Genomic DNA, 115,343 nt, shown 5'->3' with positions numbered 1-115,343 from the left:
TTCCGGACAGGTAGTAACCCAGCCTCTGACTTTGCGCGCAGTACACCGACAGCGGGATAGCCGTTGAGGCAGGGTACTCAGGCAGCGTCACCGTCACATTGCGGGCAGAAACATCACAACCGCCGGTCGGAATCACAACATTGTTGTTGGCATAAATGTTCCATACGAACTGGAAGTTATCGTTATTTATATTGTTGGTCTGGCGCAGAATAAGCGATGCGATGAGGGATCCGGCGGTAATTGCTACACCACCCGCGGTGCTGACCGGCGTCAGATAGAGCAGGGTAGGCCAGGGCCGATCCGCGCTTGAGTCATAAATCATCCGTGCCGTTTCGCTGGTGGTCGGAAACGGGTAGGTTGAACCGTTGAACCTGACGGTACCGGAAAAGCTCGACAACACGCCGCCGTAAGCCGCGCCACGCTGTAATGTAACGTAGTCAGTTATGGTGGCCGGGTAGTCATTATGACAAAAAATCTGTGTGGAGAGGTCTACCACCAGGTTCTGCCCGACACTGACGGCAGGATCCAGGTTTACATATACGTTAGCCGTTCCGCCACCTATAGGGATGGTGGCACCGCTGGCGGTTCTACAGGCAAAAGACCAGGCGTTGAACGACCAGCCCATCAACATCAGTGTGGTCAGCAGGGTAATTATCTTTTTCATTTCCATATTCTCCTGATTCAGGCCCAGGTGTAGGTGACGCTAATCACCGCCTGAATTGTCCCCTGAGTGGCGCCGCCGGCGACCGTCAGCGCTCTGACCTGTAACGGCAGGCGAGCTGACTGAGTTGCATCATCAACCGGCACCGATTTTGTCGCGCCGGTGTTCAGCGTCGTACCGCCATCATCCTGTAGCTCCAGCTGGATATTTCCTGCGGTGCCCTGATTTTTGTAGTAACCGGTGTTGTCTGCCGGGCCACTGAAACTGGCAATGACGCGGGAAGTGCCTGTCGGACAGTTGCTCAGTTCGAGTACCACCGGGTGCCATGCCGAGCCAGAACCGGCAGCAACCAGGCTAAAAGTGTAGAGATCGCCAAGATTGACGGTGGTGTTAACGGTGGAAACCGTGCAGGGCTTGGCGACCACTTTGCCGTTAACGGTAAGGGTGACGTCGGCAGCCAGCAGCCCCTGGGAAGAGGTTGCCAGTGCAAGGGTAAGCAGCCACCTGGCGTGGATCCATTTCATCAGTGACTCCGGTTACTGAAATTCGAGAGTGAATGTTGCTGTGGCTGTAATGCGTCCGGCGGCAACCGGTACCTGCGTAGCCATCAGCCGGGCATAAAAATTCAGCGTATTGGTCTGGCCGGGGGTTAACGGCGTCCAGGGGATCGTTGCAGAGGCGGCGTTGAGCGGCAGTAGCGTCTGCTGCGCGCCCAGGATCTGCACGCCCATTCCCGTTGCCGCTGAAATACCGTCATCGAGTTTTAACAGACTGTTGTTGCGGGTATCGGCCACGCCCGTAAAGCCCACTTTGACTGCCGTGGCCGCCTGGCCGCAGGGCGTGAGCACGATACGAAAAGGCACCGCAGGGGTGGTTGCGCCGATGGCGTGGAATTGCTTCACAGCGTTATTCATCAAATCAACGGTAAAGTCTTTTGATTCACCCGCGACAGCGCAGGCGTTATCACGTACGTAGCCGCTAATGGTCAGAGTAGTGTCCGCCGCCGTGGCGCTGGCTGCGGCCAGCATCAGTCCGGCGCTGAACAGATAGCGTGATTTTCTCTTCATCATGGTTTCCTTAGCGGCACTCGGCCAACAACTGGCTCAGCACCGGGTGCTGGCTTTCTGATGGCAGGCGATAGTGAGCCTCGCAGCTTGCCTCCGGACCCTCTCCCCACCTGGCCCGCACTTTGCCAGCCAGCGGCATCCCCGTCAGATAGACCTGACCGTTATCAGCTACGATGCTGCCCCCCTGGCTACTGTCCGACGTAACCCGCGCGCCAAAGGGAACGGGCTTCCCGTTCTTCATCAGCGATATCAAAAGCTTTGTCCCTACGCGGGCTTTGAATTCAGCACGGGCGACGGCGCCGTGAGTCGGGACTACGCTTGCCACCGCATCGTCCAGTTCGAGGTTGTCAGCAAGGCTGTTGGTATTCAGTGCAACCCGGTTTTCCCGATACTCGCTGGCGTAGGGCAGAACGGCGTAGCCACGCCAGTCAGTTTTTATCCCGGTCTGGTTTTCCACCTTCACATTGTCAGCCCCCTGAGCCTTGATCAGCACCACCGTGTCATTCATCGGCTGACTAAGGGTGATGCCGTCGGCGTGGGCCAGTACGCCGCCGCTCAGTCCATAGTAAAACTGCTTAATGCCGTTGCTGCGGCTGTAACCCACATTGGCATTGCCGTAGCTATCACGGTAATTCAGGGCGGCATAGCCGGTGCCACCACTGGCGCCTTCGCCGCCACCGGCATAGCCGGTCTGCACGCTGTAGCTCAGGTTATTGTCACCCAGCAGCGTGCCGTAGAGGCCTGCCAGACTGGTCGTCCGGCCATTGAGATCGTTCGATATGCTGGCGCTGGCGTTAGCGTGTCGCCAGACCGACTGGCTGTCGGAGCGCATCCAGTGGCTGAAGGGAATATTGACGTTGATCGCCATCATCTGATCGCGCCCCTGCTGCCAGGCGTTTTGGGTCAGGCTATAGCTGAGCGTCCAGTTAATATCGTCGAGGGTGGCGTTCAGCCCGGCCTGTAGCTGTTTATCGGCTTTAGCGCTGTCCCAGTAAGTCTGATGGCTGCCACTCAGATAGACGGTGGCCGCAGGTCCCAGTTGCTGGCTGACGCTGGCCTGCACCTTACCGCGCTTGTTGTAAGCGAGGTTGTAGTAGTCAGTGAATTTAGGTTTCAGCTCAATCAGACCGTCCTCAGTCGCGACGTTATAACCCTTCATCCGGTTGTAAGTGGTATCGGCGAAGCTGAAATAGCCGCGTGTGGAGTAGCGATAGCCCACCAGCTGAATATGGGTGCCGGTTTCGTTAAGCGACTTGTTGTAGAGGAAACGCGCCGACTGCCCCTGATGAGTGCTGTCATCCGCCAGGGTGGCCACGGCCTGCGTCACATCCAGCGACAGAGCGCCCAGCTCACCCATATTTTTTCCAACCCCAAGGTTAAAGGCGTTGTAGCGATCTGCCAGCTGAGTACCGCCGAAAAGCGTCCATCCTGCGGGAAGGCCCTGCAACAGGGTGCCCTGAAAGAATGTCGGTTTTCCCTGCTGATTGTTGCCGCTCCGGTACTCCCCGGCAGCAATAGCGTAACGGGCGTGGCCTTCGCGTTGCAGCACCGGTACGGACGAGTAGGGGACGCTATAGACCTGGCTGCTGCCGTCGGCCTCTTTGATGGTCACCAGCAGATCGCCACTGTTACCTGCCGCGTAGAGATCGTTGATGATAAAAGGGCCGGGCGGGACCGTACTGTGGTAAATCTCATAGCCGTTCTGTTTGACTGAAACCTGGGCTGTACCACGGGCAATGCCGTGGATCACCGGGGCAAAGCCTTTCTGGCTGTCCGGCAGCATATTGTCGTCGGAAGCTAATTGCACCCCACGAAAGTTAATGCCGTCAAAGACATCGCCGCTGGTGTAGCTGTCGCCAAGGGTCAGGCGCGCACGTAAGTGCGTTATGTCCCGTTCAAGCCAGCTATTGACGTGCTGCCATTTGTTTTCACTGCCCGCAGATCTGCCGCTGCTGTTGTAGCTCCAGGTGCTGTTGTCGCGCAGACGCCATGCACCAAGATTCAACCCGCTTTGCAGGTTCAGGTAGGCATAGTTGCTGCTGCCACCGATGTCGTTCTGGACATTGCTGCCGGTGAAGTTGTAGTTCAGCAAGCCAGCGTTAATCCCGCTGTCCCAGCGTTCAGGCGGGATATAGCCGCGCGCGTGGTTGCCCATCAACGCCTGCGGAATCGTCAGATAGAGCCGCTGCTGGCCGACATCGAAGTTAGCGGTGGCGTCTTTAATCATCTCGGTTAGCGGTACGCAGGCATCTGTTTTCAGCGACGCAATGCCGCTAATGGCAGCGCCAGTTACGCCCAGGCTGGCAAGCTGTCCCGGTGTCAGACAGGGGGACAGCGTGCGGCCATTTTTACCCGCATTAAAGGTGATGTCGCGTGTCGTCATATACCCGTCATTCAGATAGATATCCACGCGATAGGTGCCGGGAGGCAGTTCCTGACCCTTTTCAAAGCTGGAGAGATCCGCCACCACGGCGGGATCGTCCGCCAGAAAGCGCGGGTTAAAATAGAGATCCGCCCTGGCATAAAAGACCGGTGAGGCAAATAAAAGTACAAAAGGGATCTGTGCGATGACACTGGCAAAGCGTAGGCAGATGGGTCGGGAGCACAAACGATCGCGTCCATATTTTAGATATGACATAGTCCCTCCGGAGCAAAATCACCCGGCTGTCAGTTCTTTTTTATTTCAGGGGAGAACGTTGCTCCCCTGCCAGTTACTTGATTACGGCTTTCATCCGCGGGGTCAGCGCGCCATAGTCATTAATCGTCCGGTAGGTGATGTCATTCCCCGCATCGGGGGGTAATTTGACGGTGGCTTCCCCCAGCGGCGGGACGAGGGTATTTTCAAGCACCCGTGTCCCCACGTTGAGTTCAGTGACGGTCAGGAAGTAAGGCGTGGGATTGATCAGCATGAGCGCACCGGAACGGCGCAGAAATGTCAGCTTTTCCGCCGCCTGATCCGGCGGCAGCGCCAGTTTTGCCGGGCGATAATACAGCTTGATGCGGCTGATAATCGCTAATTGCAGGGTGTTGTCGTTAAGTTTTGATGTGTCCATCGACGGGATGGCTTTGACATTCATCCACAACAGGGTCTCACGGTCCTGTGGCAAGGTGTTGTTGGTCGCATCGAGGATACGCAGGGTGTTCTCTTTTTTCCCCTGCATGGCGAACAGCGGCGGGGTGATAATAAAACGTCCTTCTTTTGCGCCATTGGCATTTTCCACCCATGACTGGATCAGATAGGTGCTCTCTTCGTCATTGTTGCTGACCGCCAGCTGTACCTGCTTCTGACCGGCAGGATAAATAACGCGAGTGGCGCCCAGCGCCACGCCCGCTTCGGAGCTGGCGGTAAATCCGCTCATCGCTATCAGTAAAAGTCCCGTCATTAAGCCGCGCATTGTTCCCTGTGTATTTTTCATCATTACCTCTTTGGACTGAGCCTTATATCCTGCTGCCGATCATCATTACTGGTAGGTCAGGCAGAACCAGGCCTGCGCACTGGCAGCGCCTCCGCTGATCTGCTTCCCGGTGGAGCGATATTGAGCGACGAAATGCAGGGTACTCAGGCCGGTGTAAAGCTGAGTCCATGATCCCCGCGGCGCATGCAATGCGATCCGATTACCCATCTGGTTAAACAGCGCAACACCAATGCCGGTGGCGATCCCCGGGCCTGCGCCGACCGAAAGAACGTCAGGATTTTTACTGTCGGCCACGCCGTGCAACGTCACACCAACACGCTGACTGACGCTGGTGCTGCACCCCCGCAGATGAACAGCGAAGGGAACGGGATGGGTATCCTCTCCGGCTGAATTAAACCTATTGGCGCTGATTGGCCCCATATTGACCGCCATCTGTTGGTCGCCAGCTTCCGCATAGCAGGACCCGGCGATGATTACCCCCTGGAAATGCATATTCCCGCCGAACGCCAGCGAAGGGAGTAAAAGCATCAACAGTCCTGACTTCATCCATAGCATCGTTATCGCCCTGGGCTTATTTCAGAAAGCGGGCCATCCTGGCCCTGAGAACGTCCCTGCCAGATGGAAAAATTATTCGTACTGCACTTTAAAGGTCGCGCTGGCGTTAGCAGTACCTGCCGTAGCCGCACCGGTTGCGAAGTAGCGAGCCTGGAACGGGAGGATGTTAGTGCCATCGTTAAGGGTGATAGCCGAACCGAAGGTGCCGCCATTCAGCGCTAACGGCGTGCCTTTGCTGTCGAGGATCTGTACGCCAACGTGAGTTGCACCGCCTGCGGCTGAATTCTGCAGAGCCAGGACCGTGCCGTTAGCGCTATCAACTGAGGTACCGGTGAACGCGACGGATGCTTTGGCGGCAACGCTGCTGTCACAATCACCCAGCTGAATGTTGAAGCCAACCGAGGAGCTGGTATCGCCCGCTTTAGCAAGTTTTGCTGAACGCACCTGGCCTAACTGAACGGTTTGATCGAGAGAACCGGCATCTACGGCACAAGCGGCATTAACGACTTCCCCTTTAAAATGCACCGTCCCGCCGTTGACGGTAGTGGTTTCAGCCAGAGCGGCAGCCGAGTTCAGGGACAGTGCTGAAATGACAATGAGAGCTAACTTGTTCATAATAAATTTCCTATTTATTAAATATGTGATAAATCGATGCTTTAATTAAAAAAGCATTTGTTGTTGAAGAAAATCTCATGAAACACAATTCTATTTCTACAGCCCAACTTATTCATCAGGTTACGTCGGTGGGTATAAATAGTCTTAAGTGTCACGCCCAGTTCTTCCGCAATTTTTTTATTGCTCTTACCTTTGCTAAACATCCTTAACATCTGTTTCTCACGCAAACTTAGATGGAATTTAGTGTGATAATTCCCTGGCACCTCTCTTTTCAAAAAGAAATCCAAAATGTTTTTTACGCTACTTCTTTTATCTATCACAGCCATCTTTCCAAACAACTCTGACTTATAAAAAGCAAAGTCACTGGATGCGAATGCCACGATCTTCTTTTTCGAATAATTGCACCACTCCGCCCCTGACAGGTCATTAAAATCCAAATCTACAATTAAAAACAAATCATCAATAAACGTCTCCCCAAGTAGTTCAGTAACCCCAAGGGTAAAATAATTATCTTTAGATAAAACATTGGTTGACAGATTCATATCTGAAAGAAATCTCATTCATGGACTGATTTACAAACCCACGTTAATAAACCGCTCGGTGAATTGAGATTAATTTACCATTGCATTTAACAATGAAATACGCGGCGCGCACTCAACGGGATACAAAGCCATAACATTTGCGATAATCAGATTTATAATCTCAAATAATGATAATAAACTGGGTTTTAATTTCACAAAATTGACATTTATCAGATTTAAATGAAGATAAGATGATAGGAGGTGGTTATCATTTAAATGAAAACAATAGGCACAATCTTTATATTGGATTTTTCTTAGGGAATATCCTTACCATAATATTCTCTGCGTTTTATTTTCAATGGCGATCAATATAGTCACCGCTGGTTTTGTGTTTTAAATACCTACAGCAAGACGCTAATGCGAGACCTTTTTAGATGCTACGCAGGCTGGGGCAGGGGAAACTATCGATGCCGGTTGATATGCCAGCTTCCAGCAGGCCACTAACTGATGACAAACTGGTATTCTTTGTGCAGTACGCCAGATCGCTATCTCAGCACCCAGGTAAAATCAGCGCAGCGCGGTTTTTGAAAAATCGTGCTCTCCTCAGTACTCTGCTCAATACTTTTCATCCGTCCATCTTAATGACCAATATCGCCGATAAAGTAGCCGGGAAGCCTGACGTATATAACTCAGGCTCGTATCTGTAACCCTTACCAAAACAGCGGGCTACAAGGCTGGGCGCCCGCCCTGGAAAATTATTCGGGAAATGGCGCAAGGTTATTATCATGTGTCTGAATTGTGTTTTAAGGAACAATAAATCATCAGTTACCCTATGATTTTTAAGGGTATATTTCACATCATTCATCATCTGCCAGATACCCGGAGAAGCGGAAGCCATAAACACCCCAGGTGACATGAAGTAGCTTAATTGATCAAAAAAACGTATCAATTATTGATTCAAATCACTTTAATAGCGCTCCGTTAAGGGAGTGGTGGTTTATTCATATGTCAGCCACACCTGACAGGAATGTTTTTCGACATAACTGCCATTATGCAAGCGGTACCCCATCAACCTTAAATAGCGTTCAGGCAAAGAAGATTAATGTCTAAATGCATGTTCACTCTGGTTGAGCGTGGCCATTTTTAACCCAAAAAAAAATACTGCTTAAACACGCATTGCAATTAACTATTTACGTTAAAAAACAGAGAAGTTTTTACATTATGAAATCGCTTAAAAGAATTAAGACACTGGCTCTGATTGCCTTTATATCCACACCTGCACTTGCTGAAAATATCGACGTCAGGGTCACCGGCACCCTTACTCCAAATGCCTGCACGCCGACCCTGTCTGGCGGTGGGATATTTGACTACGGAAAAATTCCGGCCAGCAGCCTTTCTCAGGACGATTACACGTATCTGGATGAGAAGACGCTCGACTTTGCCATTAGTTGCATCGCTCCAACCAAGCTAGCAGTCACGTTAACGAATGGACGCTCTGGTTCTGAGGCGACAGATATAGGGGAGGGTTACGTGCTGCCATCCGGATTTGCTTTCGGACCTGTAGAATTTATCAAGTATGGACCAATAGTAGCTGGCCTGGGTAAAGCGGGTAACGCTAATATTGGCGGTTACGCGCTGGCATTCCAAAACCACGAGGTGTATGCCGACGGAAAACAATTATCCTTAATGGAGGATTCAATGAATGGTCAGGGCTGGAAGGGCTTATTTCCCTGGTTAATGATGGATTATCCCAATAAAATTTCATGGTATGACAAAAGTGAAGGTGTTACACCGATCGCCATCACCAACCTGAGCGCTAAGCTGGCAACCCAAGCCTATATCAATAAGGCCTCTGAACTCGACCTGACGCAGCCGATCCTTCTTGATGGCCTGTCTACCTTCGAGCTTATTTACCTGTAATCCCCTCTGTATTGGCTAATGCCTGGACGGACGTGGCCAGGCATTTTTCGCGGAGCTATCTCCGCCTGTTATCACCGGAGAATTATTATGATGAACTTTATTCCCTTTATTCGGAAGGCATCGCTGTGCGTGTTATTTGCTACCAGCGCCGCCTGTGCCACCGGCATTGTTCCTGAAACTTCCGTCGTCATCGTCGAAGAAGCCGATGGTGAGGGCGTCATTAACCTGAAAAACACCGATAACTTTCCGGTGTTGTTGCTCACCTCGCTGCGGAACCTGAAAGGTGACACCGATAACCTGCTCACTGTCACACCGCCCGCTGCGCGCGTGGAGCCAGGCAAGACGCAGAGCGTACGTTTCCTCCTCACGGATAAGACGCCGCTGAAAACCGAACACCTCAAGCGTGTGGTATTTGAGGGCGTACCGCCTCAGAAGAAAGATGACAACGAAGTGCGCATGACCATTCGGCAGAATCTGCCGGTCATCATCCGCCCCGCAGGCCTTGCCCGTGAGGCGGCCCCCTGGAAGCTACTGATCTGGAGCCGGAAGAATGATGCACTGACAGTAACCAATCCGTCGCCCTACGTAGTTCGGTTGTCCCAGAAAATCAGCACCGTACCCAACAGCGGTGAATGGGCACTGCCGGAGGCGTATGTACTACCCGGCCAGACCATCACACTGGAGCAGAGAAGCGGCAAATCCAGCAGCGGGTTGCGGGAGGTCACGCTCTATCCCGCCACCACCTGGGGCTTCAGCGTTGCCAGCTATACCGCACCAGTACTGGCTCAATGAGGGCAGCGCGCATGAGACCAGCGTTCGGAAAGCCAGGGTATTCCCTGCGTCGGCTGGCAGGCGCATTGCTGCCTGCCGGTCTGCTTCTGACCCAGTCACACCCGGTGGGCGCGGCGGCTGACGACGTCCAGTTCGATCTGCAGGTACTACAGTCGCGGGGCGTCGACGAGAAAGTGGCCTCAGCCTTTAGCCAGGCTCCACGCTTCCTGGCGGGCACGACCAACGTATTGCTGAAGGTTAACGGCCATGACCGCGGCCGTGTACGCGCCACTTTTAATGAAGCGGGAGAGGTTTGTGTCAATGATGACCTTATCCGCCAGGCGGGACTGAAGCGCCCGCATGACATACGTGATGATGGCCGGTGTGCAACCCCTGCCTCCTTCTGGCCACAGGCGGAGATAACCGCCGATCCGGGTGAAAACCGCCTTAGCCTCGTCGTGCCGGAGCAGTTTTTAGCGGTGGACGATCCCGCTAACCGAAACTGGTCGCACGGTGGAACGGCGGCCGTGGTGAATTATGACACGCAGTACATGAATTCTGTCGGTCGCGGAATGAAAACGGATTTCATGCAGATCAACACAGAGGCTGGATTTAACGTCTCGGACTGGGTGGTCCGCAGCCGCCAGCAGATGTCCCGCATGAACGGTGAGGATCGTTTCAACAACCAGGCCGCCTGGGCGCAGCGGACCTGGACTTCGGTACGCAAGATCATGCAGGCCGGCCAGATAAACATGAATAACGCAGGCCAGGTGCTGGGGGTACAGCTCGTGCCTGAGGCGGCACTGATGGCGCAGAATGACGGGCCAGCGCTGGTTGAGGGGATCGCTGAAACCCAGTCGGTGGTGGAGGTGCGTCAGGCAGGGGTGTTGTTATACAGCACGACGGTACCCGCCGGACCGTTTAGCCTGCGTGGATTTCGCTTACTGAACACCCGCACCGACTTACAGGTAAAGGTGACCGAAAGCAGCGGTGGTGTCCGGGAGTTCACCGTACCGGCTTCGGCGTTCCTGCATAGCGGCCTCACGCCGTCAGGGCTGTCATTCGGCATCGGCCGACCGGACCATTCGGGCGTCGACAGTAAACCGCTGCTGGCCTCTGTAGCAGGAGGCGTACCGCTGGGACAGAGTTCGCTGCTCAACGGCTCTCTGCTGGCATCCCGCTCATACGCCCAGACAGGTTTTGATCTCAGCACCCAGGCGTTCCGTCCCTGGATGCTGACGATGCAGGGCACCTTCAGCCGTGATTCATCGCACGGTGTACAGGGGATGCAGACAGGCGCAGATATCAGCTGGGCGCCGATTGAACGTCTGACGCTCGGGGCTAACGCACGCGTCCAGAGCACAGGTTACCGCGAACTGTACGACGCACTGCAAAAGAAACCCCGGGAGACGGCAGGCATGAACCATACGCAGACCGGGCTGTCCGCCGGCTGGGATGCACGGAGTATGGGCAATTTGTCGCTGTCGGTGGGGCGTAGCAACAACTACGGCGGCCAACAGGTCGATTACGTGCGCGGCTCCTGGTCGAAAACCTTTGGCAGAGCGCTGGTCTCGACACTCCTGGCCCGCAGCGCCCGTCAGGACGGCAGCGGCGCGGAAAATCTGGCCTATATGACGGTGAGTCTGCCACTCGGCAGCGGACGACTGAACAGCTACCTCAACGAAGGTAATGGTCAGACGCGCACCGGCCTGCGCTGGAGTGACCGGTTCAGCCAGGATCGCGGCTATAGCCTGTCAATGGAGCGCGACATGCGCGGCCGCCAGAGCAGCGGAACGGCTACCGGCGATATGGTAACGCCCGTCAGTCAGCTCTCCGGTAGCGTGAGCGCTGGCAACCACATCACCACCTGGATGGCGCGGGCCAGCGGCGCGGTTGTGGCACATGCCGGTGGAGTCACGTCTTCGCCTTATCAGGTCGGTGATACGTTCGGTATCGCCAGGGTAGGCACTGAGCGGGGCGTTCGCATCGATACACCATCCGGCCCAGCCTGGACCGATGCTAAAGGATATGCGGTCGTCCCTGGCCTGCGAGGATATCGCAAATCAGTGGTGCAGGTGGATACGCGCAGCCTGGAGAAAAACGTCGATATTGCCAACGCCTGGCAAGAGACGGAGGTCGCCCGTGGGTCGGTGACACAGATGGATTTTGACGTGATGCGCACACGCCGCATTCTGGCCAATATCCGCAACGCGAGCGGCACGCCTATCCCCCACGGGGCCAGTGTATTTGATGTAGCCGGCAGCTTTATCACGATGTCGGGTCAGCAGGGGAGCGTGTTTATTCCAGACATGCAGCAACCTGCCCGTTACGACGTGCAGGTGTCGGGGAAAACGCTGTGCAGCTTTAGCCTGACGTTACCAACACATCCGCCACAAAACGAATTATATGAAACCGCGGACGCCGTCTGCATCTGACAGGAAAGAATTATGTTAAAGAACAGGATGAGTACCCTGGTGCTGATAGCGGCAGTGATGGTTGTAAGCCAGGCACAGAGTGCCGGACCTGAAGCGATGCCGCTGGACCACAGCGAGTGTCTGTTAAGTGTGGGCCGCGGGGTGGTTGACTATGGCAGGCAGTCACGCTGGCAGCTACAGGACACCGGGCGTCCCGGCGAGCTGACTCCTGGTGTACGCACTGTGCCGGTGACGGTCGCCTGCCCTTACACCCAGTCATTCCGGTTACGGATTACGGGAGATGGCCAGGGCGACGGACGGATACGCTACGGGCAGAACGGCTGGCTGAAAGTGCGCATGAACAACCTGCGTGTAGACGGGAAGTCGGCACAGGCAGAAATACGAACAGCTGAAGGCAGACTGGCGGATTCGGATGCAGGAAGCGCGCAATTAGCGGGCGGAGCCGTCGTAATACCACGGATCGCGGGTGAGGTGGCGCAAGGACGGACGGTAACGTTTGACCTCCAGGTGGAGCCGCGTCTGTCGGAAAAAGATAGTCGAACCACGTCGCCGACGGAGAACTCGGCTATGCTGCGGATTCTGCTGGAATGACTGAAGTCTAAAGATATAGTATGAGCAGACTAATTAATTTACATCATCATCCAGGTTAAATTCTGGGGGATAATTAATGACAGAAAAATTAGAAGAAAAGAAAAGAGGATATTTCCTCATAAACGATAAAATTGAGTTTCACCCCGAGAAAAAAACACTTACTGACACTTGCACAAACTCAGAAACACTTTTATTCATCACCGCATCCCGCTGTCTTGAATTGTTAATAACCCACCAGGGGGAAGTTATTACCCAGCGGGATCTGATGTCATATGGATGGAACGAGCAGGGAAGAGAGGTTTCGCCAAATACTTTTTACCAAAACATTTCATCACTACGGAAAGCATTTTCGGAGATGATGCCCGAACAGGATGTCATTGTTACTGTAAAACGCGTGGGGTTATTTTTCTCCAACGAGCTGAGCATTGAGTTCGTCAATGATGATCATCAGAAAACAGAGACAGAAGATACGGATACCCGCAGTGACCAAAAAGTTACGGGTATCATGCAACGCCATGAGGATGCTGGCAAAACCCGGGTTTCAGTTGGCAAATATGCTTCATTTTTAAAAAAATCATGGTTTGCATTATGGTTGTTATTGATTCTGGTTTTGTTGATACCTGAAGCGAAGAAAACCCCTTTGCTGAAGGTGAGTACAGAAACCAGCGATACAATTTTCAAAAACTACACACTATTAAGACAGGTCGGCGATACATGCAATATTTATATTAATAACAATTATGGCGCCGATAACAAGATCAATCCGCAGATTAAAACGGATGACCTGGACTGCAACGGGTATAGTAATGTATATGTCACATCATTTAAGAATTATGGTACCAGCTCTATCATGTATTGCTCGATTGAAAATAAGAAGTTGAAATCCTGTACAACGGAATATTTCACGAGGAATGATAAATGAATGAGCTGTTCTTTAAAAAAATTGCCATAGTTCTGCTATCTGTACTGACAATAGAACTGGCATACAATTACATCAGTGACTACATCCGTCACAAAGGTGAATGGCAAAAAAGTAGCGAGTGCCAGGCCTTTTTTACCATACATACCGCCACCCTTAATATTCCGATAGTGGCTAATATTGCAATGGATGATGATAGTGGGTCGATTACCGTAGGTGGTCCGGTTTATAAAGGAAGCGTGCTCTTAGGCTCCATCAGCAGAAAAATTGAATTTGATTATATAAACAAAAAGGATATATCCGTGCTCGAAATAAACAACACGTTAAAATTTAACAAAGACAGCATTGATGACCAAACGTTCAGCAATGTCTTTTTCGGGTTGTCTACATCCGCACACACAACAATGTATGTCACCATCAAACAACTGAATGGGGGATTATTTGTCAGCCGTGACAATATCCCGCTGTTTTATTGTAAGTTCTCATAACTCAACATTATATCCTCTGCACGGCACCCGTTAACGCCTCACACATCGGTAACGGGTATTTTTTAATAAAAAATGATATAAATCAGAGTGATAACAAGCGAGATTAACATCTATAGCCTGTTGTGTATCAATCCGCAGATGAGCTAATGAAGTGCCTTAATTGATCAAGAAAATATATCAATTAATGATGAAAGTCATTTTAATGATGCTTCTCCGTTAGAAGCACCGTTGTTTATCCATATGCAGCAGCAATGATGCAGTGATGTATTTTACCACTATTGTACACACGGGCATCTATCAACAGAGAATCAGACTGGGACACACAGAATTAATGTCGTAACTTCCTGTTTATTATCATTGAGACAGAAAATTTTCAAACATTGTCTGAACCAGGGCAGCACCACTTGTACATTTTTCTAAATTAAACAGAGATTCATATAAATGAAAGCATTAAAACGTATTCACACACTGGCGCTGATTGCCTGTATTACCTCACCCGTTCTGGCAGAGAGCATTGATGTCAGAGTGACCGGCATTATCACCCCGGCCGCCTGCACCCCGACCCTGGCCGGTGGCGGTGTGATTGACTACGGCAAAATCCCGATCAACAGCCTGTCACAGACCGACTACACCCTGCTGGCCGAGAAGCAACTGGACTTCGCCATCACCTGCGATGCCCCGACCAAAGTCGCTGTAAAAGCAACCAACGGCCGACCGGACACGCTGGCAGGCGCAACGGAGGGAGCGGGTGGGTTTGGCATCTCACCGGTCTCGGGCATGTTTGGCTTGATGGGTAAAGCCGGCTCCGCGGGTCTGGGCATGGCTGGCGACGCAAAAATCGGCGGCTACGGGCTGCGCATTCAGTCTGACACGGTGACGCTCGACGGTAACACCGCCCACAACATTGTCCGCGAGGCTGAGGATACGGCCTGGATCTCATCCGGTACATCAACCGGAGCAGGAATTGGCTCGCTGCTAAGCTCCACAGGCGTTCGTGAGGTCTCCTGGGCTGAGCAAGGCACCGACACGCCGAAAGCCTTTACGACTATGTCGGGCAAACTCGGCGTTCAGGCCTTCATCAATAAGACATCTGAGCTGGATCTGACTCAACCCGTAACGCTTGATGGCCTGACAACCATCGAACTGGTCTACCTGTAATTGCGTCCGGACTGACTAAGGCCTGAGCGGGAGTTCCCGCCCAGGCTTTCTCTGCCGTTCATTCCAGGCATCCTGCCGCTGTATTTATCTATCATGCAACAATCTTCTTGCGGTTCTTATTCGCAGACGAAAATCTTACACTTCACAACGTCAGTTAAAGCCCTTATATCGTCAGTGTTGAAAAACTATTCCTCCTGTGACACAAGTCTGAATTAAACACCCCTCCATTTTTTAATCCTCTGCTTTACCATTCGGTTGAATTACCTGCTGAGATCCAAATAGAGAATACCGGCTGCCTGAAGGTATTTATCTGTCCTGAATCCATTCACTACGGTGGTAAAAAAACATCCTGTGAGAAAAACAAATTGCATGAAGTGGCTTAATTGATCGAAAAAACCTATTAATCACTCACCGAAACAACTTTAATACGGTTGTCTGAATCAGGGCGCCGTTCCTGATATATTTCTTTCAATTCAATAGAGATTCATATTAATGAAAACATTCAAACGTATTCACACGCTGGCTCTGATTGCCTTTATTACCTCACCGGTGCTGGCTGAAAGCATTGATGTCAGGGTAACCGGGATTATCACCCCAGCCGCCTGCACTCCAACCCTGACCGGCGGCGGCACGTTTGACTACGGTAAAATCCAGATCGATAGTCTGTCACAGACCGACTACACCCTGCTGGACGAGAAGCAACTGGACTTTGCTATCACCTGTGATGCACCGACCAAGGTAGGTATCAGTGTCACCAACGGTCGGCCGGGCACCCTTGCGGGGGCGACGGAGGGAGCAAGTGGGTTTGGGGTCTCACCTGTCTCAGGCATTTTTGGCGTAAATGGTAAAGCCGATACCGCCGGGCTGGGCATGGCTGGCGACGCAAAAATTGGCGGATACGGGCTGCGCATGGACATTACCACGGTAACTCTCGATGGCTCACCCTCCGCCAGCATTGTCCGCGAGGCTGACGATCTCGCCTGGGAATCAGTCGGATCATCGTCCGGGACACAGACTGGTTCGCTGCTGAGTGCCACCAGTGTCCGTCAGACTTCCTGGGCTGAGTCCCGCAGCTTGTTGCCGAAAGCGTTTACGACCATGTCGGGCAAATTAGGCGTTCAGGCCTACATCAATAAGGCATCCGAACTCGACCTGACTCAACCTGTAATCCTCGATGGCCAGTCAACCATCGAGCTGATCTACCTGTAAATTCGTCCGGATTGGGCGAAATCTCAGCCCGCTCAGCCCCGGGAATATGGTTATCAATATCGCATGACCATATTCCTGTGCTGCTTTTTCAGTTCTTCAAGGGTATTGATTTAACCAACCCTAATTATTCCGCATTCACGCCTCCGCCAGCTTCAGGTATGACAAAATCCGCCTGCTGGCGCATTTGCGTATCATGTAAATTCTCTTTTGCGCAGACTGTCGATTCTCTTTCTTAGGTAAGAATCCTGCAAATTAATGTGCCTGTATTGCGGGTGCGGATAATAGGTTCCCCGTACAACCAGAGTCTTTGACAAAAACAACCAGGATGAAGTGTCTTAATTGATCGAAAAAACCTATTAATTTCAGAGCAAACGCAATTTAATACTGCCATCTGAACCAGATCGTCGTTCATGATATTTTATTTCAATTAAATAGAGATTCTGATGAAAAAATTTAAACGCATTCATACCCTGGCATTAATTGCTTTTATTGCTTCACCTGTACTGGCTGAGAGCATCGACGTCAGGGTCACCGGCATTATCACCCCGGCCGCCTGTACCCCAACCCTGGGCGCTGGCGGTGTGATTGATTACGGCAAAATCCCGGTCAACACCCTGTCACAGAATGGCTACACGCTGCTGGACGAGAAGACGCTGGACTTGTCCATTGTCTGCGATGCGCCGACGAAGGTCGCGATAAAGGCAACCAACGGCCGGCCGGACACCCTGGCGGGCGCGACTGAGGGAGCTGGCGGGTTTGGCATCTCACCTGTCGATGGTGAGACAGCAAGCGCCGGTCTGGGCATGGCGGGCGAGGCAAAAATTGGTGGCTACGGGATTGCTTTGACGCCTCGCACGGTAATTGTCGACGGCAACTTCCTCGACAGCATTGGCCGCGATGGTGCCGATCTGGCCTGGAGTTCATTCAGTGACAAGACCTCGCTGCTTAGCACCACTGGCGTCCGTCAGGTCTCCTGGGCCGAGCCTGGCAGCCTGATCCCACAAGCTTTTACCACCATGTCGGGCAAACTCGGCGTTCAGGCCTACATCAACAAGGCATCTGAGCTTAACCTGACCCAGCCCATCACTCTCGATGGCCTGACAACCATTGAGCTGGTCTACCTGTAAAGTCGTACTGAATGAGGCCTGAGTGGGAGTTCCCGCCCAGGCCTTCTCCGCCCAGGAAAATGAGATTGAATTCAGATATGATTCCATCAATTAATATTTTATCCAGGGATCAATATTTCACCCAGGGGGTTATAGAACTGCTTGGTTTAGATTTTTTCGATACGCTATTTTTAATTATAGACCTCGACTTCAATGATCTTTCAGGATGCAAGTGGATCGAACACCCCAAAAGCAATATTGTTGCCTTTACATCTGGCGATCTGGCTTTTTACAATTCAGGATTATTTGGCGAGATAAATGTTATAGATAAAAAAACCAGCATGAAAAGTATTTTTAACCTGTTCCTAAACATAAGATCAGGGATGTCGATAAATCATTACGCCCGGTTCCACCTCAGCTGCCGTGAAAGACAGCTGCTGCTGATGTTTAGTGATGGCAAGAGTAACACTCATATCGCAAAAGAACTTGGCGTATCGCTTAAGACTATTTACACGCACCGCAGAAACCTGATGACTAAGTTAGGTTGCAAAAACAGAATTGCACTGCAAAAATTACTTTTAAACAACAACCTTGTTTTGATTTAAGTATCACACATCCATTTTTTATCAGTAAGTGATTTATTATGAAGCCATAATCTCTGCGCTTTATTTCAGTACAGTCCTTCAGCTCAGCATATCAACCCTCTACCACAATTCAATGATGTAAAGTTATGATGAAACAACCCCCTCTGCCTGATATTTTTCTTCACGGCAGCCAGACGAAAAAACAAAAAAGAGAGGCCATAGCCGCACTTTCTCCTATTGAGCGTGAATTTGTTCATGCCATTTACAGCGGGCAAATTTTCCCGGTATTTCAGCCTGTCACCGATGAATGCCTGCTGGTACAGGGGATGGAAATCCTCATCCGCTGGCGGCGAAACGATAAGATTCTGCTGCCCGGCGCTTTTTTACCACAGTTACGTTCAGAGTATGCATGGCTGCTGTTGACCGCTTTTGTATTGCGGGCGGCAGTACAGCATATCAATCAGCATCAGGGAGAATACTATTTTTCGGTGAATATTCCCGCTATTGTTGCCAGTAATGAAAACCTGCCCCGGATGATAGAAACGGCATGTCAACAACTGCATCACCCTTATATGTCTGAGCTGCTGGCGCTGGAATTTTGTGAAGACATAGATCTTAACCATCAGAGCAAAATAGCTGAAAATATCACGCAATTAAAACAGCATGGTTTTACCGTTATGCTGGATGATTGCTTTTCACAAAGCAGTGTTATATTTCCGGTGCGAATCGTCAGATTTGATGCCTATAAGCTCGATATGAGTATTGTTAATGATATGCAGGGCGATCCACACGCGACGGCCCTGATTAAGAGTCTGGCCTACTACTGTGAACTGACCGGAAGTGACTGTATTGCTGAGGGTGTGGATAGCCTGGAGAAATTCAATACATTGAAATCAATCGGGATTAAGCATTTTCAGGGGTATTATCTCTCTCCACCGGTGGAAGCTGAAAATATTGCAGAACTTATCCTGAAACTTCACAAAGGATAAATGCAATGCATCGGTTATTGCCAACAATCCTGTAAAACACATCAGGCCTGTTCACATACCTGAATATTATCTGGCAATGCGTGAAAATCCTGACATGATCTCAGACACCAAATTTGTTGGTATCATTTTCTGCCTCTCTTTTTTTCCATCATATCAATCATGGCTCCTTCATGCGCATCAACGTTGCGGATATAACGCATCAGGGTTTCCGGTTTTTTCCATGTTCCTTCCTGCATAATCTGCGCGACAGGATATCCGTTTCTGGTCATATCCTGGGCCGCGCCGACGCGCGCGCTGTGGCCACTCCAGTGTCGGTAGCGATTTTTATTCGCCCTGACAGAACCATTCTGACCATCGACCTGCCAGGCTTTTCTGAAAATATCCTCGATGGCAGGACGGCTTAACGTCTGCTGCTCTGACGGAAGCGCTTTGTTGGAACGGTGTACCCGGCAGAACAGAAATGCGTCAGGCTCGCCATTAAGCCCCGATGCTTTCAGCCACTCATCCATACGCTGGCTGGAGAACGCGCTCAGCGCCTTGATAAGGCCACCGGTCATAACGATCGTTTTGGTGTGCGAGATGTCGAGAATGATCCGTCCGTCTTGCGCCCGCGAAATATCACGCACCCGAATACGGGCTATTTCGCTGATGCGAAGCAGGGTGCTGTATGCGACGTGGAGAAAGGCGAGGTTGCGCAGCTCCTGTAGCCGGACGGAACCCGCCCAGCAGTCATCGATGATGTCCAGATCAGTGAGCCTGAACGGGACTGCCTGGCCTGCGCGCTCTCCTGACAACACCGCCATGCGGTTTATCTTCTTCATCACACGATAAATCAGCGGCGAGACGTTCGGCGGCGTTACACCTGCGTTACGGTGTAACATCGAGATCAAAGAGGCATGGGTGGAAATCGTACTTGAGGCCCGTCCGCTGTCCTGTAACCAGGAAAGGTAGTCACGCAGATCGCTGGATAACATCGGCAGAAAGCTGCGCCGGTTTTCCTGCGACCAGCGCCAGCAGACTGACATTACGCTCATCAGCTGTGACCAGGTGTTGGACGAAAACGCATCCCGGTCCTGTGCAAATTCCTTCAGGCGCGCAGAGATGTCGCCATCATCCGGAAAGGGCAGAATCAGGTCCGTTTTCTGTACAAATTCCGTCATTATCGCTCGTTAATTAACCGATTATTGGTTTGATCGCGCTACGTGAAATCTGAATAAAAAGCAGGGGAAGTACCCGTCAGATTTCACGTAGCGCTGCCATTTTCTGCACCGGCAGCAATGGGATCGCGTCTGCTGGGAAATGAGGGTCATTCCAGGGCAAACCGGCAGAACATGGCGCCAGCAGGTCATCATACTGGTTTTGAGGTTGGGATCCTAACTTTACATAACGCCAATTATGTAAAGTTAGGATCCTGAAGATCATCGTTGTCGACGTGTCGCTGTGGCGAGGTAAGTGCAGAGGCCGACAAAGTGGTGTGGGTACGCAAAATATGATGGTATGAAGTTAAGTTCTGGCGGTGCTGATAGATAAGTATCAATTGAATCTGAAGGTCGGCTAACAGCGAAAAGCAGACATAGCTGCCCCATGAGTAGGGCTGCGGTATCACAATAAGCACTTTACAAACCAAATAGTGGCCCTGACTGCGTGAGCAGGTCCGTTATTTACGTATGAAAATTTCAACAAGAATTTATTTAGACAACAGAATAAAAAGCAATCAGAAAATAAGAAAAAGGCGATTACTATTAATCGCCTTTTAAAAAATCAGAACATGGTGTTGTTGTTCACCGACCTGGCAGGAATTTCCTGAATAATGTCCCAGTGCTCTACGATTTTACCGTCTTTAACCCGGAATAAATCATAAAATGCCTGCGGTTTTCCATTCCATGCCCCCTCACTTTGTGTCAGAACAAAGTTACCCTGTCCAAGAACTTTATGGACAGTTTTGTACTGGAACATATTATTTTTTGCTGCCAGCGCCTGAATGGCTTCCTGCAGACCAGTAAGACCGTCTTTGACGCTGGTGTTGTGTTGATCATATTCTTTTGAACTGATGTATTCAGTGATCTTCTGTGGCGCCTTGCCCAGCAGCACGTCATTTACGAAGTTTTTTACCAGCGCCTTGTTAGCATCGGTTTTATCCAGGTCCGTTACGTTAGTTGGGCCATCAAATTGCGAACGTCCGCTGGCCGTTTTTTCAACAACTGGTGCGATTGCATCCCAGTGTTCTGCTACTTTTCCATGATCAAAACGCCATATATCGAAAGCAACAACCTTGTGGGCGCCAAACACCTCGGCATTATTATAGGTGTTATGCATAACAATAAATTTCCCGTCCTGGATCATGCGATGCGTGGTACTGGTTGTGCCATTCTTTTTCAGTACCGGTAAAAAATGAATAACGGGGTCAATACCGGTTGGTACGTTAGGATTATGCTGAATATAATCGGTGCTGAAATATTTCCGCACGCCCGTCTCGCTGTAGTCTTTAAAAAATGCGTCCTGTGCCTTTACTGCAAGAGGTTTTAAGTCAGGAATTTTTGCCGGTTCATGGGCCGAGACCTGTGAGCATCCCAGCAGCGCAGATGCTGCAATCATTCCGGCGATCAGGCTTTTGACAGATTTCGATTGCTGAGCAGAACTAAAGGCAGTAGCTGTTCTGTCTTTGATAGTTTGATGCATATTTCACCCCAGTTAATTGAAGATATTAATGGTATTTAAAGCGCCGGGTATAGCCATCCTCATGCAGAGAATAACTCTGCAATTGGATTTTCTTATAATTTAAAACACGGTATGAAAAGTATTTTCTTTTACAATACTTTATTGTTTTGCTGCCTGACGGTATTTATACAGCTGATGGATTACCTCTGCCGCATTCTCACTGATGCCCATGGCTCGCTGATTAATGTCATCCGGAACCTGAGGGTAATCTTTATTTATACGTAATAACCTTCCCTGAGGCGTTCCCTTAATTAACCGTTCACCCGGCCAGCGGATCACTGACGGAGTGTTAAAACCGGCACCAATCTCAATAATTAAAAAAGGCTTATCGACAATTTTTTCGATCCAGGCCGAAAAACGCGCCAGCTCCTCACGATAAGCACTTTCCACAAAATACTGGTCAATGCGAACGTTGAGGAAAACCTCGCCCCCGCAGTTTGGGCAGCAGGGTATGGCCTGGGGATCCGTAATGGTCTGCGTGACGGCATCCATATTTTGCAGCAGCCTTTTTACTACCGGCTCGCTCTTCCACACTACGTCCCGGCAGGCTCTGCTACATTGCAGGTACCCATAATCCCCCTGCGGAGTGTAAAGTTTGTCCTGGCTGAATCCGTTGCGCGCAAAAAGCTGGTCCACATTGGAGGTATAGACAAAGGTATCCGCATGTCGTGTTAAGTCATAAAGTTGACGGTAAACAGGATCGTCTCGTTCACCGAATCGGATATCTTCAACGTGAATGGCCCAGTAGGCCCAGAATTCAGCCGGCGTCCATCCCCGGTAACCAATCGCCTGATAACGCGCGGTAAATCCTTTACGGGCAAACGCCGGAAATAGCTCTTTATAGCGCGCATTTTCACCGTAATCGAATCCTGCCGCAGCGGACATGCCCGCGCCGGCAGTAATCAGGATGTGCTTACTCTCAGCAATCAGGGTGGCAATTTCAGACAGGGTTGTGGTGTTCATTGATGTGCCTCCAGGCTTTGCTGATATATGTGCTCGTCCTCCGCGCTGAATACGTTGAATACAATGCGCTCAAAACTTCCTGGATGCTCTGACAGCCAGTGCGCGACCGTGTGAAGCGCAATTTCCGCTGCTGGCTCGCGGGGGAAGCCGAATACACCGGTAGATATCGAGCAAAAGGCGAGAGATTTAAGTCCTGCCTCAGCGGCGAGCGAAAGGCATGACCGGTAACAACTCGCCAGCTCAGTGCGGTGCCGGGCTGTCAGTGAGCCTCTTACAATCGGACCAACCGTATGCAAAACGTATTTTGCCGGCAGGTTATATCCGCGCGTGATTTTTGCCTTACCGGTTTCCTCATCTACCGGGTACTGCGCCTGCATAATAAGATCGCAGTCAGTGCGCATCCGTGGACCCGCCCGCCAGTGAATTGCGTTATCAATACATTGGTGAAAAGGAATAAAACAGCCCAGCAGCTTTTCATTGGCGGCATTCACGATCCCATCAATTTCCAGTTCGGTGATGTCTCCCCGCCACAATGCACAGAGCTCCCCCACCGGGTAGGCAGCCATTTTTAGCGAGTCGCTAATTGAGGGGAGTCTGGAGGCGCTGGTCACCGCGCATCGGGATTTCAGCGTCTGTAGCAGCGCGTCACTCAGCCTGAGGAATTCGTCTGGCAAAGGTGCAGGGCCGCGACGCGTCAGCAATGCCCGTAAGTTTGCGAGGCCAGGCTGCGTCAGGGATGATGGCAATGTGTCTGCTTCACGGACGAGATAATCCGTCAGTTCCGCCAGTGCTGCTTCAAAGGCGGCTTCAGAGAGCACCGTTGCTGCGCTGAACGGCTCATCCAGTGCGATTTGCCTGCGGTAGTGATTTAATGAAAGGCTCATTCGTGACCTCTAAAAACACGCTTATGACCAGAGAGTGTGAGTTCTGATGGTGAATCCGGCGTATCATAGATTTGGCGCTTTCATTTTGAAAGTACTTACCAATTTGTTAGTTTAACATTTTTTAATCATCACTGATGAAAAGTACGGATTAACTATCATCCCGTGGATTTTCAGGGCTGCTGCCGTCATACGCTTCGTCCCTTTTTGCGACCACGCGCAATAGATTCAGCTCGATCCAGTCGCTGAGCTGTATCACCTTCGAATAGACTTCAAGCCCGAGAGGGGTAAGAGAATACTCGGTATGGGGAGGAATCACGGGAAGAGCCTTACGATGAATGAACCCATCTTTTTCAAATGTTTGCAGGATCTGAGAAAGCATTTTTTCGCTTATCCCCGTGATTTTTCGCCTGAGTTCACTAAAGCGCAGCGTATTTTCATCCAGTGCAATAAACACCAGAATGCCCCACCTGCTGGCAATATGCTGAAGAATTTCCCTCGATGGGCAATTAACATCGAGTAATCTGCCGTGTCTGACCGCCGGATGTTGAATACTTTGTTTTCTGTCCATTTGATCACCCGTTAATTAAATTAATACTTACCAATAGGTAAGTACTTACCTTTATATAGCATATCAACTATAGTCATCTCAGTCCTCACTTTTCATGACATATACTTAAGACGTGCTGTACACGATGCATGTCAACTTTTCCTCAAGGAGATTATTATGATCGCAGTTACTGGCGCCACCGGCCAGCTGGGCCAGCTGGTTATTACAGAATTACTTAAACATGTTCCGGCCAGTGAGATTGTTGCCGCCGTGCGAACCCCTGCTAAAGCGCAAGCGCTGAAGGAAGCAGGCGTCGTTGTCCGTCAGGCCGACTACAGCAAGCCTGAAACACTTAAAGCGGCCTTTGATGGCGTCGATAAACTGCTGCTTATCTCTTCCAGCGAAGTGGGTCAGCGCAGCGCTCAGCACAAGGCTGTTATTGATGCAGCTAAGTCAGCGGGGGTAAAACTTATCGCGTATACCAGTCTGTTAAACCTGGATAACTCAACGATGCTGCTCGCCGATGAGCATCGCGATACTGAAGCAGCGCTGAAGTCATCTGGCGTGCCCTACGTATTACTGCGTAACGGCTGGTACACCGAAAACTATGCGGCCAGCATTGCACCTGCGCTGGCGCATAATGCCTTCATCGGTTCCGCAGCAGATGGGCGTATTTCTTCAGCTCCCCGCATTGATTACGCACACGCGGCGGTAAAAGTGCTGATTACTGAAGGGCAGGAAGGCCAGGTCTATGAGCTGGCGGGTGACGAAAGCTATACGCTGAGCGAGTTCTCGGCCGAAATTGCCCGCCAGTCCGGCAAAGAAGTGAACTACGTAAATCTGCCACAGAACGACTTCGCGGCTGCACTGAAAGGGGCAGGCTTACCGGAAGGTCTGGCAGACGTTCTGGCGGATTCGGACGTCGGAGCCAGTAAAGGTGCACTTTACAACAACAGCCATGTGTTAAGCCGCCTGCTGGGTCGGTCTACCGGAACCTATCAGGACGTAATTGCTGCAACGCTTAAATCTCTTTAAGCCATCAGGCGGTCCGGCGGCTTCGCTGGACCCGCTGCATACGCGTTCTATGCCAGGGAAGCAGATTGCTTCCTTTTTTTCTGGGTAATCGGGTATCGCCTGTCACAGGATACCAACGGTTTATACCTCTCAACCCCACCCTGAATTAATGCCAATCATCCGCGATACAGCAACATTGTTTGAGAAACTTTCGGCGTCATTTACGCATTATCTAAATACCCTCACTTTTAACTCAAATAGTTAACCCCTGCGGCAAACACATAAATAAAGAGGCGAAGGTGATTTCACGTTGATTTATCTGCAACGGCAATATGAATCGCGTTAAATATTTGCCTTATGTCAGCACGACCACATTAATGCTATCTCTTTAAAATAGGGATTGTTTAATTTGTCAGGCTATCACTCTAACATATTCATAACTCATGCAGATTCATTCGCCGCTGGGGCGGTCGCATTCGCTATAAGAATGCTGCGTCAATTGAATAAGTTTGGCCGTAGCTTAGGGGGTAGATGAGGGTGGGTATTAACAGATTCGATGCTGAACTTATTCAACTAAACAACGAACTTGAGAAAAACCGTCGCGAAGCTGAGCACGTCAGGGCCGACATCGTTTTCTTTGAAACTTTCGATGAGGCTGTGGCGCTTAACGAAAATATGGCTTTCGCAGAGTTGCTCAGAAAAAAGAAAGAGGCATTTAATTACCTGCAAGTTCAGCCCATCAATCTGCCGCCGCAGGGGTTCTTTGATCGGATTTTTGATCTGGCTGGTTCTTACAAAATTCAGCAGGAAAAAGCCGAAGATGAACATAGGCGCAATAAGGCCAGATTGTCCTCAGAGATATCCAGCCTGGATTTGACCATCAAAGCCGGTCAGGAACGCATCGGAAAATATCATTCGCTTGATGAATACCAGCTGCGCGCCATGCTCAGAACCTATGAATGCCGGGAAGAAATGTTGCTGAGCAGCATCCAGCGCGTCTCGGCAAAACGTGAGAGGTTGATCCAGGCTGTCGGTCCCTTGCTGGAAGACGTGGCGCAATATCGCCAGCAGGAGTCCAGCTATCTGGATGAACTCAGCGCCTGTCAGTCATTCTCGCAACAACTGGTGCTTTACAGTGATGATCCCGTTCAACGCCGCCAGGTGCATGAGGCCTGCGCCGAACAGTTCAACGGTAATGGCCGTCCTGCTGATGTGGCTTACGAGTTGAATAAACAACTGCAAGCGACACAACAGCAAATCAGCAAGCTCGAAGAGCTCATTAATCGCGCCATCGGGAACATTGAATCAGCCACTGATGCCGCCTCTCAGCGCGAAGGTCTGCATACAGGACCCGCTATTTCATGAGCAAAACGACAAAAATCAAAGACGCGCTTGATCAGGGAGCCTTTCAGTTCCAGGGAATATGGAATCAGGTCCAGGGTGATGCGTTAAATAAAGCGCTTAGCGATTATGGCAAGGGCATTCGCAAATCCATTTCGCTGAAAAATGGCAACGGCATTAATGGCCAGTCAATCGACGTGCAGCAGGGCTTCGCCGCAGAAGCGCATCACGTCGGTTCTTTCAATATTGAGGCGGCTGCCAAAGGAAAGAATAATCATCGGGCGACGCTGGATGTTGGGCAGGTTAATGATCCGGTTGCGGATATCCATGTGAATACGCCGGATGGCACCACCCGCCATCAGGTTAAATTTTACAAAGACGGCAAAAGTACCGCTGACGCGCTGTCACCCGAAAAATACGATGGCGTGGGGAAGATTGTTCCCTCTGATCAGGTGGAATCCGTTAAGGCCGCGGCACATAAGCAGGCGCAGCGTAACCAGGAAACGCGCCCGAATGTTTCACAAAGCAATCAGGACACCGCAAATAATGCGACTGACAAGCTCACCTCCGCCGACGGCGCTGTTTCCAGTACCGGGCTAAATCGCAAAGGCGAGGGAAGTGCAGAGGAGTTAGTCAGCGAGGCGAAAAACAACCAAAACGGGCCTGAATATAAGGAGAAGGCGCGCGTCAGGCAGGAATTCAATGGTATGCAGTACCGCAATGCGGCGCAGGCGGGCGCGATTGCTGGCGCGGCTTCGGAGTCGGTGTCCATTCTGCTGGAATATATGCGCAGCGACGAACCGCTGGATATGGATATGTGTTTTGAAGCCGCCCAACGCGTGGTGCTGAGTTCCGCGAAAGGGGCGGGTAATGCCCTGCTGATTACGGGCATTCAACACGCAGGCCAGTCATTGCTTGATGCAACCGTCGCGCAGACAGGAAAAACTCTTGGAGGCACGCTAGGCAAACACCTTATCAAAGGTAATGTCGCTGCCGCCGTCGCCCAGATCACCGTCAATCTTGCTCATGACCTGTTCAAATTTTCCCGAGGGGAAATTGACAGTATCGAGTTTGCCTCTTCTACGATTGGCGGGACAGTGCAGGTTGTCGGGGGAAGCCTGGCATTCAGTCTGGGTGCGGGCGTGGGGACCTATCTCGGGACGTTTGTCAGCGCGTCGATCTCCGGTTATGCCATCGGCGGAACCACGCTGGGCGCGCTGGGCGTTATGGCCAGTGGTGCCGTATTTGCGATCGGTTTTTCGCTGGCAGCAGGCGCGTATGTAAATCACTTTTCCGCGCGAGGGCTGAAAATTGCCAATGACGATCTCAAATCCGCGCTTGAGAAGCTCCACGGCGGTGCTATCGACCTTTCTCAGTATGCGGGTAAAGTGGGCGCCATGTCCGAACAGGCGTTCTCCTGGACAGATTTGTTGCCTTTCAGCGGCGCGATTTCGGTCATCTCTGAATACAGCACCCGCAAAAATCATCTCAAAGCCGTCCAGCGCGATATTTATGCGCAAATCGATGCATTACCTGAGCAGGAACGACAGCTCATGCAGGAGCTGGCAGTCGCGTACGCCCAGGAAATCAATCATATTGATGCTCAGTATGAAGCGGCGAGGAGAAGCATCACCGGCCAGGCGTTCGCCCGAATTGACGCGTTTAGCGACGAGCTGAACACCCATCTGCAACGCCAGTATCTGATGTTCACACCGGTGCGCAGGAACTATTTAGCGCACGCCGAGCTTCTGGATACCGAACAACGAAAACAGCAGGAAAAAAACACACGTCTGCAATCCTTTGCCGCTGAGCTGAGCCTGTTGCAGGACAAACTGAACACCATTGATATCACCGCGCCTGCTGGCGTCGCACTCAAAAAGGAAATGCAAAATATCATCCTCGATCGGATGAGCATGATTATTCCTGACAAGACGGGCTGGGATCAGGCCTGTGATTTCCTTGAGCTGCACTGAGGATTGACAACTTATGCTATTAAAAGCATTTGCTAAATGGTGGGCCGGGTCAAAACTGCAGGAGGAAACTGCGGTGACGCAGGCCCTGGTCCGACGCCTGGAAAATGAGCAGGCGGAAGCGAGCCAGCGTATCAATGCCAAAAAGGAAGAATACGCCCGCCAGCTTATTGCTCACCAGGACCAGCGCAACACTGAGCTTGGGCAATATCTCGCGTTCCTGAATAGTCAGTTGGAGAGCGCAGGCGCCTATGTTGCTAATCTTAACAACTTCCACAATCTGATCATGCCATGCATTGAGTCATGGATGAACGTTGACCTTTGTAAGCAAAATATCATTATTATCAATGATAAAATTAAGGCTATTCATTCCACGATCTCATTAATGGATGCCTGGCGGGAGGAGCTGAATAATCAGGCTCAGCGACAAAGTCGGCAGGCGTGGAGAGAATTCACGGCTCAGCGGCCGCTCACTGTCACCGGCGACTTCATCACTAAAACCCTCACTTCCATAGAACGCTCTGCCAAAATCAGCAACGATGATTTTAATTTTGAGTTAAACCGCCTCAAAAGCCATCGCTCTGAACTATCAAAAAGTCTGGCTTCACTCCGGGTGCAGCGAAATACGCTTTACGAGGAAAGACGGTCTGTTGAAGCATTGCATGATGCAAACAAGAGCGCGTTAGCCGAAGAATATGCATTGTGCATTGCGTCATGGAATATCCTGAGCAAGCGGTTTGAAAATTATTACGCCTATGAATTAACCCATAACAGCTATGCGGACCGCTGGCTTAGCAGGCTTAACGAGGGTGGTTCACTGCCTGAGATCATTAAAGTCATTGGCACAGCAACAGAGATCATCAATTGTGCCAGCGAAGTATTGAGCAACCTGAATGAGCAGTACCAGCCTTATAAAAGGCGGGTGCAGGCTGCGCATGATACTAAAAACTATCCCGCGTCATTCGCCAATGATAAGGCAGAAAAAAAGCGGCTGGCACCCATGGTGACGGCAGCGTTTCAGGACAAAAAGGAACTGATTGCTGCGCGTGCCATTCTGTTTGCCCGTCGCGACGAACTTAAAGGTTTTGTTGAGAAAATTAAACCGCTGCATCCTGATTCAGCGATCGAAAGCGTTTGTGAAATGCTCAGCGCAGACCGTGATTTTAATGCGTTTTTTGCCTTCGGGTTTAATACGAAGAAACAGAAACGCTCCCATTGGGAGAAAAAGAAGGCAGAAAATGGAATCACAACTTGAAATGTCCTTTATCTGGCGGCGATCCTCGATAAAGGAGAGCCTTATTGCCGTCACGAAGGCCGTCAATGCGGGCTTCAATACCAGAGAAAAGCTGGTTTCATCCCTGCCTCAATTCTCGCTTTACCGAATTGCGTTAGCCATTGATGCATTAATCACCGCGGATATGGCTGAGAATAATTTTGGTGTGTTAACCATTCATCCGGACATGAATATTGTCTTTGAACTGGTTGCATCAACATTCGTATTGCCTGTACCGGCACAACAGATGGATGCCACGACGCGTCGCATGATTATCAACAGGCTCGGTTGCAGCAATCCGACGGGCGTCGAATCGCTCCTTCACCTGAAGATTGAAGAGGCATAAATGGACGATCACGCGCTGAGCCTGCTTTCGGAGCCGGATGCGGTTAACGATTTTATCGGTCACATTGATCACTGGCTGGAATACCTGTCTGAACTGGCGCTGACCGCAGACGATCGCACGCTGCCTAAGCTCCGACGTCAGATCACCTATCTGCTCAGGTTTCGGGCTGGAGCTAACTGTAATATCAACCATAACCGGTTGTTGCAGTATTACTATACTCACCCGGCCGGGGTTAACGGTGATGATCTCTCTCTGCCGGGGGAACGATGTAACGCCGGGAACCTGAGGGCCGGGGCAGAAAACAGCGACAAGGTTAAGTCTTTCCTGGAGGAGTTCCATGCCAGGGAGGGCGGAAGCACCATGGCGATAACGCCACAGGCCCCCATTCAATCCAGCTATCAGGCTGGCGATCCCGCTTTTACCTTAATCGGCAATGCACTGGCCGCTGAAGATTTCTTCTGCATACAGGGGCCGCCCGGCACCGGTAAGACGACGGCTATTGTGGAGATCATTCTGCAAACGGTTAAAGCCAGGCCCGGCGCACGGATCCTGATTAGCTCCGAGACCCACGTCGCTGTCGATAACGCCCTGGACCGCCTCGCTCAGCAATGCGCACCGGAGCTGCTGAACTCAATACTGCGCTACCCACGGTATTCCATCACCGAATTCGAGAGTCCCGAGACAAGACAAACGGATGCGATGAATCGGGCCGATGCACTGTGGCATAACGCGTACCGTGCAGACCCTCAGCTGACCATGGACCTTTGGGAAACGTTAAAGCAGGGGACAATGGATGAGAACGGCAGGATGAGCCTGCCGCGCTGGCAGGCGCGCAATCTGGCTGAAATGCATCAGATCATCGGTGTGACCTGTAATCAGATTGACCATTTATTCGATGATGAAACTGAGATGTTCGATCTCGTTATCGTCGATGAGTGTTCCAAAGCAACGATGCCCGAATGGCTGATGGCGATGAGCGTTGCCCGCAAGTGCATTCTGGTTGGCGATCATAAACAGCTGCCCCCCACGTTCTGCGCCGAAGAAGCCGAAGTATTGACCCAGATGGATGAACATAAAGAGCAGCTGATCCGCAATGGCGTGCTCGAACGGTTGTTCGAGAACCTGTCCCCGAAGATGAAAGGGATGCTCAACAGGCAGTTCCGTATGCTTCCCCATATCGGTCAGTTCATCTCCCATCACTTCTATAAGGGTGAGTTGCAGCACTATCGCACCACTACCGACCACGAGTTTCAGGACTTTGGCTGGTACACCTATAAGCCGCGCGGGCTTCGTGTCCCGGCCCAGCAGGGCAAAGAAAGGAAGATTCTCATTAATGAAGCGGAGATCCGCATCATTATGAGCCGGCTCACCGACATATTTGAAACCCTCAAACGCTCCGGTAGCAGGAAAAAAATCAGTGTTGCTCTGATCACACCCTATCGCGCCCAATGCAAAGCCTTGCGTGAGACCCTGAGCGCCTTGGCGTTCAGCGAGTTTCTCGCTGTAGAAGTCGATACCGTGGATGCCTTCCAGGGACGACAGGCTGATATTGTGTTTTTCTCGTTCGTGCGCAATACAGGCCCTGCGACGTTCTACGCTGACGACCGGCGCATAAATGTCGCCATCTCACGCGCGCGCGATGCCGTTTATCTGGTTGGCGATATTGAATATATCCGCAGTAAACGCCTTCCGGTGCTTGATGCTCTGGGTAGCTTGCCGGTTCTGGGAACTCATATGTAGCGCAGCCGCTGATCAATGCCCCTCTCTGCAACTAAGATGCGTTTGAACCGAATCGGGATGAGGGTGTTCTTTTGACAATAATGAAGACATTACTGGCTGAGCAGTGGATGTCTTCATCTATCTATCGGGAGGCAAAGAAAGAGGAGATTCAGTGCTTGATTTGGCGTAAGTCGCACTCAGAAAGACCCGTCATTTTCATGACAAATGCACTGTCCAGACCGTTTGCCAGCATATTTCGGGCGATTTCCAGTCTGGTATCGCGTTCAGCAATTTGTTTCCCTTTTTGCTCAAGTTGTTGTGCGATGGTCATAAGTTCTTCCTCATGCTGTGGCACACGCTGGGCCAGCTTGCGAATAAAACCTTCTGCATCGGGCGTTTCACCGGTCTGCAGCATGTAGTTTACCAGCGCCAGTACCTGTTGTCTGGTCATAAATTCCTCGAGCATCAGCTTACTTAGCTGGTCGAGACAGTCGTTAAGATCCCGCTGACGGATGTGTTTTTGCAGCAGCGTTAAAGCGGCCATACTTCGATGCTGCATGATTTCCTCGTCGGGGATGACGGTGATGTCAACCAGCGGGAAATCAGCGCTGTAAAGCTCAGCGGCCTGTTCTGCATCGCTGAACAACTGCAACCAGTTGATGGGATAGGGGTAGGGACTGCGCTTCCCCTAGTAAAATAATACGGGGATGACCAGGGGCAGGGTCTTATGTCCGGCATCAAGATGACGCTGCATTGCGGCAATGGCATAGCGCATAAGGCGAAATGCCATATGCCTGTCTGGTGAACTCTGATGTTCGATCAAAACCTGGACATACCCTTCACCGTGGCGGGTTTTGAGCGAGTAGAGCACATCGCTGTAGTAGGGCCTGAGGTCATCCTCAACAAAGCTGCCCGATTCGAGCTTCAGTGTTGTCAGATCGCAGATTTTCAGCAGTTTTGGCGGCAAATGCAGGGACATAAAATCCCGCGCAGTGGCCGGGTGTGACAGGAACGTTTTAAAAACCGCATCATGCGGTGTCGGGGTACTCTTTTTCTGCATCAGGCATCCTTCCTGTGTTTGTCCTTTTTAGTGCCTCGGAAACATAACTAATTTCATCCCAATGGGGCGGTCACCGGGCCAGGCGTACATTCACTGCTATCTTTGGGGCTTATCCTTATTATTATGAACAGACACTATGATGAGCGATACGTCACATATGATGTTCACTGGATAGCAGCAAACAAGCCGCCATCTCTCGTGGGACATTACATCGTATTGAAGGTGGTGACGTGAAGTGCCAGATAATAAATGACGGCCGCACTCTGCGGGGGGAAGCGCATTTCGATAAAACTCATAAAGGTATTATTATTTCCCCGCCGCCAAAATCTAATTAATCCACATCCAGCACTTCGCCGATTTTATAGAAATGTTTCCCCGCGATGTAGTGCAGACTTCTCCACTCATCAGAGGCATTTTCATACTGCCAGTGTCCATCGTGGAAAATACGGCTGTCAGCCCATGCGGCTTTAATCTCGCCAATAAACAGGTCATGGTCACGCTGATTGGCTTCAACCGGAATAAGCTCACAATACAACCATGCAGAACATCCGGCGACAAAGGGTTGTTCAATGCCATCAACATAAAAGCACTCAACCCCAGTTTGAGAGAGTTTGTCATGCTCTGTGGCTCTCGAGTGAGTGCCCAGATAATGCACCATTTCGGCTTGTTTTGCGTTCGGCACCTGAATGACAAACTTATTACTCTTTTCAATTAACTGGCGGGTATAAGCTGATTTATCTAATACCACCGTCAGTTTTGCTGGTTTGAAATCCAGGCCACAAACCCAGGATGCCGCCATAATATTTTCAATTCCATCATGAGACGCAGACACCAGCGTTGATGGTCCATGGTTAATCAGCCGATAGGCTTTTTCCAGTTCGACTGAAGTAAAGTACTGATTCATGGCATTCTCCTGTGACTTTCCCCGACAAACGATGTTACCGCGCCCCGGTATAGCAGGGCAACGGCAGTACTGCGTATCTGAGCATGGTTGTCGGCCGCCGGGGCAGAACGGGCCTCAGTAACAATCCGGAACCCACATGCTTTCGGGCACAGGATGACGGGCGTAATCCTCATGATGGATGCGCGAAGGGAGCGTAATGCAGTGTCCTTCTTCAGGTTCATAGGGAACCTGTTTTAGCAGATGAGAAATGCAGTTAAGCCGGGCTTTTTTCTTATCCACGCCCTGAACCACCCACCAGCGCGCTTCCTCAATATTGGTGCGCTCCAGCATCACTTCCTTGGCCGCCGTGTAGTCTTCCCAGCGACGACGGCTCTCCAGGTCCATCGGACTGAGCTTCCACTGTTTTAAAGGATCATGGATACGGCTGAGAAAACGCATCTCCTGTTCTTCATCGGTGATGGAGATCCAGTACTTAACGATCTGAATGCCACTGCGTACCAGCAGTCGTTCAAACTCCGGCGCACTGCGGAAAAACTCTTCATACTCATCGTCGCTACAAAAGCCCATGACCTTTTCCACACCGGCCCGGTTGTACCAGCTGCGGTCAAACAGCACGATTTCTCCCGCAGCGGGGAGGTGTGATACATAACGCTGGAAATACCACTGGCTGCGCTCACGTTCGCTGGGCGCCGACAACGCCGCCACCCGGCAATAACGCGGATTCAGGCGCTGCATAATACGTTTGATTACGCCACCTTTACCGGCAGCATCACGGCCTTCAAAAATAACCACCAGACGATGGCCGGTACGTATCACCCAGTTTTGTAATTTGACTAATTCGCCCTGCAAATACAGCAGTTCGGAAAAATAACGGCGGCGCCAGGCAATGTCGCTGGCATCATCACGCTGTCCGGAACAAAAATCGGCCAGTTCCAGCTCGAGTGATTCGTCATAGCTGTCATAGAATTCCTGTAAAAGACGTGCATCTAACCTGTCGTTGTTATTAATTTCATGTGCAGACATCGTTTTTTATCCCTGTCGAAGCAAGCGTTACAGTGAAATCAGGAACCAGTAAAGACCGGCGGAAAGCAGCGCCGCTGCGGGTAGCGTTAATACCCATGCCAGCACCATATTGCGCAGCGTCCCGAACTGTAAGCCGCTTCGGTTGGCGGCCATGGTGCCGGCGATCCCCGATGAAAGAACATGCGTCGTCGATACCGGCATACCAAAGGCATCTGCCGCACCTATCGTGCCTATGGCAACCAATTGCGCGCTGACGCCCTGCGCATGGTTGAGATGACTTTTTCCAATCTTCTCCCCCAGCGTGGCCACAATGCGGCGCCAGCCCACCATGGTGCCCAGTCCCAGCGCAATCGCGACAGCAACCTTGACCCAGGCTGGGATGAACTGCGTGGAGGTGTTCAATACGTTCTTCAGCGCCTGAAGGTTTTGCAGCATTGGCGCGGGCAGGCTCAGCGTTTTGTCGCCTTGCAGATTCTTAATCGTTGCGGCAGCGAGGTACATTTCATCGCGCAGACCTGGCAGCTGTTCCGCTGGAATATTCGCTAAGGAACCATAGCGGGTCAGCGTCTCTTCAATGCTTCCCGTCACCTCAGCCAGGGCAGCCAATACCGTGGCGTGACGTTCACCGGTGCGCAGATAGGTTGTTAAAACATCGCCGGGCTGCGCTGGCGCTGCAACCGGAGCGTATTGCATCAGCTGAACGTTGCTGTTTGCAGCCAGCGTGATGATATTCGGGACGGCTGACGACGGCAGATCGCGGTTGAGTGAATACGCCACCGGCATCGCGGCGACCAGAATAAGCATGACCAGTCCCATACCTTTCTGACCATCATTAGAACCATGCGCAAATGAAACCCCCGTACAGGTCAGCACCATCAGACCGCGAATCCAGAGCGGGGGAGCGCCATGCTCTTCTGCCGTATGGTAAAGCTCGGGTTTTTTAATCCACCGTTTTATGAGCAGCAGCAACAGCGCCGCACAGCCGAAGCCAACAATCGGCGAGAGGATCAGCGCGTTGCCGATATTCAAAGCCTGTCCCCAGTTCACCCCGCTCATTGCGCTACGCCCATGCATCACGGCATTTGCGATACCGACGCCAATAATCGAACCAATCAGGGTATGTGAAGAGGAAGCGGGCAGCCCAAGCCACCAGGTGGCGAGATTCCAGATAATGGCTGAGAACAGCAGCGCATAAATCATGACGAAGCTCTCGCTGCTGCCCGTCTGAACAATCAGCTCGACAGGAAGCAGAGAAATGATGCCAAAGGCAACGGCCCCTGATGAACACAGGACGCCAAGAAAGTTAAAAATGCCTGACAAGACCACGGCCGCAGTCGGGGAAAGCGAGCGGGTATAGATAACGGTGGCTACCGCATTCGCCGTATCGTGAAATCCATTAACGAACTCGAAACCCAGTGCCGCTAATAGCGCCAGGCCCAGCAGAATCAGTGGCAGATAACTGCCGTAGGCCATCCCGGTTTGATGAATATCGCCAAATAACTGGCTCGCCGTGAAAATGATGCCCGCAACCAGCAAGGCGCTAAAAAGAAATAACGGTTTTTTACTGTTTCCGGCGTTTATATTTTCAGGTGCAGATAAAGGCGTTGCAGGGACACTTAAAGTCTGAGGCGTAACGTAATCGCTCATTAGAGAAAATTTCCTATAGATCGCTAAAGCAGCATAAGCACAACGATTGGTGCGGCTAACATATAGAAAATTTATGAAAGTTTTATGACAGAACTGTCAAAAATTCGTCATATAGATGAAATCTTCAGGCGTGAAAAACAGAGGGAATCGAGATAATTTTAATTTTAAATCATAGAGTTAAACACAATCAGGCAACCTGATAACTTTATCAGCCTGAGTTTTATTTCTGCCATAAATATGTCACAAACAACAACCAATTGATAACAACACATCATATTTACCCTATGAAAATGTTATGATGCTAAACAAATACTTCAGTATGCCAGCCATAACGAACGCTGTTTCCGCGACTTAATAGCTGAAAGCAAAAGCGCATCGTTTTCCCCAATACGATGCATCTGCGGTAGGCAGCCTCACGCGCGATTGAAACCTGGGCCGTCCCACTGGATAACGCGGGACGTCGCGGCGGCACGGACTCAGCGTCGTCCAGACCCATTGCCTTTATGCTCTGGAGCGCGAGTGAGAATCCCAGGCAAGGTCCGTTTCCGTCAGCAACGCGTTCAGCGCACTCATCACGTTCTCTGGATGCAGATCGTTTACGTGCTGATTTTTGCCCTGTAGCGTTTTGCAGGGTACGCGCCACGGATACCAGTGTGCCGGGTCACTGTTGCCATAAAGGGCAACCACCGGAAGACCGAGTGCTGCGGCAACGTGCACCGCGCCGCCGTCGCTGCTGATCATGACGCTACACAGTGAGAGCGCGGACTTAAGTTCCTCCAGGCTTTTTGTCGGCACCGGTTCCAGACCGGCATCACTGCAAAGGCTGGCAATATATTCAGCTTTGTGGTCATCGCCAGGATGCATCGCGTTGCTGCCGGTGCCCGGCGACCAGAAGAGTAAAATCCGGCACCCGTAATGCTGATGAATCATCCGGGCAAGCGCAATAAAGTTTCCGGCAGACCATTGCTGGTTCGGTTTACGGGCGCTGATTTGCAGGGCAACGATACGCTCAGCGCTGTTTATTTGATAAGCGCTTCTGAATTTTTCTGCCAGCTGTAGATCAGGGAAAATGACGCTTTTTCCGGGCTGGCGTGCTCCGCCCCGATTTTCGATAGCCACGCGAAGTCCGAACAGGGTCTCTGCGACGTGCAACGTCCGGTTAGCAGGCGGGATCAGCGTATCAACCAGAACATGTTCATTGCTGCCATATGCAATAACCTGCTTCGGCCTGATAAATGCGGCCCACTTCACCGAATGCTTATCCCAGGCTGATTTGGCAATCACGACGGCATCGTACTTTTCCTGCCGTAAATGGAAAATGGTTCTGAATCTGGCGAATGTGGCAGCCAGAACGTTCAGTAGCCCCCCACAGTGCTTGGATTTACTGTATTTCCAGACATAACGGATATGCGGATTCCCGCTGAATACCGGGGCCGCATAACTGTTGGTAAGCACGTCGACTACGGCATCATGCTCCGCGTAAAGCGCCTCAATCAGCGGGGTGGCCAGTATGCTGTCGCCGATATTGTCTCTGCATATAACCAGTATTTTCAATTTCAGTTCACTCCCGTCCGTAATTATCAATACGGGTTAAGAGCCTGATTCTCGTTTTCAGTTCTTCGCTGAGATGAGGATTTTCGGGAAATTTCGCATTTCGGGCAGTTAACTTACAAACGGCTTTCTGGTTCCTGCCGAATGAAAATATTTTGTTCAGGCAATATTTATCCTGCTCTTAAACCGGATAAGCCATATCCTGAGTGATGGAAAGTACCTTTCGGCAATATTCGTCTGATGGCGCTGTGGTAAAAGTCCCAGCTCTGCCTGGGGGCAGGAGGAGTACCACATGCTCTCGCTGCCTGTATCAGCGGGTGGATCAGAGCCTGATCCTGCATTAACAACTGAATCAGTCCGTCATTCCGGTTTTGGAAGTGATCACCCCAAACCGATGTATCAACCAAAATAGCCATTTTGCAGATGGCTCCTCGCGACGACGAGGAGGGGTCTGCATTTCAGGTGATGAACCGCCAGGCGAAGCCGGCGGCAACTCCCCGATCTTATCGGGGATAAGGATGCCGCCATTGGCGGCTTCAGTCCTTGCTTAACCCATATAAAAACCGCACCGCTTATTGAGGTGTTTTTTTTCTCATCGCAGCAAAATAAAACCCGATCAATAAGAGGGTAGGGACATAGTACTGAATCAGTTTTCCTAAGTGGAAAGTGTCCTGGCTGGTGAAAATGGCATAGGTACCCACTACCGAGTTACAAATACACAGTGCCAGTGCCAGGAAAAATAAAACCTTACTAATTCTGATTAACATACCACCTCTTTTTGTCAGGATATTAACGTCCATACTCTTATTTTGCGACCAGGTTCGCTTCGGCTAACAATGCAGACGTAATATTAGCTTAACACGGCTTAACTTATGGTCATCATAATCCATCTTTGACCACCCTCCCTGGCCGCAGGGAAAAGACTCTTCTGCGTTCCTTTATCCTGAAACAGACAAAGTCACGGTTTTCCTGTTTAGCTACTCAGGCAATTAACTCGACGTTGCCCGGCAGCTCAGCCAGTCAGGAGCCGGTTGAAGAGGCGCTGCTTGAGCTATCGTAGGACTCATAAATGCCGATCCCAATGCCAACAACGCCGCCGATGGCTGCGCCAATCGCGCCGCCAGCGACAACGCCTGCTTCCGCGCCTTCCGTGCCAAGAGCGATAGCCGCGGCGCTGCCGAAGCCCGTGCCGATTGCCGTACCATTGGCGCCATCTGAGAGAACGTCTCCCGCCGCACCCGAGCCATAAATACTGCCGATCTCTGTAATCGTTAATGCTCTCATAACCGTTCCTTCCTTAAAGGTTAACTGAATTTAAAAAACTCTTATCTGTAATGAAAATATAACCGGCACTGATTAAGTGCTTTATCGCATAGATACCAACCCTCCAGATAAAGATAAAAATACAACCCACCATCCTTTATAAATAGATGATTCTGTCGACAGCTTTTAATGTCTTCTCACGATGAGCCACGATAATGCGGGTGATATTCATGTTTTTTATCGCGCCATTCACCGAGCGTTCGCTATCGGTGTCGAGGGAGCTGGTGGCTTCATCCATAAATAAAATCGCCGGTCGGCGGTAGAGCGCCCGCGCAATAAATACCCGCTGTTTTTGCCCGCCGGAAAGCCCTTCTCCCAGCTCACCAATAAGCGTTTCATAGCCCATTGGCATTTTCATAATCACATCATGGATATAACTGGCCCGCGCACATTCAACCATCCACGCATCATCCATACCGTCGCTGAAGCCGCAGATATTTTCACGTATCGATCCGGAGAAGAGACGATCATCCTGCATCACGCAGGCGATCATTTTGTGATAATTGTTTAATCCCAGCAGCTGAATATCAATGCCATTAACCAGCACTTTTCCTGACGCCGGCGCAAACAGCCCTGATAACACTTTTATCAGCGTACTCTTACCGGAGCCGGAGGAGCCAACAATCGCCACGCTTTCGCCAGGTAAAACCGAGAGACTGACGTCCGTTAATATCGGGGCTGACTGGCTGTCATAACTGTAGTTAACCGCAACGGTTTCCAGCGCCGCGGGCAGTCCGGGGGCGGATGGGGCAATATCGGCTTTTTTCTCTTCACGTTCGTGCAGAGCGATATCCGCAATGCGTTCGTTATGCAGGCTCATGATGCGCAGCTGCAACATGAAATTGGTCAGCGAGGCGACCCGGTCGGAGAACTGACCGCGAAACGAGCCGAACGCCACGAACATGCCAATGGTCAGCTGATTATCCATCACCAGGCTGGTGCCCAGCCACAGAATGGCAATTTGATCGCAGGTGGCAACGAACGTATTGATGCCGCCAAACAGCAGATCCATTTTATTCAGTTTGATGCCGGAGTTAATGGCATCGATTTTCAGGTTGAGCCAGTGGGTGCCACGCCGCTCGGCCATTCCCTGAATTTTTACGGTTGCGATGCCATAGAGCGTTTCCATGAAATAGGAATTGGCCCGCGCCTCCCTGACCAGGCTCTCTTCGGACATTTGCCGGTAGTAGTTGTAGGTAAACAGGCGAATCAGGACATAAATAGCCGTAAAGCCCAATACCACCCAGCTAAGATAGCCGCCATACAGCACCAGCATCACCAGCACACCGGCGACCATAATGCTGTCCATAATCGCGCCGACGACGCTGGTGGTGAAGGTGGTGCGCAGGGTATCCAGCGAACTGAAGCGGGATTGAATATCACCCAGCTTGCGGCGATCAAAATAGGTTAAAGGCAGCCTGAGCAGGTGGCTGAACAGACCCGACTGCCACTGGATATTAATCAATGCCCCCATCACCAATGAAGACCAGGCGCGCACCGTGCCCGTGGCGGCGCGCAGCAGAATAAAAAACATCAATCCGGCGCAGATTAACGTAAGCAGACCCCGGTCAGCGGCCGGAATGGCGTGGTCCATCACCAGCTGCGTGCCTATCGGCATAATCAGATTGATGGCTTCAATCACCACCGACAGAAAGAAGATCTTTGCCAGCGTGCTTTTGATGCCATAAATGCTGTTGACCAGCGTGCTCAGTTTGACCCTGGCCCTGGCAGTCTCGACGGTAAATTCACTGCCGGGCCAGATTTCCAGCGCCACACCGGTAAAATGCGCGGATAACTCTTTCAGCCCCACCACCCGCCGCCCTCTGGCAGGATCATGCAGGATGCATTTATTGCGCTGCACCGCGACCAGCACCACGAAATGATTAAAGTCCCAGTGCAGAATGCAGGGGGTTTTTAAGGTGCTGACTTCGTCCAGCTCCAGAGAAAGCGCCCGGGTAGCCATCCCCAGCTGTTCGGCTATGCCAGTGAGCGCAGAGAGCGTGGTGCCGCGCGCGGATAAATTGAATTGCTGACGCAGCGCGATGAGATCGATATTTTTACCAAAATGCCCGCACACCATTGCCAGACAAGCGAGGCCGCATTCGGAAGACTCGGTCTGATGTACCACCGGCACGCGCCGCCGCCAGCGCAGATCCAGCTGATTGATGAGGTTGTGGAAGCGGCTGCTATTCATTGACCAGTCCTGTGGCGCTGTGCTTCATATCGTAGAAGGGAGAGAGCATCCATTGATAAATTCTTCTCTTTTCCAGAAACAGGGTGCTTTTGGCTTTCATGCCATTTTCCAGCGGCAATGATTTCCCGTTGTAGGCGATAACCTGTTTTTCAGGCGTGACCACCACTTTGTACCAGGGGCCAGGCGAATCGGGCGTGATTTTCGGCGCGCCGGGATAGGTCAGCATCTCCTGCGTCGATGCTGGCGTGCTGCTCACTGCGGTGATTGAGGCGGAAAACTGTCCGAACTTCGCCGCCGGGAAAGCGTCATAGCGCAGGTTGACCTTGTCACCGATGGCCAGATACGGAACCACGTCATTCGGCACCCACAGCACCAGATAATAGTGCTGAATATTTTCCGGGATCAGCTGGAGCAGGCTATCCCCGGCGCTGACCATCTGGCCTACGGTAACGCTCATCGAATCCACCCGGCCGCCGGAAAGCGCCCGGACAATATTGGTCCCGCTGACGTCGGCATCGACCAGCTCTTTTTGCAGATCGTAGCGTTGCAGTTCCGTCTGATAGATGCGGTTATCAAAATCGGCGGCCTGCGTCTGGATCTGGCTCTCCATATTGGTCATTTGCAGGGCATTTTGATCGTTTTGCCCGCTCAGGCTGAGGAGGCTGTTTTGCTGCTGGTAATAGATCTCGACCTGGTAAGCCAGCTGATCCTTGTTAATTAATCCCTTTGCCTGGTAATTACGATAGCTATCCATATTGGCTTTCATAATTTTTATACCTTCCTGGGCACGTTTGACGATATCTGAAGAGCGTGCAAAGGCGCTGCTGTATTGCTGATGCTGCTTCTCCAGCGACTCCAGGGTGACTTTTTTGCTCTCTTTCAGACGGGAAATAATATCGTCGATGCGAACCAGTTCACTTTCGATATCTTTGCGTTTATTCACACTGACAACACCGTCCTGAGTGCTTTTACTGACATCTATCTGATAGAGCGGATCGTCGCGTTTAATTTCCTGCCGGTCATGCACAAACTGCCGGACGACAACCCCCTGTACGCCAGAGTAAATATTGACAGCGCGCGGCCAGGTGGTGACTTCTCCGTCAACATTGACCCGGCGGGTATAGGTTCCGGTAATAACAAAAGTCAGAAATGCGCTAATAAAAATAACGCACCCCAATATCACCAGCCACAGGGGAATACCCGGCAATAGCAGTGCTCTGCCGCGCCATTGCCTGTTTCTGTGTTGTACAGCATCCTTACGGAACACGTTCGATATCCTTAATTAAGCATTTCTGATTTTTTTGCAGCAGACCAGGAAACGAAAAATATCGCTGCCATTATTCAGTTTGATGAATTTAAATAATGGTTTTTTATGAACGAATCATAATTGTCCGGCTCTTGCGGGTCATCCAGCGAACCTGACCTTCACCCCAGGGACGAATTTTAGCTAACAGGCTAATCACCTCGCGGGAATAACCCGGCTTACAGCAAAAATCCAGCAACCAAATCCTGCCGCTTTCATTCCATTCCGAGGGATGAAGCCTGAATTGCGGATCATGTCGCAATCTGTTTTCGGTATCGCCTGCCAGATATGCCCAGGTTATGTAAGCCAGAGGTTGATGCTGCGCGTCGAACAGAAACTTTATTTGCTGATGATTGATGGCAAATTCGGTCCAGCGCTGAATGCTCAATATCGGGTATAAGCTGTAGTTGCGATTATGCAGCATACAACTGACGACAAAACCAATCTTCTCATGGGTTGACCATTCCGTCCGGTCATCAAACGATTCATTGATATATTGCATCACTGCCCCTTAATCCCCTGCGCATAAGATCCTAACGCTTCTCTGGCGAAGGCCTGCTTTGCACTGACCATGGCAGAAACGGCCTGTTGCAGTGATGGCATATCATCGCGGTAGATATCGAGTAGCTGGTTGATCTCGTTAAACATCTGTAGCTTACCGAGGCTGGCTCTGGGCTGAAGTCGTGCCAGTGCCTGGCGTTCCAGTTCTGCATTGCTTTGCTTTAACAGCGGCCGGGCCGCCCGCAGGCAACGCGCCAGCTGCTGAAAATAGCCATCCTGCTGTAATTTCTCGTCTCTTTTTTCGCTATAGAGCTGCATAACCATCCGTTCGAGCGGCGATCGGCTCTCGCCATCCTGCGGCAGATGAAATAGCGTGCGGCGACGATGTTCAAACAGTTGCAGAAAACTGTCAGCGAGGTTGTTAAGTTCTTTGGGTGCTGCTGTACCGGGCGCCGCATCAATGGAGATACCCAGTAAAGACAAATAGCCGTGATAACAGGCTGCGCTGAACGCCTGTTCAAATGCCTGGTTAATCTGCTGACAGGCAATCTGAGTAAACGACGAATCAAACAGATATTTCCCAAGATAAAGGCAAAGATCGGATAACCCTTTGCGCAGTACCGCCGGTTCTTTCATCATCTCTTTGAGTCGCAGCTGATAGCCGAAGTCATACGCATAATCGCCGGGAAATAAGCACCCTAAGCCATTGAAATCCAGCAATCTGCCATCTATCGCAACGTTCGAGGGCGAGGTGGTAATTTTCAGAAAGCGCGTGCGACAAAATGCCATCTGCCTGGCCAGCCGCTGCGCCAGTTCGGTCAACCCTTCAAGGCACCTGATCTGCGGATCGGCATAAGCCTCCGGGCTAAAACCGGCTTGTGGCGCCGGTAAACAGGCGGGAAGCTGGCTTATTACCGCACGTACGCGTCGCGCATCATGCATTAATTGTCCGGCGAACTCCGCCTGCGGCCGGAAATAGGGTGCACGTTCAAAGTGGGCCGGACGAATCACCGGTTCACGAACCAGTAACGCACGGCGAGACGGCTGGTCAGCATTTTCTGAGGAGATAGTGAGATAGCGACTGGTAAGTAAAACCGCCTGCACGTTTACCGCCCCATAGGGCAGCAACTCATTCAGTATTTCACTCCACACGGTTTCATAAATCGCCTCACAGGCGCCCAGCGCGCCACTGGCATGGCGCCAGTCAGTGCCAGCGCCGACTAACGGGTTCGCGCCAATCCCTTTAACCTGATATTGCCCGGAGAAACCGCAGCGGGCGCCGCCGCCGTTGCGCTCAAGGCCACTGCCGCCATAGCGCTCAGCCTGAAATATACGTGCCGGAGAAATACTGGTGGGATCAATTAAATAGCTGCAATCTTCCTGTAATGTCGCTTTGTCACGCACGTCAGAGGAGCACCATATCATCGCCGAATCAATCCTGCTGGCGAAGAAGGGCACAAGGTTAGCGGTTAGTTTTTTCAGAATAAGGGGGTGATTCATCACCAAATCCTCTCCATAGGTTCCCAGGTAAAGCTCCGTCTTTAATTTTACGCGCCAGAAATATTAAAAAATAACGCAGGTGAAGCCATTAACCATGCCAGCACTCTGGCTGGCAGATAATATGCCGCCGGTCTTTTCCACATCATGACAGAATAAAACCACTGTATTATTATCACTACAGGTTAATATTTTTCCAGAAGCAATTTATTCTTAGTCAGATTAAAAATAGCCTGATTTTCCTGAAAAAAATGTATCTCTTTCAGTCAGCAAGATGCAATTGATTATTATTTTCGAATAAACGTAACAGAGTAGTAATACTGAGTCAATGGTCATATTTAAATTACAAATAGCAATACTTAAAAACATTTATCAATGAAATGTATCATATTGTCGCTTCCTTTATACTTATCTCAGATTAAGTATTCCTGTTTCCCTCTTCTATGGATTAATCTTATTCGCCAGTTTTCATGTTAATTGCTTCTTGATTTATTCTCAGGGACTCATTAATGTACGCCGATTACCAATCCCGGCTAATCGATGCCCTTTGCAGATGCAATTGCATCGAAAGGTATTGCTGCTTTCACCAATAAAAAATAGACGTGACAAGTGGTCTCGCTTTCTGTAAAGCAAACATCTTTAGCGACGTAAATAAAGATGCTGATTTTTTACAGCCACGCTGCGGTATTTGGACGCGACACTATTTATTCAATTTGCAACAGGAGAAGGGATTTCTCATGCGTGTACTTTTTATCGGCCCCCCGCTGTTTGGATTACTTTACCCGATCATCTCTTTTGCGCAGGCTTTTCGCACCAGCGGAAATGAAGTTGTGGTTGCCAGCGCCGGAAAGTTTGCCCGCAAAGTGGCAGAGGCGGGATTGATAGCGTTTGATGCCGCCCCCGAACTCGATTCGGAAGCGGAATATCGTTATCGGGCCGAAATGCGCAAGACTAAAAAGATCGTCGGGAATTTCTCTTTTTTTAGTGATGAGATGGCCGATCGGCTGGTTGAATTCACCGCAGCCTGGCAGCCTGATCTGATTATCTATCCTCCGCTGGCGCCGGTAGGGCCTCTGCTCGCAGCTAAGTTTGGTATTCCTGCCATCATGCAAACCGTTGGCTTTGCCCATACACCGCGCCACACCAGAAGCATGACGCGCACGCTGCTCGATGCTTATGCGCGCCATGGCGTGAAATCCCCTCAGCGCGATCTCGCCTGGATAGACGTGACGCCGCCCAGCATGACGATGTTGCAGAATAGCGGCGAACCCGTGATTCCGATGCAATATGTGCCGTATAACGGCGGCGCAGTCAGCGAAGCCTGGTGGCAGAGATCGCCTGATCGCCGGCGTTTGCTGGTCAGCCTTGGCACGGTCAAACCGATGATTGATGGTCTCGACCTGATTGCATGGGTCATGGATTCCGCCGATGAGATTGATGCGGAAATTATTTTGCACCTTTCTGAGAATGCGCGTGCCGATTTGCGCTCGCTACCGGCCAATGTTCGCATGGTTGACTGGATCCCGATGGGACTATTTCTCAGCGGCGCCGATGGTTTTATTCACCACGGCGGGGCAGGGAATACGTTGACAGCGCTGCGCGCGGGGATCCCGCAGATTATTTTTGGCGAGGGTGCCGATCGTCCGGTCAATGCCCGGGCAGTCGTCGATCGCGGATGCGGCATAGTACCGGGTCCGAAAGGATTATCTTCTGAACTGATTGATTTGTTCCTTCATAATGCCGCGCTGAGCCAATCCGCCCTTGAGGTGGCAGCAGAGATGGCCGAACAGCCAACGCCTGGCGAGGTGGCGCAGAATCTTGCGGCCTGGCTTAAGCAGGGCGGGACCAGGGCTGATTTACTCGCTGGCCGATCCCCCTCGACGGCAGCAGGATGCGGCGCAGGTTATGCGCGATTAGACCAGTAAAAAGGAACGCGTCTGGTGGTGCCGGTGAGACTATCGAATACATCAGTTTCCGATGTGGCTATCGTCATACCTGCTTTTCGCAATCGCTGCACATCAGCCGCCATGCGCTGAATGCCAAACCAGAAAAGCCCATCCAGTGCCGTAACCTGCAAACCCGACTCAAGCGCCAGCTTAAGCCGTTCACGCGGGGCTTTAACCTCCTGGGCAATTTGCTGGTAAGGCGCAGCGGCACTGCCTGTCGGATCGACTCTGCGAATACGGGTAGACAGGCGATAGCGGAACTCGTCCGGGATTTTGCTCAAATCGGTGTGCAGGCTGTACACACAGCCAAAACGCTTGCCGTTAAATATCACGTTTTTCTGCTGGAGCTGCTGTTCTTCCCGCAGCGCGGCAATCAGCTGAGGCGCACGGGTAAGCAGTAATCTGAAAGGAAGTTCAAAACTGGTGACATAATCCACGTTCAGCAATGCGGTCCGCAGACGCTCCTCTGCACCCGCATTGAACTGACGGCACTCTTTCAGGACATCCGCCCACTGCTCTGCCAGCCGCGGCGGCTCCGCCGTTTCCGAAAAACTGTACTTCTCAATATGATACTCAATTTTGCCGGTCACCCTGAGTTCCCTTCTGATTATGCTTAAGAATCTGTTGTTCCCACCATAAAACACGAATATAACCGATCACTCATCCTGACGGTACACCCGCTACCCGGCATTATCCGCGACGAGTATTGGATGCTCAGTATGCAGAGAAAAGAGCAGGGCAGTGCCTCGTCATGTCCGATTTTTATTTCCTGGCTTCACTCATTATTAAAAGGCCCGGAATAATCAAAATAGCCGTTATAGCAATCAAGAGTGACGTTAGCTGAATAGCGACCTTTCTCGCCAGTGACAATTAATTGTCCTGACCAGGCGTTATCATAGAATGTGGGTGAGGTATAAAATGAAACTTTTGCCAGTCCGATCCTTTCCAGTGAGTCGTCTTTCCCTGCCATACGGAACCATGACGTTATAAACTGCGTCCTCACCTGTTCAGCATCAAACTTAGGGCAAGATTGTTGAAAATCATCACTGGCTGGAAATACCCGATCGAAAGCAAAAATAATAAAAAACCAACAGCGTCAGAGCAACGCCAATAAAAACCAGCGAAAAGCTATAAATAACCCTTTTCATCATTAACATTTCCCTGCGTGATAATACCGCCGCTCAATGACTACTTTATTTGATTTTACATCGATTAAATACGGCATTTACGGGTTGATTTGACTTAATGAACTCATCACAGATGGCATCAATATTGCTTATGAATATTAAATGAGCTTTTCCCGGTGCTGGATAATATAAGTGAATCTCAATACCTACAAGTATTTCAATGAAGTAGCTGAAACTGGCTCTATTCGTCGTGCCGCCGATCGCTTGCACATTGCACCATCAGCGATCAGCCGCCAGATTGCCTTACTTGAACATAGCCTGGGTGTGATGCTGCTTGAACGCACCAACAGCGGCATTCGGCTGACGCCGGCAGGCATGATGTTAGAACGCTTCACCCGCAAAATGTGCCGGGATCTGGACCGTATCCATGAGTCAATTAAAAACCTGAAAGGACTGCGCGAAGGCGAAGTAAAAATATGGGTGATTGAGGCCGTGGTTCAGACCATCCTGCCCCGCATCATGGCGCATTTTAATGAAAACTATCCGGCTATTCAGTTCTCCATCAATAGCGAATCATCGGACCGTACCATTGAAGCGATCATTCGCGACGAAATCGATATCGGCATCGTCTTTAATATGGGCGATCGACCTGGTATTGAAGTGATCAAACGGTTTCCTGCACCAATACAGTGCCTGGTTTCACCAAAACATCCTCTGGCGCAGCAAAGCTCGGTCAGCCTGGCGGAGCTATGTTCCTATCCTGTTGCCCTGCCGGTTTCCAGTTTTGGGATGCGGCAAACCTTTGACAAAGTCACCCGGGGACTGCACCTCAATCCGCAATCGATTGTTAATACAAATAATCTTGAACTGGCTAAAGCGATGGCGATTGTCGGCCGCACGCTGACCATTGGGCCAGTACAGATTGCCAGTCGCGACATTGAGCAAAACACGCTGGTTGCGATACCCATTGATAATGACGCCCTGCAATCCGCCAATATCGAAATTTGTGTTCACCGCGACCGTACGCTCTCCTTTGCGGCACACCAGTTTCTTAAACATATCTGTCGGGAATTCGGGTGATGCAATCTCCTCGTGTCTGATCTGTATTTAACCCAAAGAAACGCAATAACATTTTCTTATCTCCGGGCAGCAACAGTCGCGATTCCGACAGGATACTCTGGCGGCGCTTTATGGCGAATGCGTGTTCTAAAACCGGCAACGCCGCGTGCTGAAGACGATATTACTTTCGCCAATAAACACCGTGGTATCAATAAGCCATCGCTTAATTAAAACCCCTGACATCGTCAGGAAAATACCAGTGAGGGTGGTGAGATGCCGGGCATCATGACTAACGGAATTCGGACCCATTACGAGATGCAGGGAAATGGGCCAGTGGTGATTTTGGTTTCAGGCCTGGGGGGCACCGCGGCCTACTGGAAACCTCAGATAGAGGCTTTTGCTCAACACTTCACCGTGGTGACTTACGACCAGCGTGGCTCAGGAACGTCAGACCATCCAGCCGGTCCTTATAGCATCGGGACCTTAGTGGATGACCTGGAAGCGCTGATTGAAGCATTAGAACTGAAACGTCCGCTGCTGATTGGGCATTCAACCGGCGGCGCTATTGGTCAGGTGCTGGCTGCGCGACAGCCTGAGCTGCTGTCCGGTATGGTGCTGTACGCCAGCTGGGCGAAATCCGACATGCATTTCAACTGGTGTTTCCGTATGCGCAGGGCGCTGCTGGTCGGTAGCCCGATGGAAGAGTACGTTCATGGCAGCGCGCTGTTTCTCTATCCACCAGAACATGTCAAAAACCATGCGGAGCGTCTCTCACCGGCACTGTTAGCCTCCGCCACTCAGTTTCCTGAACGCGACGTGGTGCTCAGCCGCATTGACGCCATCATGGCCCACGATGCCACCGCGGCATTACCCCTGATCACCACACCAACCCTGGTGGTCTGCGCGCAGGATGACATTCTGACGCCGCCTTACCAGTCACGGTTACTGGCCGATGCCATACCCGGCGCTGAACTGAAAATCGTCCCCCAGGGCGGCCACAGCTTTTCTGAAACCGAAACCGTCTTATTCAACCAGATTGCGCTCGATTTTATGGCGCGCATCCATTCGTCAGCGCATTGAATTAAGGAGTTCAGCATGAACCGTAATGTTGAGTTTGGTGTATTCCTGCCCGTGGGCAACGGTGGCTGGATCACCTCAACCACCAGCCCTCAGCTGCCCGCAACTTATGACTACAACAAAGAAGTGACTATCCTGGCGGAACAGCTGGGCTTTGATTTCGCCCTGGCGATGGCGAAGTGGCGCGGTTACGGCGGCCCTTCACGCCACTGGGATATTACGCTGGAAAGTATGACGACGATGGCCGGCCTGGCTGAAGCAACCAGCCGCATTGGCGTCTGGGGCACCGTTCACACGATGGTGTTTCACCCGGCGGTGATTGCCAAAATGAGTGCGGTGCTGGATCAGATCTCTAAAGGCCGCTTCGCGCTGAATATCGTTTCGGGTTCCAACCCCTCCGATCAGGGGCAGATGGGGCTGTGGATGGATCTGGACCATGCCGAACGCTACGAACTGGCCGCCGAATGGCTGACGGTGCTGAAACGTCTGTGGACCGAAGATCGCGTCGATCATCAGGGCAAGCACTATCAGCTGACTGACTGTATGTCGAACCCGAAACCGGTCACGCCGCCGCCAATCATCTGTGCCGGGGCGTCAGATCGTGGCTTCCTGTTCACCATGGAGCACTGCACCGCGAGTTTTATGCTCGGCTCTGACCATGACGACTTCATTAAAACCGGCCTGCGCGCAAAAGAACTGGCCGCTCAGCAGGGCAAACCCGATTTCAAAACCTATGGCCTGTTCACCATCGTGCCGGGAACCACGGATGCCGAAGCGCAGGAGCGCGTCGCATTGTATGACGCCGGGGTCGATACCATCGCCCTGGATAATCAGACGCGCGAATACTCAGGCGACAAGAGTTTTAAACAGAACACCATGGCACAGCGGTTTGTGTCTCAGGGTGAACAGCGCAACTCAATGACGCGCGCCGCACTGGTGGGTTCGCCAGAAACCATCGGCAACAAACTGGCGGCGATCATCAAAGGTGCGCAACTCGATGGCGTCACGGTGATTGTGCCGGATTTCATTGCTGACCTGCGCACCGTGGGTACGGAGGTGCTGGAAGTGCTGGAGCAGAACGGCGTGAACACCAACGCCCGCGCCTGGCAAAAATCGAACAGGTCCTGATTTGCAGTGACGTGAAGGCTGAAAACGACACTCAGCCACTTTCTGATACATCTTCCCCGCGATGCGGATTGCCAGGAGTCGGGCTATGAAAATGAAAATGATGTTGGCTATTGCAGTGAGCGCTGTAATGAGTTGCAGCACAGTGGTTCACGCTGATGAGAGCAAACCGCGCGTGGCCGCCCTGTTCACCCAGACGGTAACGCAGGGATCATGGGATATGGCCGGTTATGCGGCTTTCAAATCGATGGCGACCAAAGAGGGTTTCACGCCGAGCTATCTCGAACACACGACGTATGAATCCGCCCCTTCGGTGCTGCGTCAGCTGGCCTCAGACGGTGTGAAGCTAATCATCGCTCACTCTTCGGGCTATTCAGCCGCCATCAAGGAAGTTGCCCCGTCATTCCCTAATACCCAGTTCGTGCTCTATTCCTACGAAAGCACCACATCCAACCTGCCGAACTATTCGGCCTGGTCGGTTGACTGGGATGAATATGGTTTTGTTTTAGGTGTCCTGGCAGCATCAGCCAGCAAGACGGGCCATATCGCGGTCATCAGCGGTGAGCCGATACCGTCTGCGGAACGTACCGTGCAGTTCATCAAAAAAGGCGCCGCTTACGTTAACCCTAAAGTGGCGGTGGATTCGGCCTACGTTGGCTCGTTCACCGATGTCGCGCGGGCGAAAGAGATTGCCACCGGCGCTATCGCCCGCGGTGCTGATTTCGTTATCCCGTCAGCGGATACCGCCGATGCCGGTATTCAGCAGGCGGCCGATGAAGAGGGCGTGCTGACCATTGGGTCTTACACCGACCAGTCCAAATCCTTCCCTAACTCCATCATGACCTCCACGGTGATGAACTTTGATAAGTCCTACGCCGACATTGGTAAACACTTTGCCGATCATCAGCTGGGCAACCGCATCATCACCGAGAATCTGTCCACGAATGGCTGGACGCTCGCCACGCCATTTGCCCATGTCGGCAAAGATGTGCAGGACAAGGTGTTTAAGGTCATCGCGGATCTGAAAGCCGGCAAAATCAAGATCGAGGATTAAAACCATGTCCAGTCCCGTCATTGAACTCGACCACGTATCAAAGCGTTATCCCAACGGCTTTATGGCGCTTGAGAAGGTTTCTCTGTCTCTTTTTGCTGGAGAGATCCACGCGCTGCTGGGCGAGAACGGTGCGGGCAAATCAACGCTGATGAACATCCTTTACGGGGTGCATGAACCCAGTGAAGGGGGGGTGCTGATGGCGGGCCGTCAGGTGATTCACCGGCGGCCCGCCGATGCCATCGCCAATGGTATTGGTATGGTTCATCAGCATTTTAAGCTGGTTGCGCCATTTACCGTGGCAGAAAACCTGATGTTAGTGGCGCGCGGCGAGCGCCGGAAAACGCTGAGACGACACGATGACATCCGCGCTTTTATGCAACGTTACGGCATGGACCTCGATCCGGCGGCGAAAGTTGACCATCTGCCGCTGGCGTTACAGCAGCGGGTAGAGATCCTCAAAGCACTGGTGAATGACACCCGCGTACTGTTACTGGATGAGCCATCCACCCTCCTGACGCCCGATGAGATCAGCGCGTTGTACCAAACCCTGCGTCGGATCTGTGAGAAAGGTACCTCAGTCGCTGTCGTTACCCATAACGTGGACGAAGTGCTGACCAATGCGGACCGATACACCGTTCTGCGGCGCGGTAAAACCAATGGCAGCGGACTGATCCGAACCTGTACCTCCGACGAACTGGTGGAGAAGATAGTCGGGCGCGCCGTCACGATGGGCACGCGTATCGGCGCACGGCGCCAGCCCGGTGAAGAACAGATGCGTGTGACCGCTGTGAACCTGCGGCCAGGCAGCGGTTCGCCAGGGCTACAGGATATCAACCTGACACTGTCAGCCCGTGAGGTGATTGGCGTAGCCGGTGTGGAAGGCAATGGACAAAGCGAGTTGTTCGAATTGCTGGCGGGACAGCGCAAGCCAGACAGCGGCGGAATGACCCGGCGCAGTGACAGCGTCACGGTTGCCCTGGTACCCCAGGATCGTCATCACGAAGGCCTGTCTCTCGATCTGCCGGTTTCCCACAACCTGCTGTACGCCAAAATTATGCAGGGTGAGTATCGCCGGTTTGGCCTGCTGAACCATGCCGCCATCGCCGACCGTGCACGGGAAATGATCGCCCAGTCCGATATTCGCACCCTCTCTCATGCCAGCCCGGCCCGCGCGCTGTCAGGGGGGAATCAGCAGAAAATTGTGGTAGCGCGCGCCATGGCCGCTGCGGCGTCGATCGTCGTGGTTTACCAGCCAACGCGCGGGCTGGACATGGCCGCCGCCGAATCGGTGTTAGTCCGTCTTGCTGAAGCCGCCGATGCCGGGACCACCGTGGTGATTATTTCTTCAAACATTGAGGAGCTTATCCGTGTGTCGGACCGCATTGTGGTGATCAATGGCGGGCGAATTACCGGGGAAGTTACCGGCGATAACATGACAGTCGAACGTATCGGCACACTGATGACGTCAGGTCGCGATGCCAGTTTGCAACCCGCAGGAGCAGAACATGTCTGATTCCATTACACCGCTGGCCGGGGCCAGCACGTCATTTCGCCGGGTGCTGACGCAGCTCAGTGAATCCCGATCCCTGTGGGTGACCCTGTGCGCGTTTGCGGGTTCTTTAATTCTCGGGCTGGCGCTGATTACGGCAATGGGCGTCCCGCTACATGCGGCCGTCAGCGTCGCGTTTGACGGTGCCTTTGGCAATGTCCGCGCCATTTCAGACACCCTGGTATTTATGACGCCGCGTCTGCTGGTGGCGCTGGGCGCCCTGATTGCCATTCGTGGCGGCATGTTCAACCTCGGTGGTGAGGGGCAGCTGCAAATAGGTGCCATCGGTTCTATGCTGCCATTCCTGGCATTCGGTGATATCGGCTCGGCGCTGCTGCCGTTAGCCATTGTCAGCGGCGCCCTGTGCGGCGCGCTCTGGGGCGTGTTCCCCGCCATGCTTAAGGTCTGGCGCGGCATCGACGAAATCATCGTCACGCTGATGATGAATTTTATCGCCATCTACACCCTGAAATTCCTGGTACAGGGGCCGATGCGCCCGGCTAATTCCAATTTCAATATGTCCGCTCAGCTGCCCGCGGATGGCGTGTTCCACACCGTGATTGCAGGCACACGGCTGCACGCGGGGGTATTTCTGGCGCTGCTGATTGCCCTGGCCGTCTGGGTGATGCTGAAGCACAGCGCATTCGGCCTGAAACTCCGCGCCAGCGGCCAAAGCCCGCACTTCGTGCGTCTGCAAGGTCAGTCGGCGGCAAAGAACATGCTCTCCAGTATGGCCATCTCCGGCGCGATCAGCGGCCTGGCGGGCGCCTTTGAAGTGCTTGGCGTGCAGTATCGCCTGATTGATGGTTTCTCGTCAGGTCTGGGATTTGAAGGGCTGGCTGTTTCCTTCCTCGCCGGTCTTGAGCCTTTTGGCGCAGTCATCGTTTCGCTCTACTTCGGCGCGATCAATAGCGCTTCTCTGGCGCTGCAAAGTACGTTTTCGATTCCGGCGGCGTTAGCCGATGTGTTAGGCGGGTTGCCCATTCTGCTGCTTGCAGTGCTGAGTGGCGTGATGCTGGTTAAAGGGAGGCCTGTATGGAATTCAACACTGTAACCCTGGCGCTGTTTCTGGCCGGTGGTCTGCGACTCTGTGTGCCGGTATTACTCGCGGCGCTGGGTGAAACGGTCTCCGAACGGGCTGGCGTATTCACCATCGGCCTGGAAGGACTGATGCTGTTCGGCGCCGCTTCCTCCGCGCTGGGCCTGGCGCTGACAGGCTCCCCGGTGCTGGCGCTGCTGGCCGGTATGCTGGGGGGCTTGCTGGCTGCGGCCGTGCTGGCGGCAGGAACCGTGCTGGCGCGCGCTAACCAGATTGTGATGGGGATTGGCTTCAACTTATTCGCCATCGGCGCCACCTCACTGATTCGCCAGCTGTGGCTAAGCGGCGCGCCAGCGGCCGGCTCAATGCGATCGGTATCAATGCTGAAGCTGCCGTTGCTGTCGGATATTCCGCTTTTCGGTCGGGCGCTGTTTTCACAAAGCCCGGTGTTCTATCTGGCCGTACTGGTGACGCTGGCGTTGTGGGTACTGTTCCGTTTCACCCGCGCAGGCCTGCTGTTACGGGCTGTGGGTGAAAATGCCCTTGCCGCGGATGCCGCTGGTCACTCCGTGCTGGGACTGCGCTTCAGCGCCACATTGTTCACCGGCCTGATGGCGGGGCTGGGAGGCGCCTATCTGTGCATTGTGGCCTCCGGCGGCACCTTCGTTGACAACATGACCGCCGGGCGCGGCTATCTGGCCATCGCCATCACCATCTTCGCCCGCTGGATGCCGCTCCGAGTGCTGGTGGTCGCCATTGTGCTCGGATTGCTCGAAGCCCTGCAGTTCCAGGGACAGTATCTCGGCATCAATATCGCCCCCGCATTGCTGATGGCGATGCCGTTTGTCGTCGCGCTGATCGCCTGGATCATGATGGGACGGGCAGGGGCAGCTCCCGGTGATTTAGGCCGTCCTTTCCTGCGCGGTTCCGGTCGGTAATTCTTTTACAACAATGGGCCAACGCCCAACAGGAGAAACAGATGAATCAGGCAATTAATCCGGAAGGCTGGATTATCGGCAAGACAGCAACCGGCCTTAACCACCTTAACTGGGGCGTCAAAGCGGGGCAGCATGTTTATGTTGCTGGCATGCTTTCAACCGATCCTGTTGATGGCAGCATCGTGGGTGTGGGCGATATTGAAGTCCAGACCCGCCGCGTCCTCGACAGCATCAAAGTGGTGCTGGAGTCCGCAGGCAGCAGTATGGATCACGCAGTGATGAACCAGATCTTCCTGCGCAACCTGGATGACTACCATAAATTCAACGAAATCTACGTGACCTACTTCCCGGCTATTTTGCCGGCACGCTTCTGCGTCAAACTGGAGATGGTGCGTCCGGAGTTTCTGGTTGAGATCGCCACCACCGCGGTTATTCCATCCTGATTAACAGATCTTACAGGGCAGGCCTGATCCCTGCTCTGCCAGAAAAAGAGGTTGTTTCCATGCAATACCGTTATCTCGGTCGCAGTGGCCTGAAAGTTTCCGAAATCTGTCTCGGAACCATGATGTTCGGTGGCGTTACAGACGAGGCCACATCGCAGCAGATTATCTCTGACGCGCGTGATCACGGCGTTAACTTTATCGATACCGCGGATATGTATAACAAAGGGGAGTCAGAGCGCGTGGTAGGCCGGGCGATTAAGCACGAACGCGATCGCTGGGTTCTGGCGACCAAAGTGGGCAATCCTATGGGGGATGGCCCTAACCAGCGTGGTATGTCGCGAAAATGGATCCGTGAAGCCGCACACCACTCCCTCACGCGTCTGGATACTGACTACATCGATGTGCTCTACATGCACAAAGCCGATTTCAACGCGCCGCTGGAAGAAATGGTGCTGGCTTTTGCCGATCTGATCCGTGAAGGAAAGATCGGTTATTTCGCCGTCTCCAACTTTAAAGCCTGGCGGCTGGCGGAAACGGTGCGACTGGCCAGGGAAGCCGGTATTGCCGGGCCGGTTGCGGTCCAGCCTCTGTATAACCTCGTTAACCGGGAAGTCGAAGTCGAGATCCTGCCGTCGGCTGCCTACTTCGGTGCAGGCGCGGTGTGTTACAGCCCGCTGGCTCGCGGCATCCTCACCGGCAAATATCGTCCGGACGTTGCTCCTGACAGCAGCAGCCGGGCAGGGCGCGCTGATCCTCGCATGATGGAAGCGGAGTGGCGCCCGGAATCGTTGCAGGTCGCGAGTCAACTGGCCGCTTATGCAGAACGCACCGGCCGCAAGCCCGCGCATTTTGCCCAGCAGTGGGTGATGCGTAATCAGCTGGTCACCAGCACCCTGGTCGGTCCACGTACCTTTGCACAGTGGCAGGATGGCCTCGCCGCGCTGGATTGCCCATGGTCCGACGAGGATGAAGTATTTTGTGATCAACTGGTTTCACCCGGCAAAAGCTCCAGCCTTGGCCCGGTCGATCCGCATCATCCGATTGAAGGGCGTGTCGCCCGTCCGTAAAACACAACCCATTGATAACGGTATACATTCGCATGACTCACTCTACCGAAACACCACAGGGTTTCCCGATTGCCGACGCTTATCGTGGCGGTATGCGACTGCTGGCCGCAGGGGTTTGCCTGATCACGGCCAGCCATAATAATGAACATGCCGGGATGATCGCGACGGCGGTGACCTCCGTCAGTGCTGAGCCGCCGACCCTGCTGGTTTGTATTAACCGCAATGCGTCCATGTTTCACCTGATTCAGGAAACGGGCCGCTTCTGCGTTAACGTGCTGACAAAAGACGCCATGTCGCTGGTTGACGTATTCAGCAGCTCAGCCCGCCGCGCAGAACGCTTTCAGACCGGGGAGTGGATGAGCACGGCAAATGGTGTCCCGGTTTGTGCTGAGGCGCTGGTCTCTTTCGAATGCCGTCTGGCGCAGATTGTCGACTGGCATAGCCACGGTATCTTTCTTGGCGATGTCACCGATGTGATCCATCCACGCGCAGACGCTGCGCCGTTATTGTATATGGATCGCCGTTTCCACCACCTCAGCGAACTGACGCTTTAGCGTTCAGTATTAACAGGGGATCAGAATGCTTTCTGACGATGCACTGAACTTACTTTTTCTGGAAGCGCGATCGCACAACGGCTGGCGTGACCAGCCGGTGACAGACGCGCAGTTATCCAGACTCTATGCGCTGACGCGAATGGGTCCGACATCGGCGAACTGCAGCCCGGCACGTTTTGTCTTTGTTCGCACACCGGAAGGCAAAGAGAAACTCAGACCCGCGCTCTCTTCCGGCAATCTGCAAAAGACCCTGACCGCACCTGTCACGGTCATCGTTGCCTATGACAACGCCTTTTATGAAAAGCTACCGATGCTGTTTCCACACGCGGATGCGCGCAGCTGGTTTACCTCAAGTCCGTCCTTTGCTGAAGAAACCGCCTTACGCAATAGTTCAATGCAGGCGGCTTATTTGATCCTTGCGGCACGCAGCATGGGGCTGGATACCGGGCCGATGTCGGGTTTTGATCGGGCAAAGCTGGATGAAACGTTCTTCTCAGGCAGCCATTACACCGCGAATCTGTTAATCAATCTGGGGTATGGCGCTACGGAAAAACTTTTCGGTCGTCTGCCGCGATTATCGTTCGATGAGGCATGTGATTTTATCTGAGGTAAGGCGACGAATGCCGCTTTACAGCGGCATCATGATCACAACATCAATTTCCAGCATCAACTCTGGCTCAGCCAGCGCTGATACCTGAAACAGGGTACTGGCGGGCAATTCCAGCCCCGAGAAAAAACCCGCGCGTATCGGGTGAATTTCAGGCACGAGGGCAAGATCAGTAACATAAGTCGTGGTTCTGACAATACAATCGCGGCTGGCGCCCAATCCTTCCAGCAGCCTGTCAATGTTGGCATAAACCTGCTCAACCTGCCGTTTCATGTCATTCACACCCACCACATTGCCGTGTTCATCCCATGCAACCTGGCCGGTAGGAAATACCGGCACGCCGGGTCTGATTTTAACGTGGTTGTAATAGCTTCTGGCTTTGAGACCTTGCGGGTTAATGATTGTCATATTGCTCCTGAATCACTGGTGGAGAAGGGATCGCGGATAAATCCTAACACCAGACCAGAGTATTCAGTACAGGCATTCCGGCTACGCGACGTTGCTGGTTTGGCAACACCAGGCCCGCGGGTCACGCGTGAGGAAATTCAGGCTTACGCGGGTGGTGGTGATCACCACAACATCTGCCTGATGGCTGGGATAAAAGTGGGGCAGCGGTGTGGAGCCTCGCTCCGCTGATTGCCTGGGCTTTGATAAAGTTAATGTTATGAGGTTAGTCACTCTGGATAGAAGATAACGCTTAATAAGGTCAACCCAATGCCTGCCTTTGCTCTCAATCGATATGAAAGAGTGTGTTTTTTCGGACTGCACACACTCTTAGGGGAATTAGTGGTAAGTCACTGCCTTCTGAAATAAGGCAGCAACGGTAACCGGGGTTGCTGTCCCTGTTGCGTAGTACTGTGTGAAATAATTAGCACTCAAAAGTGTTGCTAATAATCATAACTAAAAGCGCATTTTTGATATTAGTGGACATGGCAATTCACTTACAAGGTACGATTAGACAGGAGTTTTTTCAGAGATATCCCCATCTTTTTACTGATGGATTGTTTGATGTTGTAAATTTTCTTGGTTTGCATCGCCATTTCTTCGGCTGTTACCATTAATGATTTACCCCTGACCACATGATCAAGGAATCTGACTTCATTCATGGTTAACGGCCTGACTTTATTTTTTATTTCTCTGTTAATCCCATAGTAAGAATAATTTATATTCTTCTGTATATCATTAATACTTTGCCTGCTGGAAATGACGATCAGATGCACATTCTTTTCATACTTTTTCCAAAACTGTGCAAGCGGCTCCATTTCTCTATCACAGATAATAATGATATTGAGATTTGCTAATCCGAGATATTTAATCCAGTTTCTGTTGGTAAAAAACCAAATATTAGCCTTTGAAAAATCAACATAGACTCCTCCTTTGCTAAAAATGCTTTCGTATTTACCTGAAATGATTGATAAAACCCCTTTCTTCAGGAAGTTATTATTTTCAGGCCAGACAGAAACTTTTTGCAGCGTGCACCTATTCATTGCTGAATTCGGATCATCATCGTTAAACCGGCACTTATAACTGCACGACAAACATACTACATTGATGGTTGAAATCTTTTTCATAATTACTCTCGACACCTTAAATCAAGAGAGCGCTGATATTAATTCCTTTGCTGATGTGGATCAATAAACCAATGAGTTGTCCACTTATCGACCTACAGAAAAATCCTATTTTCGGTTGCCATTGATATTACATGCAATGTTACTGAGATGTTTATGTTTTTTTTGCCCAAAAACCTACCATACCTAAATAGAGTTAGGATAAGTCACAACCTAATTAGGATTAATCTATTAAAACGGTAGGCGTGGTCAATTAAAATAAAGCACTTTTTGCAAAATTTAAATATTTGGCGGTTGGTGACGTTTGATTATTTGACCTGGGTTAATATCAGAAACTTATCTTTAATTAAATTTTTTAGTGGTTTTTCTTTTTCTTTTGTGTATAAATGTCGACTTCCCTGTGTTTATATTTAAGTTGTTTAAATCCCATGCTTTTTGTAACTATGTTATATGCTCCTGCATTTTATTTTTTTAAAAAGATTTGCGCTCCCGCACCACGGACACCGAAACATACTCTTACAAACTTACGTACGCCCCTCTGTTTCCGATGCACATATACAACCCGAATTACCGTCGGCATTTAAAATAATATATGTCACAGTGGTGTTATAATGATAAATATCTTTCATCTTTCTACAGAAATGAAATTGTTAGTCGGATTATTCATCTTAATCACTCTTTGTCTGGTTTTTTTAATTTGCAAATCGTCCTGCCACCCATTTCTTTCTTTCAGGAAGCTGGAAAGGGCCATTGCCAACGGTCAGATTGTTCCATTTTATCAACCTATAGTTGATGCGCAGGAAGGGAAACTCGCTGGCGTCGAAGTACTTGCACGCTGGAAATCGACGAAAGGCAGATTTCTCCCCCCTGATTTTTTTATCCCTCTGGCAGAAAAAACCGGACTGATTGTGCCACTCACCAATCAAATGATGAAATCAGTCGCCATTGATTTGGCGGAATTTTCACGTCACATGGGAGGTTCATTTCACATAAGCTTAAATATTAGTGCTTCGCACATAAACGATGACGAATTGCTTAAAAATTGCCAGAACCTTATCGATAATCTTAACCAGGTTCGTTTAATTCTCGAGATCACAGAGAGAGAACGTTTTGTAGTGACGCCCGAAGTTCTTAAAAAAATATCAAAACTACGGGACATTGGCGTCAGAATTGCGCTTGATGATTTTGGAACAGGCTATTCCAATCTGGATTATTTAAGCGAGATTCATGTCGACATCATTAAAATTGACAAGTCGTTCATCAACTGTATCAGCGAAGGGAATGATTCATTTGTCCTGCTGGACTGTATAATTGAAATGGCGACGAGTCTAAAACTTGACGTCATTGCTGAAGGCGTTGAGTCCTCATTGCAGAAGGATTATCTTGCAGCGAAAAACATCAGGTATGCGCAGGGCTACTACTTCTCACCCCCACTGTCATCTGTTGATTTTATTCAAAAATATATGCATCCGCACTGAGTTGCATCAGCTTCGCGGCGCACGTCGTTAACGAAAAGAGGATCGCTCATCGTCCGGGCGTTAAACAGCGCACACCACTCTGAACGATGATGGTGATATCGACACAATCACCAGACTTTAACGCTGTTCAAATGCAGACCGCACCGCTTCAATGATACGTTGTGACCGCTCAGCATCTTCCAGCTGTGGATATTCTTTCCTGAGCTTACCGGACACCTGCCAGCCATTTTCTTTTACTGAACGTATAATTCGGTTCGCGTCCTGGTCAGGCATCTCCAGCACTTCTTTCAAACGTTCCTGCGCCTGCTGGAATATCACCAGCACTCTGGCCTCATCTGCCATTTCAACTCTGATGGTATGCTCAATGACTTTAGCGGTATAAAGCACATGTGAGGTTAAATCCGGGTAGCGCCAGGCAAAGCGTGCGTCGACATAATCAGCAAAGTAGAAATTGCTCGGCGTTCCATCGTCATACGTCACGATCTCACCAAAATGGCAGGATGTGGCGTATCTGCGCATCAGACGTTTCGAAAAGGCCTCAAGCGTGCGATCGTAACCGACCCGAAAATCCAGTGAGCTGGCGATTGTTGCAGAGACCGGCAGAATAACCCCTTCAGGTAACGCACCGTCGCGTATCAATGTGTCATTGATTAAGAAGCGATGAATGCGGCCATTGCCATCGCGCATCGGATGAATATAAACAAAGCCAAAAGCGATCGCGCCCGCGCGCGCCAGCGGTTCCGCACCGCGTGTGGCCAGTTCAAAGTCGCGCAGCCCATTCATGAAAAGCGGCAGATCTTCGAATTGGGGTGCAACGTAATGGACAATGTCTTCACGCATGGTCGCTTGTCCCACAAAGACGGGCGAGCGACGCAGTCCCAATCCCAGCGCATCATGACCGAGTATCCCTCTCTGCAAAATATGCAGGCTTTCGTCGCTGAGCGGATCGTCGATATGGCCGCAATATTGCGTAATGACATGGGCAAACCGCTGAATACGATCGGCCTGGTCAGCCTCTTTCTCAATTAAAAAACTGGCGCGCGACTCCTTAAAGGTGAGCCAGCTCGCTGTGCGCAGTAAAATATCGGCGCCGAAGGTGTCATCTAAGTCGTGTAATGCGGTGGTCACATCAAAGGAAATGGCGCTTTGGATCTCAGGCGTGCGACGCACCAGCGGGCAAAAATCGGGCGATCCCGGCAGATTGTCATTGATGCGCCAGCGTTTAACTTTTTTTACTGATGTCCGGGTCAGATAGTGTTTAGCGGAGATCGCATCAATATACCCGCCATTGGTCACATCAGGCACATCGAGCGTGTTTCCTGTCAGCCACTCATAGAGAAATCCGGCACGGCGCGCATATTGCCCGAACGGCTCACGCAGGCACCAGTTTTGCAGAGGTTCAGGGCCGGTTGCCGCAAAGAGCCGGGCAAAAAACTCCAGATGGATCTCTTCATATTTGAGTCCAAAGGCAAAGTGCCCGGAAAAGCTGTCATCGGGTTGATACCCTGGCGGATAGCGTTTTTCGATATGCCCCTGGATCTCGTGGTCGGCCCGAACAGTGCCAATGGAGGACTCCACACGCAACGGCTGAACCGGATCAATGTTATAAAGCCTGGAGAGCGCCCGGAATCCTACCAGCATCAGCCATTTCCTCTAACAAAGGAGTTAAAACGATAATTTAAGGCGACTATAGCGTGAAAACGATAATCTCACCAGGTTGAACTGATAATTTTCGCCTGGAAATATTAATAAAACCGGGAGTAGCGCCGAAAATGATAATGTTTGCTCAAAGGAGAAGCCAGGGTAGTGGTGATCAACACAACGCCTGCCTGACGCAAAGCGGAGGTTTTTCCCGGATATCATCAATGTCCATTTCAAGATAATGGAAGTCTTATTCGCGACATAACGACAGTCGCTAAATGCGTAAGCTGGACGCATTCTCATTAACGAGTGCGTCCTATGATCAAATCCACAAGGCTGTGTCTGGCCTTAATCCCTCTGTTTTCAGCAGGTTGTTCCTCCGGGCCTGACCAGCCTCCTCTGACGACATTGCCTGTCAACATTGACCGGCAAAACACGCTCTCTCCTGATAAGTGGTGGACCCTGTACCACGATGCCGCTCTGAATCAGGCCGTAGAACAGGCGCTGACCAATAACCGCGACCTGCGCATGGCGGCGGCAAATCTTCAGGCTGCGCGTGCGATGCGTGATGAAACCGATGCTAAACGTCTGCCCGCCACTGTCCTGACCAGCCAGGCGGGCTACGGCAGCACGGCGCAGGATCAGCTGGAAGCCGCCCTGAATCAAAGCGACCACATCCGTACCGGTTCGCGCTATGGCATTGGCATGGATGTGCAGTGGGAAATTGACCTTTTTGGTCGCCTGCGTTCCCTGAGCCGGGAAGCCAGCGCGGATACGCTGGCGATGATGGCCGCGGAAGAGGGCGCGCGCGTGCTGGTTGCGGCTGAAACCACCCGCGCCTGGCTGAATGCCTGTAGCTACACACAGCAGATCGGCATCGCACAACGTTCGCTGCTGCTGGCGCAGCAGGGACAACAGCTGGCCAGCCAGCTTTATCAGTCGGGCGCAGGCGTCGAACTGGATGTCTTACGTGCCCAGAGCCAAGTCGATGTGACAGCAACGGCACTGCCGCCGTTGCAGGCCGCCCGGCGCAACGCCCTGGCTGAACTTGCCGTATTAATGGGACGTCTGCCAGACAACCCGCCAGCCGCGGCGCTGATGTGCCAGTCGCCTCCGTCGCTGACCGCCATTCGCCTGCCCGCGAGCCTGGGGATGACGGTGTTAGGCCGTCGTCCGGACGTTATGCAGGCTCAGCAGTCATTGATTGCCGCCACGGCCGGCATTGGCATCGCCACCGCCGATCTCTACCCACGAATTTCACTCGGCGGCAGCGTATTCAGCTCAGCCCATCAGCCTGATGGCTGGGATAAAAGTGGGGCAACGGTGTGGAGCCTCGGTCCGCTGATCTCCTGGTCATTCCCGAATATCAGCCAACAACGCGCACGTCTCGCCCAGGCGAATGCCCATGAACAAGCCGCGCTGGCGCATTTCGACGCCACTATCCTCGGCGCGCTCAAAGACGTGCAGCAGGGCATGACGGACTATGACACCGCCCTGCAACAAAACGCCACACTGCAACGCGCGGCGGCGACCAGTCAGCACGCGTTGCAGCTCGCGGCAATCGCCAGAAAAGAGGGGGCCGCCACCGCGCTGGAGTATCTCGACGCACAACGTACCGATATCGCCATCGAGAACCAGCTGGCCAGTTCCCATACCCAGCTCATCGCTAGCCAGGTGGCGCTGTTTAAATCCCTCGGCGGCGGCTGGCAGCAGGCTCCGGCTATTTCCCTGCCCGCACCAAAGCGTGCGGCTGTTGCATCCCCGCTCTCCCTTGTCGCTAACAGAGAAGAAAAATAATGACTCAGAATCCACAGGCTGCTGAGAAGCAGACCTTTATTCATCGCCGTGCCAGACCGCGCCCCCGTACCCTGGTCATCGTTATGGTTATCCTGGTGATGGCGCTGGCATGGGGCATTTACTGGTGGACCACCGCCCGCTGGATGACCGATACCGATGATGCCTACGTGCGGGCAGACATCGTCACCCTGGCTCCGCGAGTCAGTGGTTATCTGGCATCGGTGGCGGTGCAGGATAATCAGCGGGTCACCGCAGGACAGCTGCTGGCGCGCATTGATGCCAATGACTATCAGGCAAGGGTCAACAAGGCTGAGGCGGCGGTAAAGGCGGCGGAAGCGGAAAAACGGCTGCGGCAGGCGCAGGTGCTCAATCTGGATGCGCGTCAGCCGCAGCAGAAAAACCGCATCGACGAAGCTCAGGCCGCCGTGCGCGCGGCGACGGCCGAATCTGACCGTGCCGTGCACGAGGCCCAGCGCCAGCGCCGCCTCACCAGCCAGAATGTCGGCAGTGAGCAACAGCTGGAAGCCGCCAATGCCCAGCGGGACAAACTGATCGCCGCTGTAGCGCAGACGCAGGCCATGCTGGCGATCGCCAGACAGGATATGCAGGTGCTGGCGAGCGAACGCCAGGCGGCCGTCGCTGAACAGGATAAAGCCGACGCGGTGCTGTTGCAGTCGCAGGCACAGCTGAAGCTGGCGCGGATTGATTTAGCCAGTACGCGGATTATCAGCCCGATGACCGGCACCGTGGGCCAGCGATCCATCCGGGCCGGGCAATATGTTGAGACCGGTGCACCGTTACTGGCGGTGGTCCCCGACGACATCTATGTGATTGCCAACTTTAAGGAGACCCAGCTTGATCAGATGCGTATTGGGCAGCCTGCGGAGATTACCGTCGATGCGTATGGCGGCCAGCGCTATCGCGGAACGGTAGACAGCTTTGCACCGGCCTCTGGCGCGCAGTTCGCGCTGTTACCCCCGGATAACGCCACGGGCAACTTCACCAAAATCGTTCAGCGTATGCCGGTGAAAATTCGTCTTGATAAGGGGCAGAACGGGGCCGGGGATATCCGTCCTGGCATGTCCGTTCTGGTCACCGTGGATACGCATCATGGCTGATCAACAGGTAATGGAACGCACCGATCACATCCCGATGCGTACCTGGGTTGCGGTGCTGGGCAGCGTGGTCGGGTGCTTTATGGCGGGCATGAACGTGCATGTCACCAATGCATCATTGCCGGATGTGCGTGGCTCGCTGGGCGCGTCATTTGAGGAAGGCTCATGGATTACCACGGCCTACCTGGTGGCGGAGATTATCATCATCCCCGTCACGGGCTGGCTGGTGTCGATCTTTTCGATGCGCAGGGTGCTGATGACTGGCACCACCGGTTTTGTGATCTTTTCGATCTTCTGTTCGATGGCGCCCAATATCCAGACCATGATCGTTGCCCGTGCGTTGCAGGGGGCATTTGGTGGCGTGCTGATCCCGCTCTCTTTTCAGCTTATCGTCAGTGAGTTGCCCGCTAAGAAACATGCACTGGGCATGGCGCTTTTTGCCGTGGCTAATAATGTCGCTCAGGCCGCCGGGCCGTCGCTGGGCGGCTGGTTGACGGATGTTTATTCCTGGCGCTGGATTTTCTATTTACAGGTGCCGCCTGGCCTGTTGCTGCTGGCGGCGATTGGCTGGTCGGTTAAGCCCCAACCCATGATGCTGGAGAAATTACGCCAGGGTGACTGGTGGGGCATCATCACCATGGCGGTGGGGTTGTCGGCACTCCAGATTATGCTGGAAGAAGGCGGCCGCAATGACTGGTTTTCCTCACCCTTTATCATCAATTGCGCACTGCTGGCGACCCTCGGGCTGGCCGGGTTTGTCTATGTCGAACTCAGGAGCAAAACGCCTTTTATCAATCTGCGTCTGCTGGGACGTTACAATTTTGGGATCGCCAGCCTGATGCAGTTTTGCTTCGGCGCGGTGGTCTTTGGCGTGGTGTTTCTGGTACCGAACTATTTTGCTGAGGTGCATGGCTATAACGCCAGTCAGATCGGCATCATGATGATCCCCTATGGCATCATTCAGTTCATTATGTCTTTCGCCACGCCGCATCTGATGCGCTGGACCAGCGCGCGCACCGCGATTATTGCTGGTTTTATGATTACCGGTCTGGGCTGCCTGATGAACATCCATCTCAATCCTGCTGCGGCAGCTAACGTGATTGTGCCTTCGCTGGTGGTGCGGGGCGTCGGTCAGTCCCTGGTGGTGGTCGCGCTTGGCATGATGGCGATTCAGGGGCTGGAAAAAGCGCAGGTGGGTTCTGCCTCCGGTCTGTTTTCCATGGTCAGAAATGTCGGCGGCGCGGTCGGTATCGCGTTGTCCAGCCAGATTGTGGTGGAGCGGGCCAGGTTCCATGCCGCGCGTATCGGTGAAGCCATTACGCCGTTCGCGCAGGCCAGCCAGGAGAGAATCGTCGCCATCGTGAATACGCTGTCTCAGCAACATCCTGACCACACGGCAGCGCTCCACGGGGCAGGTTTCGCCCATTTACGTTTGCAGGCCATCGGGCTTATCAACCAGGAGATACAGCGGAATGCGTTGCTGATGTCATATAGCGATGCATTTTATGTTGCCGGCGTCGCCATGCTCGCCTGCGTTATCGCCGGACTCGTATTGCGCAGGAACGCGGATTAACGGTAAAAGGCCGATGGCGGCAGGCCAAATTGCCGCTTAAAAACTGCGGCGAAAGCGCTCTGGCTTTCGTAGCCGTGCTGCAAAGCAACCTGTAAAACAGGCTGTCCCTGTGCCAGCGATTCCAGCGAGAGCAGCAGCCGGGCCTGCTGCCGCCAGCGGCCAAAGGTCACACCGGTTTGCTTCTGGAACTGACGATGGAATGTTTTGACGCTCATCGCCAGCATGGCAGCCCAGTCATCGGCCTTTCTGGCATCCGCAGGGTCGTCAGCCAGCTGCTGACAAACGCGCAGAATGCGTGAATCCTGCGGCCAGGGAAGATTGAAAGGGAGGATCGGCAGGGTACAAAGCTCATCAAGGATAAAGCGCATCAGACGTGCATCCCGGCTTTCCGGCGCATAATCGCCCTCAACGCGCGTCGCCGCCAGAATCAATTCTCTTAACAGAGCCGACACCTCAATAACGCAGTCATCGTCGGGCAGCCCTGGGAGCGCATCAGGTTGCACGAAGATACTGCGTATTCTGGCGGCTCCACGCATACGCACCGTATGGCTGATGCCCGCTTTGAGCCAGACCCCTCTGCTGGGCGGCACGACCCAGCGACCCGCGCTGGTTTCAATCACCAACACCCCTTCAATGGCATACAGCAGCTGAGCGCATTGATGACTGTGCGCGGGAATAATATGGCCATTGGCATAATCAACAGCGACACCGACGACGGGCATTGAGGGATTATCGTAAATCTGTCCGGGACTTTGTACTGCCATGTGCCAACCTCCTTCTTTACCAGGACATTACCGAATTCCGTAACCTATACCATGTCATCGCTGATACGGGCAGATTATACGAAGATGAATGAATTAATCTGTGCAGCACCAAGAAAGACCAGTAGTAGCCCCCTCGTCATGCGCAGAGGACAGCCCGGAGTCGATAAGCAGTCGTCTTTCTGGTATATCTGAAGCGTTTCGTGAGCGTTTTAAGGATGAAAAGCAATGAAAGTTAGTGAAGAAGCCCTGCTGCGTTCCGGTTTCAGCCCCGCAGACCTGCGAAAAGTTAAAAACAACCTCGAAAGCTACGGCGGCACCCTCGGTGATGCCATACAGGATCTGTCCAGGCGCTTCACCATCGCCGTGAGTGTTGTCCTGTGCTGTATTGCCGTATTTATTTTTCTGCTGCTTTTCGGCTCCAGCGAGACCGTTTTTTCCGGGGGAGTTGCACTGCTTTGCGGCATTGCGGTTGCCATGTTTGTACAACCGCCCGTACTGTCTTATAAGTCCTGGCGATACCGGAGAGCGAACAGGAATTAACGACGTTGCTGATCGGTCGTGAGAAGGTCAAAAATCACTTTCGCCTTAACGCCATAATCTACGATTTTCATCGTTAATTTTGGCCTACTCATGGTGTCAACTTTCCGGTAATAGTCACGGGGAAGCCAGCGGAACAGACGCCACGCGCCGGGTTTTCTTGCCAGTCCGAAGACACTGTAGACGCTGGCGCTCAATGTTGCGGTGTTGTAGAACGCCAGCCCTGTGTTCGGGCTGAACCCCATAAACTGAGCAGCCTCCATTGCCCCGTCCGCAAACACCCCCTCTGAATGCGACTCATTTCCATAACGGAGATGACTGACTTCTTTCGATATGCCGTTGATACCGTCAATGAATAGAGTGGCCCCGGCAAGCATACCGATGGGCGTCATGGAGGAGATCATAATCATCCCCCCGAAAAGGGCTACACCAGATAAAACAACGTGAACGGCTGAAATGACATAGCCGACAATTTTGTTATTTTCCCGGATAAACTCCACTTTCGCGATGAGCTTCGCGGTCTGCATCCGCAGCAGTCGGTCCTGTTCCCGCAGATTTTCCGTCTCTTCCCGCAGTTTTTTTATACATGCTATACAGTCTTCATCTGTTCTGGCCTGGCGGGCTGCGGCGAACTGTTTTTCCACCACATCCCTGATTTCCTGAACAAACTGGAGTCGGGTCAGGCTGTCGCGCAGATGAAAGCCGGATATCACATTTGCGACATCGACCAGTTTTCTCGCTTCCAGATTGACCATCGTTTCTGCCCATACCCGGTCGCGACCGCCTGAGCGCATCATTGAAAGTAGCGCTGCATCCATTTTCACTCTCCCTGTAGGTTCTACTGTTTAAAAGATGATAAACCATTATCCTCATGAGTAAACCAGGCACGAGGAGGGAGCAAGATGAAGGCTTAATGAATCCTATCGAGGTACTTGTTTAACAGGGAATCGCTATTTTAATTTTTCCAGGCATTCTAAATTACTTAACACAACCATGATTATGGGTAAGTTTTGTGCTATTACCAAAGGTGTATAATTCAGCATAAATAGTAAAACACATAATGCTTCGAGTATTTCCTCATATTTATTACCTATTTTTTGGAAATTATAATTAAAATTTATGCCTCCTGGAGAAGAGTTTCCTTTCGAAAGCGGCACAACACTTCGGTTGTTAAAATAATGATACAATAAATTTACAATTTTCCAATTACCAGTCAGTGGTAGTCTCTGGTCGAAGCTGTAAAATTTTTAATTTTTAAAAAATATTAATTATTGACCTGGTATTTTAATCGGTATTTACTGACGGGGCTGGTAGCTCATCTATGCGCTTTTGGAGTTGTCATTGACCAACCAGAAACATTGGTGAATATGGTGTAAACCGCCAGAGTAAAATCCATCTGACAGTAGATGTACATGTTCTGGCTATCGCGCTCAGCCATGCAACTGATGCAGGTTATACAAACTCAAGAAAGGACTCTCTTTTTTTATGGAAAAAAAATCCAACTCAGACTTGACTCAGGCCAGGCTCGAAAATATATATTTAGACCTTCATAGTCGGAAAGCAACGTCTCTGGGATTTCTGTCCAATCAGGCATTCGACTATTCTGAAATTTTCCCTTTTTTTAATCTACATATAAGCAATATAGGTGATCCCTTCCTTGCCAATTCTACACTGTTGAACACACGTGAGTTAGAGCGGGAAGTTCTTGAATATTTTTCCAGATTATGGAATGCCACGTCCCGAACTCCGTTAATCCCAGAATCATACTGGGGATATATTTTGGGCATGGGCGCAACTGAAGGAAATCTGTACTCTCTCTGGAGTGCACGCGAATATTTTCACACTAAATTAACTTCCGGAAAGTTAAATCACTCAACAAACTGCCATCCGATACTCTTTTTTTCAGTGGAGTCGCATTACTCTATGGAAAAAAGTTCTCGTATGTTAGGCATCGCCACTTTTCAGGAAACCGGTAATAAGGATTACCCTGGCCAATGCCCTGTTACGCCAGATGGTCACTGGCCACGGGGAATACCTGTGGATGAACATGGGGCTATCAAACCTGAATTGCTCGCAATGCTGGTCGGTTTTTTCGCTGCGAAGGGGCATCCGCCTATTATTGTGCTTAATATTGGAAGCACTTTCCAGGGCGCGTTTGATGACCCAATACTTGTCTGGGAATATTTATCCCCGGTTCTTGCACAACACAATTTCTGTACTCTGACTGATAGTGACAGTCGTCCGGATTTCTGGATCCATATTGACGGTGCGCTGGGTGCAGCTTACCTGCCTTACCTTGAAATGGCTTTTCAACAGAAAATGACCCCAGAGAAAGGACCGCAGTTTGATTTTTCTCTTCCCTGGGTAAGTTCAATCGTGATGAGTTCGCATAAGTGGTATGGCGCACCATTTGCTTCGGGCATTTATATGAGCAAAGAAAAGTACCGGATGTTACCTGCCACTGATCCTGAATATGTTAACTCTCCAGACACCACGTTGTCTGGCAGCCGGAACGGTCTGTCTGCTTTGCTACTCTGGTACACTATCACCACTGTCACCTCACAGATGCAGGCAGAAACGGCCGCCAGATGTGTGGCACTGGCTATATATGCCAGTGAGCAACTGGAAGCGGTTAAAACCATTCATCCTTCATTTCAGGTAGCACAGGGGCCACAGTCGCTGGTTGTCCGCTTTACCCGGCCACAGGATAAAATATTCCAACAATTTCACCTCAGTGGCATCGGAAAGTTCGCCCACATAGTGATCATGCCACATGTCACCCGTTCCGCGATTGATCTACTTGTCATGGTTCTAAGGGGGGCAGATGCTTTTTCTGATTAATTTTTTATTATTTTTTGGTTAAGTAAAACCTGGATAAATAAGTATGCCCAGAGTGAAATGGAATGATTATCTGTTGTCCAATTAATTAAATAAGGAGATTAAAATGCAATGTATACAGGTCAGGGATTCAGATTTAGATAATATATGTGATCTTCTGGCAGCTGAATTTTTCAACGATCCGATATATAAATTCGTCTTCCCTAATCCGGTAGGTCGGATTGACAGACTGTGGCGTTTTTTTCGTATCTACGTTGATCTGGCCAGAGAGTATGGCGGCATACTACTTGTCGAAAATTATGCGGGAGTTCAGATCTATTTTCGACCTGAACTGATTGAGAAAAGCAACGAATCTCTTGATATTGATCACCGTCTACGCCAGGCGTGTGGATCAGACTATACGACTGTTGCTGCATGGATGAAAGGGTGTGACAATTATCATCCCCGAACCCCACCTCATTATTATTTGTTTCTCACGGCAGTCGAGAGCGCATATCGGGGCCATGATGGAGCAAGAGTGATGAAAACTTTGTTCAGAGAATTAACTACTATACTCGATAAAGAGAGTATGCCTTGTTATTCTGAGTGCACAAGGCGTGGTGGACTCGGAATATCCAGACCTTTTGGTTTTCGATATGGAGGATCTGCCCGACATGTAGAAGGTTTTCCTGAATTTTATCCGATCTGGCGTGAGCCGCAGAAGACAGTTGTATAAATGTCATTGCGTTCATAAATAGCGCGATCCTTTAAATGCGAAAGCAATGAGTTCGGTGATCGGCTGAGCGATCACTTTTGATAGGGTGGATGACGCTGAGAATTATTTATCGAGCCGGGAATAAGGTTGAGTTCATTGGCTAAGCTAATGGCATGTTTTGCATTCTTAACACCAAGTTTTCTGACTGTTTTTCCCATATGGAATTTTACCGTGCTAACGGTGACTTGCAGGATCTCAGCTACTTCAGCATAGGTCTTTCCGGTACTGCTCCAGTAGAGCACTTCAGCTTCACGGGTAGACAAAACCGTATTAGCTGCATTCATTTCTCCAGGTTTCCTGTATACCTGAAGTAGCATTTCATGAGTTTCAAGTAAAATTCCATGAAAGTCATTTTTATGTTTTTCTATAAGTTCACCGACGTCAGCCATCAAAAATTTATCGAAATATAAGGATAATGTTGCCAGATTATTACAGTGGTCATGAAGAACAAAAGTATACCCACATAAAAAGCTAAAAGATTTTAAAATGAAAACCTTATCCATGGGCCAACAAGAATTAATCTTTATGCTATCATCCCAGACAAAAGAGGTAACGCGATTCAGCGCATTGATAACTACAGGATCGATATTTTGATATTTATTTTCAAGATACGCGTTGGCAAAATCTTCTGAAATGTTATTAATGATTAGTATATTATCTGTATTTTTCTTATCCATTACTGCATAGGCGTGGCTAATATTGCCGTATTTTGCTATTCGTTTTTCTAAGCTCTCCTTTACATAACTATTTTTTACATTATCTGAAAAATAACTGTTCATTAATCAACTCTCTTTAAAAAATTGATGTTGCAATAATGATTCCTTCTCAAGATAAAGTAAATCTCAAGATTTAACATAGTATTATAGCCGATCCCATAGGGAAAGTCTGTCGTGCATAAGTAGAGTTATGCCCTGACATGAATGAAAACGCCTGCCTTATGAGAGAAAATGTTCAGAATGGTGCCGGGTACGGTTTTCTGCGAAATATTGGACCCGAAGCTACTGCAGCACCCCAACCATCGTTAGCCCGCTTCAGGGTCGTGTTAAATCATCCAACCCGTCATCGGTCTAACCGGTGGGGTGGTAACATGGCGTCCATCAGCAGTTAGTGAGTGTTACTTCTCAATTCTAATTAACGACCAGCCCTGCCGATACATACAGTTGTTAATAAGGACACTTCGCTGGCTTTCGTTGAGATCACTGGTGTAGTAATGAGTGTTCTGCCGTTTTGTCTTTTCATCATGTGATATATATTTACCGGTTATTATATTACCCGGTGGCAGTTCGCGGAGTGCCTCTACTGCACAATTCGATTTATCAAGAATTGCCTGCTGCTGTGTAACACCAGGCTTAACCCATTGATATTCTACACAACCTGTTAAAAGAAGAGTAAGTAAAAGCAAAGTAAAATTTTTCATAACGAATTTTTCCATAAAAGATGATAATCCATGCAAGCGGCAATATTGTTCTAAAATATTCACACTCAGTAAATCCCAAACGAATAAAAAGTAAAAAACCAACCAATTTCATTAAGTAAACCCCAACTTAATAATTTGGTAAAGTTCAAAGTCAATGAGATTATTCTTTCCAATATCTGAGTATTTCCTGAATATGTAATATATTCAATTTAAGGAGTTGCTGGAGTTCAGCATCAAGGAAGCATTGAACGCATAACATTGCGCTAAATGCTGTCAATATAGCTTTCTCGGAGTGATTCGTTATGAAGAAAGAGAAGCTGGAAGACGTTAAAAACGAACCTGTCAAAGTGGATAAACACGTTGATACAGTCAAATTTATCTCAGCGGATGAAGACGAACAGGAAGGAAATTTCGAGTTCCTTTGTTGTCGTGGAGGTAGCATGGCTGGCAACAATACCGGAGAGGGCGTGAATCGTCATCAGCTAAGGCTGTTGTAATGTACAAAGTTAAGAAGGTGAGAAAGATAAACTGATAGCGTTTCACCGTGCAGCTCCTGTTTCAACTTACTGAGGAGAAGATGGGCACAATTTAGGATCAAATACCTGCTTCCAGTCCTGCTTCATATCCACCACCGTCCAGCCATTTTTCCTGGCCAATACCAGGCCGTTGACCAGCTTTCCGCTGGCAGGGGGATGACTGTCATAGGCATATTCGCGTGCGGCGTCGGTATGGTGCACCAGCAAACCAAAGGTTTTGGCGTTCGGGTTAGTGGTGGTGTATTGCAGCATTGGCACGTCCCCGTCGCTGTTGCCAAAGGCTGCCACCGGGCGATGCCCCATAAAGAGATGAATCGCAACAGGTTTGGCGCTTTCATCATCCAGAAACGCACCGTTCATGGTTTTACGCAACTGCGAGCCATCACCACTGAGGGCAAATTCGGAAAATGAAAACGACCCCACCACCTGCTCCGCTGGAATGCCGTACATTTTCTCCGCCAGCACTCGCATAAAATCGACGCCGCCGCCGGAGATAATCCAGGTTTTAAAACCGTTCTTGCGCAGATAATCCAATAGTTCCCGCATCGGCAGATAACCCAGTTGATCGTAGCGGCAGCCGAAACGCGCATGACGTTGTGTTTCAACCCACTGACTCACCCGTTGACTGAATTCATCGGTAGTCATGTTGCTGTGCGTCAGCGTCAAAATCTCGTACAGCCCTTTTTTGCCTTCCTGCTTGATAGCAGCGAGGTCATTATTCAGCACCGCTTTGATCAGCGGGTTGGAGTGCCATTCGGGATGTGTAGGTGCCAGGCGCTTGATCTCATCCAGCGCAAACTGCAGCTGGAACGTCAGCGGGGCTTCAGGCCACAAAGTTCCGTCATTATCAAACACCACATAGCGCTGGTTCTCTGGGATAAAGGTCTTACTGCCACTCTGCGTGGCCTGATTGACCCACTGTTCTATCGCGCGTTTTGCCGGGGTGTCATTCCATGCAGGGAGATCGTCGGCCTGCGCCAGACGCACACAACCCAATAGAGTGAATGCTACAAGCAGCCTGAATTTCATGGTTTTGTCCTTTCATGAGGGATGAGATCGGGAAGCGGTGTTGCGCGCCACATCCCTGACACCTGATGGCCAAAAAAACGTATACCCAGCCACAGTGGATGCCGTAACAGCCACAGCATCAGCAGCAAAAGTAAAATACCCGCCAGACCGTAAGCGAGGTGCCAGCCGTCTTCACCGGTTGAACCTCGCAGGGCATTCTCATCGCCACCCGCACGGGGTGGGGCAATCTGATAGGTCACGCCAGGTAATTCCTGCTGCTGCCACTGATGATGGGTGGTATCCCACCAGCGTAACCGCACCGGCGGCAGCGTCAGTGTGCCCGCCCGATCGGGGATATATCGCAGCCGCTCCTCACGCAGCACGCCAACCACCTCATCACGTCCGACGATTAAGGGTTGCGTGACAGGCGGCAGTTTTTGTTCGCTGCGCCCGGCAATCGCAAACAGCAGCGGGGGGATTTGCGCCGCAATCACATCCCTCGCCTGTAACCTGACTTCGCGTTCAATCACATCCCCGACATGCAACTGGTTATCTTCTGCGGCGCGATAGATCGTCCATTTTTGATCCAGCTGTAATGCGCTGGCAGGGAGAAAGCGGTCCGGCTGCTGCACGCCCGCTGGCCATGCAACCGATTTAACTAACTCGGGCAGATGAACGGTATGCGGGGGCTGCCCCGCCGCTTGTAAGGTGATATCCATGGCGGGAAAACGCAGCGTGCCATTACCCCATGCCATCACCTCACGCTGCATACGTATCCCACTCCAGTTCACACCGTCCTGGTTGCGCGAGACCAGCTCATTCGGTACTTCTCGGGTCAGCAGCATGCCTTGTTCAATAGGCATATCTGGCCATTCTGGCGGTGGATTGAACCAACTGTCTGTCCAGAAGGTCACCACCACCCGAGCAGGCTGTCCCGGCACCATCTGCTCTGGCGTGACAAGGTCACGTGTCAGCGTGATTTCTGCCTGACAACAGAGCGTGAACAGACTCAGCAACAGCAGCCAGCGTCTCATGGTGCCTCCGCAGGGGGTGAATGGTAGAGATTTTCCAAGAGCCCACCGGGCGACAAACTGAGATTGTCATACCACTGGTTGACTTGCGGTGCCGCTTTATCCAGCGGCTGCATATCTTTCTGATTCACGCCCTGGTTTTTCTTCAGATCCTGTTTGATCTCATCGGGACTTTCGTCGGCCTCTTTTCTTTGTTCATCCTGCCGTTCACGCTCTTTTTGCTGCAGTTGCACCACAATCTCCGCCACTTTGGCGCGGTTTTGCTGCGCCATCGCCCAGTCAGGACGCAGGCTCAGCGCCTCGTCATAACGATTAAGCGCCTGCTGCCACTGCTTCTGCTGGGCGTAACAGTTGCCCAGCCATAACAGCGATTCCGCGTTGGCAGGCGCGGCACGAAAAGCCGCCGTCGCCGCAACAAAGTCTCGCGCATAGTAGAGCGCGATACCCCGGCGCAAGGGATCGTTAAAATGTTCAGCAGCCCGAGGATAGTCACCGTGATCAAATGCCAGCTGTCCCTGTTTATCGGGACTGATCCAGGCATCCAGCCAGGCGGCATGGCTTACCGGGGAGTAGAACGTCATGGGGATAAGCAGCAATGCCAGACATAGCAATTGCTGTCGCCATAACAACAGCATCAGGAGCATCGGGGCTACCAGCAGATAACCGCTGTCTTTCCAGTGCAAATCCTGGCGCGCTTGCTGTTGCGCCGTGACGTCCTGCTGAATGTGAGAAACGATGGTCTTGAGATCCTGGTCGTCGTTTCCAGCCAAGGTGACTGGTATGCCGTTATCGCGCAACTGGCTGAACCGCGCGACATTCAACCGGGTATCAATGCCACTTGCTGCTAACTCATCCGGCAGTCTGCCACCATGTGCGGTGCCAGGCACCCAGACTTGTATTGGCAGCGTCTGCTTTGCCAGCCAGGCGGCGTCTGCGGCGCTAAGGTTATCCACCACCAGAATCAGACTCCGTGGCTGGTCCGCCGCAGACGGCAAATTCTGCTGCGCCAGTTTAATGGCGGCCTGCAAGCCCGATCCGGCATCGTCAGGTAACTGGCCAGGCTGCTGCGCGTTGAGAAAAAGCGAGAAGAAATTCTGATCGTCGGTGAGTGGGGTGGTGAGAAACGCGGCGCCACGGTACACCACCAACCCGGCCCGCGTGCCCGGTAACTGCGACAGCAAAGTAGCGATTTTGTGTTGCATGCGTTGATGACGACTGGGCGGCAAATCGCTGGCCAGCATGCTGAGATCCTGCTGCAAAATAAACATGACATTGGTTTGCGGTGTCAGCGCGGCGGGTTGTTCCTTCTGCCAGCTGGGGGCCGCCAAGGCAATGACGCCCAGTGCGAAAATCCACGGCAGCATGGTGCGCCATTGTGAGCGTTGCTGTTTGATCAGCGCCTGCGCAAAGTCGCGGTCCATAATCTGCGCCCAGGCACTTTGTGTCCCTCGGGTCAGCAGAAACAGCAGCGGTGTTAACAATAACGCCAACAGACGCCAGGGATAGATGAAATGGAATTCGCTCATCGATACATGCCCCGCACATGTCGTATCACGCTGATGGCCAGCAACACGAGTAACGCCAGCGTCAGCGGCCAGGCATAAAGGGGACGATGCCAGGAGAACCCGGTGCTTTTCACCTGCGCGGGCGTCATGGCATCAATTTGCTGCCAGACACTTTGCAACGCGTCACCGCCAGACGATGCCGTCCACGCCTTGCCACCGGTCTGCCGGGCGATGTCTTGCAGCAGGGCAACATCAACTTTGTCATCGCCGGTGCTGTTGAGATTACCAAAGGCAATGGTGTGCACCTCAACGTGATGGGTTGCCGCCAGCTGCGTGGCCAGTTTCGGTGACAGCTGTGAAGCGGTATCGTTGCCATCGGTCAACAAAATCGCCATCTTGCTGGCTTCGCTGTCGCCGCTGCTGTCCAGCAGTTTCACCGCCACGCCCAGCGCATCGCCGATCGCCGTTTGCTGGCCGATCATGCCGGGCGCAAGCTGGTTAATACGCGCCTGCAACGCCTGCTTATCCTCACTCAACGGGGCGAACGGCCAGGCGTTGCTGGCGAAGATCACCAGTCCAATACGGTCGGTTTTACGCTGGGCAATAAACTCACGCACGGATCGCTGTACTGCCTGCAAGCGGCTGAGCCCTTGCTGCGCATCGTTGGTCTCCATCGATCCCGACACATCTAACACCAGCACCATATTGCGCATCGGCTTGATAATTTGCTGGGGTGGCATGAGATATTCCGGGCGAGATATAGCGCACACCAGCAACAGCCAGACGCACACGAAGCCGAGCGATTGCCAGACAGAAGGGCGCGGCACCGTCTGTTCCAGTTGCAGGTTCTGCATTAACTCAGGCAGAAACGGCACGCGTACCTGCTCACGCACCTGCGGCTCTTGAGGCAGAAAAAATCGCATCGCCAGCGGCACTAACAGCAGCAGCCAGGCCCATGGCCAGGCAAAATCGATACGGCTCATCCATTCAGACATCCGGTAATCCCTCCAGCCAGGCGGTCAACTGCCGTGATAACCGCTGATTCAGCGCAACATCCAACAGATTGTCAGGCTGACAATAACGCTGGCAGAGGATCTGGCACAGCTCATCATCCAGCGGCATACCGGCCAGCAAGGTCGCAGGGCGAAGGGTCGCGCTGATGTGCGATCGGGGCTGATGAACCAGCTGAATACGTTTAATTAACGCGATCCAGTCATCGACGCGCTGAGTGTCAGCCAGTAACGCTCTGGCTTCGCGCCGCCAGCGATTACGCTGCCAGCGCGCCAGACGAAGCAGGGCATACAACAGTCCAGCCAGCACCACGACGAGTGCCAATCCATACCAACCCACAGGCAGCGGTAACCAGGAAACCGCGCCGGGTAACGCGGGGTGCTGTAAGTCCGGCACGCTAAATCCTTTGGCCAGCATCACATCCCCCTTTGCAGCTGCGACAGCAGGTCTTCGCTCACCACAATCTGATTCACCCGTACGCCGATACGTGACAGGCGCTGTTTCTGCTCAGCTAACCGTGCGATCACGCTCTGACGGATACGGTCACGCAGACCGGCATTTAAAGTGAGAGTGGTTTGATGTGCCTGATAGTGCGCTGAAAGTTGGCCGTGGGCAGGTAAACGCAGATGCAGATCATCCAGCGTGACGAAGGCGCTGATTTCACAGCGCCGCTTTAAATCCGCCAGCAGGGCGACCGCCCGCTTATCGAGGTCGTGAAAGTCACTGATTACCGCCAGCCAGCTGCCAGACGGTACGCGCTGCACCATGCGTTGCAGCATCTCCGTGAGTGACAATTCACCGGGCAGATTTTCGCGGTAACGGCGCGGCAAATCCTGATTAAAGTGGGCTAGCTGCTCCACCAGGGGGGCTAAGCTGTTTTTGGGTGAACGGCAAGGCAGTAACGTGAAATCATCATTGGTAAAGATCAGGCTCCCCAGCCGATCGCCATCATGGCAGCAGCGCCAGGCAATCAGTGCGGCGATACGCGCGGCGGCAACCGATTTGGTTTGCCCACGCGTGGCAAAGTACATATCCAGACGCTGATCGATGACAATAAACACCGGCCTTTCGCGCTCTTCGTTGTACATACGGATCCAGGGCGAGCGCAGCCTTGCAGTAGCCTGCCAGTCGATCAAGCGCACATCATCACCCGGTTGATAGCGACGCAAACTATCAAAATTGAGACCGCGCCCTTGCTGCTTCGAGATCCGTTCGCCGGCCAGTGCACCGGGTGGTATCTGGCCCGGCGGATTGTTCAACGCATGCGCCTCCGCTGCCAGCGCCATCAGGGCTGCCCGGTCGATGGTCAAGGCCTTCGACATTACGCCACCACCGCATCAAGCAGCATTTTCACCACATCGTCAGCCTGACAATTATCCGCGTGCGCCTGATAGCTCAGCATCAACCGATGGCGCAAAACTGCCGGGGCAATCCGCTGCACATCTTCCGGCAGCACCGCATCACGGCCTGCCAGCCACGCCTGCGCGCGTGCGCAGCGATCCAGCGCCAGCGTGCCGCGCGGGCTGACACCCAATAAGATATAGCTGGCAAAGGTCTCACTGAGCCGATCGGGGTGGCGCGTCATCTCTACCAGATTCACAATGTATTGCTCAATGGTTTCGGCCACATACAGAGTTGAAATCTCCTGCCAGCACTGGGAAATTTCAGCTTGTGTCAGCAGCAGTTCGTTAAGGTTTTCCACTGATACCGTTGCGCGCGAGGGCTGATATTTAGCCTGCTGCTCCGCGCGTACCAGTTGCATCACCTGTTGTTCATCGGCTTTTGAGGGGTAGTGCACCAGTACTTTCATCAGAAAGCGATCCAGCTGCGCTTCCGGCAACGGCCAGGTTCCCTCCTGGTCAACCGGGTTTTGCGTCGCCAGCACCATAAACACGCCTGGCAGCGGCCAGGTTTTCCCCGCAACCGTAACGTGCCGCTCCTCCATCGCCTCCAGCAGAGCCGACTGCACACGTGCGGAAGCGCGGTTAATCTCATCCGCCAGGATCAGATTGCCAAACACCGGACCCGGCCGGAAACGGAACTGATCCTCTTCACGGGTAGCGTTTTGCTGATAGATTTCACTGCCAGTAATATCGGATGGCAATAAATCCGGGGTGAACTGAATGCGCCTGTAGTCGCCCTCAATGTGCCTCGCCAGCTCGCGCACCGCGCGGGTTTTCGCCAGGCCGGGCAACCCCTCCAGCAGCACATGGCCATCGCACAGCAACGCGATAATCAACATGCGCACCAGCTCCTGCTGCCCCAGCACCTGCTGATTCATTTGCGCTTCAAGCGCCAGGATTTTTTGCCGAATATCCATCAGGCATGCTCCACCGGTTGTTGTTGCAGCAGCGTGGCGATGCCGACCAGAATCGGTTGCGCGTAATCAAAAAACGCCTTAATACCGGGACACAGATAGTTGAGTCCTAACTCGCCTTCCTCACTGCGCACCAGCCGATTTTTCGGGCATTCGCCGTAACACAACTTGAGATAAGGACAGCGTTTGCAGGCGCCTGGCAGGGTGTCACGCTTACCCATACCGAAGGCTTTTTGCCGTTCAGAAAAAGCGAGGTGGGCCAGCTTAGTGTCATGGATATTGCCGAGCTGGTATTCGGGGTAAACGTAATGATCACAGGAAAAGATGTCGCCATTTTTCTCGATAGCCAGCCCTTTACCGCAAAATTCCGAGGTGACACAAATCTGTGCTGGCATCCCCATGGTTTGCGCGACAGCCGTCTCAAACAGATTGACCTGCACGCGCCCTAAGTCGTTGTTCACCCACTCCTCGAATACCGCGATCAAAAAGTGACCCCAGTCTTCCGGATCAACAGACCAGTCAGTGACAATCGAATCGAGATCGCCTGGCTTAGCACGACGTGTACCGGTAATAGGAATGCTGTCATCACGCCAGAATTGCGGCGCGGTCTGTTTGAAATCCACCGCTTCCACGCAGGGATTGAACTGGATGTAAGTCGCGCCTAATTCACGTGTTAAAAAGCGATAAACCTCTAACGGAAAACGGGCATTGGTACGGTTGACTGTCACCAACGCATTAAACGGCACCTGGTGACGCTTCAAGGCGGCGACACCCTCCATGACTTTGTCAAAAGTCGGTTTACCGCTGCGTGTCAGACGATAACGGTCGTGCAGTTCTGCCGGGCCATCAATTGATAAGCCCACCAGAAAACGATGCTGTTTAAGGAATTTCGCCCAGTTGTCATTGATCAAAATGCCGTTGGTCTGCAGATCATTTTCGATGCGCTGACCCGGCTTCTGGTATTTCTTCTGCAGGGCGACCACTTTTTCAAAGTATTCCAGCCCCATCAACGTGGGTTCGCCGCCTTGCCAGGAGAAAACCACTTGTTCACCATCCTGGCTGTCAATGTACTGACGCACAAACGCCTCCAGCACTTCATCGGACATACCAGGTTTGTCCTGATGCAATAAATTCTCTTTGTGCAGATAAAAGCAGTAGGTGCAGTCAATGTTGCAGCGTGAGCCAGTAGGCTTGGCCATTACGTGAAAGCGACGGGTATAGGCTGGCCCTTTGCCGCTGTACTTCTCCGCCGTAGGCAGTGCCTTGATGGGTAGCGTGGTGCTGTATTTCATCATCGCCTCCGATAGCCGGGTGAGCATGCCACCCGGCATGGAACATCACGTTAGTTGGTTGACGGGTTGCCTTGCTCAATCAGTGCCGATACATCCGAAACGGTAAAGGAGCCCGGTTTCTGCCGCGGCGGGAACTCTTTGAAGCTTTCAATCATCTCTTTAGCGTATTTCTGCGCGCCGCCGAGCAGGAACAGGCGATCATAGAACCAGTGGTTGTAATCCATGCCGTCGCTGCCTTTCTCCAGCGGATCGATTTCCAGATCGAACAGCAAAGGCGTACGCAACTTGGTGAACGGATACTTCCATAGATCCAGACCGGTATGTTCCTGAATCATAAAGTGCATTTTCCACCGACCATAACGCATCGCAAGCAGATCGCCGTCATCGCTCCAGTAGAAGAATTCCTTGCGCTGATCCGGCCCTTTACCCTGCAGGAAGTCGAGTTGGTTATAGCCATCAAGATGCACTTTGTAGGTCATGGCGCTGGTTTTATAACCTTTCAGTAGCTGTTGCTTGATGTCCGGCACACCCGCCGCCGCCACCAAGGTTGGGAACCAGTCGTTACTGCCGAACATGTCGTTGATCACGGTGCCGGGCTTGATATGTCCAGGCCATCTGATCATCGCCGGCACACGGAAGCCTCCCTCCCAGCCGGTGTTCTTCTCACCACGGAACGGCGTCATACCGGCATCTGGCCAGGTGGCGATCATTGGACCGTTATCGGTGGTGTAAACCACGATGGTGTTGTCCTCGATGCCGAGATCTTTAATTTTCTTCAGCACCTCGCCCACGATTTTGTCATGCTCAACCATGCCGTCGGCATAATCACCTAAACCCGTTACGCCTTTGTCAGCAGGCTTGATATGGGTTTTGTTGTGCATGCGCGTGGTGTTATACCAGGTGAAGAACGGTTTACCAGCTTTAACCTGGCGATCCATAAAGTCATTGTTGGCCGCCAGCGTCTCCTCATCTATCGTCTCCATGCGCTTGGTGTTGAGCGGACCGGTATCCTCGATTTTGCCGTCTGCGGTGGATTTAATGACGCCGCGCGGACCAAACTCCTTACGGAATTCAGGATCTTTGGGATAATCCGGGTTCTCAGGTTCTTCCTCAGCATTCAGATGGTAGAGGTTGCCCATAAACTCATCGAAGCCGTGTGCAGTCGGCAGGAATTCGTTGCGGTCACCTAAGTGATTTTTACCAAACTGCCCCGTGGCGTAACCCAGTTGCTTGAGGATGCTGGCAATGGTGGGATCTTCTTTCTGCAAACCCTGTGGTGCGCCAGGCATGCCGACCTTACTCATGCCGGTACGAAACGGCATCTGACCCGTGATGAAAGAGGAACGTCCTGCCGTGGAACTCTGCTCGGCATAGTACGAGGTGAACTTAGCACCCTCGGCAGCAATGCTGTCGATATTCGGGGTTTTGTAACCCATCATGCCCTGGTTGTAGCTGCTGATATTCCAGTAACCAATATCATCACCAAAGATCACCACGATGTTGGGTTTGCCCTTGTTCTGCTCTGGGGCAGTGGTGGGCTGATTACTTGCCGGCGCGGCCTGCGCGCCGATACAGGCGACAGACAACACTGAAGCAAGTAGTGTTTTGCAAAAAGGCATTCGAGACATTTTGCACTCCAGATAGATGTAGGCCCTTTAATGACATCACGAAAGTGGCGTCAGTCAGTAAACGATGTTCAGGTGCAGGTATGGCCGTTTCCTCCTTAGTGGTAAGTTAAAAAGTTCGGTTGTAATTGATGGCAAAGAAATAGAGTGAAGGGTGGTCATATTCACCTTGCAGCAGCGGTGAGGCGACCTTCGAGCTCTCGATGTGCGCATACTCAAACGCGGCACCAATGCTACTGGCGCTATCCAGCTGATAACGTGCACCTACGCCCCAGCGCCAGGTGTTGCCCGATGGCATGGTCAGTGACGTGTCTTGCTGGCTGCGGTAGAAGCTGCTGTCGTAAGCGATCCCGGTGTTGAAGGTCCAGTCGGCGTTGGGACGGAACTGGGTACCGAGTGCCAGATGCCAGGTATCGCGAAGACGTTGGTTGTCCGCCACACGGCTATCACCGACCACAATCTGGCTGTTACTGTAGGCACTCCAGTCCTGCCAGCCCAAATCCCCCATCAATGCCCACTGGCTATTGAGGTCATGATAGAGGCTGAACATCACCTGCTGCGGGGTATTCACACTGGCAGCGATCGGCAGGGTGTAAGAGGGGCTGTTATTCAGGCGATCAAACTGTACGGTGCCGTTGATATCGAAGTGATATTGGGTTTCGCTGGTGTAGGTCAGTCCGGCACGCGTGTGCGGGGTGAACTGGTAAATCATGCCGAACTTGCCGTTCAGAGCCCAATCATGATCGGATTGAGACTGCTCGCCATCAGAAGTTTGCCGTTTGAGCTTGAGGAAACCATAGTTGATGCCTAATCCCGCACCAAATGACAGCCGTTCGTTGTATTGCCAAGCCAGCGAAGGCATCAACGTCATCGCCAGCAGAGTACTGTCCTTAATCAGGCTATCACCGGCCCAGTTGCCAAAATGCAGGCCGAGACCGTAGTTACCGTAGAGGCCAATCCCCGCACTTAATTGGTCTGTCACTTTCTGGCTGTAGAAGGCGCTGCCGCCGGGAAACCAGCCAATCACATTGCCCGGACTGTTACCTTTCAGGGCGGCATTATCGCTGAGCTGATACTTTGCATTGCCGTAAAGCAGCTGACCACCGAGGTTCAGATTATTTCCGGAGAGCAGCGACATCCCCGCCGGGTTGGTGAATACCGTTGATGCATCCTGCGCGCGTGCAGCTTGTCCGGCCCCCGCGAGACCGACATCATCCGTACCCACTTCGTAGAGATACAATCCACTGGCCTGAGATTGCGTAATAAAACACATTGCAGCGACTGCGATAGAGAGACGATTCATGCGGCCTCCAAAATCTCCAACCTGCGTTTATCACATGGCAGGGCATCGAATGCTGCCAATCGCCTGTTCGTATTGATGCTTATCTTTTTTGTCAAAGGCTTGGGCCGATTGTGTTATGGCAGCATGGTTATATTCGCTTTTGAGAAATGTCGTTCTGATTTGCTCGTCTGAAACGCTGGCATTAATGTCACAATGCTGCCGAAGATCGGTGATGATCTGTTGCTGCTTAAGTGCAAACCCAAGGTTATCGTAGGGGGATGCTGCATTAACCAACCCACTACATAAACAGGCGATACACACCATGAGGACGCGACAAGTCATATTTACTCCTGAACTGACAATGAAAAGGGTAATTAGCGCTTTCAACAGTACCGGCATCACTGAGCTGACAAGAAAGGCCAGCGCACGGCACTTGCCTTCTCATTACTGATTAAAATTCAATAAAATGGATGAGATGTGAAATCATTACACCGTCGCGCTTCGCGCATTATTAATTCTCATTTCTTGAGACAGATACGCAACATTAACACGCACCCCTGTCATTAAGATTTAGCATGACAGCGGTAATTGCCATGAAAATGAAGAACTCTCTTCGCGCCTGGACGGAATATATTTTGACAAGTTCAGCGATGATATCCGCTGATTTTTATGAATGGTGAAATGATGATAGTTGTTTTACATTTCGTAGTAACGATAGTCAAACCGGAGCGCTTCTCAAGTACCTAAATGACTTCAACATGCATTTTTACTGGAAGTTTGAAGAGTGTCATGTTTTTACTTTTCGCTCCCCATGCTTCAAGCAATGAATAACAAATTGATAAATAGCAATAAAAATAAAATTCACTCTACCGAAAACCATGATTAGGCGAGTTTTTTCCCTTTTCATCAAGCTAAAAATGGTCCACCTTTCAAGCTGAAATTCAGATTTTCTTTATTAGACGTGCCGCCACTCTGCTGCGCTGAGGGACCATGGACGAAATAGCTGATTTAACTTTTTATTTTAAAAATTTTATTTTTTCGCTGTCACGACTAATGCTTCTTTGGCGGGCAGTAACGCCTGATTTTCAAAAACAATGTGGGATAAACGATGATTAAGCGTTCAGTTTCTTCAATCGCACTGATGGCCACGGTATTCACGACCACAGTATAAAGTGCACCTCCTGACGCGTAAATTTAACATAATTATGATTATACGCACTTTAGTTGTAAGTCCAATTTGATAATGTCACTTTTCAGCTGGTTCATAATCTCACCCAGTTTCTGCCATAGTACATTTCATTTTTGGCCCGCCCGAAGAAGCCTTCGCACGCCGCGTTATCCGACGAACAACCTTTGTGCCCTACTGACGATTATCAGGTCCTTTAAGGCATTCCTAAACGACCGGGAGATCTCCGCCAGTGGTTAATATGCTCGCCGATTGAGGATGTTCTAAGGGCGGCGGTTTAGTCATGAGAACACCCTATCTCTTCCGTCATAAACATGCAGACTGGCAGCTAAAAATAACACATCGCATAATATAATGAGCGAATCACAGAAGTATAACACCAAACCACCACTGCCAGTCTTTGTGTCCTCGCAATGAGCAATTGATTGTTTTAATCAATAATTCATCCATGCAGATTTACGAGGGCTGTAATTTGAAACCTGGTGCAGCCTCGTCAGGCCATATTTCATAAAAATAGCTAACTTCGTGGTCGCCACCATGCCTGGGGTTGGCGTTGATCCCAAGCACCTCTGCCGCAGCAATGCTAATTTCACCAATATTACTTCCACTATTATCGGCGACGACACAATCAACCGATACTCCATTACTGGTAACACGGCCACGGCACCCCAGAACAATTCCCTTCGTGTTAGTTATTAATATCGTGGGTACTGCGATATAGGGTACGGTTGCAGAATCGACATAGGCTTCTTTAGTCGTTATATCAACATCAGGATAATGGTAGGCCGTCATTGATATCACAGTACCATCATCTGTCATAACAACTTGACCATTGCTATCAGTGAGAGCAACGCCTTTTCCCCATGCGTGAGCGATAACTACCATGCCATTATTATCCAGAGCCATCCCTCCATTCGCAAGAAAATCGAGTCCAGTGTCTTTTTCTCTGTAAGCTCCAGGTTTGCCGTTTTGACCATTCGCACCATCAGCGTCTATGGCAGCTTTGGCCGTGAAATATACCCTACCGTTGTTGTCTTGATAAATATCAACCCCACCTGAATTACCGATTAGGTTATCTGACATAATGTACCTCCAGAATATTTTAAACAATCAATATCGACAACAGCTTAAAAGTTTGCATAATCACCCTTAGTACGTCATCCATACTTTTCAACATGCGCTATTGATGTGCCGTATACGAAAATAGTGAATAGTCCACGGTCATATTCCCCGTAAGATCCTGAGCACCATTGAACTTTCTTTCTCCATAGCGATAATCTTCTTCGCGTATAAGAGATAAACACAGCAACCCCAACTGTTCATCTCCTTTTTTAGACAAATACTCTGATATGAGGGACGCAGTAAAGCGAGTGATTTCAGTGGCAATCATGGATGCCGGGGTAGATGACATTTGAAGTATCTGACCAATTTTCGTTGCTAATTTATCAGTTTTATCAGAATCGATTAAAGCGTGAATCTCTGTCCAGTCAGCCCTGAATTCATCATTATTTTTTATTACACATAACATCCAATTTAGATATTCAGGTATATTCTCCTGCTGAAATATAAGGTAACCCACGTCACCGAATGATAGTGTATCGTAATCATGCACTTGAGAAACATTCGGAAAATAGATGGTTTTCTTTGCAAAATTAATAATATCGGTAAGCATCGCCTGCTTTTTAGCAGGATCTGTTTCGGTAAACCATTCATTCACTGCTTCCATCGGAATATCATCACTGGTAACGATACTCATAATTTTAACATTCGTGATATCATAAACATAAAAAGGAGACCACGTATGATTATTAACAACATATATTCTATTAACTTTGAATAAAAACATAACACCCCCAGAGGTGATAGATGAGTTGTCTCACATTGAGTTTTTTATTCGCAAGTCTAAACAGATCACAACACATTCACTATGAGTAACAAAAAGTATATCAGGAGTTTCATTAATCGTATCCACACAGGCGCTTCAGTCAATTATGACACCTGTATACAATGAATTATCGACAGAAAATATTCGCCAATACTTTATCTTTGCTCACAGCAATATAAAAACGCTGTTTAATATTGTTACCATCAAAAAATCAACCATTATACTCTTTACTTACCCATAATTCGCAGCCATTTTCACTGCACAAATCTCACGACCCGGAATAATAATATCGCCCCAATGTAATAACCTGAGAAAATATTATCATCCTTTTAATGCCATTTTAAAATTGAAAAACTTCTATTGTTTTTTTGATGCAAATAACTGAATTGCTGGTTAAAAATCACAGCCTTAGAATATCCTGAGGACAGAATCAGTTTTCGTTATGTTCATCGTGCGTAGTGTTATCAGATTTTTGAAAGGAAGCTAAATTTTTTAATTTATGCACTAAAAATCGCCACGCCCACGTCTTAAATCGCCCCTTCTAAAAACGCTATAAACGCTCTTACCTTTGAATTGAGCGCCGAACGTTCGTTGACACAGGCATATATATTCATCGGCAGCGACGCAACGTCGTTCTCGTCACTGTGACCTGAACAGAACAACGGCATCAGTTGACCACTCGCGATTAACGGCCCGGCAATAAAACTCGCCAGGCGGGCAATCCCTCCCCCGTTTACTGCTATTTTTGCAATAATATCAATGTCATCGCTAATAAATTCAGGGTTGAGTTTGGCATTTACCGGCTGGCCGTTGACCATAAAAGTCCAGGGCAGAAAACGGCCATCTGTCGGATAGCGAAACACCAGGCAGGCATGTTGGCTCAGTTCATCGGGTGTCTTCGGCGTACCCGCGCGCTTAAGATAAGCGGGCGCCGCGCAGAAAATAAACGGTAACGATGCAAGTTTCCGGGCAATAAGTTGATCGTTCAGCTGTGCCTCGATGCGGATACTGACGTCGACGCCCTCCAGCCGATGGTCAACGTTTCGATCGGTACTAATCAGTTCGATATCAATACCTGGGTAAGACGCTTTAAACGCAGGCATCAGAGGAGCCACAACATACCGGCCAAACGCGGCCGTGGTGGCGATGCAGAGCGGCCCCTGGGGTTTGGTTTCAATCGCAGCAGCCTGGGTGGCGAGATCGATATCATAGGGAATATGCACAACTTTCTCGAAATAGCGTTTACCACTTTCCGTCAACGTCATGCTGCGGGTGGTACGTGAAAGCAGCCGCACGCCCACATGCGTCTCAAGACGAGCAAGACTCTGGCTAACCGCCGCTGGACTCATCCCCTGCGCTCGTGCCGCCGCAGCAATGCTGCCGTTCTCAACCACGCGGATAAAATTATTGATCATCCCCAAAACGTCCATGCTCTAGCCAGGGCCTCATTCGTTAGTTTCATTTAATAATGATTAAAGCATAACTACTCTACCAGCGCTCTGATTAGCTTGTTAGGTTAGCGGCTGTTGCGCCCACCCACGCTAAACAGGATAACCTGATGACGAATGCTACCGCTAAAAACACCTTACGAATCCGCCTGCCAAAGCACACGTCACCCTACGTCTTTGCCCTGTATATGGCGACCATCATGGCGTTTTTGATGAGTCTGGTCATCACGCTGGCCGAATTTGGTATGGGGCCGCATTACATGACAAATGTGATTAATGCTTATCGCGTTGCCATGCCGGCGGCCTTTATTTGCATACTCATCGTACGCCCGATTGTTATCTGGCTGGTGGGATTGACGGTTCACGGTCACTAAGGCAGCTCAGTTTGCCCCGCATCACCACGGCAGGATTTTCCTCAGCGCCCCGCTCACATCGTCCGTATCCCGTCTTGACGGGAATGATAAGGCCGCATAGAGTTTGAATACTAACAGTTCGATATCAAACTATAAGGCCAGCCAGGAAATTTCAGGAATCAAGATGAAGCTCGTTGCCGCGATAAGGGGCGCAACCGGAGCGATTATCGGCAAATGGAGGTGGAAACCCATCGGATCCTGTCGAAGTACCATCCAGCTGGCAACCGACTGGCAGGTGAAGGAGGTTATGGCGCTGGCCAGCAAAATGCGATCGGTTCGGTATTGATAACGCCTTTACTACACGGTGGGGTGAGACTCATCCTGCCGCCGCTACGGCTTAAGGAGAGCCTGATGAAATATTACGCTGATTTAAGAAGTTATATCGATGCGCTGGATGCCATGGGTGACATCATGCACGTTCGCCGTCAGGTCGATGGCGATTATGAGCCGAGTGCGATTACGCGCCGCAGCTATGAGATCCAGTCACCCGCCCCTCTGTTTCACAACGTTGCAGGCGTAGCGTCCGGGTTCAGGCTATTCGGCGCACCAGCCGCACTCTCTTCCTGCCGCGATAAACCTTATGCCCGGGTCGCCATGTCGCTGGGGTTAGCAGCGGAATCGAGTGGACCGGAGATTATCGAGGCCTTGTCTGCCGCACGTCGCAAACCGGGCATCCCGCCTGTACCGGTTGCTTCTGCCGACGCGCTCTGCCACCAGAATATTTTGCGCGGTGACGATGCCAGCCTCGACCGTTTTCCCATCCCCTTTGCCCACGACAAAGATGGCGGTCGTTACGCCAATACCTGGGGCACGCTGATCGTGAAAACCCCTGACGGTAAATGGGTCAACTGGTCGATTGCCCGCGTGATGAAGGTTGATGGAAAACGTATGGTTGGACTGATCGTCCCGAGCCAGCATATCGGCCAGATCTGGGCCGAGTGGGTGAAGTCAGGCGAACCGATGCCGTATGCACTGGTGCAGGGGCCGGCACCGGCCATCTCGTGCGTATCAGGGATCCCCATCCCGGCTCACGCTGATGAAGCAGACTACGCTGGAACCCTCGCCGGTGAACCGGTGCCGGTGGTGAAAGCGATCAGCGTTGATCTCTATGTACCCGCCACCGCTGAGATTGTGATTGAGGGGCATCTTTCCATCACCCGCGATTGTCAGGAAGGTCCTTATGGCGAATATGGCGGCTATCTCGGCACCGGCTCCTCCGCGCAGCCAACTTTCCATGTTGAGACCATTACGCATCGTGATGATCCCATCTGGCCGATGTCGATCACCGGCCGTCCGAGCGATGAAACCCACACCCTGTGGGCGATGGGGCTGGCCGCCGATGCGCTGACGTATCTGCGTGAAGCGCAGCTGCCAGTGAAAACCACCTGGATACCCGAAGACTCCACAGTGCACTGGCTACTGGTGGTGGTACCGCACAACTGGCGCGAACTGCTGCCGGGCGTCTCCAGTGAAGCAATGGCGCAACGTATCGGTGAAGAACTGTTTAAGACTGACGCGATGGTGTTTATCCCGAAAGTGTACGTGGTGGATGACGATTTTGACCCGACGAACCTGCGTGAAGTGGTATGGGCGCTCTCTACCCGAGTCCATCCGGTAGGACGGCGCGCGATCTTTGAAGACCAGCGCGTGATACGTTTGCCGCAGTGTTATCAAGAGCAGGAGTATGTGGCAGGCAAAGGGGCGAAAGTGGTGTTTGATACGCTACAAAGCGTGCGCCATCTGCATGCATCTTTTGAACAGGGCTATCCGCCGGAAGTGCGCCAGCGCGTGCTGGATAACTGGTGATTTTCCCGCTTTTGTCATCCGGCCGGTGACACCCCCCGCCCGCAGGGGCGGGTTGATGGCCGGGATTACGACCTGCGGCACTGTTCTACGGTTCCTGCAACCCGCCCAGCCTGCACAGCAGGCGTTTCAGCTCAGCCACATCCTGCGCATCGAGGCTTTCAGTGATCATCTTCTCCGCGCTTTTCGCCTGCTCAATCATCTGCTCCAGCATTGCCTGCCCTGCCGGCGTCATCGACACCAGCTTACGTCGACGGTTTTGCGGATCGGTCAGCGCATTGATCAGGCCGCCTTTGGTCATCCGGTCGATAAGATAGGTGCCGGTGGCTTTATCAAAACCGGCCCGGCTGCCCAGCGTCTGTTGATCACAGGTGGTTTCTTCCGCCAGCACCACCAGAATCGCATACTGGACGGCGGAAAGCCCGGAATGGACACACTGGCTCCAGCAGGTGCCGGAGTGCTGCCCGGCGCGCCTGACCAGATGCAGTAGCGAGGAATCCCCGTGCGGCCAGAGCGGGGCAGCGCGGATCGGTTCAGGTTTTTCAGACATCAGCGGTTATGACTCCCAGAGCACCATTTATAGTTAGTACACAAACTGTTTTGCGCCAGACTATAAGGCAATCCCGGAACTAAGTGAATAACGATACCGCCCGCTGACTTGTCCCTGTCTGCATTGCCATTGAATATGATGACTTATTCGGTGTCACCGTATTGCTCGTCGGAGACTTTTTCCAGCCATTCCACAACGCTGCCATCCTGGGCTTCCTGAATCGCAATATGGGTCATTGCGGTTGTCGCGCTGGCGCCGTGCCAGTGTTTCTCATGGGCAGGAATACAGACCACGTCACCGGCGCGAATTTCGCGTGCCGGTTCACCCCAGGTTTGCACATAACCAAAACCCGACGTCACAATCAGTCGCTGACCAAGCGGATGGGTGTGCCAGGCGGTGCGCGCACCCGGCTCAAAGGTCACGTGACCTGCGCTGGCACGGGCGTTTTCATCGGTAGCAAACAACGGATCAATGCGGACCGTGCCGGTAAACCAATCTTCCGGACCCACCATAGAGGCCTGTGACCCGGTTTTAAAAATTGTTGTCATATCATTTCCTTAAAGCTGTACGGAGCTGTGAGCTGCATATCGGGAAAACCAGTATGCCTTAATCATTGATTAGCATTAACCGGGTAAACCTGAATGCTTATATGAGTATTTTTCATTAATGGCGCGACGATTTTCGCCGCTGTATTGCGCAATAAGCGAATTATCGTTTCCGCGCGCCGAGCAGCGCGACGGGCACCGCCATCATCACCAGAACGGCACTCCAGAGAAATGCCATTCCCAGTTGTGCCGCCGGAACAACTAACCCCAGTAACGGGCTGGACAGCCCAATCGCCAGATCGGGAAATGCCGAGTAGGTTGCCATTGCAACCCCTTTGTTCGCCCCGCCCAAACGACGTACCGCTTCAGAGCCAAATGCCGGGTACACCATGGCCCAGCCTGCCCCGGTCAGCGCGGCTCCGAGGGCAGCAATCCACGGGGAGGAAGCGGCCCATAACAGTATCTGGCCCAGCGCTGTCACCAGCGAAAAAAGAACGCCAACCTGCACAGCACCGGACCGGTCGATCAGCTGCCCCAGAAGCAATCGTGCCGCAATCAGCGCCAGCGCGAAGGCGGTCACCGGCAGCCACCCCATCCCCCAGCCCTTCTGCGCAAAAAGCAGCACGGAAAATGACAGCAGTGCGGCATAGCCCACGCCATTCAGGGCTGCACCCATGCCCGGCAGCCAGACGGATGAAAGTGCCTGCGACAGTGTCCCCTTCTGGCCTGAAGGCGCTACAGGTTCCGGCAGGACACGCACAATCACCATCACCACAGGCGGTAAAACCAGCGTCGTCACGGCGATGGCAATAAAACCGGCGTAATCAAACAGGAAGGTACCCAGCGGCGCACCCAGCGCGAAAGCGGCAAACATGGCAGTACCGACCCATGCAATGACCCGGCCGGTCTGCATCCCCCCTGCCAGCGCCAGACCCAGTGTCATGCCGCCGGTAATGATGAAACTCTCAGCGCCGCCAGCAATCGCTCTGCCCACCAGGATCAGCGCAATGGCGGCTACCGGCTGAGCGGTAAATGGCAGAGAGAGCAGATAACAGACGCCACCGGCTATCGCCATCATCAGGCCACGGGAAATAGCACGCCGTCCCCCGTAGTGGTCTGCATAGCGTCCGGCAGCAAAGCGGGTTGCCAGCGACGCTGCAAACTGCGCGCCCGTCACCAGCCCCACCGCAAAGGTGCCAAATCCCAGCTGATGGTGCACATAACGGGGAAGAACAGGCAGGGCAATGCCGATAATTAAAAACCCGGCCAGCACAACCAGCATTAATGTCAGCAGCATCCGTATAAAACTGACGGATCTCCTGCTGGCAACGGACTCACTCTGCATAACACCTGTCTCTTTAAACATGACAATTCGCCTCCTGCCCGCGCATGTTTGCTTCAAACTGAAAAAGGGCTTTGCGGCAAAAAACAGGCACTCGGTTAGTTAACGAACGGTGTACCCGCCATCAACCGGCAACGCATGTCCAATAACGAAACTGGATGCCGGACTGCATAACCACAGCACGGCATCGGCAATTTCTTCAGCACGGCCTAAACGGCGAATCGGAACGTCTTTCATCAGCTCAGCCATGGCTGCTGGTTGAGATTCCAGCATGTCAGAGACCATTGGCGTCTCAATAATGCCGGGGCAGATAGCATTGACACGGATATTCTGCGGGGCGTATTCCAGACCCGCGCTTTTGGTCAGTCCGACCACACCATGTTTTGACGCATGATAAATGCCACGCTCGGCAATACCGACTAAACCGCCAAGGGAGGAGTTATTCACGATTGCGCCACTGCCCTGCTTTTTCATCTGGATCAGCTCGTATTTCATGCAATTCCAGATACCACGCAGATTCACATCCATTACGAAGTCATAATCTTTCGGATCGGCAATGGCGGTTTCGGCAACCGGGCTTTGTACCCCTGCATTATTAAATGCCGCATCGATGCGACCAAAAGTTGCCACGGCCTGATCAACCATCGCTTTGACGTCATCAATGCTGGCAACGTCGCAACCTATTGCCAGTACGTTGTAGCCCGCTGCCGTTAATTCTGCTGCGGCTGCCCTGACGGCCTCCTGATTATCATCAGCCATAACGACGGCAGCGCCTGACGCGGCAAAGGCTTTTGCGGCTGCCAGGCCCATCCCGGAGGCAGCACCGGTCACTAATGCCACCTGATTTTTAAATGAAAAACCCATTTTTCTATCCTCTTTTCAAAGCAAAAACTGAGCGACACGCAGGTCACAGACGCTGCGCTTTTACTTTTTAAAAAATAATTAAACGCTGAAGGCTATCTCGTCTCGCAGAGATAAATACAGAGACACTCACGCAGAATTAATCAAACGGGTTGTAGCCGGGATGTTTATAAAGGCTCTCTGGTTTATCCAGAATCTCCGGCTTATAGACATCGTCAACCCAGTTATCCTTATTGATGTCTTCGATGGAAACAGAAATAAATTTCTCATCAATTCCCAGTGTATCGGTGATAGTCTGGGTTAACTTTTCAGCCACCAGCGATTTATTTTCTTCTGACTGACCAACTATCTTCAGGATTAGATGGGGCATACATGATTTCCTGTTTGCTATATGCGCTGCTGCATTAAAATCGAAATACGCGATTAACCGATAATATTAATGCTAACATTCCCGGCTTCGGTTGATTACCCGCGGTAAATGGGATGGAATTATGAAGAATCCTCATCAATCAATTTTTTTCTCGCAGCAGATTCATAGACACGTTTAGAAATATATAGTTAAATCGCTTTCCAAATCGTGCAGGAGAAATGAAGATGGCCCGGGATAACCTCAATGATTTAGTTGCTTTTGTGACGGTCGCGCGCGAACAAAGTTTTACCCGGGCAGCCGCGCAGTTGGGTGTCTCGCAGTCTGCGCTGAGTCACACCATGCGCACGCTCGAAGCAAAAATGGGTGTGCGCTTACTGACCCGCACCACGCGTAGCGTCTCTCCGACTGAAATCGGCGAGCAGTTACTTGCCAGCCTGGCGCCCAAGTTTGATGACATTTACAGCGAACTGGCGGCACTTCACGATAAAAGAGAGAAACCCGCAGGCACCATCCGCATCTCTGCGACCGACTTTGCCATTGAAACCATTCTCTGGCCGAAGCTGTCCCCGCTGATGCGAATCTACCCGGATATCAATATCGAATTCGTCAATGATTACGGCCTTACCGATATCGTGGAAAAACGCTATGACGCGGGTGTCCGGTTGGGCGGGCAACTGGCCAGCGGCATGATTTCTGCCCGCATCGGACCGGATATGCGTTTTCTGGTGGTAGGATCGCCCGACTATTTTGCCGAAAATCCGCGGCCCGCTTCACCCCAGGATTTACTGAAACACCGATGTATTAACCTGCGTCTGCCTACCCATGGTGGATTCTACGTCTGGGAATTCGAAAAAGACGGGCGCGAAGTGACCGCCCGGGTTGAAGGCCAGATTATTTTCCACAGCATTTTCCAGATTGTGAAAGCCGCCGTCGCCGGATTTGGTTTAGCCCATGTGCCTGAGGAGCTTGCCGCTCCCTATATACAATCCGGGCAATTAATCAACGTTATGGAAGAGTGGACCCCCTACTGGGAAGGGTTGCATATTTATTATCCCAACCGCCGCGGCTCGTCCAAGGCGTTCTCACTCGTGGTGGACGCGCTGCGCTACAGCCATTAGCCAGCGGTATTAAGATTTAGAGGAACAATTCTTATCGTGGCATTTCCCGAACCGTCGCTGATCATATGGTTGAGGTAGCTACTGCCGTGATATTTGGCCTTATAAGCATTATCAATTTGTTCATTCACACTGCCCTCAACCGGCTCAAATCTGACTTCTCTGGTCATACCGGCCGCAATAATTTTTCCCGCTTTTTCACGTAATGCCGCCTGATACCAGCTCGAACGTTGCCCGTTATAAGCCCGCACATACAGATTTCCGTCGACTTCGACACACCAGATCCATGTCGGGGTGCCGTACGTCACACCATCCTCCCGAAAAGGCGCAATATGAAGATCATCTGCTTTGATAATCTGGCTCAGTTCATTCTGCGACCATTGCGATGCGCTCAGACCGGCGTCGCGTGCGCTGAGGGTTTTGGCAACATCAGAAGGGGGTGTGTCTGTCGCCGCCGCATTAAAAATGAATGCGCCAGGCAGCAGAACAGAGAGTGCGATGGCAGGTATCTTGAGTTGCATATTTTCTCCTTAAAATTATCTTTTAAAAATTCACACCAGTCGTATAAAAATTATAAACGAGCCTATAACAACCCCACTCGCTTCACTATGCTGAAAAATTAAATACAACCATGAGCAGAGTTCATCAGTTAAGTTATTATTTTTCTTTGCGGTTCACAGAATAACAATACCCCGACGGTAACATTGTGGCTTTTCCGTGCCCGGAATTTAATTACCCCCGCCCATACTGATGAAATCTCTTCATATCACCATGCCATTAATCGGTATTGTGACAGGCAAGGGTATTGCGTAGCCTATTCAGCGGCCACCAGCCTTTAACAGGATGGGGTTCACCTTTTGATATTTAATTCCCCTGAGATAAATATGAAGTTTTCATCCAGCGGTAATGCGCTATTGGACAGGCTGATGCAGATGCTATGTCGCATGTTAAATATCAGCCAGGTCAGTCAGGCTGAGCGGCGATTATTATTATGGGCGTGGGTGTATATTTTCGTCCTTTTTCTCTCATATTATATTCTGCGTCCCATTCGTGATGAACTGGGCGTGGCGGGAGGCGTGAGGAATCTCCCGTGGCTGTTTACCGGGACGTTGCTGGCTATGCTGCTGGTCAATCCGCTATTTTCATATTTAGTCAAACGCTGTAGCCGTGAACGATTTATCAGGCTGACATACCGTTTTTTTTCACTCAATCTGCTGGCGTTTTTGATTGTGCTGAAACTTTCATCACCAGAGCAAAATATCTGGATTGGCCGACTGTTTTTTATCTGGGTTTCTGTTTTTAATCTGTTTGTCGTCTCCGTGTTTTGGTCTTTTGTCGTGGACATCTTCAGTGCGGAGCAAGGCAAGCGGCTGTTCGGATTTCTGGCAGCGGGCGCAACACTGGGGGGAATAGCGGGTTCCGCTGTGACCTCAGGCGCGATTGAGGCGATCGGGCAGAACGGTCTGCTGTTGATCGCGATGATGTTGATTGAATGTTCAGTCTTCGCCTCGCAGCGCCTGGCTAACGCTCACCACCGCCAGACCCCGACGGCAGCGCAACATGCAGAAGACAGGCAACCCATTGGGGGCGGGATTTTTACCGGTATGACCCACACTTTCCGCTCACCCTATCTGTTCTCCATTGCCTTGTTTATTTTCTTTTATTCAACCACGTCCACGATTTTATATTTCCATCAGGCGAGTATTGCCGCATCGGTTTTCAGCGATCGCGGTAGCAGAACCGCCTTTTTTGCGAATATCGATTTCTGGGTGAATGTTTTTACCCTGGTATTCCAGCTGCTGCTGACGGGCAGAATTCTGGGATGGCTGGGCGTTGCGGTGACACTCTGTGCACTGCCGCTGATTAGCGCGCTGGGGTTTGCCGCGCTGACTGGCTATCCCTCAATAAGTTTGTTTGTGGCTGTGCAGGTCACACGACGTGTCAGCAATTTCGCGCTGGCTCGCCCGGCACGCGAGATTTTGTTTACTTCAGTCAGCCGGGAAGATCGTTATAAAACCAAAAATTTTATCGATACCTTCGTCTATCGCGCGGGGGATCAGCTGGCCAGCTGGACCTGCGCCGGATTCATTGCGGCGGGCCTGAGTTTAAGCGGCATCGCTGTTGTGGCCGTTCCTGTCAGCTGCCTGTGGTTGGTGCTGAGCCTGTGGCTTGGGCGTCGGCATGAGAAATGGGCGGCGATCTCCCGTCAGGAACAACACTGAATTCTCAGCCGGGCTGATAACGGAGCGCGTCCAGAACCAGCTGAAAAGCTGGCAAGGCGTGACGGCGGCTGGGGTAATAAAGATGGTAGCCCGGCACCTCAGGACTCCAGTCTTCGAGCACGGCGACAAGCTGCCCGGCGTCAATATAGGGCTGAACCACATTTTCGGGTGCAAACGCCAGGGCATATCCCTCTAACGCGGCGGTCAGCAATTGCGGGGAGGTGTTGAGTATCATCTGCCCTGAGACCTGAACGTTCAGATGTTTACCGTCCCTGGCAAATTCCCACGCATAGAGACCACCATGTGTTGCGAGCCGCAGGTTGGCACAATTATGAGATATCAATTCATGGGGCGTCTGTGGCGGAGGATGACGCCTGAAGTAATCGGGCGATCCTACCACTAACATGCGGAAATCCGGGGCAATACGGAAGGCATTGCTGGCCAGGCGGTCGCAGCAACGTCAGTCGTCGGGATGATTGCCAGTTTGTTTATCGCTGCCGCAACGCGGCGGCTGGATCGTCGCCATGTGTTGCTGATGTTTAGCCTGTTCTTTATTGCATCAAATGCCTTAGTCAGCATGGCAGCCAGCTACAGCATGTTAATTGCTGGTCGCGTATTGCTGGGCATCGCTCTGGGCGGGTTCTGGTCAATGGCTGCCGCCATTTCCATGCGCCTGGTCCCGGCGCACAGCATCCCCCGCGCGCTATCCATTATTTTTGGCGGTGTGTCTATCGCCATGGCAATCGCGGCCCCGCTGGGAACCTGGCTGGGGGGCATCATTGGCTGGCGCGGCGTGTTCGCGGCGGCGGCCATACTGGGCGCGGTGGGTCTTATCTGGCAATGGCGTGTCCTGCCTGACATGAAACCCAAGGGCCAGGCAAATCCCGGCGTCCTGTTCGGTCTGCTACAACGGCCGCAGATTGGAGTAGGTATGCTGGGGATGGCGCTTGTCTTTGGTGGACACTTTGCCTTTTTCACTTATCTGCGCCCGTTTCTGGAAAACGCAGCCGGTTTTGGCGTCAATGGCGTCTCAACGCTGTTGTTCTGTTTTGGTGTTGCCAATATTGCAGGCACGTCCTTTACCGGGCTGATGCTACGCAAGAGTTTACGCCTGACGCTGATGGTCGCCCCCCTGCTCATGTCTTTACTCGCCTTCGCGCTGGTTTATATCGCCCAGTCAACCGCGGCAGTGGCCGTGCTGGTGGTCATTTGGGGCTTTGTGTTCGGTGCCGTTCCTGTTGCCTGGACAACATGGCTGACAGGCGCGGTACCCGATGAAACGGAAAGCGGCGGTGGGCTGCAAGTGGCCGCGATTCAGTTCGCCGTGACGGCGGGTGCCGGACTGGGGGGCATCCTTATCGACAAAGGCGGAAACGACGGCGCCATTCTCGGCAGCGCACTTATTCTGCTTGTCGCTGCGGTGGTGATCATGACCCGCCTTCGCCCGGCAGAACCCGACTAACCAGACAACCGGAGGATTAATGAACCGCAATTTCACAGGAAAAGTTATCGTTATTACCGGCGTAAGCAATGGTCTGGTGAAGCGCCAGCCAGGACGCAAAGGTGATGAGAACGTATCCAGGCGCTGGCTGTGACGACGGATGTCGCGCAGCGCGACGATGTGCGCCACCGGGTCAGCATTGCGGTTGAGACGTTCGGCCACATCGATGTGATGATGAATAACGCGGGCGTGATGCTCCTTTCGTTGATTGAGAAGGAGCCATGTCACCGATAATGAACGGGCAAAGAATTTAAAAGCGAGCGGCGAATTTGCCCTCCCCGCCAGTATGGTTTCCTTTGCTATCAGCCAGCCGGAAGACGTGGGCGTCAACGAAATTTTGTTCCGCCTGACCCGACAGGAGACGTGAGGTGCGCTTTAGCGAAAACTTGGCGCCGTGGACGTGATGCTCTCCGAAACGGAATTTCAGCGTATTGAGGAAGCATTGTCTCAGGTTGAAATTCATGGCAGCCGAACCGATGAAGATATTACGAAATTATATAAATAAGGCAGTTCTGCCAGCAGGACGCGGGCAGAAAGGGTTATAACGGCCAGTCTTATTCAGCGTAAAAATAGCGGCTGGCTGGCTTTTAATCCGGCCTTTATTTTTGCACCAGTGCTAATTGTGCTTCCGGGTAGCGTTCACCCACAATCGCAATCGAATCCAGTTTCTTCTGGATTGCTGCCAGCTCCGCTTCCGAAAGCGTCACCTCAGCGCCGCCCAGATTCTCTTCCAGACGATCAACCTTTTTGGTGCCGGGAATAGGCACGATCCACGGTTCCTGCGCCAGCAGCCAGCCGAGAGCCAGCTGTGCCGGAGTGATGCTTTTCTCCGCCGCGAACGCTTTCACATAGTCCGCCAGCGCCACGTTACTCTGCAAATTTTCCGCGCTGAAACGGGGTATCTGGCTGCGGTAGTCGCTGCTGTCAAAGGTGGCGTGTTGATCAAAACGGCCCGTCAGCATCGCCTTACCCAGCGGGCTAAAAGGGACAAAACCAATGCCCAGCGTTTTAAGCGTTGGAAGCACCGATTGCTCCGGCTGGCGAAACCACATGGAATACTCGCTTTGCACCGCTGTTACCGGGGTCACCGCATGTGCCCGGCGGATCGTTTCACTCGATGCCTCTGACAATCCCCAGTGCAGCACTTTACCTTCTTTGATCAGCTGCCCGAGCGTGTCCGCAACCTCTTCAATGGGAACAGCAGGATCGACACGGTGTTGGTAGTAAAGGTCAATACGGTCCGTTTTAAGGCGTTGCAACGAACCTTCAATGGCGCGACGGATGGACGCTGGATGGCTGGACAGCCCAACCGGTCGATCATTATCACGGGTTCTGTCTGCCGGAAAATCAAACCCAAACTTAGTTGCGATAACCACCCGATCGCGAAACGGCGCCAGCGCCTCGCCAACAATCATTTCATTCGTAAACGGGCCATAAACTTCTGCGGTATCAAAAAAAGTGACGCCCTTTTCAACGGCCTGACGCAGAAACGCAATCGACTCATGTTTTTCCGGGAACGGCGGGTAACTCTGACTCAGTCCCATACACCCCAGACCCAAGGCAGAGACCTCAGGACCGCTATTTCCTAATCTGCGTGTTTTCATTAGACCCTCCAGCGTGATTGAACACCCGCGAAACGGCTTTGCCGCATGGAAACTCAGTATTCATATTTCGGGGAAACAGAGTATGAATGAAAAACGGGGGGGTATTTACGCGAAAAAGAGAATGCTCATATGAGGCGCATTCATTAATCTCTCTCAACCCGGCTATTCACATCTCATGATCAAAAGATACGCCAATTAATAAGCTCACTTATTTGCCTGCCCATTGATAACATCCTGCCGTAACCCGCAAAACCGCCCTATACCGCTATCCGGCAAATCTTATGCAAATACGGCAGTTGGTGCGCTGGCACCGCGATCTTACCCTGCTTTCAATGATAAATACTTAAAGGAACGGCTATGCACACTCTACGTCCGCTGCTGGCAGGTGCGCTGATGATCACTGCCCTTTTCTCTTTGACCGCCCAGGCAGAAGAAACCTTGCGTATCGGCTACCAGAAATCCTCTACCCTGCTGACGCTGATAAAACAGCGTGGCGATCTGGACAAAACGCTGGCCGGTCAGGGAATAAAAGTGAGCTGGCATGAATTTTCCAGCGGCCTGCCGCTGCTGGAAGCGCTGAATCTTAACAACGTCGATCTCTCCGCCGATGTTGCCGATACCGTACCGGTGTTCGCTCAGGCCGCAGGGGCCGATCTCACCTACTACGCGCGTGAAACGCCTTCGCCTGCCGCACAGGCGATTCTGGTTCCGGCCAGTTCACCGATAAAAACCCTTCAGGATCTGAAAGGGAAAAAGATCGCCGTGACCAAAGCCGCAGGCAGCCATTACCTGCTGATTGCCGCGCTGCAAAAAGCCGGACTGAAATTCAGCGACATTAACGCCGCCTGGCTGACTCCGGCCGACGGACGTGCGGCGCTGGAAAATGGCAGCGTTGATGCCTGGGTGAGCTGGGAACCCTACGTCACCAGCGCGAAGGTGGAACAGCACGCACGAGTGCTGGTCAGTGGCAAAGGGCTGGCCAGCTATCAGCGCTACTATCTGGTCTCGACGCCTTACGCCAAAGCCCATTCTCAGGTGCTGAATACCGTGTTTAACGCGTTAAGTCAGGAAGCGGCCTGGGTCAAAGCCCATCCTGCGGCGGCGGCAAAGATCCTTTCACCGCTGTGGGGCAATTTGCCGGTAGCAACCGTTGAGCAGGCGAACGCCCAGCGCAGCTACCAGATCGAACCGGTAAAAAGCAGCGACCTGACGGAACAGCAAAAGATTGCTGATGCGTTCTATGATGCAAAACTGTTGCCGAAACGGATAGATGCGCAGGATGTGGGCACCTGGCAGCCGGGTGAGCGGTGATGTATTCAAGGGAACATCACAACGTGGAGTCTGTAATACAACAGTGGCTATGGTACAATTGGCGAAGAAACAAACAGGAGGATGTATGAAACATACCCCAGTCAATGCCGAGAACCTGTCAGGCATGTTGACTAAAGCGCGAAAAGCCGGAAGCGTGCGTATAGTAGGTAGTTCATATGATGAGCGCCGTGCACAATTCATGAAAGACGTCCTGGGAATGGACGATAATCGTATGGTTGAAGGAACCAACCGTGGCCAGAAGAAAAAAGATTTCGCACGTTGAAACGAGTGCCCTTTTCAGCGCAATCAGCGCTGAATATGGTTTTGATAATGAGGTTGTTCTTTCCTATTTTCAGGATATAGACGAGCTCCAGCAAATCTGGGAGTTTAATAATGAAGTCTGGATTTACTCGCAGGGCGAAAAACACCAGCACGGCTGGCTTAAAGAGTCCCATCTCAAACGTGGTGGTAGCATAGCCCCGCTCTATATTGGTCTACATCACACCCGTGTACTCGATGATAAAGACGAACATGACCCATTGCTTGTGGTTTCTTTTGAAATGCGCGAAGGGTTTGAATATCCAGTTCTTGTTATCTTAACTATGATTGATCATTCAGATATGTTTGGTGAGTTGGGTGCTGCAAAACACAATCCTCAGCAAATGCATATCATACATAAAAAGCTGGATAATTTAATTCAGGGTATTTTCCCTACTGATGAAGGTATGTAATGACTAAAAATAGGGATTTCCATCCTCCCCTTCGTGCTATCCCAGCCTGTGCACACTTTCAATAATATCCAGCAATGCGTCATGGCACATCTGATAAAAAACCAGGAAGACTGCCACTGGTATACATTGCCACATCCTCATGACGGTATTAACGGGACAGCAGTAAACATATTCTGAGGTGCATCTGGCTGCCATTTATATATTTTTCATCTGAAGGATCAGAAGCGCCTATGACACCTAAGTTAATCGCAGTGCGTCCGTTAATCATCCTGAGTCTGCTGCTGAGCGCCTGCTCCGTAAATAAACCTCAGGCCGTGCCCGGAAAATATCCGCAGGTTACTACTTATCCGCTGCGCACGGACCTGTGCGGTGTCGGGTGCCCTTCCGGGGGAAGCGAACAGACGCTGTTTCGCACCGCATACATACTGAACAACAACAGTCAGACCAGATTCGCCAACTGGGTCGCTTATACCGTCACCAAAGAAACGCAAGCAAGTGGACGAATAAGAACCTGGCGAAAAGATCCTGATTTACCAGACTCAGATACGCTGAGTCCCGCCGCCTATGACGGAGCGAGTACGGCGTTAAGCATCGATCGGGGTCATCAGGCGCCTCTGGCTGGTCTCGGCAATGCGTCAGACTGGCCTTCCCTGAATTATCTCTCCAACATTACCCCACAGAAGTCCGCGCTCAACCAGGGGGCCTGGGTCAGACTGGAGGATGCGGAGCGCAGGCTGGCAAATCGCAGTGACATCTCCGCGGTTTACGTCGTGACCGGGCCGTTGTATGAACGCGTAACGCAAACACTCCCTGGTGCGCCCGAGGTTCATATTCCCAGTGGCTACTGGAAAATACTCTACATCGGTAACCGTCCGGATCAGGGGAAATACTCGGCTTTTCTGATGGATCAGGAGACGCCGCGTGCGGCAGATTTTTGTAAATATCAGACCACTGTCGCGTCGATTGAACAAAAAACCACGCCGAAACTTACCCTGTGGTCCGGCTTACCGAAAAACATAGCGAAAGCGATTAAAACCCGGAAAGGTACGCTGGCACGGGAACTGGGCTGTTCTGATAACAGTGTCGTTGAATAATCCGCTGCTGCGATGACCCGTTAACTGTTGGCCTCAACGCATCGGCCAACAGTTAACGGGTCTTAGCGTATCAACAGAGTTATCCATACAAAGAGGCAGAGTTACTCAGTCGGGTGTAACTGACCAAAGTAGTAAAAATGTGGCGTAAGTTCGGTGCCGGGTTGTGTCTGTGGCTTTCCAGGCAAAACCTTCCCGATATCGCCGAAAAAATGTTGAATATGCCCGAGTGGCAGATATGCCTCACTATGCCTTCGGTAGAGGTCAAAGATAACAGCAGGTTTCGGGCACTGGCACCTGAGCAGGAGTCGATATTCCTCTCTGCCTGTTACCTGCCCGGCTGTTGTACCGAAGGTGTGATGCTACCCAGAAGGATTGAAGCACTTTTCCGCGCTGTGCCTCCCAGCCTATATCTGGCGCTGGGATGGCAGAAAAAGAGGAGAAAACAAAACGAAGAACTCTAATGAGCAAGGTCAAATGCACAGAACCTGAGTCAGCGTTCTGTGTAGTGCGAAAGCATGACTAACTTCCCGAAATAACTGTGTAAGGTGATTAATATTATGATAATGCTCACTTTTATTTATTATGAAAAATTAAGATAAGAGAACTTAGACATATAATTACATGCAAAACACTTCAGTACATGTGGGTGCTCATGAACGACAAACATATTTATTCTCTAACCAACCATTAATTGACCCATCTTTTTAAGAATTTACTCACACCACAATCTATCATTCCCATTGAATCTATTAATAAATATTTCTTACTGCACTAAACCAGGAAATAAAACACACAAGATAGGCTTTATAAGGCCATCAAGAAAACAATTAATCCTAACTCACGATTATTTAAAATAAGCATCCATAGCAATTTGAGCAGTGTCACATCCGAAAAAAGATCACCATCGCTCACTTGATATTGTTAACTTCGATGATATTCTATCAAATGATTCTCTTCTTTTTTCATCTGCTTCTGGATACCACTTTTTTAAGTGGTGTGTTTTTGGCGTGTATGTAAGGAGTGTTAGAATTGAATAAATCAACTCTGAATGCATTCGCAGTTCTGGCCGGATTTATTAGTAGCATATGTTTCGCGAACGAAGCTACACAGCAGTGCGAAAATGTCTATAAAGACAACATAACCCAATACAGCTCCGAGTCACAGATAGCGTATGCAATTGAGGAAATAGCAAAAAATGAGTGCAACTCTGACGGCACTTCATTAAACGTCGGATATAGCGAGAAAAGTAAGAGCCTGCTCGGTAGTATTAGTAACACTGCAAAAAATTTCTTTGGTTCATACTCAAAAACCAGTGCCTTTTGTAGCGATTATCAAAGTGGAAAATTTTCCTTTTACAGCGGTTTCGCTTCTCAAAAACAACCTCTCATGGACATGGCTAAGCAATTTAATGCTTGTATGCAAATTGCGTCAACCTACAACTATGCTGTCTGGAATTCGTGGAACGGACCTTCTGAGGTTGTTTTCCACGGCCAATACTATTTGCCGGGAAACACAGGAATTTTTTTCAATACATCGGTGATGTATAACGGAGCTGACTGTTTTACACCAGAGAAAGATAGTGAGGTAAAGTTTCCTCGAGGGGTGATGAAAGAAGTAAAAAATGAATTCACTCTGGCGTGCCGGAGAACCGGTTATGATAATGAGACATCAACCGTCTATCGTGCAGCCAATATCCTCATTACTTTCAATGGTCAACCATACCCTATAGATATGCCAGCGGACAGGGTTTACTTCGAACCTGGCGATGGACCGAAATCTTCTGACGAGGCTCGAAAATCCCTGGCTGAACTTCAGGCTCAGCTAACTTCCTCAAAAAAGAGCAATCAGGTTCTTGAAGCAGAAATTACCACTGAGAAAAACAAAGTTTTTTTTCAGCGATTAGTTTACGTTGGCCAACAAGGAAATTTTGGGATGCCCGGCGCAAGCGTATTACATAATACAGTCCCTAACATTCAGGATGGGCAAATAATTCACTTCTCCTGTGACTTTAAAAACATGCCTAACCGGGGCAGATTGGATGCTAGAAATGACGACGATCGTAAAACTCTTGGCAACTTACTTCACACACGCGTATGCGGAAATAACAACCGCGGTGGCTGGACTTTCATCAGCCATGCAGAAGGAAATGAATGTGGGTATGAAAGCTACATAATGAACTGTGAGACATAATGCATTCCATTTTTAATTATTTATAGAGGCCGCCACACGCGGCCTCAAAAAAAATCATGCATAAAAGATATCATTACGTTAAGAAACCCAATTGCTTATCTTACTATTTATAAAGAACACCATCTGGATCAATGGTATTTTCCATGATCCATAAATTTAATTTCACAAAAAATATTTCATCAGAAAAAGAATAAGTGATTACTTATCTACATTGATAATTATCATCACTTCCATTTTCAACTCATGTTTTTTTAACGGCTGGGTTATTTTACCAACCCCACTGCAGAACTATACCCCTGCTTTGGATCATTTTTGTACTGTGGAAATGCCAGTTTCAACTCTCCCTGGTCGACGAGTTGCTTCAAATACTGCTGACGCAATGCGTTAGGGTTTCGATTGAGTATTTCACCTAAGGCAGAAACGGAAATAAAATGCCCCAGGCATACCTTCAGGATAACATCCTTCATCAGCGTCTTATCGCCAAGGCGTAGCTTCTCACGAGGTACAGCGGCTTGAGCAAAAAGATAATCACGAAAGGGGTCAGTTAGATTTGCCACAGAATCAATATATGGTAAGTCGATATAGCGATTCAGTATTCTCCCCTGCTCATCTCGCTTAACATTATGATTATATTTTTTGGATACCCCTTTCCCTCCACCCTCTGGCATGACTTCGCTATGTGTTAAGTTAACTTCATTATGTGTGGACCTGATCTCGTTATGTGTGGAGTCCTCATCGTTATGTGTGGAGGTAGTTGATACATTAATCGCCCCGAGAGAGAAGACCTCGTCTGGTGTCATAACGGAAACACCGGGTAACGTGTAGTGTTTACTTTTCTGCTCACCACCAGCGATCAGAAAGCCTTTACTTTCCAATCGTGGTAGCGTCAATGTAACTTCGCGGGGATGCTTGGTTGTAAGCTGACAGGCACGCTCATGGTTAACCCACCCTTCAATGGCTGCTGTTGCAACAATCACCTGTTCAAAATCATCGAGTTGATCGAATTTCTCACCAAACTTCTGATGCAGATCATCCAATACATGCTGTGGGATCAAGCTTGCAGTAGAGAGTTCCAGGAGAGTCTGTGCGGGGAGCGCTTTTTCCCATAGCTTTGGCGTTCGCCAGTTAGCGGACTTCCAGCCACTGAAAATCTTAGGCATCCCCGACCCTGCCTTTTCCCCCAAGCCAATGAGCAAAAACATCTGATGCAAGAGGCGATTCCGGCAGTCGCTGGTTCCACCAGCTATCACATCTTCAAGGGGGAGACGCATAAGTCCGGGATTACGGAAGCCAAACATGTCGGGTCGTTTAACTATGAGAATGGATACTCGGTCAGAAAAGTCTGCATGGACCAATGTGTTAACTAAAGCTTCTCTCAACGCAATATGTACTGGTGTATCTGTTTTGCGTTGGCCTGCTTCGAGAGTAAAAGGCACTTTCAAATCAGCGACAAGCTTTTGATAAACTTTGCGATAAAAATCAAAGAGGTTACCTGACCATGTGCCGTCAGGAGTTACCCTATCGACCCAGCGTAGTTCAGTTTTAGCTTCGGGGCGTTCCTGGTAATCCACCATATAGTTGGGTGACGCAGCAATAATTGCCTCCCACTTGCCAAACATTAATATTCCGGCAAGTGTAATCCCCTCTTTTCCGTTTTCCCGATCTTTACGCCAGCCACCTACCATTTTTAGTAGTTCAAAAGGTTCACAGGCAAGATAGGGATGCTGAGGATTATTTGCCGAGAGTAGGTTGCGGTAAACTTTCAGGCTGTCGTGATCAATATCTTCTTCAAAGAGATAGTGTTCCGAAAGCACTTCATTATCGCAGCTGTCATGAATCTGCTCAGCCAACATTCGTTTGACCGTCATATCATCACAAAGGCGATCCCCCTCGTGCAGCCGCTGGTAAGTATTACCGAATGGCGATTTTTTCAGATGAACAGGCTTTTGCTTTCTCAAGGCCGGAGGAATGTGTATTGCCAGTACCTTCCTTCCCTGTAAAGACACAAGCTGGACATCTTTTTCAGATTGAAGAACGTTTGTGCTGATACGATCCCGATCGTTCAATTGGTTGTATAAATCAGTCTTTATCTTTTCAGGATCGACTACGCCAACTGGAGAGAAGCTTCCTCCCTGTTCTTTCACTCCCAGGATGACCCAGCCACCTCTCCCGTTTGCCATTGCAGAATATGTTGGCCAGAAATCCTTAGGAAGCTCGCCTTTGCCGTCCTTACCTCCAGCCAGCTTGAACTCAACCTGCTCTGATTCAACAAGGGTTTGCAGATCAATAATATCCTGTATTTGCAATGGCATACCATTTCCTCTGGCCTAAAAAATGTCCTGATTCATCATACTTTATTCATCCGGCATGCGGTACATCCTCTGTAATATTGCATAACGCCTATCACCATTGATGTGAAAGTGATCTGACTTAGCCACCATAGAAACTGTCTGACGGAGCCTTAAGATGAAACTGCACATCTCCTTCATGCTGCCTGTTTTTCTGCCGGTAATACGCGATAGCTGCCATAAATACCTTCCTGAAGATGCCACCGTAATTTTTCTTGATGATCCTGAAAAATTTTTGGTCAGATTTCCCCACACGCAAGATAAGCCGAGATACTGGCACTGGAGTTATGTCATCCCCGGAATGGCATCTGGCAGAATTAGAACTGGTAGCGGTATACCTTTAAGTAATACATGCGTAAGAATTCGGTCTTAAAAAAAGCACCGGTGGTGAAATGCTCCCTATAACTAATCATGCGAGAAGGAAGAAATAATCCTATGGCTGCACAAATCAGAGAACCCGGCACTGATAGTCTGTTGCTGATGAGCAGCCCTTACCTCCAGAGTAAGATAAGCATGGCTATATGAAATATTAGCCGCTGCCAGACATGGAACAGGCTGTGTGAACCCAAGCTACAGGTATTAAAAGTCTGAGCAATGTTGATTAGTGAAAAGGTTAGTAACCGCTAACATCAATTGAATCAGAGGAATAGAGGTTAGTGGTTACCAGGGGGGTGAAGGTGGCACTGACCAAGGTCCCGTTGAGAAGTATGCGCGGGTGTTCATGCGATGCGAGAGAATCCCGACGCATCTGACACCAGATGGCGGGATAGAAGCTGGCATTATCTCTTCAGATAAACAAAAACCGGCTGATGGCCGGTTTCATTGCAGTAGCGCTGCACGGTGGTCGTTTATCGATGCAGGTTCAGGAAATGCCAGGTTTTTACTCATCTGCCTGCATTTTTTCAACGACTGACCTTATCGCCGCATCCAGCTCCAGCTGATACTTCGCCGGTATGCGGGAGAACTCGTAAGTCACCAGTCGCTTCTCGGCATCGGTTTTCTTGCGCGCGAACTGCTTCTTATCGCTGAAATCACCCAGCTTTTCCGTCACCACTTTTTTGGTGCTTTTGGGCGTTTTCAGCCCATGGCTTTCCGCTTTAAAGAAACCGATGATTTTTGCTTTGTTGAGCGGATCATCAACATCATAATTCGCATCTTTTTCTATCCTGCCGCGCACCCCGGCGACGACATCGCTCACCGCGACCTGTCTGGCTTTAGCCTGCCCGGCAATCTCCAGCAGCAACTGATAATCAGGGATCGCCAGTTCGCTTAAGGACGGGAAGACGGCAATCATTTCATCAGGCACTGAGGCGGCCTGGAAGGCGCGGGTAATCCTGGAGGGCGAGATCCCTTCCGCTTTGGCGATGTCCGACTGGCTCATGCCGTTGTTGTACATCAGCTCAAGGCGTTTACCCAGTTCACGCAGCGTGTGCTCTTTGGCGGTCTGAATATCCACTGCCAGCTGGCGGGCATCAGCCAGATCAAGTTCGTCTTTTGTCACCAGCACTTCAAAAGGCGTGCCGTTGTAAAGACAGGCCGCACGACGGCGTGAACCATCCAGAATTTCAATGCGGCCATCCACTTCACGGCCAATCGCCGGGAAAAACTGTTGCAGTTTGATTGTTCGGGCAATGTCGCTGACAGATTCAGGGGTGAGCAGCGACTGGTCACGACCATTTACTGACGAATCAATATAGGTCTGGGTTTCAATGTCATCGTGCAGGATTTTCGTCAGGATAAAGCGGGCTTCTTTCCCCGACTTCAGCACAAATACGCGCGTGCCTTCACTCTCACTGAGCATTTTGGAAAAGTTTGAGTTGCCCAGCGTGCGGCCCATTTTTACCATTGGTTTGCTCATTTGATACCTCTGACAAATTCGATACGCTTGAACACGGCCTGAGTGAAACGTTCCGCTTCGCGTTTGGCATTTTTCAGCGCCTCGGCACTGCCCGGATAGGATTGCGGGTCCGCGCTGACAATGGTGTCGAACGTCTCACCGCAGCGCTCAAAGCCATCAAGACGCGGCAGGGCAGCATCCAGAATATAAGAGGTGAACACGTCGCGGGCCAGACCATGGGTCATTTCATGATCGCGTTTCGTCGTCATTTTGGACATGAAGCCGATATTGCCCTTAATGCGCGGGTTGATCCCCTCTTCTTCCAGTTGCTCCAGCATCTCCGGCAGGCGCGTCAGGTACTTCAGCGTGGAGTGAAAATCGACCTGCGCCGGTGGTGTCGGCGTCAGCAGCAAGTCACTGGCGGCGATGGCGTTCAGCATAAATGCATCCAGGTGCGGGCCGGTATCGATAAAGATGAAGTCATAATCTTTACCCACGCGGTCGATGATATTGCGTCGAAGCACCTCGGAAGGCAGCACGCCGGGCAGATGTTCACGGACAAGATCGTTCCACTGGCTGGCAACAAAGCCATCATCGATGGAGGCAGGGATGATATCCACGCCGGGGATGATGGTTGGCTGAATAATCTGTTCATGCAGCTGCTGCGCATCGAGATCATTAAGCATGGCCTGAGCAGCGGTCTCCATAATTGAACCGATGCTATTGGCGTGGTTCAGGAACATGGTGCTGGATGCCTGGGGATCGAGATCAATCACCAGGTTGCGCAGATCATATTGCAGCAGGTCGGGATGGACACGCAGGCCATGGGCGAGCGTGACGGTGCTGACCGTTTTGGACACACCCCCCTTCAGATTTACGACGAAAATGACGAACGGGCCTTCACCTTCGTGCAAATCGCGGTATTTCGGGACTTTGCGGTGGGCATAGATATCCACCACGTCCTGAACGGTGAGCGCGTAGTGTTTGGCATTGCCGGCATCCTTTTTACCAAACTCGTGCCCCTGCGCTTCCATCTCATCGATCGCCTGCTCAACGGCACGGCGGCTGAGCTTAGGCATATTCGCGACGGAATTGCGCGTAAAGGTCTGGTAATAGCGGTCAAGACCGAACTCATGGCGCTTTTCAATGATGTCGCCACTCATGCTGCGCAGCATCGCATTCGCTCTGCGCGCTGTCTCGTCAACACCACCGTAATTACTTTTCATGTAGTTAACCCCACCGGCAATTTTTCAACAGTGTACAACCTGAGATGTAATGTGCAAGATTTTTCGTAAAACAGAAAAAAGTTGTACAGTTCAAAAAAAATTATCCGCGGGCTGAACGGGTGACGAAGGTTATCCGTCATATGCTATATCCCGGCTAACGCCGAAAAGGTTTCCCGTCATATGCAGCAAGTCGCATAACATGTGGGCTTTGCGACACTGTCACTTCCCTCATTCGATAAATCGAAGGGTTAACGAACAAAGGTTATCCGTCGTATGCAGAAGGTTTCCCGTCACAGGAATTGCCGCTGCTGTACGCCCGGCTTAAGCGCCCTCCCCTGCCCGGCTTACCTCCTTCTGCTTAGCTCTACGTAAAAGGTTATCGGTCGTATGGCGACGTCGTCGCTCTGCCTCGACGAGAGCCGAACACAGCAGGGAAGTAAAAAGTTATCAGCCATATGCAAAAGGTTGGCTGTCGTATGCTGCAACGCTAGGCCAGACGCGGAAGTTAATCCACATGAAGTTCAGAAACATAGAGATGATGAATTGGCGGTCGTATGCAAAAGTTATCAGTTGTATGCAATCAGCATCACACTATCGCCAGAGACGCGATCGCAGGGTCCTCTGCTCAAAATGCATTCCTGGGTTATCAGTCATATGCCAGAGGTTATCAGTCGTATGCTGGACCATTTCCCCTCTGCCGCAGCTTATCTCGTCCATGTCGCATATGAACGCCGCTTCAGGGCGAGTGCATCCCGCAACTTAAGGCGCCAGTGCGCATTATCGAATCTGCTTTTTCCAGCCGACGTGGAATTAATAAACAATAGTTTCCAGTCGTATGCTAAAAGGTTGCCCGTCATATGCTCAACAGCAGCGGATCATTTCCAGGGGAACGGATCCTGTGAAAATAATAAAATTGGTGTTAATACGCTATTAAACAGCATGATACGGTTTAACCGCCGGGATCACCATCTGTTGCAAGGCTGAAAGGTTATCTGTCGTATGCGCTGCGGAGCAACAACGCATAGTGTCCGACTGAAAAGTTATCGGTCATATGCAGAATGTCGTCGTAAGAGGAGAAAGGTTTCCAGTCGTATGCTGGTTTTAGCTTATGCGGGTGAGGATCGTCTGGAGAGTGGAGCGCTAAGAAGGAAATCAGCCTACCCCTAACCAGGTGAATAGGCTGACGATTGTGCAAAGGTTGGCGGTCGTATGCTGGATACGCCGCGATGAGGGATCATTCTGAGTCGAGGCTGATAAGGATCTTCGCAATCTCTTCTTCAGAGAACCCGGAATCCTTGAGCTTGGTGATTTTGGAGATCATCTTCTCATCAACAATCTGCGGTTCAGCTTCCGCTGTGCTGCTGTGCTTCAATGACTTATCAGGAATGAGGTTCGGGTTGCGCTTAGTAATATTGAAATACACTGAACGCCCCCTCTTGAACTCGCTATACTCGAGGTAATTGATTTCCTTGAGCTCTTCCAGAGCCTTGCGAACGATATGGTTCTGATATGCCACTCGTGATTTCAAACGAAGCCGTTCACGCAGGCGTTTCATGGAAACCGGGGCAGGATCTTTGGGCAGGCTTTCAATGAACGTATAAAGCGCCTGTGCGGATTCTTTCCTGGGAAGATGATCAATGGCTTTCAGGCGCAGATAGACTTTGTAATCCATCTGGTAGAGATCGGCGAGCCGGGCATCCCCTTCTATCTCGACCTCATTTTTCGTTATGTTGTACAGAGCGCTGTTAACGAGGCCTGTAGTCAACGAGCCGGAATCATTACGGAACTGGATGGTGACACCGCGTAAACGCATCAGAGAGTCGTCTATGCGCTTTTTCATGTCCTTATTGGAGCGCTTGGAGTCGAAACCACAGTTCTGCAAAAATTTGGTGAAAGGCAGCTTCAGTTTACCCGCAAAGGTGCCGTTGTCGTAGATCGAGCGTATGATCCCAAGCCAGACACGGAAATCGGTCGCCATATCAAGTCGTTCAGAACGGATCGAGATGTCTTTGTAGCCTTCTCTTTTAACCACTTCGAGGTGGTAAAGATCCTCACTGGCATCAACCGTCGATTTGACAGCGTTTACTGAGCTTTTTGCTTTCGCATGATCCGTATTAGGGACAAAGAGACCGAGTCGCATCAACGCAACGGGCTGAACAGTGGCATTCGCGGTAGGGTTTAAGTGGACAACTTCACCCGTTTTTTTGTTCACTTCGTCGGTCATGCTATCTAAGTCGTTGACTTTCTTAGCCATATCAAAGATCCACTTATCAACAGTTAAATTAGCCTCTGCATATAACGGAT

Annotated in this window: 103 protein-coding genes and 5 pseudogenes (1 of these 108 running past the window's edge); 50 read left to right on the top strand and 58 right to left on the bottom strand. The window is 51.3% G+C overall.

Annotated elements, in window-relative coordinates; translation table 11 throughout:
- From AC6I8V_RS26445 to AC6I8V_RS26410, 8 genes are all read right to left on the bottom strand, one after another.
- Nucleotides 1-664, bottom strand: the 5' portion of a protein-coding gene (locus AC6I8V_RS26445; protein WP_497847071.1) for a fimbrial protein. It extends 242 nt beyond the left edge of the window; 664 of the gene's 906 nt are visible here — the first part of the coding sequence; it begins with the start codon at nucleotides 662-664; its stop codon lies beyond the left edge, outside the window.
- Nucleotides 665-681: 17 nt separating this feature from the next.
- Nucleotides 682-1,185 (bottom strand): type 1 fimbrial minor subunit FimG, encoded by a 504-nt coding sequence (gene fimG / locus AC6I8V_RS26440; protein ID WP_497847070.1) that lies wholly within the window; start codon nucleotides 1,183-1,185, stop codon nucleotides 682-684.
- A 12-nt stretch (nucleotides 1,186-1,197) separates the two neighbouring features.
- Nucleotides 1,198-1,728 (bottom strand): type 1 fimbrial adaptor subunit FimF, encoded by a 531-nt coding sequence (gene fimF, locus AC6I8V_RS26435; protein ID WP_497847205.1) that lies wholly within the window; start codon nucleotides 1,726-1,728, stop codon nucleotides 1,198-1,200.
- A 10-nt stretch (nucleotides 1,729-1,738) separates the two neighbouring features.
- Complete coding sequence (locus AC6I8V_RS26430) at nucleotides 1,739-4,366, bottom strand: fimbrial biogenesis usher protein (RefSeq protein ID WP_497847069.1); 2,628 nt, start codon at nucleotides 4,364-4,366, stop codon at nucleotides 1,739-1,741.
- A 73-nt stretch (nucleotides 4,367-4,439) separates the two neighbouring features.
- Nucleotides 4,440-5,144 carry a fimbria/pilus periplasmic chaperone gene (locus AC6I8V_RS26425; RefSeq protein WP_497847204.1) on the bottom strand — a complete coding sequence of 235 codons (705 nt, stop codon included), beginning with the start codon at nucleotides 5,142-5,144 and terminating at the stop codon, nucleotides 4,440-4,442.
- A gap of 45 nt (nucleotides 5,145-5,189) precedes the next feature.
- Nucleotides 5,190-5,699 (bottom strand): fimbrial protein, encoded by a 510-nt coding sequence (locus tag AC6I8V_RS26420; RefSeq protein ID WP_497847068.1) that lies wholly within the window; start codon nucleotides 5,697-5,699, stop codon nucleotides 5,190-5,192.
- 72 nt (nucleotides 5,700-5,771) lie between these two features.
- Nucleotides 5,772-6,314 carry a type 1 fimbrial major subunit FimA gene (gene fimA, locus AC6I8V_RS26415; RefSeq protein ID WP_497847067.1) on the bottom strand — a complete coding sequence of 181 codons (543 nt, stop codon included), beginning with the start codon at nucleotides 6,312-6,314 and terminating at the stop codon, nucleotides 5,772-5,774.
- A gap of 41 nt (nucleotides 6,315-6,355) precedes the next feature.
- The gene (locus AC6I8V_RS26410) at nucleotides 6,356-6,856 is read right to left on the bottom strand and encodes a helix-turn-helix transcriptional regulator (RefSeq protein WP_497847066.1); all 501 of its coding nucleotides are present in this window, start codon (nucleotides 6,854-6,856) and stop codon (nucleotides 6,356-6,358) included.
- Between the two features lie 1,200 nt (nucleotides 6,857-8,056).
- On the opposite strand from AC6I8V_RS26410, the gene AC6I8V_RS26405 reads away from it, so the two are divergent.
- From AC6I8V_RS26405 to AC6I8V_RS26355, 11 genes and pseudogenes are all read left to right on the top strand, one after another.
- On the top strand, nucleotides 8,057-8,755 hold the full coding sequence (locus AC6I8V_RS26405; protein ID WP_497847065.1) for a DUF1120 domain-containing protein: 699 nt from the start codon (nucleotides 8,057-8,059) through the stop codon (nucleotides 8,753-8,755).
- A gap of 90 nt (nucleotides 8,756-8,845) precedes the next feature.
- A complete protein-coding gene (locus AC6I8V_RS26400) occupies nucleotides 8,846-9,547 on the top strand; it encodes a fimbria/pilus chaperone family protein (protein WP_497847203.1) in 702 nt (233 codons plus the stop codon).
- 11 nt (nucleotides 9,548-9,558) lie between these two features.
- A complete protein-coding gene (locus AC6I8V_RS26395; protein ID WP_497847064.1) occupies nucleotides 9,559-11,961 on the top strand; it encodes a fimbria/pilus outer membrane usher protein in 2,403 nt (800 codons plus the stop codon).
- Nucleotides 11,962-11,973: 12 nt separating this feature from the next.
- Nucleotides 11,974-12,552, top strand: a complete 579-nt coding sequence (locus tag AC6I8V_RS26390) for a DUF1120 domain-containing protein (protein ID WP_497847063.1) — start codon at nucleotides 11,974-11,976, stop codon at nucleotides 12,550-12,552.
- A gap of 76 nt (nucleotides 12,553-12,628) precedes the next feature.
- A complete protein-coding gene (locus AC6I8V_RS26385) occupies nucleotides 12,629-13,474 on the top strand; it encodes a winged helix-turn-helix domain-containing protein (protein WP_497847062.1) in 846 nt (281 codons plus the stop codon).
- Nucleotides 13,471-13,959 (top strand): YqeJ family protein, encoded by a 489-nt coding sequence (locus AC6I8V_RS26380; protein ID WP_497847061.1) that lies wholly within the window; start codon nucleotides 13,471-13,473, stop codon nucleotides 13,957-13,959. The genes AC6I8V_RS26385 and AC6I8V_RS26380 overlap by 4 nt, the downstream gene beginning before the upstream one ends.
- Nucleotides 13,960-14,400: 441 nt before the next feature.
- Nucleotides 14,401-15,117, top strand: coding sequence for a DUF1120 domain-containing protein (locus AC6I8V_RS26375; RefSeq protein ID WP_497847060.1), 717 nt, complete (start codon nucleotides 14,401-14,403; stop codon nucleotides 15,115-15,117).
- Between the two features lie 492 nt (nucleotides 15,118-15,609).
- Nucleotides 15,610-16,326: a DUF1120 domain-containing protein gene (locus tag AC6I8V_RS26370; protein ID WP_497847059.1), complete on the top strand. Its 717-nt coding sequence runs from the start codon at nucleotides 15,610-15,612 to the stop codon at nucleotides 16,324-16,326.
- A gap of 443 nt (nucleotides 16,327-16,769) precedes the next feature.
- Nucleotides 16,770-17,453 (top strand): DUF1120 domain-containing protein, encoded by a 684-nt coding sequence (locus tag AC6I8V_RS26365; RefSeq protein ID WP_497847058.1) that lies wholly within the window; start codon nucleotides 16,770-16,772, stop codon nucleotides 17,451-17,453.
- Nucleotides 17,454-17,512: 59 nt separating this feature from the next.
- Nucleotides 17,513-18,037 (top strand): helix-turn-helix transcriptional regulator, encoded by a 525-nt coding sequence (locus tag AC6I8V_RS26360; protein WP_497847057.1) that lies wholly within the window; start codon nucleotides 17,513-17,515, stop codon nucleotides 18,035-18,037.
- 161 nt (nucleotides 18,038-18,198) lie between these two features.
- Nucleotides 18,199-19,005 (top strand): annotated as a pseudogene (locus tag AC6I8V_RS26355) (EAL domain-containing protein); the annotation flags it as partial.
- A 122-nt stretch (nucleotides 19,006-19,127) separates the two neighbouring features.
- On the opposite strand, the gene AC6I8V_RS26350 reads toward AC6I8V_RS26355, so the two are convergent.
- The 5 genes from AC6I8V_RS26350 to AC6I8V_RS26330 form a co-directional block, all read right to left on the bottom strand.
- Nucleotides 19,128-20,165 carry a tyrosine-type recombinase/integrase gene (locus AC6I8V_RS26350; protein ID WP_497847056.1) on the bottom strand — a complete coding sequence of 346 codons (1,038 nt, stop codon included), beginning with the start codon at nucleotides 20,163-20,165 and terminating at the stop codon, nucleotides 19,128-19,130.
- A gap of 601 nt (nucleotides 20,166-20,766) precedes the next feature.
- Nucleotides 20,767-21,684 carry a nuclear transport factor 2 family protein gene (locus AC6I8V_RS26345; protein WP_497847055.1) on the bottom strand — a complete coding sequence of 306 codons (918 nt, stop codon included), beginning with the start codon at nucleotides 21,682-21,684 and terminating at the stop codon, nucleotides 20,767-20,769.
- A gap of 138 nt (nucleotides 21,685-21,822) precedes the next feature.
- On the bottom strand, nucleotides 21,823-22,686 hold the full coding sequence (locus AC6I8V_RS26340) for an SIR2 family NAD-dependent protein deacylase (RefSeq protein ID WP_497847054.1): 864 nt from the start codon (nucleotides 22,684-22,686) through the stop codon (nucleotides 21,823-21,825).
- The gene (locus AC6I8V_RS26335; protein WP_497847053.1) at nucleotides 22,683-23,570 is read right to left on the bottom strand and encodes a protein-ADP-ribose hydrolase; all 888 of its coding nucleotides are present in this window, start codon (nucleotides 23,568-23,570) and stop codon (nucleotides 22,683-22,685) included. Before AC6I8V_RS26335 ends, AC6I8V_RS26340 begins: the two co-directional genes overlap by 4 nt.
- Nucleotides 23,571-23,718: 148 nt before the next feature.
- Nucleotides 23,719-24,138, bottom strand: a complete 420-nt coding sequence (locus AC6I8V_RS26330) for a winged helix-turn-helix transcriptional regulator (RefSeq protein ID WP_497847052.1) — start codon at nucleotides 24,136-24,138, stop codon at nucleotides 23,719-23,721.
- Nucleotides 24,139-24,294: 156 nt separating this feature from the next.
- On the opposite strand from AC6I8V_RS26330, the gene AC6I8V_RS26325 reads away from it, so the two are divergent.
- The 6 genes from AC6I8V_RS26325 to AC6I8V_RS26300 all read left to right on the top strand — a co-directional run bounded on the left by AC6I8V_RS26325 (nucleotide 24,295) and on the right by AC6I8V_RS26300 (nucleotide 31,801).
- Nucleotides 24,295-25,152 carry an SDR family oxidoreductase gene (locus tag AC6I8V_RS26325; RefSeq protein ID WP_497847197.1) on the top strand — a complete coding sequence of 286 codons (858 nt, stop codon included), beginning with the start codon at nucleotides 24,295-24,297 and terminating at the stop codon, nucleotides 25,150-25,152.
- 516 nt (nucleotides 25,153-25,668) lie between these two features.
- Nucleotides 25,669-26,496: a hypothetical protein gene (locus AC6I8V_RS26320; RefSeq protein ID WP_497847196.1), complete on the top strand. Its 828-nt coding sequence runs from the start codon at nucleotides 25,669-25,671 to the stop codon at nucleotides 26,494-26,496.
- Entirely contained in the window at nucleotides 26,493-28,445 is a 1,953-nt protein-coding gene (locus AC6I8V_RS26315; protein ID WP_497847195.1) for a hypothetical protein, read from the top strand. The genes AC6I8V_RS26320 and AC6I8V_RS26315 overlap by 4 nt, the downstream gene beginning before the upstream one ends.
- A gap of 13 nt (nucleotides 28,446-28,458) precedes the next feature.
- Nucleotides 28,459-29,697, top strand: coding sequence for a hypothetical protein (locus AC6I8V_RS26310; protein ID WP_497847194.1), 1,239 nt, complete (start codon nucleotides 28,459-28,461; stop codon nucleotides 29,695-29,697).
- A complete protein-coding gene (locus AC6I8V_RS26305) occupies nucleotides 29,681-30,061 on the top strand; it encodes a hypothetical protein (RefSeq protein WP_497847193.1) in 381 nt (126 codons plus the stop codon). The genes AC6I8V_RS26310 and AC6I8V_RS26305 overlap by 17 nt, the downstream gene beginning before the upstream one ends.
- Nucleotides 30,062-31,801, top strand: coding sequence for a DEAD/DEAH box helicase (locus tag AC6I8V_RS26300; RefSeq protein WP_497847192.1), 1,740 nt, complete (start codon nucleotides 30,062-30,064; stop codon nucleotides 31,799-31,801). It abuts the gene before it with no gap.
- Between the two features lie 148 nt (nucleotides 31,802-31,949).
- Here the strand turns inward: AC6I8V_RS26300 and AC6I8V_RS26295 are convergent.
- From AC6I8V_RS26295 to AC6I8V_RS26245, 11 genes and pseudogenes are all read right to left on the bottom strand, one after another.
- A pseudogene (locus tag AC6I8V_RS26295) lies at nucleotides 31,950-32,840 on the bottom strand (Rpn family recombination-promoting nuclease/putative transposase).
- Nucleotides 32,841-33,171: 331 nt separating this feature from the next.
- Nucleotides 33,172-33,744 carry a flavin reductase family protein gene (locus AC6I8V_RS26290; protein WP_497847191.1) on the bottom strand — a complete coding sequence of 191 codons (573 nt, stop codon included), beginning with the start codon at nucleotides 33,742-33,744 and terminating at the stop codon, nucleotides 33,172-33,174.
- 114 nt (nucleotides 33,745-33,858) lie between these two features.
- The gene (ppk2, locus tag AC6I8V_RS26285; RefSeq protein WP_497847190.1) at nucleotides 33,859-34,767 is read right to left on the bottom strand and encodes a polyphosphate kinase 2; all 909 of its coding nucleotides are present in this window, start codon (nucleotides 34,765-34,767) and stop codon (nucleotides 33,859-33,861) included.
- 27 nt (nucleotides 34,768-34,794) lie between these two features.
- Nucleotides 34,795-36,414 (bottom strand): inorganic phosphate transporter, encoded by a 1,620-nt coding sequence (locus AC6I8V_RS26280; protein WP_497847189.1) that lies wholly within the window; start codon nucleotides 36,412-36,414, stop codon nucleotides 34,795-34,797.
- Nucleotides 36,415-36,915: 501 nt separating this feature from the next.
- Nucleotides 36,916-37,968, bottom strand: a complete 1,053-nt coding sequence (locus AC6I8V_RS26275) for a glycosyltransferase family 9 protein (protein WP_497847188.1) — start codon at nucleotides 37,966-37,968, stop codon at nucleotides 36,916-36,918.
- 219 nt (nucleotides 37,969-38,187) lie between these two features.
- Nucleotides 38,188-38,381 (bottom strand): annotated as a pseudogene (locus tag AC6I8V_RS26270) (VapC toxin family PIN domain ribonuclease); the annotation flags it as partial.
- A gap of 604 nt (nucleotides 38,382-38,985) precedes the next feature.
- Nucleotides 38,986-39,249 carry a hypothetical protein gene (locus AC6I8V_RS26265; protein ID WP_497847187.1) on the bottom strand — a complete coding sequence of 88 codons (264 nt, stop codon included), beginning with the start codon at nucleotides 39,247-39,249 and terminating at the stop codon, nucleotides 38,986-38,988.
- 136 nt (nucleotides 39,250-39,385) lie between these two features.
- Nucleotides 39,386-41,482, bottom strand: coding sequence for a peptidase domain-containing ABC transporter (locus tag AC6I8V_RS26260; RefSeq protein WP_497847186.1), 2,097 nt, complete (start codon nucleotides 41,480-41,482; stop codon nucleotides 39,386-39,388).
- Complete coding sequence (locus AC6I8V_RS26255; RefSeq protein ID WP_497847185.1) at nucleotides 41,475-42,749, bottom strand: HlyD family secretion protein; 1,275 nt, start codon at nucleotides 42,747-42,749, stop codon at nucleotides 41,475-41,477. Before AC6I8V_RS26255 ends, AC6I8V_RS26260 begins: the two co-directional genes overlap by 8 nt.
- 103 nt (nucleotides 42,750-42,852) lie before the next feature.
- The gene (locus tag AC6I8V_RS26250; RefSeq protein ID WP_497847184.1) at nucleotides 42,853-43,287 is read right to left on the bottom strand and encodes a toxin-activating lysine-acyltransferase; all 435 of its coding nucleotides are present in this window, start codon (nucleotides 43,285-43,287) and stop codon (nucleotides 42,853-42,855) included.
- Entirely contained in the window at nucleotides 43,287-44,786 is a 1,500-nt protein-coding gene (locus AC6I8V_RS26245) for an MchC protein (protein WP_497847183.1), read from the bottom strand. The genes AC6I8V_RS26250 and AC6I8V_RS26245 overlap by 1 nt, the downstream gene beginning before the upstream one ends.
- Nucleotides 44,787-45,520: 734 nt before the next feature.
- On the opposite strand from AC6I8V_RS26245, the gene AC6I8V_RS26240 reads away from it, so the two are divergent.
- Complete coding sequence (locus tag AC6I8V_RS26240) at nucleotides 45,521-46,708, top strand: glycosyltransferase (RefSeq protein ID WP_497847202.1); 1,188 nt, start codon at nucleotides 45,521-45,523, stop codon at nucleotides 46,706-46,708.
- On the opposite strand, the gene AC6I8V_RS26235 is transcribed toward AC6I8V_RS26240, so the two are convergent.
- Nucleotides 46,687-47,319 carry an ECs1377 family protein gene (locus tag AC6I8V_RS26235; protein ID WP_497847182.1) on the bottom strand — a complete coding sequence of 211 codons (633 nt, stop codon included), beginning with the start codon at nucleotides 47,317-47,319 and terminating at the stop codon, nucleotides 46,687-46,689. The two genes, AC6I8V_RS26240 and AC6I8V_RS26235, sit on opposite strands and share 22 nt — an antisense overlap.
- Nucleotides 47,320-48,048: 729 nt before the next feature.
- Between AC6I8V_RS26235 and AC6I8V_RS26230 the strand changes: the two genes are divergently transcribed.
- The 11 genes from AC6I8V_RS26230 (at nucleotide 48,049) to AC6I8V_RS26180 (ending at nucleotide 58,368) form a co-directional block, all read left to right on the top strand.
- Nucleotides 48,049-48,936 carry a LysR family transcriptional regulator gene (locus AC6I8V_RS26230; RefSeq protein ID WP_497847181.1) on the top strand — a complete coding sequence of 296 codons (888 nt, stop codon included), beginning with the start codon at nucleotides 48,049-48,051 and terminating at the stop codon, nucleotides 48,934-48,936.
- Nucleotides 48,937-49,200: 264 nt separating this feature from the next.
- Nucleotides 49,201-49,995 (top strand): alpha/beta fold hydrolase, encoded by a 795-nt coding sequence (locus AC6I8V_RS26225; RefSeq protein ID WP_497847180.1) that lies wholly within the window; start codon nucleotides 49,201-49,203, stop codon nucleotides 49,993-49,995.
- 15 nt (nucleotides 49,996-50,010) lie between these two features.
- Complete coding sequence (locus AC6I8V_RS26220; protein WP_497847179.1) at nucleotides 50,011-51,120, top strand: LLM class flavin-dependent oxidoreductase; 1,110 nt, start codon at nucleotides 50,011-50,013, stop codon at nucleotides 51,118-51,120.
- Nucleotides 51,121-51,205: 85 nt separating this feature from the next.
- Entirely contained in the window at nucleotides 51,206-52,171 is a 966-nt protein-coding gene (locus AC6I8V_RS26215) for a BMP family protein (RefSeq protein ID WP_497847178.1), read from the top strand.
- A 4-nt stretch (nucleotides 52,172-52,175) separates the two neighbouring features.
- Nucleotides 52,176-53,684, top strand: a complete 1,509-nt coding sequence (locus AC6I8V_RS26210) for an ABC transporter ATP-binding protein (RefSeq protein ID WP_497847177.1) — start codon at nucleotides 52,176-52,178, stop codon at nucleotides 53,682-53,684.
- Entirely contained in the window at nucleotides 53,677-54,774 is a 1,098-nt protein-coding gene (locus AC6I8V_RS26205; RefSeq protein WP_497847176.1) for an ABC transporter permease, read from the top strand. Before AC6I8V_RS26210 ends, AC6I8V_RS26205 begins: the two co-directional genes overlap by 8 nt.
- Nucleotides 54,756-55,697 (top strand): ABC transporter permease, encoded by a 942-nt coding sequence (locus AC6I8V_RS26200; protein ID WP_497847175.1) that lies wholly within the window; start codon nucleotides 54,756-54,758, stop codon nucleotides 55,695-55,697. Before AC6I8V_RS26205 ends, AC6I8V_RS26200 begins: the two co-directional genes overlap by 19 nt.
- Nucleotides 55,698-55,738: 41 nt before the next feature.
- A complete protein-coding gene (locus tag AC6I8V_RS26195; protein WP_497847174.1) occupies nucleotides 55,739-56,140 on the top strand; it encodes a Rid family hydrolase in 402 nt (133 codons plus the stop codon).
- A 59-nt stretch (nucleotides 56,141-56,199) separates the two neighbouring features.
- Nucleotides 56,200-57,207 (top strand): aldo/keto reductase, encoded by a 1,008-nt coding sequence (locus AC6I8V_RS26190; protein WP_497847173.1) that lies wholly within the window; start codon nucleotides 56,200-56,202, stop codon nucleotides 57,205-57,207.
- A gap of 32 nt (nucleotides 57,208-57,239) precedes the next feature.
- Entirely contained in the window at nucleotides 57,240-57,761 is a 522-nt protein-coding gene (locus AC6I8V_RS26185) for a flavin reductase family protein (protein WP_497847172.1), read from the top strand.
- Between the two features lie 25 nt (nucleotides 57,762-57,786).
- On the top strand, nucleotides 57,787-58,368 hold the full coding sequence (locus tag AC6I8V_RS26180; RefSeq protein WP_497847171.1) for a malonic semialdehyde reductase: 582 nt from the start codon (nucleotides 57,787-57,789) through the stop codon (nucleotides 58,366-58,368).
- A gap of 21 nt (nucleotides 58,369-58,389) precedes the next feature.
- Here the strand turns inward: AC6I8V_RS26180 and AC6I8V_RS26175 are convergent, their stop codons facing one another.
- Nucleotides 58,390-58,776, bottom strand: a complete 387-nt coding sequence (locus AC6I8V_RS26175; RefSeq protein WP_497847170.1) for a RidA family protein — start codon at nucleotides 58,774-58,776, stop codon at nucleotides 58,390-58,392.
- A gap of 533 nt (nucleotides 58,777-59,309) precedes the next feature.
- Nucleotides 59,310-59,939, bottom strand: coding sequence for a LuxR family transcriptional regulator (locus AC6I8V_RS26170; protein ID WP_497847169.1), 630 nt, complete (start codon nucleotides 59,937-59,939; stop codon nucleotides 59,310-59,312).
- A gap of 608 nt (nucleotides 59,940-60,547) precedes the next feature.
- On the opposite strand from AC6I8V_RS26170, the gene AC6I8V_RS26165 reads away from it, so the two are divergent.
- Nucleotides 60,548-61,414 (top strand): EAL domain-containing protein, encoded by an 867-nt coding sequence (locus tag AC6I8V_RS26165; RefSeq protein ID WP_497847168.1) that lies wholly within the window; start codon nucleotides 60,548-60,550, stop codon nucleotides 61,412-61,414.
- 117 nt (nucleotides 61,415-61,531) lie between these two features.
- On the opposite strand, the gene AC6I8V_RS26160 is transcribed toward AC6I8V_RS26165, so the two are convergent.
- Complete coding sequence (locus AC6I8V_RS26160) at nucleotides 61,532-63,055, bottom strand: Fic family protein (RefSeq protein WP_497847167.1); 1,524 nt, start codon at nucleotides 63,053-63,055, stop codon at nucleotides 61,532-61,534.
- 318 nt (nucleotides 63,056-63,373) lie between these two features.
- Here AC6I8V_RS26160 and AC6I8V_RS26155 point away from each other — a divergent pair, with 318 nt between their 5' ends.
- From AC6I8V_RS26155 to AC6I8V_RS26145, 3 genes are read left to right on the top strand one after another with little or no spacing between them, the layout of a single operon-like run.
- Nucleotides 63,374-64,852, top strand: a complete 1,479-nt coding sequence (locus tag AC6I8V_RS26155; RefSeq protein ID WP_497847166.1) for a TolC family protein — start codon at nucleotides 63,374-63,376, stop codon at nucleotides 64,850-64,852.
- Nucleotides 64,852-65,970, top strand: coding sequence for an HlyD family secretion protein (locus tag AC6I8V_RS26150; protein WP_497847165.1), 1,119 nt, complete (start codon nucleotides 64,852-64,854; stop codon nucleotides 65,968-65,970). The genes AC6I8V_RS26155 and AC6I8V_RS26150 overlap by 1 nt, the downstream gene beginning before the upstream one ends.
- Nucleotides 65,963-67,540 (top strand): DHA2 family efflux MFS transporter permease subunit, encoded by a 1,578-nt coding sequence (locus tag AC6I8V_RS26145; protein ID WP_497847164.1) that lies wholly within the window; start codon nucleotides 65,963-65,965, stop codon nucleotides 67,538-67,540. Before AC6I8V_RS26150 ends, AC6I8V_RS26145 begins: the two co-directional genes overlap by 8 nt.
- Here the strand turns inward: AC6I8V_RS26145 and AC6I8V_RS26140 are convergent.
- Complete coding sequence (locus tag AC6I8V_RS26140; RefSeq protein ID WP_497847163.1) at nucleotides 67,537-68,304, bottom strand: AraC family transcriptional regulator; 768 nt, start codon at nucleotides 68,302-68,304, stop codon at nucleotides 67,537-67,539. The genes AC6I8V_RS26145 and AC6I8V_RS26140 overlap by 4 nt on opposite strands.
- Nucleotides 68,305-68,529: 225 nt before the next feature.
- Between AC6I8V_RS26140 and AC6I8V_RS26135 the strand changes: the two genes are divergently transcribed.
- The gene (locus tag AC6I8V_RS26135) at nucleotides 68,530-68,844 is read left to right on the top strand and encodes a hypothetical protein (protein WP_497847162.1); all 315 of its coding nucleotides are present in this window, start codon (nucleotides 68,530-68,532) and stop codon (nucleotides 68,842-68,844) included.
- Here AC6I8V_RS26135 and AC6I8V_RS26130 read toward each other — a convergent pair.
- Complete coding sequence (locus tag AC6I8V_RS26130; RefSeq protein WP_497847161.1) at nucleotides 68,841-69,659, bottom strand: DUF4225 domain-containing protein; 819 nt, start codon at nucleotides 69,657-69,659, stop codon at nucleotides 68,841-68,843. The genes AC6I8V_RS26135 and AC6I8V_RS26130 overlap by 4 nt on opposite strands.
- Nucleotides 69,660-70,326: 667 nt before the next feature.
- Here AC6I8V_RS26130 and AC6I8V_RS26125 point away from each other — a divergent pair.
- On the top strand, nucleotides 70,327-71,682 hold the full coding sequence (locus AC6I8V_RS26125; RefSeq protein ID WP_497847160.1) for a pyridoxal-dependent decarboxylase: 1,356 nt from the start codon (nucleotides 70,327-70,329) through the stop codon (nucleotides 71,680-71,682).
- Between the two features lie 103 nt (nucleotides 71,683-71,785).
- Nucleotides 71,786-72,394 (top strand): hypothetical protein, encoded by a 609-nt coding sequence (locus tag AC6I8V_RS26120; protein ID WP_497847159.1) that lies wholly within the window; start codon nucleotides 71,786-71,788, stop codon nucleotides 72,392-72,394.
- 71 nt (nucleotides 72,395-72,465) lie between these two features.
- Here AC6I8V_RS26120 and AC6I8V_RS26115 read toward each other — a convergent pair whose 3' ends face one another.
- Both AC6I8V_RS26115 and AC6I8V_RS26110 read right to left on the bottom strand, forming a co-directional pair.
- Nucleotides 72,466-73,212: a helix-turn-helix transcriptional regulator gene (locus AC6I8V_RS26115; protein WP_497847158.1), complete on the bottom strand. Its 747-nt coding sequence runs from the start codon at nucleotides 73,210-73,212 to the stop codon at nucleotides 72,466-72,468.
- Nucleotides 73,213-73,547: 335 nt separating this feature from the next.
- On the bottom strand, nucleotides 73,548-73,913 hold the full coding sequence (locus AC6I8V_RS26110; RefSeq protein ID WP_497847157.1) for a hypothetical protein: 366 nt from the start codon (nucleotides 73,911-73,913) through the stop codon (nucleotides 73,548-73,550).
- Between the two features lie 239 nt (nucleotides 73,914-74,152).
- Between AC6I8V_RS26110 and AC6I8V_RS26105 the strand changes: the two genes are divergently transcribed.
- Nucleotides 74,153-74,347: a hypothetical protein gene (locus AC6I8V_RS26105; protein WP_497847156.1), complete on the top strand. Its 195-nt coding sequence runs from the start codon at nucleotides 74,153-74,155 to the stop codon at nucleotides 74,345-74,347.
- Between the two features lie 66 nt (nucleotides 74,348-74,413).
- Here AC6I8V_RS26105 and AC6I8V_RS26100 read toward each other — a convergent pair whose 3' ends face one another.
- The 14 genes from AC6I8V_RS26100 to AC6I8V_RS26035 all read right to left on the bottom strand — a co-directional run bounded on the left by AC6I8V_RS26100 (nucleotide 74,414) and on the right by AC6I8V_RS26035 (nucleotide 89,958).
- The gene (locus AC6I8V_RS26100) at nucleotides 74,414-75,415 is read right to left on the bottom strand and encodes an HAD family hydrolase (protein ID WP_497847155.1); all 1,002 of its coding nucleotides are present in this window, start codon (nucleotides 75,413-75,415) and stop codon (nucleotides 74,414-74,416) included.
- Nucleotides 75,412-76,428 carry an oxygen tolerance domain protein gene (locus tag AC6I8V_RS26095; RefSeq protein ID WP_497847154.1) on the bottom strand — a complete coding sequence of 339 codons (1,017 nt, stop codon included), beginning with the start codon at nucleotides 76,426-76,428 and terminating at the stop codon, nucleotides 75,412-75,414. Before AC6I8V_RS26095 ends, AC6I8V_RS26100 begins: the two co-directional genes overlap by 4 nt.
- Nucleotides 76,425-77,951: a vWA domain-containing protein gene (locus tag AC6I8V_RS26090; protein ID WP_497847153.1), complete on the bottom strand. Its 1,527-nt coding sequence runs from the start codon at nucleotides 77,949-77,951 to the stop codon at nucleotides 76,425-76,427. The genes AC6I8V_RS26095 and AC6I8V_RS26090 overlap by 4 nt, the downstream gene beginning before the upstream one ends.
- Nucleotides 77,948-78,925: a VWA domain-containing protein gene (locus AC6I8V_RS26085; RefSeq protein ID WP_497847152.1), complete on the bottom strand. Its 978-nt coding sequence runs from the start codon at nucleotides 78,923-78,925 to the stop codon at nucleotides 77,948-77,950. The genes AC6I8V_RS26090 and AC6I8V_RS26085 overlap by 4 nt, the downstream gene beginning before the upstream one ends.
- Nucleotides 78,918-79,358, bottom strand: coding sequence for a DUF4381 family protein (locus AC6I8V_RS26080; RefSeq protein ID WP_497847151.1), 441 nt, complete (start codon nucleotides 79,356-79,358; stop codon nucleotides 78,918-78,920). Before AC6I8V_RS26080 ends, AC6I8V_RS26085 begins: the two co-directional genes overlap by 8 nt.
- Nucleotides 79,358-80,263 (bottom strand): DUF58 domain-containing protein, encoded by a 906-nt coding sequence (locus AC6I8V_RS26075; protein ID WP_497847150.1) that lies wholly within the window; start codon nucleotides 80,261-80,263, stop codon nucleotides 79,358-79,360. The genes AC6I8V_RS26080 and AC6I8V_RS26075 overlap by 1 nt, the downstream gene beginning before the upstream one ends.
- Nucleotides 80,263-81,261, bottom strand: coding sequence for an AAA family ATPase (locus AC6I8V_RS26070; RefSeq protein ID WP_497847149.1), 999 nt, complete (start codon nucleotides 81,259-81,261; stop codon nucleotides 80,263-80,265). The genes AC6I8V_RS26075 and AC6I8V_RS26070 overlap by 1 nt, the downstream gene beginning before the upstream one ends.
- Nucleotides 81,261-82,550 (bottom strand): anaerobic sulfatase maturase, encoded by a 1,290-nt coding sequence (locus AC6I8V_RS26065; protein ID WP_497847201.1) that lies wholly within the window; start codon nucleotides 82,548-82,550, stop codon nucleotides 81,261-81,263. Before AC6I8V_RS26065 ends, AC6I8V_RS26070 begins: the two co-directional genes overlap by 1 nt.
- Before the next feature lie 50 nt (nucleotides 82,551-82,600).
- Entirely contained in the window at nucleotides 82,601-84,178 is a 1,578-nt protein-coding gene (locus AC6I8V_RS26060; RefSeq protein WP_497847148.1) for an arylsulfatase, read from the bottom strand.
- A 106-nt stretch (nucleotides 84,179-84,284) separates the two neighbouring features.
- Nucleotides 84,285-85,478, bottom strand: a complete 1,194-nt coding sequence (locus AC6I8V_RS26055) for an OmpP1/FadL family transporter (RefSeq protein ID WP_497847147.1) — start codon at nucleotides 85,476-85,478, stop codon at nucleotides 84,285-84,287.
- 30 nt (nucleotides 85,479-85,508) lie between these two features.
- Complete coding sequence (locus AC6I8V_RS26050; protein WP_497847146.1) at nucleotides 85,509-85,799, bottom strand: YicS family protein; 291 nt, start codon at nucleotides 85,797-85,799, stop codon at nucleotides 85,509-85,511.
- Between the two features lie 1,300 nt (nucleotides 85,800-87,099).
- Nucleotides 87,100-87,726: a hypothetical protein gene (locus AC6I8V_RS26045; protein WP_497847145.1), complete on the bottom strand. Its 627-nt coding sequence runs from the start codon at nucleotides 87,724-87,726 to the stop codon at nucleotides 87,100-87,102.
- Between the two features lie 97 nt (nucleotides 87,727-87,823).
- Nucleotides 87,824-88,399, bottom strand: a complete 576-nt coding sequence (locus AC6I8V_RS26040; protein ID WP_497847144.1) for a hypothetical protein — start codon at nucleotides 88,397-88,399, stop codon at nucleotides 87,824-87,826.
- 656 nt (nucleotides 88,400-89,055) lie between these two features.
- On the bottom strand, nucleotides 89,056-89,958 hold the full coding sequence (locus tag AC6I8V_RS26035) for a LysR family transcriptional regulator (RefSeq protein ID WP_497847143.1): 903 nt from the start codon (nucleotides 89,956-89,958) through the stop codon (nucleotides 89,056-89,058).
- Nucleotides 89,959-90,086: 128 nt separating this feature from the next.
- Here AC6I8V_RS26035 and AC6I8V_RS26030 point away from each other — a divergent pair, with 128 nt between their 5' ends.
- The gene (locus AC6I8V_RS26030; protein WP_497847142.1) at nucleotides 90,087-90,350 is read left to right on the top strand and encodes a DUF2798 domain-containing protein; all 264 of its coding nucleotides are present in this window, start codon (nucleotides 90,087-90,089) and stop codon (nucleotides 90,348-90,350) included.
- A 390-nt stretch (nucleotides 90,351-90,740) separates the two neighbouring features.
- Nucleotides 90,741-92,195 (top strand): UbiD family decarboxylase, encoded by a 1,455-nt coding sequence (locus AC6I8V_RS26025; RefSeq protein WP_497847141.1) that lies wholly within the window; start codon nucleotides 90,741-90,743, stop codon nucleotides 92,193-92,195.
- A gap of 85 nt (nucleotides 92,196-92,280) precedes the next feature.
- Here the strand turns inward: AC6I8V_RS26025 and AC6I8V_RS26020 are convergent, their stop codons facing one another.
- The 5 genes from AC6I8V_RS26020 to AC6I8V_RS26000 form a co-directional block, all read right to left on the bottom strand.
- Nucleotides 92,281-92,742 carry a MarR family winged helix-turn-helix transcriptional regulator gene (locus tag AC6I8V_RS26020; protein ID WP_497847140.1) on the bottom strand — a complete coding sequence of 154 codons (462 nt, stop codon included), beginning with the start codon at nucleotides 92,740-92,742 and terminating at the stop codon, nucleotides 92,281-92,283.
- Nucleotides 92,743-92,885: 143 nt separating this feature from the next.
- Nucleotides 92,886-93,290, bottom strand: a complete 405-nt coding sequence (locus tag AC6I8V_RS26015; protein ID WP_497847139.1) for a (R)-mandelonitrile lyase — start codon at nucleotides 93,288-93,290, stop codon at nucleotides 92,886-92,888.
- 160 nt (nucleotides 93,291-93,450) lie between these two features.
- A complete protein-coding gene (locus tag AC6I8V_RS26010) occupies nucleotides 93,451-94,632 on the bottom strand; it encodes an arabinose transporter (protein WP_497847200.1) in 1,182 nt (393 codons plus the stop codon).
- Between the two features lie 99 nt (nucleotides 94,633-94,731).
- Complete coding sequence (locus tag AC6I8V_RS26005) at nucleotides 94,732-95,493, bottom strand: glucose 1-dehydrogenase (protein WP_497847138.1); 762 nt, start codon at nucleotides 95,491-95,493, stop codon at nucleotides 94,732-94,734.
- Between the two features lie 136 nt (nucleotides 95,494-95,629).
- The gene (locus AC6I8V_RS26000) at nucleotides 95,630-95,860 is read right to left on the bottom strand and encodes a tautomerase family protein (RefSeq protein WP_497847137.1); all 231 of its coding nucleotides are present in this window, start codon (nucleotides 95,858-95,860) and stop codon (nucleotides 95,630-95,632) included.
- A gap of 224 nt (nucleotides 95,861-96,084) precedes the next feature.
- Between AC6I8V_RS26000 and AC6I8V_RS25995 the strand changes: the two genes are divergently transcribed.
- Nucleotides 96,085-96,978: a LysR family transcriptional regulator gene (locus AC6I8V_RS25995; protein ID WP_497847136.1), complete on the top strand. Its 894-nt coding sequence runs from the start codon at nucleotides 96,085-96,087 to the stop codon at nucleotides 96,976-96,978.
- Here the strand turns inward: AC6I8V_RS25995 and AC6I8V_RS25990 are convergent.
- Nucleotides 96,975-97,442, bottom strand: coding sequence for a DUF2255 family protein (locus AC6I8V_RS25990; protein WP_497847199.1), 468 nt, complete (start codon nucleotides 97,440-97,442; stop codon nucleotides 96,975-96,977). The two genes, AC6I8V_RS25995 and AC6I8V_RS25990, sit on opposite strands and share 4 nt — an antisense overlap.
- A 459-nt stretch (nucleotides 97,443-97,901) precedes the next feature.
- On the opposite strand from AC6I8V_RS25990, the gene AC6I8V_RS25985 reads away from it, so the two are divergent.
- Complete coding sequence (locus tag AC6I8V_RS25985) at nucleotides 97,902-99,197, top strand: NTP/NDP exchange transporter (protein ID WP_497847198.1); 1,296 nt, start codon at nucleotides 97,902-97,904, stop codon at nucleotides 99,195-99,197.
- A gap of 4 nt (nucleotides 99,198-99,201) precedes the next feature.
- Here the strand turns inward: AC6I8V_RS25985 and AC6I8V_RS25980 are convergent.
- Nucleotides 99,202-99,630, bottom strand: a pseudogene (locus AC6I8V_RS25980) (LysR substrate-binding domain-containing protein); the annotation flags it as partial.
- Nucleotides 99,631-99,669: 39 nt separating this feature from the next.
- Here AC6I8V_RS25980 and AC6I8V_RS25975 point away from each other — a divergent pair.
- Both AC6I8V_RS25975 and AC6I8V_RS25970 read left to right on the top strand, forming a co-directional pair.
- Nucleotides 99,670-100,659, top strand: a complete 990-nt coding sequence (locus AC6I8V_RS25975; RefSeq protein WP_497847135.1) for an MFS transporter — start codon at nucleotides 99,670-99,672, stop codon at nucleotides 100,657-100,659.
- Nucleotides 100,660-100,788: 129 nt separating this feature from the next.
- Nucleotides 100,789-100,932, top strand: coding sequence for a hypothetical protein (locus AC6I8V_RS25970; protein ID WP_497847134.1), 144 nt, complete (start codon nucleotides 100,789-100,791; stop codon nucleotides 100,930-100,932).
- 365 nt (nucleotides 100,933-101,297) lie between these two features.
- On the opposite strand, the gene AC6I8V_RS25965 is transcribed toward AC6I8V_RS25970, so the two are convergent.
- Nucleotides 101,298-102,302, bottom strand: a complete 1,005-nt coding sequence (locus tag AC6I8V_RS25965; RefSeq protein WP_497847133.1) for an aldo/keto reductase — start codon at nucleotides 102,300-102,302, stop codon at nucleotides 101,298-101,300.
- A gap of 357 nt (nucleotides 102,303-102,659) precedes the next feature.
- Here AC6I8V_RS25965 and AC6I8V_RS25960 point away from each other — a divergent pair, with 357 nt between their 5' ends.
- From AC6I8V_RS25960 to AC6I8V_RS25935, 6 genes and pseudogenes are all read left to right on the top strand, one after another.
- Nucleotides 102,660-103,613: an aliphatic sulfonate ABC transporter substrate-binding protein gene (locus tag AC6I8V_RS25960; protein WP_497847132.1), complete on the top strand. Its 954-nt coding sequence runs from the start codon at nucleotides 102,660-102,662 to the stop codon at nucleotides 103,611-103,613.
- Between the two features lie 85 nt (nucleotides 103,614-103,698).
- Nucleotides 103,699-103,896, top strand: coding sequence for a hypothetical protein (locus AC6I8V_RS25955; RefSeq protein ID WP_497847131.1), 198 nt, complete (start codon nucleotides 103,699-103,701; stop codon nucleotides 103,894-103,896).
- Complete coding sequence (locus AC6I8V_RS25950; RefSeq protein ID WP_497847130.1) at nucleotides 103,865-104,344, top strand: hypothetical protein; 480 nt, start codon at nucleotides 103,865-103,867, stop codon at nucleotides 104,342-104,344. The genes AC6I8V_RS25955 and AC6I8V_RS25950 overlap by 32 nt, the downstream gene beginning before the upstream one ends.
- A gap of 230 nt (nucleotides 104,345-104,574) precedes the next feature.
- Nucleotides 104,575-105,438 (top strand): DNA/RNA non-specific endonuclease, encoded by an 864-nt coding sequence (locus tag AC6I8V_RS25945; RefSeq protein ID WP_497847129.1) that lies wholly within the window; start codon nucleotides 104,575-104,577, stop codon nucleotides 105,436-105,438.
- A gap of 119 nt (nucleotides 105,439-105,557) precedes the next feature.
- Nucleotides 105,558-105,961 (top strand): annotated as a pseudogene (locus AC6I8V_RS25940) (conjugative transfer ATPase); the annotation flags it as partial.
- A 506-nt stretch (nucleotides 105,962-106,467) separates the two neighbouring features.
- On the top strand, nucleotides 106,468-107,628 hold the full coding sequence (locus AC6I8V_RS25935) for a hypothetical protein (protein WP_497847128.1): 1,161 nt from the start codon (nucleotides 106,468-106,470) through the stop codon (nucleotides 107,626-107,628).
- A gap of 263 nt (nucleotides 107,629-107,891) precedes the next feature.
- On the opposite strand, the gene AC6I8V_RS25930 is transcribed toward AC6I8V_RS25935, so the two are convergent.
- The gene (locus tag AC6I8V_RS25930; RefSeq protein WP_497847127.1) at nucleotides 107,892-109,940 is read right to left on the bottom strand and encodes an RNA/DNA-binding domain-containing protein; all 2,049 of its coding nucleotides are present in this window, start codon (nucleotides 109,938-109,940) and stop codon (nucleotides 107,892-107,894) included.
- 154 nt (nucleotides 109,941-110,094) lie between these two features.
- Between AC6I8V_RS25930 and AC6I8V_RS25925 the strand changes: the two genes are divergently transcribed.
- Entirely contained in the window at nucleotides 110,095-110,349 is a 255-nt protein-coding gene (locus tag AC6I8V_RS25925) for a hypothetical protein (RefSeq protein ID WP_497847126.1), read from the top strand.
- Nucleotides 110,350-110,856: 507 nt separating this feature from the next.
- Here the strand turns inward: AC6I8V_RS25925 and AC6I8V_RS25920 are convergent.
- The 3 genes from AC6I8V_RS25920 to AC6I8V_RS25910 all read right to left on the bottom strand — a co-directional run bounded on the left by AC6I8V_RS25920 (nucleotide 110,857) and on the right by AC6I8V_RS25910 (nucleotide 115,293).
- Nucleotides 110,857-111,834 carry a ParB family protein gene (locus AC6I8V_RS25920; RefSeq protein ID WP_497847125.1) on the bottom strand — a complete coding sequence of 326 codons (978 nt, stop codon included), beginning with the start codon at nucleotides 111,832-111,834 and terminating at the stop codon, nucleotides 110,857-110,859.
- Complete coding sequence (locus AC6I8V_RS25915) at nucleotides 111,831-113,039, bottom strand: AAA family ATPase (RefSeq protein WP_497847124.1); 1,209 nt, start codon at nucleotides 113,037-113,039, stop codon at nucleotides 111,831-111,833. Before AC6I8V_RS25915 ends, AC6I8V_RS25920 begins: the two co-directional genes overlap by 4 nt.
- Before the next feature lie 1,234 nt (nucleotides 113,040-114,273).
- Nucleotides 114,274-115,293 (bottom strand): RepB family plasmid replication initiator protein, encoded by a 1,020-nt coding sequence (locus tag AC6I8V_RS25910; RefSeq protein WP_497847123.1) that lies wholly within the window; start codon nucleotides 115,291-115,293, stop codon nucleotides 114,274-114,276.
- Between the last annotated feature and the right edge of the window lie 50 nt (nucleotides 115,294-115,343).

It is taken from the genome of Pantoea sp. X-Soil-TKNS-1207, from assembly GCF_059730485.1.
Note: the sequence above shows the minus strand (reverse complement) of the source record. Positions and strands in the feature narration are given on the sequence as shown.

Coding starts and splice junctions, on each gene's coding strand:
- fimG (WP_497847070.1), bottom strand. CDS start 1,185: ATGAAATGGATCCACGCCAGGTGGCTGCTTACCCTTGCACTGGCAACC.
- fimF (WP_497847205.1), bottom strand. CDS start 1,728: ATGAAGAGAAAATCACGCTATCTGTTCAGCGCCGGACTGATGCTGGCC.
- AC6I8V_RS26430 (WP_497847069.1), bottom strand. CDS start 4,366: ATGTCATATCTAAAATATGGACGCGATCGTTTGTGCTCCCGACCCATC.
- AC6I8V_RS26425 (WP_497847204.1), bottom strand. CDS start 5,144: ATGAAAAATACACAGGGAACAATGCGCGGCTTAATGACGGGACTTTTA.
- AC6I8V_RS26420 (WP_497847068.1), bottom strand. CDS start 5,699: ATGCTATGGATGAAGTCAGGACTGTTGATGCTTTTACTCCCTTCGCTG.
- fimA (WP_497847067.1), bottom strand. CDS start 6,314: ATGAACAAGTTAGCTCTCATTGTCATTTCAGCACTGTCCCTGAACTCG.
- AC6I8V_RS26410 (WP_497847066.1), bottom strand. CDS start 6,856: ATGAATCTGTCAACCAATGTTTTATCTAAAGATAATTATTTTACCCTT.
- AC6I8V_RS26405 (WP_497847065.1), top strand. CDS start 8,057: ATGAAATCGCTTAAAAGAATTAAGACACTGGCTCTGATTGCCTTTATA.
- AC6I8V_RS26400 (WP_497847203.1), top strand. CDS start 8,846: ATGAACTTTATTCCCTTTATTCGGAAGGCATCGCTGTGCGTGTTATTT.
- AC6I8V_RS26395 (WP_497847064.1), top strand. CDS start 9,559: ATGAGACCAGCGTTCGGAAAGCCAGGGTATTCCCTGCGTCGGCTGGCA.
- AC6I8V_RS26390 (WP_497847063.1), top strand. CDS start 11,974: ATGTTAAAGAACAGGATGAGTACCCTGGTGCTGATAGCGGCAGTGATG.
- AC6I8V_RS26385 (WP_497847062.1), top strand. CDS start 12,629: ATGACAGAAAAATTAGAAGAAAAGAAAAGAGGATATTTCCTCATAAAC.
- AC6I8V_RS26380 (WP_497847061.1), top strand. CDS start 13,471: ATGAATGAGCTGTTCTTTAAAAAAATTGCCATAGTTCTGCTATCTGTA.
- AC6I8V_RS26375 (WP_497847060.1), top strand. CDS start 14,401: ATGAAAGCATTAAAACGTATTCACACACTGGCGCTGATTGCCTGTATT.
- AC6I8V_RS26370 (WP_497847059.1), top strand. CDS start 15,610: ATGAAAACATTCAAACGTATTCACACGCTGGCTCTGATTGCCTTTATT.
- AC6I8V_RS26365 (WP_497847058.1), top strand. CDS start 16,770: ATGAAAAAATTTAAACGCATTCATACCCTGGCATTAATTGCTTTTATT.
- AC6I8V_RS26360 (WP_497847057.1), top strand. CDS start 17,513: ATGAGATTGAATTCAGATATGATTCCATCAATTAATATTTTATCCAGG.
- AC6I8V_RS26350 (WP_497847056.1), bottom strand. CDS start 20,165: ATGACGGAATTTGTACAGAAAACGGACCTGATTCTGCCCTTTCCGGAT.
- AC6I8V_RS26345 (WP_497847055.1), bottom strand. CDS start 21,684: ATGCATCAAACTATCAAAGACAGAACAGCTACTGCCTTTAGTTCTGCT.
- AC6I8V_RS26340 (WP_497847054.1), bottom strand. CDS start 22,686: ATGAACACCACAACCCTGTCTGAAATTGCCACCCTGATTGCTGAGAGT.
- AC6I8V_RS26335 (WP_497847053.1), bottom strand. CDS start 23,570: ATGAGCCTTTCATTAAATCACTACCGCAGGCAAATCGCACTGGATGAG.
- AC6I8V_RS26330 (WP_497847052.1), bottom strand. CDS start 24,138: ATGGACAGAAAACAAAGTATTCAACATCCGGCGGTCAGACACGGCAGA.
- AC6I8V_RS26325 (WP_497847197.1), top strand. CDS start 24,295: ATGATCGCAGTTACTGGCGCCACCGGCCAGCTGGGCCAGCTGGTTATT.
- AC6I8V_RS26315 (WP_497847195.1), top strand. CDS start 26,493: ATGAGCAAAACGACAAAAATCAAAGACGCGCTTGATCAGGGAGCCTTT.
- AC6I8V_RS26310 (WP_497847194.1), top strand. CDS start 28,459: ATGCTATTAAAAGCATTTGCTAAATGGTGGGCCGGGTCAAAACTGCAG.
- AC6I8V_RS26305 (WP_497847193.1), top strand. CDS start 29,681: ATGGAATCACAACTTGAAATGTCCTTTATCTGGCGGCGATCCTCGATA.
- AC6I8V_RS26300 (WP_497847192.1), top strand. CDS start 30,062: ATGGACGATCACGCGCTGAGCCTGCTTTCGGAGCCGGATGCGGTTAAC.
- AC6I8V_RS26290 (WP_497847191.1), bottom strand. CDS start 33,744: ATGAATCAGTACTTTACTTCAGTCGAACTGGAAAAAGCCTATCGGCTG.
- ppk2 (WP_497847190.1), bottom strand. CDS start 34,767: ATGTCTGCACATGAAATTAATAACAACGACAGGTTAGATGCACGTCTT.
- AC6I8V_RS26280 (WP_497847189.1), bottom strand. CDS start 36,414: ATGAGCGATTACGTTACGCCTCAGACTTTAAGTGTCCCTGCAACGCCT.
- AC6I8V_RS26265 (WP_497847187.1), bottom strand. CDS start 39,249: ATGAGAGCATTAACGATTACAGAGATCGGCAGTATTTATGGCTCGGGT.
- AC6I8V_RS26260 (WP_497847186.1), bottom strand. CDS start 41,482: ATGAATAGCAGCCGCTTCCACAACCTCATCAATCAGCTGGATCTGCGC.
- AC6I8V_RS26250 (WP_497847184.1), bottom strand. CDS start 43,287: ATGCAATATATCAATGAATCGTTTGATGACCGGACGGAATGGTCAACC.
- AC6I8V_RS26245 (WP_497847183.1), bottom strand. CDS start 44,786: ATGAATCACCCCCTTATTCTGAAAAAACTAACCGCTAACCTTGTGCCC.
- AC6I8V_RS26240 (WP_497847202.1), top strand. CDS start 45,521: ATGCGTGTACTTTTTATCGGCCCCCCGCTGTTTGGATTACTTTACCCG.
- AC6I8V_RS26225 (WP_497847180.1), top strand. CDS start 49,201: ATGACTAACGGAATTCGGACCCATTACGAGATGCAGGGAAATGGGCCA.
- AC6I8V_RS26220 (WP_497847179.1), top strand. CDS start 50,011: ATGAACCGTAATGTTGAGTTTGGTGTATTCCTGCCCGTGGGCAACGGT.
- AC6I8V_RS26215 (WP_497847178.1), top strand. CDS start 51,206: ATGAAAATGAAAATGATGTTGGCTATTGCAGTGAGCGCTGTAATGAGT.
- AC6I8V_RS26210 (WP_497847177.1), top strand. CDS start 52,176: ATGTCCAGTCCCGTCATTGAACTCGACCACGTATCAAAGCGTTATCCC.
- AC6I8V_RS26205 (WP_497847176.1), top strand. CDS start 53,677: ATGTCTGATTCCATTACACCGCTGGCCGGGGCCAGCACGTCATTTCGC.
- AC6I8V_RS26200 (WP_497847175.1), top strand. CDS start 54,756: ATGGAATTCAACACTGTAACCCTGGCGCTGTTTCTGGCCGGTGGTCTG.
- AC6I8V_RS26195 (WP_497847174.1), top strand. CDS start 55,739: ATGAATCAGGCAATTAATCCGGAAGGCTGGATTATCGGCAAGACAGCA.
- AC6I8V_RS26190 (WP_497847173.1), top strand. CDS start 56,200: ATGCAATACCGTTATCTCGGTCGCAGTGGCCTGAAAGTTTCCGAAATC.
- AC6I8V_RS26185 (WP_497847172.1), top strand. CDS start 57,240: ATGACTCACTCTACCGAAACACCACAGGGTTTCCCGATTGCCGACGCT.
- AC6I8V_RS26180 (WP_497847171.1), top strand. CDS start 57,787: ATGCTTTCTGACGATGCACTGAACTTACTTTTTCTGGAAGCGCGATCG.
- AC6I8V_RS26175 (WP_497847170.1), bottom strand. CDS start 58,776: ATGACAATCATTAACCCGCAAGGTCTCAAAGCCAGAAGCTATTACAAC.
- AC6I8V_RS26170 (WP_497847169.1), bottom strand. CDS start 59,939: ATGAAAAAGATTTCAACCATCAATGTAGTATGTTTGTCGTGCAGTTAT.
- AC6I8V_RS26165 (WP_497847168.1), top strand. CDS start 60,548: ATGATAAATATCTTTCATCTTTCTACAGAAATGAAATTGTTAGTCGGA.
- AC6I8V_RS26160 (WP_497847167.1), bottom strand. CDS start 63,055: ATGCTGGTAGGATTCCGGGCGCTCTCCAGGCTTTATAACATTGATCCG.
- AC6I8V_RS26155 (WP_497847166.1), top strand. CDS start 63,374: ATGATCAAATCCACAAGGCTGTGTCTGGCCTTAATCCCTCTGTTTTCA.
- AC6I8V_RS26150 (WP_497847165.1), top strand. CDS start 64,852: ATGACTCAGAATCCACAGGCTGCTGAGAAGCAGACCTTTATTCATCGC.
- AC6I8V_RS26145 (WP_497847164.1), top strand. CDS start 65,963: ATGGCTGATCAACAGGTAATGGAACGCACCGATCACATCCCGATGCGT.
- AC6I8V_RS26140 (WP_497847163.1), bottom strand. CDS start 68,304: ATGGCAGTACAAAGTCCCGGACAGATTTACGATAATCCCTCAATGCCC.
- AC6I8V_RS26135 (WP_497847162.1), top strand. CDS start 68,530: ATGAAAGTTAGTGAAGAAGCCCTGCTGCGTTCCGGTTTCAGCCCCGCA.
- AC6I8V_RS26130 (WP_497847161.1), bottom strand. CDS start 69,659: ATGGATGCAGCGCTACTTTCAATGATGCGCTCAGGCGGTCGCGACCGG.
- AC6I8V_RS26125 (WP_497847160.1), top strand. CDS start 70,327: ATGGAAAAAAAATCCAACTCAGACTTGACTCAGGCCAGGCTCGAAAAT.
- AC6I8V_RS26120 (WP_497847159.1), top strand. CDS start 71,786: ATGCAATGTATACAGGTCAGGGATTCAGATTTAGATAATATATGTGAT.
- AC6I8V_RS26115 (WP_497847158.1), bottom strand. CDS start 73,212: ATGAACAGTTATTTTTCAGATAATGTAAAAAATAGTTATGTAAAGGAG.
- AC6I8V_RS26105 (WP_497847156.1), top strand. CDS start 74,153: ATGAAGAAAGAGAAGCTGGAAGACGTTAAAAACGAACCTGTCAAAGTG.
- AC6I8V_RS26100 (WP_497847155.1), bottom strand. CDS start 75,415: ATGAAATTCAGGCTGCTTGTAGCATTCACTCTATTGGGTTGTGTGCGT.
- AC6I8V_RS26095 (WP_497847154.1), bottom strand. CDS start 76,428: ATGAGACGCTGGCTGCTGTTGCTGAGTCTGTTCACGCTCTGTTGTCAG.
- AC6I8V_RS26090 (WP_497847153.1), bottom strand. CDS start 77,951: ATGAGCGAATTCCATTTCATCTATCCCTGGCGTCTGTTGGCGTTATTG.
- AC6I8V_RS26085 (WP_497847152.1), bottom strand. CDS start 78,925: ATGTCTGAATGGATGAGCCGTATCGATTTTGCCTGGCCATGGGCCTGG.
- AC6I8V_RS26080 (WP_497847151.1), bottom strand. CDS start 79,358: ATGCTGGCCAAAGGATTTAGCGTGCCGGACTTACAGCACCCCGCGTTA.
- AC6I8V_RS26075 (WP_497847150.1), bottom strand. CDS start 80,263: ATGTCGAAGGCCTTGACCATCGACCGGGCAGCCCTGATGGCGCTGGCA.
- AC6I8V_RS26070 (WP_497847149.1), bottom strand. CDS start 81,261: ATGGATATTCGGCAAAAAATCCTGGCGCTTGAAGCGCAAATGAATCAG.
- AC6I8V_RS26065 (WP_497847201.1), bottom strand. CDS start 82,550: ATGAAATACAGCACCACGCTACCCATCAAGGCACTGCCTACGGCGGAG.
- AC6I8V_RS26060 (WP_497847148.1), bottom strand. CDS start 84,178: ATGTCTCGAATGCCTTTTTGCAAAACACTACTTGCTTCAGTGTTGTCT.
- AC6I8V_RS26055 (WP_497847147.1), bottom strand. CDS start 85,478: ATGAATCGTCTCTCTATCGCAGTCGCTGCAATGTGTTTTATTACGCAA.
- AC6I8V_RS26050 (WP_497847146.1), bottom strand. CDS start 85,799: ATGACTTGTCGCGTCCTCATGGTGTGTATCGCCTGTTTATGTAGTGGG.
- AC6I8V_RS26045 (WP_497847145.1), bottom strand. CDS start 87,726: ATGTCAGATAACCTAATCGGTAATTCAGGTGGGGTTGATATTTATCAA.
- AC6I8V_RS26040 (WP_497847144.1), bottom strand. CDS start 88,399: ATGAGTATCGTTACCAGTGATGATATTCCGATGGAAGCAGTGAATGAA.
- AC6I8V_RS26035 (WP_497847143.1), bottom strand. CDS start 89,958: ATGGACGTTTTGGGGATGATCAATAATTTTATCCGCGTGGTTGAGAAC.
- AC6I8V_RS26030 (WP_497847142.1), top strand. CDS start 90,087: ATGACGAATGCTACCGCTAAAAACACCTTACGAATCCGCCTGCCAAAG.
- AC6I8V_RS26025 (WP_497847141.1), top strand. CDS start 90,741: ATGAAATATTACGCTGATTTAAGAAGTTATATCGATGCGCTGGATGCC.
- AC6I8V_RS26020 (WP_497847140.1), bottom strand. CDS start 92,742: ATGTCTGAAAAACCTGAACCGATCCGCGCTGCCCCGCTCTGGCCGCAC.
- AC6I8V_RS26015 (WP_497847139.1), bottom strand. CDS start 93,290: ATGACAACAATTTTTAAAACCGGGTCACAGGCCTCTATGGTGGGTCCG.
- AC6I8V_RS26010 (WP_497847200.1), bottom strand. CDS start 94,632: ATGCAGAGTGAGTCCGTTGCCAGCAGGAGATCCGTCAGTTTTATACGG.
- AC6I8V_RS26005 (WP_497847138.1), bottom strand. CDS start 95,493: ATGGGTTTTTCATTTAAAAATCAGGTGGCATTAGTGACCGGTGCTGCC.
- AC6I8V_RS26000 (WP_497847137.1), bottom strand. CDS start 95,860: ATGCCCCATCTAATCCTGAAGATAGTTGGTCAGTCAGAAGAAAATAAA.
- AC6I8V_RS25995 (WP_497847136.1), top strand. CDS start 96,085: ATGGCCCGGGATAACCTCAATGATTTAGTTGCTTTTGTGACGGTCGCG.
- AC6I8V_RS25985 (WP_497847198.1), top strand. CDS start 97,902: ATGCAGATGCTATGTCGCATGTTAAATATCAGCCAGGTCAGTCAGGCT.
- AC6I8V_RS25975 (WP_497847135.1), top strand. CDS start 99,670: ATGATTGCCAGTTTGTTTATCGCTGCCGCAACGCGGCGGCTGGATCGT.
- AC6I8V_RS25965 (WP_497847133.1), bottom strand. CDS start 102,302: ATGAAAACACGCAGATTAGGAAATAGCGGTCCTGAGGTCTCTGCCTTG.
- AC6I8V_RS25960 (WP_497847132.1), top strand. CDS start 102,660: ATGCACACTCTACGTCCGCTGCTGGCAGGTGCGCTGATGATCACTGCC.
- AC6I8V_RS25955 (WP_497847131.1), top strand. CDS start 103,699: ATGAAACATACCCCAGTCAATGCCGAGAACCTGTCAGGCATGTTGACT.
- AC6I8V_RS25945 (WP_497847129.1), top strand. CDS start 104,575: ATGACACCTAAGTTAATCGCAGTGCGTCCGTTAATCATCCTGAGTCTG.
- AC6I8V_RS25930 (WP_497847127.1), bottom strand. CDS start 109,940: ATGCCATTGCAAATACAGGATATTATTGATCTGCAAACCCTTGTTGAA.
- AC6I8V_RS25925 (WP_497847126.1), top strand. CDS start 110,095: ATGAAACTGCACATCTCCTTCATGCTGCCTGTTTTTCTGCCGGTAATA.
- AC6I8V_RS25920 (WP_497847125.1), bottom strand. CDS start 111,834: ATGAGCAAACCAATGGTAAAAATGGGCCGCACGCTGGGCAACTCAAAC.
- AC6I8V_RS25915 (WP_497847124.1), bottom strand. CDS start 113,039: ATGAAAAGTAATTACGGTGGTGTTGACGAGACAGCGCGCAGAGCGAAT.
- AC6I8V_RS25910 (WP_497847123.1), bottom strand. CDS start 115,293: ATGGCTAAGAAAGTCAACGACTTAGATAGCATGACCGACGAAGTGAAC.